The 84012-nt window shown below is 59.9% G+C and carries 80 protein-coding genes and 1 rRNA gene (1 of these 81 only partly in view); 55 read left to right on the forward strand and 26 right to left on the reverse strand.

What is annotated here, in order from left to right; all coding sequences use genetic code 11:
* On the reverse strand, window positions 1-227 hold the start of the coding sequence (locus IE111_RS13670; protein WP_189609619.1) for a hypothetical protein. The gene continues 406 nt to the left of window position 1, outside the view; only the first 227 of its 633 coding nucleotides appear in the window; the start codon lies at window positions 225-227; the stop codon falls past the left edge of the window.
* A gap of 111 nt (window positions 228-338) precedes the next feature.
* A complete protein-coding gene (pyrE, locus tag IE111_RS13675; RefSeq protein WP_444544501.1) occupies window positions 339-1025 on the reverse strand; it encodes an orotate phosphoribosyltransferase in 687 nt (228 codons plus the stop codon).
* Between the two features lie 259 nt (window positions 1026-1284).
* On the opposite strand from pyrE, the gene IE111_RS13680 reads away from it, so the two are divergent.
* The 3 genes from IE111_RS13680 to IE111_RS13690 are packed head-to-tail and all read left to right on the forward strand — an operon-like array spanning window position 1285 to window position 3281.
* A complete protein-coding gene (locus IE111_RS13680; protein WP_189609621.1) occupies window positions 1285-2046 on the forward strand; it encodes an exodeoxyribonuclease III in 762 nt (253 codons plus the stop codon).
* Window positions 2047-2063: 17 nt separating this feature from the next.
* Window positions 2064-2621: a zf-TFIIB domain-containing protein gene (locus tag IE111_RS13685; protein ID WP_189609622.1), complete on the forward strand. Its 558-nt coding sequence runs from the start codon at window positions 2064-2066 to the stop codon at window positions 2619-2621.
* Window positions 2622-2627: 6 nt separating this feature from the next.
* Entirely contained in the window at window positions 2628-3281 is a 654-nt protein-coding gene (locus IE111_RS13690) for a nucleoside/nucleotide kinase family protein (protein WP_229805359.1), read from the forward strand.
* Between the two features lie 58 nt (window positions 3282-3339).
* On the opposite strand, the gene IE111_RS13695 is transcribed toward IE111_RS13690, so the two are convergent.
* The gene (locus IE111_RS13695) at window positions 3340-5046 is read right to left on the reverse strand and encodes an extracellular catalytic domain type 1 short-chain-length polyhydroxyalkanoate depolymerase (RefSeq protein WP_229805360.1); all 1707 of its coding nucleotides are present in this window, start codon (window positions 5044-5046) and stop codon (window positions 3340-3342) included.
* Window positions 5047-5295: 249 nt separating this feature from the next.
* On the opposite strand from IE111_RS13695, the gene mntA reads away from it, so the two are divergent.
* Together mntA and hepT are read left to right on the forward strand one after the other, a co-directional pair.
* On the forward strand, window positions 5296-5700 hold the full coding sequence (gene mntA / locus IE111_RS13700; protein WP_189609624.1) for a type VII toxin-antitoxin system MntA family adenylyltransferase antitoxin: 405 nt from the start codon (window positions 5296-5298) through the stop codon (window positions 5698-5700).
* Window positions 5690-6112, forward strand: coding sequence for a type VII toxin-antitoxin system HepT family RNase toxin (gene hepT / locus IE111_RS13705; RefSeq protein WP_189609626.1), 423 nt, complete (start codon window positions 5690-5692; stop codon window positions 6110-6112). The genes mntA and hepT overlap by 11 nt, the downstream gene beginning before the upstream one ends.
* Window positions 6113-6167: 55 nt before the next feature.
* Here the strand turns inward: hepT and IE111_RS13710 are convergent, their stop codons facing one another.
* On the reverse strand, window positions 6168-7676 hold the full coding sequence (locus IE111_RS13710; protein WP_189609628.1) for a YifB family Mg chelatase-like AAA ATPase: 1509 nt from the start codon (window positions 7674-7676) through the stop codon (window positions 6168-6170).
* Window positions 7677-7841: 165 nt separating this feature from the next.
* On the opposite strand from IE111_RS13710, the gene IE111_RS13715 reads away from it, so the two are divergent.
* Window positions 7842-8363 carry a hypothetical protein gene (locus tag IE111_RS13715; RefSeq protein ID WP_189609630.1) on the forward strand — a complete coding sequence of 174 codons (522 nt, stop codon included), beginning with the start codon at window positions 7842-7844 and terminating at the stop codon, window positions 8361-8363.
* Here IE111_RS13715 and IE111_RS13720 read toward each other — a convergent pair.
* Both IE111_RS13720 and IE111_RS13725 read right to left on the reverse strand, forming a co-directional pair.
* Window positions 8335-9003 carry an NAD(P)H-binding protein gene (locus tag IE111_RS13720; protein WP_189609632.1) on the reverse strand — a complete coding sequence of 223 codons (669 nt, stop codon included), beginning with the start codon at window positions 9001-9003 and terminating at the stop codon, window positions 8335-8337. The genes IE111_RS13715 and IE111_RS13720 overlap by 29 nt on opposite strands.
* Window positions 9000-11540 (reverse strand): bifunctional diguanylate cyclase/phosphodiesterase, encoded by a 2541-nt coding sequence (locus tag IE111_RS13725; RefSeq protein ID WP_189609634.1) that lies wholly within the window; start codon window positions 11538-11540, stop codon window positions 9000-9002. Before IE111_RS13725 ends, IE111_RS13720 begins: the two co-directional genes overlap by 4 nt.
* 153 nt (window positions 11541-11693) lie before the next feature.
* On the opposite strand from IE111_RS13725, the gene IE111_RS13730 reads away from it, so the two are divergent.
* The 22 genes from IE111_RS13730 (at window position 11694) to IE111_RS13835 (ending at window position 35828) form a co-directional block, all read left to right on the forward strand.
* Window positions 11694-12017, forward strand: coding sequence for a GIY-YIG nuclease family protein (locus IE111_RS13730; RefSeq protein WP_229805361.1), 324 nt, complete (start codon window positions 11694-11696; stop codon window positions 12015-12017).
* A 223-nt stretch (window positions 12018-12240) separates the two neighbouring features.
* A complete protein-coding gene (gene ushA / locus IE111_RS13735) occupies window positions 12241-13806 on the forward strand; it encodes a bifunctional UDP-sugar hydrolase/5'-nucleotidase UshA (RefSeq protein WP_189609636.1) in 1566 nt (521 codons plus the stop codon).
* 154 nt (window positions 13807-13960) lie between these two features.
* Entirely contained in the window at window positions 13961-15796 is a 1836-nt protein-coding gene (locus IE111_RS13740) for a protein kinase domain-containing protein (RefSeq protein WP_189609638.1), read from the forward strand.
* Window positions 15797-16166: 370 nt separating this feature from the next.
* Window positions 16167-17093, forward strand: coding sequence for a MurR/RpiR family transcriptional regulator (locus tag IE111_RS13745; protein ID WP_189609640.1), 927 nt, complete (start codon window positions 16167-16169; stop codon window positions 17091-17093).
* On the forward strand, window positions 17083-17835 hold the full coding sequence (locus IE111_RS13750) for an enoyl-CoA hydratase/isomerase family protein (protein WP_189609642.1): 753 nt from the start codon (window positions 17083-17085) through the stop codon (window positions 17833-17835). Before IE111_RS13745 ends, IE111_RS13750 begins: the two co-directional genes overlap by 11 nt.
* A complete protein-coding gene (locus IE111_RS13755) occupies window positions 17832-19922 on the forward strand; it encodes an acetate--CoA ligase family protein (protein WP_189609644.1) in 2091 nt (696 codons plus the stop codon). Before IE111_RS13750 ends, IE111_RS13755 begins: the two co-directional genes overlap by 4 nt.
* Window positions 19922-20752, forward strand: a complete 831-nt coding sequence (locus IE111_RS13760) for an enoyl-CoA hydratase-related protein (protein ID WP_189609646.1) — start codon at window positions 19922-19924, stop codon at window positions 20750-20752. Before IE111_RS13755 ends, IE111_RS13760 begins: the two co-directional genes overlap by 1 nt.
* Before the next feature lie 217 nt (window positions 20753-20969).
* Window positions 20970-21650 carry a hypothetical protein gene (locus IE111_RS13765; RefSeq protein WP_189609648.1) on the forward strand — a complete coding sequence of 227 codons (681 nt, stop codon included), beginning with the start codon at window positions 20970-20972 and terminating at the stop codon, window positions 21648-21650.
* A 245-nt stretch (window positions 21651-21895) separates the two neighbouring features.
* Complete coding sequence (locus IE111_RS13770; RefSeq protein ID WP_189609650.1) at window positions 21896-22858, forward strand: TAXI family TRAP transporter solute-binding subunit; 963 nt, start codon at window positions 21896-21898, stop codon at window positions 22856-22858.
* A gap of 233 nt (window positions 22859-23091) precedes the next feature.
* Window positions 23092-25698 carry a TRAP transporter permease gene (locus IE111_RS13775; RefSeq protein ID WP_189609651.1) on the forward strand — a complete coding sequence of 869 codons (2607 nt, stop codon included), beginning with the start codon at window positions 23092-23094 and terminating at the stop codon, window positions 25696-25698.
* A complete protein-coding gene (locus tag IE111_RS13780; RefSeq protein WP_189609654.1) occupies window positions 25688-26122 on the forward strand; it encodes a universal stress protein in 435 nt (144 codons plus the stop codon). The genes IE111_RS13775 and IE111_RS13780 overlap by 11 nt, the downstream gene beginning before the upstream one ends.
* A gap of 123 nt (window positions 26123-26245) precedes the next feature.
* Window positions 26246-26521, forward strand: coding sequence for an ElaB/YgaM/YqjD family protein (locus tag IE111_RS13785; protein WP_189609655.1), 276 nt, complete (start codon window positions 26246-26248; stop codon window positions 26519-26521).
* A 213-nt stretch (window positions 26522-26734) separates the two neighbouring features.
* Window positions 26735-27166, forward strand: a complete 432-nt coding sequence (locus IE111_RS13790) for a hypothetical protein (RefSeq protein WP_189609658.1) — start codon at window positions 26735-26737, stop codon at window positions 27164-27166.
* A gap of 397 nt (window positions 27167-27563) precedes the next feature.
* Complete coding sequence (locus IE111_RS13795) at window positions 27564-28097, forward strand: hypothetical protein (protein ID WP_189609660.1); 534 nt, start codon at window positions 27564-27566, stop codon at window positions 28095-28097.
* Between the two features lie 121 nt (window positions 28098-28218).
* Window positions 28219-29583: a c-type cytochrome gene (locus IE111_RS13800; RefSeq protein ID WP_189609661.1), complete on the forward strand. Its 1365-nt coding sequence runs from the start codon at window positions 28219-28221 to the stop codon at window positions 29581-29583.
* Between the two features lie 21 nt (window positions 29584-29604).
* Complete coding sequence (locus tag IE111_RS13805) at window positions 29605-31386, forward strand: cytochrome c oxidase subunit I (RefSeq protein WP_189609663.1); 1782 nt, start codon at window positions 29605-29607, stop codon at window positions 31384-31386.
* The gene (locus IE111_RS13810; protein WP_189609665.1) at window positions 31386-32066 is read left to right on the forward strand and encodes a cytochrome c oxidase subunit 3; all 681 of its coding nucleotides are present in this window, start codon (window positions 31386-31388) and stop codon (window positions 32064-32066) included. The genes IE111_RS13805 and IE111_RS13810 overlap by 1 nt, the downstream gene beginning before the upstream one ends.
* Before the next feature lie 4 nt (window positions 32067-32070).
* The gene (locus IE111_RS13815; protein WP_189609667.1) at window positions 32071-32763 is read left to right on the forward strand and encodes a heme-copper oxidase subunit III family protein; all 693 of its coding nucleotides are present in this window, start codon (window positions 32071-32073) and stop codon (window positions 32761-32763) included.
* 9 nt (window positions 32764-32772) lie between these two features.
* Entirely contained in the window at window positions 32773-33099 is a 327-nt protein-coding gene (locus IE111_RS13820) for a cytochrome C oxidase subunit IV family protein (RefSeq protein WP_189609670.1), read from the forward strand.
* Window positions 33096-33773 carry an SCO family protein gene (locus IE111_RS13825; RefSeq protein WP_189609672.1) on the forward strand — a complete coding sequence of 226 codons (678 nt, stop codon included), beginning with the start codon at window positions 33096-33098 and terminating at the stop codon, window positions 33771-33773. The genes IE111_RS13820 and IE111_RS13825 overlap by 4 nt, the downstream gene beginning before the upstream one ends.
* A 339-nt stretch (window positions 33774-34112) precedes the next feature.
* Window positions 34113-35054 (forward strand): ABC transporter ATP-binding protein, encoded by a 942-nt coding sequence (locus tag IE111_RS13830; RefSeq protein WP_189609674.1) that lies wholly within the window; start codon window positions 34113-34115, stop codon window positions 35052-35054.
* A gap of 12 nt (window positions 35055-35066) precedes the next feature.
* On the forward strand, window positions 35067-35828 hold the full coding sequence (locus IE111_RS13835) for an ABC transporter permease (RefSeq protein ID WP_189609676.1): 762 nt from the start codon (window positions 35067-35069) through the stop codon (window positions 35826-35828).
* A 131-nt stretch (window positions 35829-35959) separates the two neighbouring features.
* Here IE111_RS13835 and thpR read toward each other — a convergent pair whose 3' ends face one another.
* The 5 genes from thpR to IE111_RS13860 form a co-directional block, all read right to left on the reverse strand.
* Window positions 35960-36481 carry an RNA 2',3'-cyclic phosphodiesterase gene (gene thpR / locus IE111_RS13840; protein ID WP_189609678.1) on the reverse strand — a complete coding sequence of 174 codons (522 nt, stop codon included), beginning with the start codon at window positions 36479-36481 and terminating at the stop codon, window positions 35960-35962.
* 3 nt (window positions 36482-36484) lie between these two features.
* Window positions 36485-37165 (reverse strand): TetR/AcrR family transcriptional regulator, encoded by a 681-nt coding sequence (locus IE111_RS13845; protein ID WP_189609680.1) that lies wholly within the window; start codon window positions 37163-37165, stop codon window positions 36485-36487.
* 313 nt (window positions 37166-37478) lie between these two features.
* A complete protein-coding gene (locus tag IE111_RS13850; RefSeq protein WP_189609682.1) occupies window positions 37479-38846 on the reverse strand; it encodes a DUF1302 family protein in 1368 nt (455 codons plus the stop codon).
* The gene (locus IE111_RS13855; RefSeq protein ID WP_189609684.1) at window positions 38843-39667 is read right to left on the reverse strand and encodes an outer membrane lipoprotein-sorting protein; all 825 of its coding nucleotides are present in this window, start codon (window positions 39665-39667) and stop codon (window positions 38843-38845) included. The genes IE111_RS13850 and IE111_RS13855 overlap by 4 nt, the downstream gene beginning before the upstream one ends.
* A complete protein-coding gene (locus IE111_RS13860) occupies window positions 39667-42018 on the reverse strand; it encodes an efflux RND transporter permease subunit (protein WP_189609686.1) in 2352 nt (783 codons plus the stop codon). Before IE111_RS13860 ends, IE111_RS13855 begins: the two co-directional genes overlap by 1 nt.
* A gap of 216 nt (window positions 42019-42234) precedes the next feature.
* Between IE111_RS13860 and IE111_RS13865 the strand changes: the two genes are divergently transcribed.
* Both IE111_RS13865 and IE111_RS13870 read left to right on the forward strand, forming a co-directional pair.
* Window positions 42235-42945, forward strand: a complete 711-nt coding sequence (locus IE111_RS13865) for a hypothetical protein (protein ID WP_189609688.1) — start codon at window positions 42235-42237, stop codon at window positions 42943-42945.
* 153 nt (window positions 42946-43098) lie between these two features.
* The gene (locus tag IE111_RS13870) at window positions 43099-44433 is read left to right on the forward strand and encodes a cytochrome P450 (RefSeq protein ID WP_189609690.1); all 1335 of its coding nucleotides are present in this window, start codon (window positions 43099-43101) and stop codon (window positions 44431-44433) included.
* Between the two features lie 257 nt (window positions 44434-44690).
* Here the strand turns inward: IE111_RS13870 and IE111_RS13875 are convergent, their stop codons facing one another.
* Window positions 44691-47771: a beta-galactosidase gene (locus tag IE111_RS13875; RefSeq protein WP_189609692.1), complete on the reverse strand. Its 3081-nt coding sequence runs from the start codon at window positions 47769-47771 to the stop codon at window positions 44691-44693.
* Between the two features lie 564 nt (window positions 47772-48335).
* Window positions 48336-48470: a hypothetical protein gene (locus IE111_RS24645; protein ID WP_268245031.1), complete on the reverse strand. Its 135-nt coding sequence runs from the start codon at window positions 48468-48470 to the stop codon at window positions 48336-48338.
* A 69-nt stretch (window positions 48471-48539) separates the two neighbouring features.
* Here IE111_RS24645 and IE111_RS13880 point away from each other — a divergent pair, with 69 nt between their 5' ends.
* The 5 genes from IE111_RS13880 (at window position 48540) to IE111_RS13900 (ending at window position 52335) form a co-directional block, all read left to right on the forward strand.
* Entirely contained in the window at window positions 48540-49355 is an 816-nt protein-coding gene (locus IE111_RS13880; protein ID WP_189609693.1) for a fibronectin type III domain-containing protein, read from the forward strand.
* A gap of 145 nt (window positions 49356-49500) precedes the next feature.
* The gene (locus IE111_RS13885) at window positions 49501-50319 is read left to right on the forward strand and encodes a cobalamin-binding protein (protein ID WP_189609695.1); all 819 of its coding nucleotides are present in this window, start codon (window positions 49501-49503) and stop codon (window positions 50317-50319) included.
* Window positions 50316-50687, forward strand: coding sequence for a C1orf53 family protein (locus IE111_RS13890; RefSeq protein ID WP_189609696.1), 372 nt, complete (start codon window positions 50316-50318; stop codon window positions 50685-50687). The genes IE111_RS13885 and IE111_RS13890 overlap by 4 nt, the downstream gene beginning before the upstream one ends.
* Entirely contained in the window at window positions 50684-51775 is a 1092-nt protein-coding gene (locus IE111_RS13895) for a hypothetical protein (RefSeq protein ID WP_189609698.1), read from the forward strand. The genes IE111_RS13890 and IE111_RS13895 overlap by 4 nt, the downstream gene beginning before the upstream one ends.
* The gene (locus IE111_RS13900) at window positions 51772-52335 is read left to right on the forward strand and encodes a DUF922 domain-containing protein (protein WP_189609701.1); all 564 of its coding nucleotides are present in this window, start codon (window positions 51772-51774) and stop codon (window positions 52333-52335) included. Before IE111_RS13895 ends, IE111_RS13900 begins: the two co-directional genes overlap by 4 nt.
* A gap of 20 nt (window positions 52336-52355) precedes the next feature.
* Here IE111_RS13900 and IE111_RS13905 read toward each other — a convergent pair whose 3' ends face one another.
* The 4 genes from IE111_RS13905 to pdxR form a co-directional block, all read right to left on the reverse strand.
* The gene (locus IE111_RS13905; RefSeq protein ID WP_189609703.1) at window positions 52356-52598 is read right to left on the reverse strand and encodes a hypothetical protein; all 243 of its coding nucleotides are present in this window, start codon (window positions 52596-52598) and stop codon (window positions 52356-52358) included.
* Complete coding sequence (locus IE111_RS13910; protein WP_189609705.1) at window positions 52598-52909, reverse strand: 4a-hydroxytetrahydrobiopterin dehydratase; 312 nt, start codon at window positions 52907-52909, stop codon at window positions 52598-52600. The genes IE111_RS13905 and IE111_RS13910 overlap by 1 nt, the downstream gene beginning before the upstream one ends.
* A gap of 118 nt (window positions 52910-53027) precedes the next feature.
* Window positions 53028-55046 (reverse strand): PA domain-containing protein, encoded by a 2019-nt coding sequence (locus tag IE111_RS13915; protein ID WP_189609707.1) that lies wholly within the window; start codon window positions 55044-55046, stop codon window positions 53028-53030.
* A 219-nt stretch (window positions 55047-55265) separates the two neighbouring features.
* Window positions 55266-56720 carry a MocR-like pyridoxine biosynthesis transcription factor PdxR gene (gene pdxR / locus IE111_RS13920; protein WP_189609709.1) on the reverse strand — a complete coding sequence of 485 codons (1455 nt, stop codon included), beginning with the start codon at window positions 56718-56720 and terminating at the stop codon, window positions 55266-55268.
* Between the two features lie 94 nt (window positions 56721-56814).
* On the opposite strand from pdxR, the gene IE111_RS13925 reads away from it, so the two are divergent.
* The 9 genes from IE111_RS13925 (at window position 56815) to IE111_RS13965 (ending at window position 63097) form a co-directional block, all read left to right on the forward strand.
* Window positions 56815-57426 carry a pyridoxamine 5'-phosphate oxidase family protein gene (locus IE111_RS13925; RefSeq protein WP_189609711.1) on the forward strand — a complete coding sequence of 204 codons (612 nt, stop codon included), beginning with the start codon at window positions 56815-56817 and terminating at the stop codon, window positions 57424-57426.
* Between the two features lie 178 nt (window positions 57427-57604).
* On the forward strand, window positions 57605-58507 hold the full coding sequence (locus IE111_RS13930; RefSeq protein WP_189609713.1) for an SDR family NAD(P)-dependent oxidoreductase: 903 nt from the start codon (window positions 57605-57607) through the stop codon (window positions 58505-58507).
* Window positions 58508-58874: 367 nt separating this feature from the next.
* Window positions 58875-60428 (forward strand): 2-isopropylmalate synthase, encoded by a 1554-nt coding sequence (locus IE111_RS13935; protein WP_189609715.1) that lies wholly within the window; start codon window positions 58875-58877, stop codon window positions 60426-60428.
* Window positions 60425-61168 (forward strand): hypothetical protein, encoded by a 744-nt coding sequence (locus IE111_RS13940; RefSeq protein ID WP_189609717.1) that lies wholly within the window; start codon window positions 60425-60427, stop codon window positions 61166-61168. Before IE111_RS13935 ends, IE111_RS13940 begins: the two co-directional genes overlap by 4 nt.
* A complete protein-coding gene (gene rimI / locus IE111_RS13945) occupies window positions 61168-61617 on the forward strand; it encodes a ribosomal protein S18-alanine N-acetyltransferase (protein WP_189609725.1) in 450 nt (149 codons plus the stop codon). Before IE111_RS13940 ends, rimI begins: the two co-directional genes overlap by 1 nt.
* Window positions 61614-62282, forward strand: a complete 669-nt coding sequence (locus tag IE111_RS13950) for an energy-coupling factor ABC transporter permease (RefSeq protein WP_189609733.1) — start codon at window positions 61614-61616, stop codon at window positions 62280-62282. Before rimI ends, IE111_RS13950 begins: the two co-directional genes overlap by 4 nt.
* 71 nt (window positions 62283-62353) lie before the next feature.
* Window positions 62354-62518: a hypothetical protein gene (locus IE111_RS13955; RefSeq protein ID WP_189609735.1), complete on the forward strand. Its 165-nt coding sequence runs from the start codon at window positions 62354-62356 to the stop codon at window positions 62516-62518.
* A 71-nt stretch (window positions 62519-62589) separates the two neighbouring features.
* Complete coding sequence (locus tag IE111_RS13960; RefSeq protein WP_189609737.1) at window positions 62590-62868, forward strand: BrnT family toxin; 279 nt, start codon at window positions 62590-62592, stop codon at window positions 62866-62868.
* Window positions 62846-63097 carry a BrnA antitoxin family protein gene (locus tag IE111_RS13965; protein ID WP_189609739.1) on the forward strand — a complete coding sequence of 84 codons (252 nt, stop codon included), beginning with the start codon at window positions 62846-62848 and terminating at the stop codon, window positions 63095-63097. Before IE111_RS13960 ends, IE111_RS13965 begins: the two co-directional genes overlap by 23 nt.
* Window positions 63098-63167: 70 nt before the next feature.
* Here IE111_RS13965 and IE111_RS13970 read toward each other — a convergent pair whose 3' ends face one another.
* The 7 genes from IE111_RS13970 to gtfA all read right to left on the reverse strand — a co-directional run bounded on the left by IE111_RS13970 (window position 63168) and on the right by gtfA (window position 72685).
* Window positions 63168-64463, reverse strand: coding sequence for a hypothetical protein (locus IE111_RS13970; RefSeq protein WP_189609742.1), 1296 nt, complete (start codon window positions 64461-64463; stop codon window positions 63168-63170).
* 168 nt (window positions 64464-64631) lie between these two features.
* Window positions 64632-65696, reverse strand: coding sequence for a LacI family DNA-binding transcriptional regulator (locus tag IE111_RS13975; RefSeq protein ID WP_229805362.1), 1065 nt, complete (start codon window positions 65694-65696; stop codon window positions 64632-64634).
* Window positions 65697-65744: 48 nt separating this feature from the next.
* Entirely contained in the window at window positions 65745-67346 is a 1602-nt protein-coding gene (locus IE111_RS13980; RefSeq protein ID WP_189609744.1) for an alpha-amylase family glycosyl hydrolase, read from the reverse strand.
* A 4-nt stretch (window positions 67347-67350) separates the two neighbouring features.
* Entirely contained in the window at window positions 67351-68502 is a 1152-nt protein-coding gene (locus IE111_RS13985; protein WP_189609746.1) for a carbohydrate ABC transporter permease, read from the reverse strand.
* 11 nt (window positions 68503-68513) lie between these two features.
* Window positions 68514-69521: a carbohydrate ABC transporter permease gene (locus tag IE111_RS13990; protein ID WP_229805363.1), complete on the reverse strand. Its 1008-nt coding sequence runs from the start codon at window positions 69519-69521 to the stop codon at window positions 68514-68516.
* Between the two features lie 81 nt (window positions 69522-69602).
* Entirely contained in the window at window positions 69603-70955 is a 1353-nt protein-coding gene (locus IE111_RS13995; protein ID WP_189609749.1) for an ABC transporter substrate-binding protein, read from the reverse strand.
* A 284-nt stretch (window positions 70956-71239) separates the two neighbouring features.
* Window positions 71240-72685 carry a sucrose phosphorylase gene (gene gtfA, locus IE111_RS14000; protein WP_189609751.1) on the reverse strand — a complete coding sequence of 482 codons (1446 nt, stop codon included), beginning with the start codon at window positions 72683-72685 and terminating at the stop codon, window positions 71240-71242.
* Window positions 72686-72868: 183 nt separating this feature from the next.
* Between gtfA and IE111_RS14005 the strand changes: the two genes are divergently transcribed.
* Entirely contained in the window at window positions 72869-74287 is a 1419-nt protein-coding gene (locus IE111_RS14005; protein ID WP_189609753.1) for a methyl-accepting chemotaxis protein, read from the forward strand.
* Between the two features lie 17 nt (window positions 74288-74304).
* Here the strand turns inward: IE111_RS14005 and cmoB are convergent, their stop codons facing one another.
* Window positions 74305-75309 carry a tRNA 5-methoxyuridine(34)/uridine 5-oxyacetic acid(34) synthase CmoB gene (cmoB, locus tag IE111_RS14010; RefSeq protein WP_189609754.1) on the reverse strand — a complete coding sequence of 335 codons (1005 nt, stop codon included), beginning with the start codon at window positions 75307-75309 and terminating at the stop codon, window positions 74305-74307.
* Window positions 75306-76037, reverse strand: coding sequence for a carboxy-S-adenosyl-L-methionine synthase CmoA (gene cmoA / locus IE111_RS14015; protein WP_189609756.1), 732 nt, complete (start codon window positions 76035-76037; stop codon window positions 75306-75308). Before cmoA ends, cmoB begins: the two co-directional genes overlap by 4 nt.
* Before the next feature lie 413 nt (window positions 76038-76450).
* On the opposite strand from cmoA, the gene prfC reads away from it, so the two are divergent.
* The 10 genes from prfC to IE111_RS14065 all read left to right on the forward strand — a co-directional run.
* Window positions 76451-78037 carry a peptide chain release factor 3 gene (gene prfC, locus IE111_RS14020; protein ID WP_189609758.1) on the forward strand — a complete coding sequence of 529 codons (1587 nt, stop codon included), beginning with the start codon at window positions 76451-76453 and terminating at the stop codon, window positions 78035-78037.
* 32 nt (window positions 78038-78069) lie between these two features.
* On the forward strand, window positions 78070-78414 hold the full coding sequence (locus IE111_RS14025; protein ID WP_189609759.1) for a hypothetical protein: 345 nt from the start codon (window positions 78070-78072) through the stop codon (window positions 78412-78414).
* A gap of 99 nt (window positions 78415-78513) precedes the next feature.
* Entirely contained in the window at window positions 78514-78942 is a 429-nt protein-coding gene (gene rplM / locus IE111_RS14030) for a 50S ribosomal protein L13 (RefSeq protein ID WP_189609761.1), read from the forward strand.
* 11 nt (window positions 78943-78953) lie between these two features.
* A complete protein-coding gene (gene rpsI / locus IE111_RS14035; protein ID WP_189609763.1) occupies window positions 78954-79349 on the forward strand; it encodes a 30S ribosomal protein S9 in 396 nt (131 codons plus the stop codon).
* A gap of 214 nt (window positions 79350-79563) precedes the next feature.
* Window positions 79564-80157, forward strand: coding sequence for a ubiquinol-cytochrome c reductase iron-sulfur subunit (gene petA / locus IE111_RS14040; RefSeq protein WP_189609765.1), 594 nt, complete (start codon window positions 79564-79566; stop codon window positions 80155-80157).
* Window positions 80157-81380, forward strand: a complete 1224-nt coding sequence (locus IE111_RS14045) for a cytochrome b (protein ID WP_189609767.1) — start codon at window positions 80157-80159, stop codon at window positions 81378-81380. The genes petA and IE111_RS14045 overlap by 1 nt, the downstream gene beginning before the upstream one ends.
* Window positions 81380-82135 (forward strand): cytochrome c1, encoded by a 756-nt coding sequence (locus IE111_RS14050; RefSeq protein WP_189609770.1) that lies wholly within the window; start codon window positions 81380-81382, stop codon window positions 82133-82135. The genes IE111_RS14045 and IE111_RS14050 overlap by 1 nt, the downstream gene beginning before the upstream one ends.
* 94 nt (window positions 82136-82229) lie before the next feature.
* Window positions 82230-82859: a glutathione S-transferase N-terminal domain-containing protein gene (locus IE111_RS14055; RefSeq protein ID WP_189609772.1), complete on the forward strand. Its 630-nt coding sequence runs from the start codon at window positions 82230-82232 to the stop codon at window positions 82857-82859.
* Window position 82860: 1 nt separating this feature from the next.
* Window positions 82861-83271, forward strand: coding sequence for a ClpXP protease specificity-enhancing factor (locus IE111_RS14060; protein WP_229805364.1), 411 nt, complete (start codon window positions 82861-82863; stop codon window positions 83269-83271).
* Window positions 83272-83722: 451 nt separating this feature from the next.
* Window positions 83723-84012 (forward strand): 16S ribosomal RNA (locus tag IE111_RS14065); the annotation flags it as partial.

Consider the following 84012-nt stretch of genomic DNA (forward strand, 5'->3'; position numbering starts at 1 on the left):
TGGCGGCGACGGCGGATTTCCTCTTCGCTCAGTTGGGGAGCCACTTCCCTCAAGACCACGCCCTTCTCATTGAGAATCTCGTAACCGTTCTTGACGAATTCGGGCGGAATAGAGCTGTTGATGACGATTTGACCGTTCTCATCCTTGTAACGGAAAAACTGCTGGGCTTCGGCTGCCAGCGGCAGCACAGTCAGCATCAACGCAGTGGCGATTAGGTGTTTAAGCATGGGATCGGTCGGACTGCAGTGTATTTATTGAACAGGCATTGTGCCCTCAAAGGATAGTCCATGTCATCGGGTGAGGGCACGAAAGGTGAAGCAAGTCCGGTTAAAGTCCGGTTACGCGACACCGTACCGCTGTCGATAGGCTTGTACGGCGGGCAGGTGCTCGGCGAATTCCGGGCGGTCCCGCAGATAGGTGATCAATTGCCCGAAGGTGATGACCGGAATGATCGGGATGCCGTATTCCGCTTCAAGGTGCTGAATGGCCGATTGATCGCTGTCCGGGGCTTTCTCCTGTCGGTCCATGGCGACGACGGCGCCGGCCAGTTGGGCTTTGGGATGCTGGCCGAGGATGGCCTGCACTTCACGGATGGCCGTGCCGGCGGTGATGACGTCGTCCACGATCACGACCCGGCCTTCCATGTCGGCCCCGACCAGTTGGCCACCCTCGCCGTGGTCCTTGGCTTCCTTGCGGTTGAACGCATAGGGCACGCTGCGGCTGTGGTCCCGGTTCAGGGAGACCACTGTGGTGGTCGCCAGCGGAATGCCTTTGTAGGCCGGGCCGAACAACATGTCGAACTCGAGCCCGGAATCGACCAGCGCCTGGGCGTAATACCGGCCCAGGCGGTCCAGGGCCTCACCGGTGCGGAAGCGACCGGCGTTAAAGAAATAGGGGCTGTGGCGGCCGGACTTGAGGGTGAATTCCCCGAAGGCGAGCACGCCCTGGTCGATGGCGAAATCGATAAAGTCGCGCTGCCAGGCGCTCAGCGCTTCTGTACTGTCGTGGGAATGTGTACTATCCATGGAATTAAGCCCCCTCAAGTGGTAGTGGTTGGGGCCCGGCGGGCCTGGGCGCGCGAGTATAGCGGAAAGCGCCTCATGAATAAAAAAACGGCCGTGCGGTAAGTCACACAGCCCGACCGGATAATTGGTACGCATTAACAGACCCAATAGTGACCTGGGTCGAAAAACCTTTGTATGCCGCGCCGGATCGGCCTTTGTAGCCGTGACAGGGCGGTTATGCGCCGTTATCATACGCGCGCTTTTTGACTGGATAGACAGGATGAAAGTCGTCACCTTAAACTTAAACGGTATAGTTAACGCCTCCCAACGCGGTTTCCTCGAATGGCTGGAGAAACTGGACGCGGATGTCGTCTGCGTTCAGGAACTGCGCGCCAAAGAATATCAGCTGCCCGAGGTCTTCCTGGACGTGCCGGGTTGGAATGCCTTCTTCTTCGACGCCGAAGAAGACGGTTACTCAGGCACCGCCATCTACAGCCGGGCAATGCCCAAGGCCATAATTCGCGGCCTGGGCAACCCACAGTGGGATCTGGAAGGGCGCTTTATCCAGGCGGATTTCGACAACGTCAGCGTCGCCTCCCTGTCCGTGCCCCATGCTGTGACCGAGGACGAGATCGAGCACAAGCTGGCCTTTCTGGAGGTGCTGCAGCAGCACATGAAGAAAACGCGGCGCAAACGTCGCGACTTCATCTTCGCCGGCTCCTACCAGATCGCCCATCGCTCCATTGACCTGGGCAACTGGGAGAGCCACCAGCGCGAAGCCGGTTTTCTGCCGGAGGAACGCGCCTGGATGGACCAGATCACCGGCCCGATCGGCTGGGTCGACGCCTTCCGCCTGATGAACCGCAAGGATCGTCAGCACACCTGGTGGCCGTTCGACGAAGCCCAGGCCAACGGCATGCGCCTCGACTACCAGATGGTCACGCCGACCATCGCCGATTTCGTCATGGATGTGCAGATCCTGCGTGAACCCCGCATATCGCCGCACCTGGCGGTGGCCATCGAATACGACATCGAAATTTAGACACAAGGACTTTGAATATGGATTGCCCCAGCTGTCAGAGCGGTCAGTTAAAACCCAACTTCATCGACGACCAATTTCGGGCTCACCAGTGCACCAGCTGTGACGGGCACTGGATTCTGGTGGAAGACTACATTGCCTGGAAGGAAAACCATCCCGACTATGAGTTTGATAACACGGCGGATGGCCAATTGTTGGAAGCTGAGGAATCCAAACACGCGATGCTCTGCCCTCAAACCGGGGCATTGATGCAGAAATACAAGTTTTCGGCTGGCAGTCCGCATCGCCTGGACTACAGCCCGCATGTCGGCGGCATCTGGCTCGACAAGGGCGAGTGGGAACTGCTGAAGAAAGAGGGGCTGGCCGGATCCTTGAATGCCGTGGTTACCCGTCACTGGCAGAACCAAATCCGTCAGGACAGCGCCAAAGCCGCGTTCGAGGCGCTTTACCGGGACAAATTCGGCGAGGAAGCCTACCAAAAGGTCAAGGACATCCGGGAATGGTTGCACAACCAACCCAACAAGGCCGATCTGCGGGCTTACTTGCTGGCGGTGGATCCGTATTCTGCCGAGCGTTGATTCATTGTGCGTGAATCGACTCTGTTGACAGTCGCCAACGGTATCCTGTCGCTCAGTCCTGAGGATCGTCCGGCTCGTATTGCTGTCGACGGCGTCGACGGGGCGGGCAAAACCTGTTTTTCCAACGAACTGGCCGATATTTTGAAGAACCTGTCCGTCAGGCCGGTCATCCGCGCTTCCGTGGACGGATTTCATCACCCTCGCCACCATCGATATCAACAGGGAAAGTTCAGCCCGGAAGGATTCTATCGGGACTCCTACAATTATCAGGCACTGAAGCAGTCGCTGTTGGACCCGCTGTCCATCAATGGGGATCGACGTATTGTAACCGAGGTGTTTGATTGCGATGCGGATGTTCCGATCTCCGCGGACCCTGTGTCAGTGCCGGAGAACGCTCTTCTTTTGATCGATGGTATTTTCCTTCACCGAGAAACACTGATGGAATACTGGCACTGCTCCGTCTTTCTTCATGTCGATTTTGAGGTCTCGGTGCCGCGTGGAAATGCCCGGTTTGATTTGAATCCGGATCCCGACCATGCCTCGAATCGCCGGTATGTCGAAGGCCAACAACTGTACCTTGGCGAAGTGGCGCCCATGCAGAAGGCCACCTGGGTGGTCGATAATAACGACTTGACCCAGGCGCACATCGTTCAACGTTGAATCTCTCTGTTCTCAGATGACTGACCGGGGCTCGTCCCAAAGCCCCGGAAACTGAACTTCAGCTCGGGCATTGCCCCGCTTCAAAATACCCCTCGGACGTTTCGCTCACCCAGCTGTAAGTGCCGGATAAACCGCCCAGGTAATCATTTCCGCCGTCGGTGTAGTAGCCGCCCGAATAGTAGGCGCGACCGCCGTAGTCGTGGTTCATGTTGCTGTCGTACCAGTCCTGGCAGGTGAAACCGCCCGACGGGGGTTCGGTGCCCTGACAGGCTTCCGGTTGCTGGGCGAACCACTGCCCGGGTTCCCCTTCGGTCAGGGTAACCGAGGACCAGCTGTCCCAGGCGAAACCGATGTCGGCGTTGTCGCCCGTGGACAGCGCGCGCAGGTTGTAGTTGCCGCCGGCACTGGCGCGACTGTTGTTGATGTGCCCTTGTGGCGAGTCGGTCGATTCGACACAGGTTTCGGTCGGGGCATTCGGGTCGACGACGGTGACGACTCGGGTGGCCACCGTGGTGTGGTCGTCGGAGTCGGTGGCCGAGTAGGTGCAGTAATAGTCGCCGGCAGTGCCGGTATCGACGTCGCACTGGGCGGTCACACTGACGGTGCCGTCTTCGACATCGGTCGCGCTGGCGCCGGGGTCGGTGAAGGTGGAGCCCAGCGTGATCTCCATCGGGTTGTCCCCGGCCAGCGTGATCACCGGTTTATTGATGGCCGGCTCGGCGATGCGGCCGTGACGGTTGAAGAAATCCCAGATGATGTCCGGATAGACCGGCCCCTGACGCACGGCCCACTTGCCTTCGTTGCCGTCGGCACCACCGACCCAGTAGTGGCCGTGATCGGTGTCCTGGCTGTTGGCGGTGCTCAGCGGACCGTTGAAGAAAACCGTCTCGACGATCGAGCGGGTGCCGGTGGTGCCATCTTCGGTGAAACGTTGGTGCTGGCAGCCATAGTCCTGCTGGTAATAGGTGCAATTGGCCGTTGACGCCAGCGCTTCGGTCGGTGAATTGAAGTCGTCCGCGCCGAACACCCGCAAGTGGGCATCGCGGATATTGCGACCGGCGGGCTGGACGACGGTACAGTCATCCTCGTTCTGCAACACCATCATCGGTATAGCGTATTCGTTGTCCAGCTCCAGTTTCATGTCGCTGGCCACCCGGCTGACCGAGTGAAAGGTGGCGCTGCCCGGACACTGGCCACTGAGCGAGACCGAGGCGGCGTCTTCGCCATAGGGCAGACCCGACGCTGAAGCCGCGGCCGCCCAGTATTCGTTGTGCGCCACGGCCGCGACGACGGTCATGGCGCCACCGGATGACAAGCCGGTGATGTAGCGCCGGTTGGCGTCAATGTTGAACTGGCCTTCCACTTCGAGGGCGATCTGGTGCAGGTCTTCGACCTCGCCCCCGCCCTGGTGGCGGTGCTCCTCGAACCAGAATCCCCAGCAGTTTTCATTACGCAGTCCGTTGTAGGTGGTGATGAAGGGTGTGACCAGAATGAAACCGTACTCATCGGCGGCGGCTTTCATGCCCCAGTCGGCCAGAACATCCTCATGCGTCTGCTTGCAGCCATGAAGGGTCATAACCATCGGACGGGCGCCGGAAAATCCGTCCGGAACGTAAACACTGTATTGACGGGTTTCGGAACCCGCATAGCTTTGAGCCTGGAAGGTGTAATCGTGACGGGTGCCCGCCCAGGCCGTGGATGCCAGGCAGGCCGCGCCCACCAGAAGTCCGGTCAGCCAGCGGCCGACCATCATGCTGTGTCGCATAGGTGTATCCTCGTGATCTTGTTGTTGTTTTAACTGTGACCTGAATCAGCATTCAGGTTTGATCAGTATGGTCGGCTAAAAACTGATCAGCGCTCGGTCATTGGTAGGAGGGTCGCTGGCGTTGTGAACCCTGTCGCAGGACAAGCGCCGTATTTCGGAGGTTAATGGGCGTGAGTCGGTGGTCGGGTTTGGTAACCGGGTTCATTCCTGCATAGAATGACGGTTCAAACTCGCTTAAACAGAGTCCCCATGCCTCAGGTCTTTCATGACAGCGCCCTGGCCATACTGTCTCGGCAGTTCCCGAACCTATTGGCGGTTTACGCCTTCGGCAGCCGAATAACCGGCCAAGCCCGACCCGACAGTGACTGGGATCTGGCGATTCTGGTCGCCGGCTACGCCGACCCGTGGCAGTTGTTCGAGACCGCCGGAGTGCTGAGCGAACAGGCGCATTGCCCGGTGGATTTGCTTGACCTGAGGGCTGCGACGACGGTGATGCAATACCAGATCATTACCACAGCCGAGCGCTGGTGGGCACTGGATAGCCAGGCCGACACCTTCGAAGCCATGGTGCTCAGTGAAATGACGGAACTCAACACCGCACGGGCCGGTTTGCTGCGGGATATTCAACAAACCGGGAGTGTTCATGACCGATGATGTGATCTTGAACAAGGTGGCGACAATAGAACGTTGCGTTCAGCGTGCCCGCGAGGAATACGAAGCCGAACCGGAAACCTTTGCCACTAACTTCACCCGCCAGGATGCCGCCATCCTGAACATCCAGCGTGCCTGTGAAGCAGCGCTGGACATCGGCCACTACCTGATTCGTCGCGATAAGTTGGGCATACCTCAAGGTGCAAGGGATGTCTTTTCGTTATTGGAACGTGCCCAATGGATTGACAGCGGAATGTCCGAATCGCTCAAACGAATGGTCGGGTTCCGGAACATCGCCGTGCATGATTATCGGGCGCTGCAATTGCCGATCGTTACCACCATCATTGAAAAACATCTGGACGATTTTCTGGCCTTCGGTCGAGTCATGTTGAAGAACGCACCCAGCCGTGACTGAGGTGGTTCATATTGACCAGTCCGGCCTCGAGCCGCTTGCTTTGGATTTTGGCGGCTCAATAAGCGGACTGCCCTCCCAATAACTTTTCCAGCTGCCGGCAGTTGAGCGCTTCGATCAGCGCGGACTTGTCGATGGCGTCCTGGTCGCGCAGGTCCGCGACCGTCCGGGCGACCTTGAGAATGCGGTGGTAGGCGCGAGCGCTGAGACCCAGTCGATCGAGGGCGTTTTCCAGCAGCGCCCGTTCGGCGTCGCCGAGGCGCGTGGCCGCTTCCAGCCCTTTCCCGCCCAGGTCGGCGTTGGCGCACCCCTGGCGTGTCATTTGCCGGTTCCAGGCGGAGACAACCCGTTTTTGTACCTCGGCTGTGGTCTCTTCCTGGGTGGGGCGTGTCAGCATCTCGCGGGGCAGGGTCGGGACCTCGATGTGCAGGTCTATGCGGTCCAGAAAGGGGCCGGACAGACGGGAAATGTAGCGTTGCATCTGCTCGCGAGTATAGCGCTGCGAACGCGGGTCGTCCGGACTGTAACCGCCGGGGGTGGGGTTCATGGCCGCCACCAACTGGAAATTCGCCGGGAACTGGGTTTGCCGGGCCGCCCGAGAGATGTGGACCTCGCCGCTTTCCAGCGGTTCGCGCAGGACGTCGAGCACCGAGCGCGGGAATTCCGCCAATTCATCGAGAAACAAGACACCACGATGCGCCAGTGTGACTTCCCCGGGCCTGGGGATCGACCCCCCGCCGATCAGCGACACGCCCGAGGCGGTGTGGTGCGGTGAGCGAAACGGTCGACGTCCCCAATTCAATTGCATCCCGCAGATCGAGTGGACACTGGCGACTTCCAGCGCTTCCTGCTCATCGAGCGGTGGCAACAGGCCCGGCAGTCGCGAGGCGAGCAGGGTCTTACCGGTACCCGGAGGCCCGAAAAACAACAGGTTGTGCCTCCCGGCAGCGGCGATTTCCAGGGCTCGCTTGGCCGTCTGCTGGCCTTTGACATCGGCCAGTTCCGGCAAAGGGGTCGGAATGGTCGTGGGCTCGTATTCGGCCCGGGGCAGAGCGCGTTGACCGCGAAAATGGCTGGTCACCTGCAACAGATGCTCGGCATAGCGCACGTCGCTGTCACTGGCGAGGGCGGCTTCATTGGCGTTATCCAGACTGGTGACCAGGGTCCGCCCCGCGGCGGTGCAGGCGATGGCCGCCGGCAGCGCACCGGGACCGGCGCGCACATCCCCGCTGAGTGAGAGTTCACCGAGGAATTCATATTCCTCCAGACCGTCGCCCTTGATCTGGTCGCTGGCGACCAGGATGCCCAGCGCGATGGCCAGATCGAACTGGGCACCCTGCTTGGGCAAATCGGCCGGAGCCATATTGACGGTGATGCGACGGTCGGGAAAATCGAACTGGCTGTTGAGAATGGCGGAACGGACCCGGTCGCGGGCTTCCTTCACAGCGGTCTCGGGCAACCCGACCATGGTGAAACCCGGCAGTCCGTTGGATAAATGCACCTCGATGGTGACCTGAGGCGCGTCCATGCCGAGACGGGCCCGGCTGTAGAGCACGGCTAAGCTCATTGATCGTCCTTGTCTAGCGGTTGTATCCGGCGGACGCTACCGGATGCCGTGGGGTCGGGCAAGATAAACGGGCGGTAATTGTGATCGACCTCATAAAGGAGGCTGTGCGTTACGGGGTCTCCTCTTGGTATGATGACACCCGTTACAGTCACAGGAGTATCTTTCGTGGTATTCAGCCGTAAAGCTGTGTGGTCAGGCGTCGTATTGGTCGTTGTGCTATTGGGGAGCAGTGCCTGGGGTGTGGCCTGGTACCAGGCCAAGCAGGAACGGGAGGTGTTGGCTCCGCAACGATTGCTGGATCATCTGGCATCGGTTCGGGCCGGGCAGGCCGAGTTGATGGCGGAGCAGATTGCGATCGACGGGCTGAAGCCGGTGGAGATTGCGCGTATTCGGTCGGCATTGCGTGCGGATCTGGAGACGTCCGCGCACCCTGATCCGGAAGCGGCTGCGGAACGGTTGTTGTCCAGCGCCACAGCCCATCTGGACTCGGACGAAGGCACGGTGGCGGCGCTGGAGCGTTGGTTGCGTCGAAACGCCGAAACCGATTGGCAACCCTTGGATCAACAGCCTGACCGGTGGCTGGTGAGGGCCGGCGAGGCATGTCTGGAACTGATGTTTCAGAGCGATGAGCCCGAAGTGACGTGGCGCTGGGTCGCGGTCAGCGACTGTCCGGTCGAAACCGGCTGATCCGCTCCGATTCCCAGATATTGACGGCCGGTCCGCCCGGGCTGGCCGCCTGATGGACGAGTACGGCGGCCACCTGATCGGCCTCGACCGGTCGATAGCGCCGCAGTGGGCCGCTTAACAAAGGTTTCAGCAAGGCACCAACCACCATCCCCAGCCGTTCCCCGATGCGAAATTCACTACGCTCTCCGAGCAACAATGACGGGCGTACGATCGTCAGATGTTCGAAACCGAGCGATTGCAAGGCGTGCTCCGCCTCGCCTTTGGTGCGCAGGTAGAAGTTGCGGCTCGCCGCATCGGCGCCGAGACTGGAGACAAACAGGAAATGGCTTGCGCCAAGCGCCCGGGCCCATTGGGCCGTCCGCACCACGGTGTCCCGATCAACCTGTTGAAACGCGGCTTGAGAGCCGGCTTTGCGAATCGTCGTACCCAACGCACAGATGACGCTGTCACCGGTCAGATCGAGATCCTCGATGGCCGCCAGGTTGTCGAAATCCACCACTCGTATGCGGTGATGCGAATGCGGCTGGCCGCGCTCTCGACGGACCAACAGCCAGACCGGATCGAAATCCGGCTGGGTCAGACGGCGGGCGACTGCCTCGCCGATCATACCGGTGCTGCCTACCAATACGACGGCCGTCATCCGAAGATCTCCTCGCGTGCCAACCGGGTCTGGCAGAATTCGCCGACCGGCATGGGCTCGGCGAGGAAGAAACCCTGGAAGAGATCCACACCCATGGCGTGCAGGCTGTTGAGGATGGATTCGCTGTGGACGTGCTCGGCCACGGTGCGGATGTTCAGGTCCTGACAGAGCTGAACCACCCGCCGGACCAGGATGCGGTTGATGTCGCTGTCGTTCAGGTGGCGGATCAGGCTGCCATCGAGTTTGATCCAGTCCGGTTTCAGGTGCAGTACGCGTTCGAGGTTGGAGTAGGCGCTGCCGAAATCGTCGATGGCCAGTTTGCAACCCAGGCGCCGCAGCTCGTGCAGGGTGTAGGCAAAGCGGTCGAAATCCCGCAGGCCGTCGGACTCGACGATTTCCAGCGTCACCCGGTTGCCGTCGACGCCGGATTTCAGCCAGTATTTCAGTCGCTCGATCAGGTCGGTATTGCCGAGGTCGCGGGCGGTGAAGTTCAGCGTGAACCCGACCTTCTGATCTTTCAGCTGTCGAAAGGTCTCGTCGATCATCAGCATCGACAGCCGCGGGTAGAGCTGGGTCGGCTTGACCAGCTCCAGGAAGGCGCCCGGGGTGTAGATCTGATCGTCATGCCGCAGCCGCATCAGGGCTTCGACATGGTGGATATGACCGCGCCGGTCGAACAGAGGCTGGACGTACGGCAGGATGTCCCCGTTGCTGAGCGCGTTGCGTACCCGGCTGAGCCAGATCAGACCGTCGCGTTTGATCTGTTCGTTGCCCTTCAGGTCGACCGCCCGGGCGATCGGGAGCTGATGGCTGTAGGCGTGGCGACGGGCTTCGGAGGCTTTGATCAGCAGGTCTTCCGGGCTGTGCGACATGTCCGGCGGCAGCTCGTCCTGGTGGGCGGTGCCGGCGGTCAGCAGGATCGGCAGGACGTTTTGCACCAACCGGTCGCTGAACAGGTCGGACTGGCTCTGTAACCGCTCGGCCAATTGCTCCATACCCCGGAAAAAAGCCTGGTGACTGCAGGCATCCGGCGCGGCGATCAGGAATTCGTTGGGCGAACCCCGAAACACCAGGGCCGTGGTCGGCAGCAATTCGGTGATGTCGGTCTGAATGGCATAACTGAGGTTGCGCAACAACTGGTCGCCGACGGCGTAGCCGTACAGGTTGTTGATTTGCCGCAGGTTGTTCACCTTCAGACTGCACACCTGGACGATGGGCCAGGGGTCGGCATCGCGCAGGCTTTGCAGCAGGGCGACGCGGTTGGCAAGGCCGGTGACGTTGTCGGTCTCGTATTTGCGGAACAATTCTTTCGTCTTGCGACCGACCTCGGCTTCCAGATCCTGATTCACCTGGTCCAGATCCTTGACCGACTCCTGGATCAACCGGAACAGGCGGGACAGCGAGTGGCTGTGGTATTCCGGCATCGGCTTTTCCACCGCCGGGTCCTCGGCGATGGCCAGGGTGGTCAGGCTGTGCTGCAACGGCAAGGTGCGGCCCTGTTCGTGGTGGAACTCCCCGAAACAATAAGCGCCGCTGAGCGGCGCCACAGCTTGCAACGGCGTCAGTTCCTGTTCCGGGTTGTCGCAGTCGAGCGATGCCCGGGTGATGCAGTTGAACGCCAGGATCGCTTCCGGACGGTGCTTGCCGAGGTGGTGGGCGCCGCTGCAGACCTGCTCAAAGGTGATCGACGGGTGGCTGTACGCGAACCGGACCTGATCACCCTCAAGCAAGGGGGTGCTAACGACAAAGCCACCGTTTCCAGCCGGATCGGTCGGCATGCTCAGGATCTGGGCGTCGCCGGAAATGCGCATCAGTGGAAAATTGCGAAAATCTTCGGGCTCCAGTGGCTGGCCTTCGTTCAGGTAGCGGGCGTAGAGCTGTTGAATGGGGTGATGGTCCAGCTCGTACACGACATTGCCCACGGCCTTGGTGACGCTCCAGGTACGGCCGATCAGATGCCATTCGGCGTAAGCCTGGCTGTGTACGTCCAGGGTCGGGTTGGACAGCGTCACCGTCACCGCATGATGGGTGAGAATCTGACCGTCGGCATAGACCCAGCCTTCGGCGTAGCCGCGCATCCGGCCACCGGCGATGGTGATGTCCGGGCGGGTCCGGTTCACCCAACTGAACAGGTCGTGGTAATGAGAGCTCGGGTCGCTGGTAAAGGTGAGGGCGGCGCGGGTGTCCTGGCGAACGACCGGTTCATACAGGCGTTGCCCCAGTTCGAGCAGATTGGTGTCCCAGGGGATGTAGTTCAGCCGAAGTTGAGTGCGTTCAAAGGTCATGCATTGCACAACCACGGTATCGTTCATGATGCGTCCCTGGTCGACGACCAGGCCGCAGTATGCGCCAACCACGGTAGCCTGGGGCCACAAGGCGTCGAACCAGGGCAGGATGGGCTCCAGATCCTCGGCGGGACGGTTGGCGAATACCAGTATCAGAAGATGGGGGCTATCCTGAACGGAGCGCTGATAGGCCCCCAGTTGCTGCAAGCTGTCTTCAGCGTCCGGTTGAAACGTGAATGAATGAGTGCTCACAGCCATAAATGGGAGGAAAGTTGTGACGATGTTCACTAAGTCTAAGTTAAAGGCTCTGTTTAAGGAAACCTAGACATTTAGCATTTGCGAATAAAGTTGCATTCATGGGGGTTGAATCACTGTTCAACCCTGACGCCTGAAGTCCGCAAGTCAATGCGGTTATACTGGGACGCTGTTGAATCCCTGACTTGCCGGACCGCCATGCCACTGGACGACCCCGCCGTAAAATCCGATTGGTACGTTTATTTGGTGCGCTGCGCCGATGGGTCGCTCTATGCCGGTGTCACGACCGACCCGGAACGCCGGCTGCGCCAGCACAACGGCGAACTGGTCGGTGGCGCCCGCTATACCCGCGCGCGCCGACCGGTGCGACTGGTCTATCAGGAACGCTGCGCGGACCGCAGTGCCGCCTGTCAGCGCGAGGCGGAGATCAAATCCCTCAGTCGCCGGCAAAAACAATCCCTGTTGAAAACCTGACCTGTCACACGGTGTTCATGGATGAGCTATAGTCTCTCCGGGGCGAATCGGCACTCAACGGCACCCATTCTTGCATGGGACGACACACTGATCGCCCGTGTTGGCATTCGACGCCCCCGATCGGTTATTTAGTATTTCGGTTTTTTTACAAACCGGTTAAAGTGTTTGACCGAGAATTGACCAATAGGTCAACTCCCGTCGGAGAAACAAGGAGAACACAATAATGAAAAAGCTTTTGCCTGCCTCTGTGAGCCTGGCAGCGGTCGTTCTGGCCGGCTGCACCATGATGGGCCCGAAGTACGAGCCCGACACCGAATACCAACTGACCATCCTGCACACCAACGACCATCACGGGCGCTTCTGGCGCAATGATGACGGTGAGTACGGCATGGCCGCCCGTAAAACCCTGATCGACCGCATCCGTGCCGAAGTCGAATCCGAAGGCGGCAGCGTCATGCTGCTCTCCGGTGGCGACATCAACACCGGCGTGCCGGAGTCCGATCTGCAGGACGCCGAACCCGACTTCAAGGGCATGGCGATGCTGGACTACGACGCCATGGCTGTCGGCAACCACGAATTCGACAACCCGCGCGACGTGCTGATGCAGCAGGCCGAATGGGCCGGCTTCCCCTTCCTGTCCGCCAACATCGTGTACAAGGACAGCGGCAAGCACCTGTTCAAGCCCTATGAGATGTTCGATGTTCAGGAACACCGCATCGCCGTGGTCGGTTTCACCACCGAAGACACGGTCAAGATCGGTAACCCCGAGTACATGAGCGACCTGGACTTCCTGACCCCGTCCGATGTCGCCCAGGATCTGATTCCCGAGCTGGATGAGAAGTCCGACCTGGTCGTTGCCGTGACCCACATGGGCCACTACCAGAACGCCAACCACGGTGGCAACGCCCCGGGCGACGTCACCCTGGCACGCAGCGTCGACGGCATCGACATCATCGTCGGCGGCCACAGCCAGAACCCGCTGTTCGAGCCGGACGTGCAGAACGACACCCTGATCCTGCAAGCCTACGAGTGGGGCAAATACGTCGGCCGTCTGGACCTGACGCTGCGCAACGGCGAAATCGTCGACTACACCTACGATCTGATCCCGATCAACCTGCGCGGTGACGACGATCAGCTGATGCGTCCTGAAATCGCCCAGGATCTGGAAATGCTGGCCATGCTGTCGCCCTACCAGAAAGCCGGTGGCGAAGCGCTGGACACGGTCGTCGGTATGGCGAACGGTGACTTCATCGGCGATCGTGCCGTGGTTCGTAACGAACCGACCAACCTGGGTGTTCTGGTCGCCCGCGCCCAGCGCATGAAGACCAAAGCCGATGTGGCGGTCATGAACTCAGGCGGCATCCGCGCCGATCTGGAAGGCGGTGAAATCACCTACAAAGACGTTCTGACCGTACAGCCGTTCGGCAACATGGTGGCGTACGTCGACTTCACCGGCGAAGAGCTGATGAACTACCTGAACGTCGCCGCCTCCAAGCAGGCCGGCAGCGGTGCCTTCGCCCAGTTCGACGGCATCACCTTGCGCATCAGCGACGGTGCCGTCACGCGCGCCCGGATCGATGGCGAACCGATCGACCCGAACGGTACCTACCGCCTGGCGGTCAATGCCTTCATGGCGTCCGGCGGTGACGGCTATCCGAAGCTGACGGACCATCCGAACTTCGTGAATACCGGCTTCGTCGACGCCGACGTGATGGTTGAGTTCATCCAGAACAACAGCCCGCTCGACATCGACAACTTCGCGCCGGGTAGCGCCGTGGTGCGTAACTGATTCGTGGGTTGAATCGAGACGATTGATTGAGGGCCGCATACGCGGCCCTCTTTGTTTTTAGTCACCGGTTTCCTGTCCAGTGCCAAATGGCTTGGCATATCCCGGCAAAATTGACCAAACTAGAGGCAAACCAGCAACGGTTATCCCTCGAACCTTGGAACACAACCTCCAGCATTTCTACATCCCCGAAGAGCAGAGCATCTACCTGCTGTCCCACAAGGACGCGGCCAAGCTCAAAGCCTGGATCAAGCTCTGCATCCGCCAGCTCGAACGCCTGGGTTACCGGGAGATCGAACTGATCGGTAAGGGCGCCTTCGGTTTCGTCTTCGCGGGGCGAACCTCGGGCGGCACCGAACTGGTGTTCAAATTCTCGCGTATCAACCTGCCGCAGCATGTCCAGGACAAGCTCGAGGAAGAGAGCTATCTGCAGTCGTTGCTGAACCACCCGCAGATACCGCGTGTGATCGACTTTGTGCGCGTCGGCAAGCAGGCCATTCTGGTCATGACCCGAGCACCGGGTCTGGATCTGGACATCTACGGACTGCGCGAGGGGCGATTAAGCCCGCAGTTGATTCTCAAGCTGGCAGCCCAGTTGGCGGATATGCTGCACTACCTGCGCAATATGACCGACGGCAGCGGCCTGGCCCGACCAGTAGTGCATGGTGACATCAAGCCCAGCAACCTGGTGTTCGACCCCGACTCCGAGAGTGTGCAGTTGATCGACTGGGGTTCTTCGGTGTTCGCCCAACTGGATGCCAACCACCAGTTCATGTCGTCCAACGTGATGGACCTGATGTCCTCCGACTTGCAAAACACCAACGCCAAACTCGGCGACATCTACTTCATCGGCGACGAACAATTAAACGGCGGTTTATCCTCCCCCCGGTTCGACGAACAGGGCACGGCGGCGACGCTCTATGCGCTGGCGTCCGGTCAGGGCTGCCGCTTCGGACGCAAGGTGATCACACCCCAGTCGCTGGGCCTGCCGGTGGAATTCGCCCGTGTGCTGGCGGCGATGATGGACGACGACGCTGGCCTGCGTCTGCGCGCCGGCAATTATTTCCTCAAGCAAATGGACCGGATGCGGCACATCGTCGCGCTGAACACCGAAGGCGACCCGCACCCGATGATCCCGGTCTGGGTCAGTGAGCGTCATCGGGACATCGACACCGTTGTTTATTCGTCACGTAAGTCCTTCCTGCGTCAGCAAAGCCCGGACATGACGCTGATGGACGTCGAGGACGAACAGCTCGACAAGTATTACAAGAACTACCTGCAGGGCATGGGCGAGACCGAGAAAGCCTTCGTCGCCGCCGTCAGCCGGCTGGGTCGCTACCCGATCGTCGGCGGCCTGGCGGTGAAATGGCACAGCGACGGGGTGCGCATCGAGTCCGCCTTCAGCCTGCACGACCCGGCGATGAAGCGTTCTTTCCATCAGGCGGTCAACAACATGGTCAACCTGGCGCGCGGCGTGTACCGCCAGGGCACCTTCAAGGCTGTGATGTACAACGCCCGGGATACCATCCACCTCGACCGGCGCAGCCCGGATGAGCCCTTCACCGTGCCCAAACGGTTCGCCATTCCCTACCTGGTCACGCCCGTGCCCCAGGACGACAAGCCGGAACGGATGCACTCCTATTTCGAGGACGGTCGCGATCCGGACGAGCACCTGGTATTGCCTGACCGGATCATGAACGCCATCGAAGCGCTGGATAGGATCCACCACACCGGTTGCATCATCTTCGAGGTGTTGCCGCAGAACCTGAAAATTCACAACTATTACCGCTTGTTGGATGCCAGTCAGGAAGCGGAGTTCGAGGCGTTGCTGAACGAAATTCTGGCGGCCGTCGGCGAGATCCGCGGGCTCGGGATCTGCGGCTATATGAAATTGCCGTATAAGGATCCTCGGCATTTCGATCACATTGACCAGTTGCCGGAAAAATATTCGCCCCGGAATCCGCGCGGGGAAGGGGTTGTGGCGCGGGGGTGAGCGCGGCGGCCATCACGGGTTGGATATTCACCTCCCGTAGGGTGGGCACCGCCCACCATGGAATCGTCCCAACCACGGATATTTAATCGGAGCCAGTGTTGCGATACCGGTGGCGAGGCATTCTGCTTTCTCCCATGGTGGGCGGTGCCCACCCTACAGTACTCGATGGCCATTGCCACCGCCGAAATGTCGGATTACGCCCTTCGGGCTACCGGAGCGCCGGCCGATCCAACCTACAGTTTGCAAAAATTTTCATTTTCTCCTCGAGCCTCCAATAAAAACTCACCAAAAGCCCCATTCCCCGGTCTAGAATGAAACTAAATTTTCATTTTTAACTTTATTTTGAAACCCCACCGGGAGACCCGCCACAATGCCCCCAATGCCGGAACCATCGAACGCCAACAGCGGCACCCAGACCGCCGAGCCGCTGCCACCGAAGAACCTCGCCGCCCTGCAACGGGTGCGCGCGGCCATCGAGGACAAGCGGATGACTCTGGCGCTGGGGCGACGCTCCCTGCGGGTGTTGGCCGAACTGCTGGATAACCCGCGCCAGGCGGCGATGAGTTCGATCACGGAACTCGCCGGTGAACTGGGCGTCAGCCCGGCGACGCTGTCGCGATTGGCGCGGCAGTTGGGGTTCGAAGGGTTCAAGGCGTTTCAGCAGGTGTTTCGGCGCGAAAGCAGTGGTCAGAGCCGGTATTACAGCCAGCAGGCGAGGCAGTTGTCGGGTAAGGAATATCACACCCGGCAACGGATCGAACGGATGCAATCCACGCTCGATCAGTTGGTGAGCTGGAATGACGAAGCGCTGCTGAACGAGGTGGCGCGCCAGCTGTATCGCAGCCGCCGGGTGAAGATTTACGCCCGCCGGCAAAGCACCAGCCTGGCGAGTTTTCTGGGCTACTGCCTGGCGATGCTGCGGCCCCGGGTCACGGTGCTGGGCACCGGCGAACTGGGCGCCAGCCATGCGGCGGCGCTGCTGGAACCGAACGATCTGACCGTGTTCATCGGCTTTCACCCGTACAGCCCGAGCACGGTCAAGGTGGCGCGGGTGGCGAAAGAGAAGGCCTGTCGGATGATCGCGATCACCGACAGCCACACCTCACCGATCGCCGCCCTGGCGGAGACGGTGGTCCGGGTCCCGGTTGACACCGGGTTTTACAGCAACAGTCTGGTCGCGGCCACGGCGCTGATCGAACTGTTGCTCGACAAGGCGGCTTATCTGGCCGGCGATGCGGGTATCGCCGCGCTGGAAGAGCGGGAACAACTCATAGTGAAGATGCAGGATGAATACTGAGGTTCGAATAGAAGACGACGGCGCTGTCCGCTGGCTCCGGCTGAACCGGCCGGAACGGTTGAACGCCGTCTGCGAGGAACTCTACACAGCGCTGGAACAGGCGTTGATGGCGGCGGACTCGGACCCCGATGTCCGGGTGGTGGTACTGGCCGGCGAAGGCCGCGCCTTTTGCGCCGGTGCCGATCTGAAGCGTCACCGTGAGGGCCGCACCGAGGAACAGCGCCGCCATTATCTGTGGCAGGAACAGCGCGTCTGCCGTCAATTGTTCACTCATTCGAAACCCATCGTCTGCGCCATGCACGGCTACGCCATTGGCGCCGGGCTGGAGCTGGCACTGAACTGCGACTGGCGCATTGGCTCCGAAAGCCTGCAGGTCAGCCTGCCGGAATTGGGCATCGGCAACTTCGTCGGCGGCGGCATCACCGCCTTGTTGCCCAACCTGGTCGGGCTGGCCAACGCCCGTCGGCTGATGTTGCAACCGAACCGGAAGTTCAGCGCGGTCGAGGCCGAACAGCTCGGCATCCTCGATGCGGTGGTCACCAACGACGACCTGATCGACCGCGCCGGACACCGCGCCCATGAACTGGCGGAACTGGAACCGGCCAGCCTGATGACGGCCCGGCGACAACTGCGCGACGCCGTAATGCATCACTATGACCGCGCCCTGGCCGAGGAGTGGCAGGCCATGGTGGCCGCCACCGGCGGCGCGGATTGGCACAAGAAACTGGAGCAAAACGCATGACTCCCCTGATGAACGCCTGGCAGGCCGAACGCATCGCCGTGATCGGCGCCAGTGAACAACCGGCGAAGCGCGGTCACCAGATCGTCCGGGCGTTGCAAACATCGGCTTACAATGGCGCGATCTACCCGATTCACCCCAAAGCCGAGACCATTCGGGGCCTGCCCGCATTCGCGCGCATGGCGGACCTGCCGGCGGTACCGGACCTCGCGGTCATCTGCACGCCGCTGGCGACCGTGCCGGACCTGCTGGTGGATTGCGCGGCGCACGGCACCCGCGTCGTGGTGGTCGTGGCCACGGCCCAGCCGCACGAACGTCATCTCGAACAGGAACTGAGGCACGTCGCGGATGAACACGGCGTGCGCCTGATCGGCACCAACACCTCCGGCTTGCTGAACCCGCATGCGGGGATCAACCTGGCCGGTATGCCGACACCGACCGCCGGCGGCCTGGCGTTGGTGTCGCAATCCGGCAACGTGGCGCTGTCGATCATGATGCAGTCCATGCTCTATGCCGATTCCGGACTTTCCGGCTACATCGGCGTCGGCAACCAGACCGATCTCGGCTTCGCCGACTATCTGGGCTTGTTCCGTGAGGACCCTGCTACTCAAGCCGCCATGCTCTATGTCGAAGGCGTAGGCGATGGCCAACGCTTCTTGCAGGAAGTCTCCCGGTTTACCCAGACCAAACCGCTGGTTGTGCTCAAGGCCGGCAAGAGTCAGCAAGCCGTGGCCGCCGTCCAGTCCCACACGGGTTCGCTGGCCGGCAACTACCGGATCAGTGCCGATCTGTTGCGCACCGTCGGCGCCTATGTGGTCGACCAGCCCGAACAACTGCTGCCGGTGGCCGAGGTGCTCAGCCATCAGCAGGGGGCGCCGCGCGGCCACTGGCAGGTGGTCACCGACGGTGGCGGTCACGGCAGCGTCGTCGCCGATCTGATGGTGGATTACGGCGTGGACTTCGCTCAAACGGATACCGCCAATCCCTACGACCTGGCCGGCGCCGCCGACGACAATCCGCGCGTCTTCGCCGACTGCATCGACGCCTACCTGAACCGGCCGGAAGTCGACGGCGTGCTGGTCACCGGTCTGTTCGGCGGCTATCACCGTCGCTTCGACGCGTCCCTGCTCGAGGCCGAGCACGCCGCGGCCGAGGCCATCGTCGATACCATGCGCACCACCGGCAAACCGGTCATCGTGCACAGCCTCTATCCGGTCGTCGACAACCCGGTGCTGCAGGCCCTGCGGGCCCAGGGCATCGCCGTGGTCCAGTCTCTGGACCTGGCGGTGCGCCTGATGCAGGCGCTGACCTGGCGGGCGCGCTATCGGAACCGTCACCCCGCTTCGCTGGCCACGGCCATCCGCAAGCGGGCGGTCAGCGAAGGCGCCTGGCTGACAGAGTGGGAAGCACGGCACCGGCTTGGGCAGGCCGATCTGCTCTCCGCCCGGGACCAATCGCTGATGACTCATCCCGGCCAGGCCGCCGAGATCTGCCACGCCCTCGGGCAGCAACCGATGGCTCTGAAAATCATGTCGCCGGACATCGTGCACAAGTCCGACGTCGGCGGGGTCATGCTGAACATCAGCGGGGCCGAGGCATTGAGTGAGGCCTACGGGCAACTGCTGCATCGGGTCGGCGCCGTCTGCCCCGACGCCGATCTGCAGGGCGTACTGGTGACGCCCATGGCCAAAGCCGGTACCGAGCTGGTGGTCGGTTTCCTCAATGACGTCCAATACGGCTCGGTGCTGATGCTGGGTATCGGCGGCACCTGGGTGGAAGTGCTGGCCGATGTCGCCTTCCGCGCTTTGCCGGTGGTGGAAAACGACGTCCGTGACATGATCGAACAGCTGGACTATAAAGCCCTTGTACAAGGCTACCGCCAAAGCCGCCCCAACGACCTCGACAGCCTCAGTCGCTGGGTGGTCAGGGTGGCCGACTGGTACCTGAAACAGGACGATATTCTCGAGATGGAATTCAACCCGGTATTGATCAACCCGGACGGCTTCGCGCCGGTGGATGTGCGCATCAAGGCGCAACACACCAACGACCGTGACGCCCCGCAACCGAACTGGAACAGGATGGCGCCTTAATGCTTACCTTACCCGAATTGACCGATGCCCTGATCCGGGTCGAGGACGGCATCGCCTGGTTGACGCTGAACCGCGACGACCTGCGCAACGTCCTCACCGGCACGGACCTGATCGCCGACCTGGAGAAAACCGTCCATTTCGTCAACCACGAGAAAGCGATCTCGGTGCTGGTGATTACCGGCGCCGGCAAGGCGTTCTCCGCCGGTGGCAATTTGAAGGAAATGGCCGGCCGCACCAGCAGCCACGCCGACGGCCCCTACGCCGGCCCGCCGGAGGCGGTCAAACGCAAGTACCAGGAAGGCATCCAGCGCATTCCCAAGGCTATGGCGGCGCTCACCAAACCCTGTATCGCTGCGATCAACGGCCCCGCCATTGGCGCCGGGTTCGATCTGGCGTTGATGGCGGATCTGCGCATCGCCAGTCCCAAAGCCAAATTCGGCGAAACCTTCGTCAACCTGGGGCTGATTTCCGGCATCGGCGGCGCCTGGTGGCTGCAGCGCGAACTCGGCTACCAGCAGGCCGCGCGGCTGACCCTGCTCGGCGAAGTGATCGACGCCGACGAAGCCTTGCGGCTCGGACTGCTGCTGGAAATCCCCCCGGCCGATCAATTGCTGGAACGCGCCGGCGAACTGGCTATGCAACTGGCCGACAAACCCCCGATGGCCCTGAGTCTGAACAAGCAATTATTAATGACCGCTCAGACCACCGACTTCGATCATTTCCTGGAGCAGTGCGCCGAGTTACAGGGCTACTGCCACAACCAGGAAGATCATCTGGAAGCCGTGAATGCGTTTCTGGAGCAGCGGCGGCCGAAGTTCAAAGGCCAATAAGCCGTCTTGACTTCGTCTAGCAAATTGGACCTTCCCTGCCAACCCGGGAAAACCCCGGGTTCTCGTAACCCTTCTCGGCATTACTGTTTGAAAACGTAAACCCGCCTTCCAACCACCGGCCCCCGGTGACTACCCTGTGACCGTCACGTATCGACGTGACCGGGAAGTACCAGGAAGTAACACAATCAACCATTGAAGGATTGAAGGAAGGTTTATCATGAAGATATCCGCACTCTTGTCTCGCCTGACCGGCGCCGTAATCGCGTTCTTTTTCGCGACCGGCGTATTCGCCTCCAGCGTGGTACTCGACTACGAACTGGAAAACTGTTCACAACCGCCCGAGCACGAAGAGCTGTCCTATCTCGCCAATGAGTTCCAGACCAGCAAAGAATTGAGTGCTTATCTCTACGAGAAGCACGGTTGCACGCTGGCCGTGGATGAAGACTATCTCGCCGAGATCCAGGAAAAATACAAATACCAGCAGATCATCACCAACACCGGCAATACCCGTTACGAAGCATTGGAATCCTGCGCCTACCACCCGCAACGCGAGGAATTCGCCTGTTCCATGTCCGTCCGTCAGCGGTTCGGGTTCGCCGGTTACCCCGCCATCGGCGCCGGCTCCAATGAATGGGTGCTGGTCTGTGTCGACTACGGCAACGGCCTGAAGCCCATGGACACCGCTTCGGTCCATGTTCATGACGAGCAGTACGGCGAACCGCCGATGTGGTACTACGCCGCCATGATCCAGGCGGACGAGACCCTGCAGGCCCAGGTGCAAAAAGGCCAGACACTCAAAGCCCGCGCCATCCTGTCCTGGGCAGCCCGTCCCACCGACTGCTCCTACCAGCCCGTGTGGGGCAACCAGGCCGACTTCCGCATTAAACTCGACCCCTGAGTCGTCCCTTAAAAAAGCACCCGCAACGGGTGCTTTTTTCGATATCGGACTCTGAGATCCCGTCATAATCTAACACCGATCACAATTCCCCAATCGCCCTATTGGCGCTTTCGTGAATAGCGGCTACTCTAGAGCAAGGCATTGTCAGCCTACTCAATGGAGAAACCTAGCGAGCGGACCGCACCCTGCCGTATTCGTGGTCCAGTCAGTCTCGCTACAACAACGCTAACGAGGTAGGACTCACCATGAAACGCTTACTCACCAGCACACTCGTCGCCGCCGGTTTGGCCGCGACTTCCTTCAGCACTCAAGCTCAGGAATTCATCACCATCGGCACCGGCGGCGTCACCGGCGTCTACTACCCGACCGGCGGCGCCATCTGCCGACTGGTCAACGCCAACCGCGACGAACACGGCATTCGCTGCTCCGTAGAAAGTACCGGCGGTTCCATTTATAACCTCAACACCATCCGCGCCGGCGAACTCGACATGGGCGTCGTCCAGTCCGACTGGCAATACCACGCCTACAACGGCACCAGCCGGTTCGAAGACGACGGCGCCTTCCGCGAACTGCGCGCCGTCTTCTCCGTCCACCCCGAACCCTTCACCGTCGTCGCCCGCCGCGACGCCGAAATCCAACACTTCGAAGACCTGAAGGGCAAACGCGTCAACGTCGGCAACCCCGGCTCCGGCCAACGCGGCACCATGGAAGTATTGATGGACGCCTACGGCTGGACCATGGACGACTTCCAACTCGCCTCCGAACTCAAACCGGCCGAACAATCCAAAGCCCTGTGCGACAACAAAGTCGACGCCATGGTCTACACCGTCGGCCACCCCAGCGGCTCCATCCAGGAAGCCACTACCGCCTGTGACACCGTCCTCGTCGAAGTCAGCGGCGACGTCGTCAACAAACTGGTCGAAGAAAACGGCTACTACAGAACCGCCACTATTCCCGGCGGCATGTACCCCGGCAACCCTGACGACGTCCAGACCTTCGGCGTCGGCGCCACCTTCGTCAGCTCCACAAACAGCTCACCGGACGTCGTCTACCAGGTCGTTAAAGCCGTCTTCGAAAACTTCGAGACCTTCACCCGACTGCACCCGGCCTTCGAAAACCTGAAGAAAGAAGAAATGATCACCGACGGTTTGTCCGCGCCCCTGCATGACGGTGCCAAGCGGTATTATGAAGAAGCCGGGATGATGTAATTTCACCAACCAATACCACTCAGTTCCGGTGGTATTGATTGTGAATTGGCACCCAAGGCTAGTAACAGGGGCCCGGTGTTCTCTGGAGGGGACATCTGAGCCATGGATGGCGAAGCTAAGCGCCCATGGATGGGTTCACAGCGGTCCCCGGAAGAGAATACCGGGCCCCTGTTACGGGTTTTAGCAACCTAACCAACCACCAAAACAAGAACGAAGCCGCAGTAGGCCCTCCGATGACTCAGGACGATTCGAACTCCAAGCACGACCGATCAGCGGAAGACATCGTCGCCCAATCCGAAACCGGCGCCCGTCACCTTCCGCCCACACTCGACAAAATTTTTTGGCTGCTCCTGCTGCTCTGGTCCATCTTCCAGGTCTGGTACGCCTCACCCTTCCCGTTCATGCTCAACTTCATGGTCCTGAACGAAGACCAGGCCAAAGTCATACACCTCGCCTTCGCCCTGCTGTTCGCCTACACCTTCTACCCGGCGAGCCCCCGAGCCGACCACAGCCGAATCCTCTGGTACGACTGGGCGTGGATCATCGTCGGCGTCTGCTCCGTCGGCTATCTCATCGTCTTCCGCGACCAACTGGTCGAACGCTCCGGCGCCGCCACCCCCATGGACGTCGCCATCGGCGTACTCGGCCTGATCAGCCTGCTCGAAGCCACCCGCCGGGCACTGGGAAAACCCTTGCTGATCGTCGCCAGCGTCTTTCTGCTGTACACCTATCTCGGCCCCTACATGCCGGACGTCATCTCCCACGCCGGCGGCAGCGTGCGCAAAATCGTCTCGCACCAATGGCTGACCACCGAAGGTGTCTTCGGTGTCGCCCTCGGCGTATCCGTCTCATTCGTTTTTCTGTTCGTCATGTTCGGCGCCCTGTTGGAACGGGCCGGTGCCGGCAACTACTTCATCAAGCTGGCGTTTTCACTGCTCGGACACATGCGCGGCGGGCCGGCCAAGGCGGCGGTTGTCTCATCCGGCCTGAGCGGCGTGATTTCCGGCTCCTCGATCGCCAATGTCGTCACCACCGGCACCTTCACCATCCCATTGATGAAGCGCGTCGGCTTTCCCGGCACCAAGGCCGGCGCCATCGAAGTGGCCGCCTCCACCAACGGGCAACTGACCCCACCGATCATGGGCGCGGCGGCTTTCCTGATGGTCGAATACGTTGGTATCTCCTATCTCGAAGTGATCAAGCACGCCATTTTGCCGGCGATGATCTCTTACATCGCCCTGATCTACATCGTGCACCTGGAAGCCGTGAAGGCCAACATGAAAGGCATCGAACGCAGCCATGTGCCGACGATACTGGAGCGACTCGTGACCTGGCTGACCACGGCCATCGTGTTGATGGTGTTGAGTCTGGGCATCTATTACGGCACCGGTTGGTTCGATTCGGTATTGGGCAATACCGGAGGCAGTTGGGCCTTTATGGCCGTCATGGTGGTGCTCTATCTCGCCCTGGTGAAACTGGCGGCGGGCGTGCCGGACCTGGAAATCGACGACCCGGACGACCCGGACGTGACCATTCCTGAAGCGGGGCCGACGCTGAAGGCCGGTCTCTATTTTCTGGTCCCGGTACTGGTGCTGGTCTGGGCGCTCACCGTTAAGCGCTATTCACCGCAACAGTCCGCCTTTTACGCGACCGTGTTTTTAATGTTCATTGTGGTCACCCACCGCGCCCTGATTCAGATCTTTCGCGGCGAAGCCGAGCGCTGGTGGCGGGAAATCCAGAGCGGCAGCCGGCACCTGGTCGATGGGATGGTGGCCGGCGCGCGCAACATGATCGGCATCGGCATCGCCACGGCGGCGGCCGGTATCGTCGTTGGCACCGTCACCTTGACCGGACTCGGCCAGATGATGACCGAACTGGTCGAAATTCTGTCCGGCGGCAGCATCCTGGTCATGTTGATGTTGACCGCCGTCATCTGCGTTGTGCTCGGCATGGGCCTGCCGACGACGGCGAACTACATCGTGGTTTCGACCATCATGGCGCCGGTTATCGTCAATGTCGGCGCCGAGAACGGATTGATCGTGCCGCTGATCGCCGTGCACCTGTTCGTGTTCTATTTCGGCATCCTGGCGGACGACACTCCGCCGGTGGGTCTGGCGGCGTTCGCCGCCGCCGCCATCGCCCGATCGGACCCGATCAAGACCGGGGTGCAGGGGTTTACTTACGACATCCGAACCGCCGTTCTGCCGTTCATGTTCATCTTCAATACCCAATTGTTACTGATCGGTATCGAATCGGTGCTGGATCTGGTGATTACCATCGTCAGTGCGATTATGGCCATGCTCGTATTTGCTGCGGCGACCCAGGGGTACTGGTTAACGCGAACCCGCTGGTGGGAGACGGCCGCCCTGTTGCTTATCGCGTTCACGCTGTTCCGGCCAGGCTACTGGTGGGACCGTCTGTATCCGCCGGTTGAACACATGCCGGCGACCCAGTTGGAAGAAACGGTAATGGAACTGGAACCGGGTGACCCGTTGCGATTGGCCGTCTCGGGCATCAGCATCGAAGGGTCCGACATCAGCCGGACGGTTGTTCTGGATATCAACAACCGGCTGGATACATTCGAAGCGCGACTGTCGAGCACCGGCCTCGGTATTCGCGAAGAAGGCGGCCAATACTTCGTCGACACCGTGACGTTCGGCAGCCCGGCGGACAAGGCCGGACTTTTCTTTGATTGGGAAATCGAAGCTGTGGTCGCGCAAACGGACCGGCCGCCAAAAGAGTGGATGTTTATCCCGGCGCTGGCGTTGTTGGGCGGTCTGGCCTATATGCAAATCAGGCGTCGACAACGAATGGAGGGGGATGGGGCTCATGTACACTAAGATACTGGTGCCGCTGGATTTAAACGAAGGCAGTTTCGCGGACAAGGCGGTGGTCGCCGCGCGCGATCTGGCACAACAGTTTAATGCCGAGTTGTTTTTACTGACTGTCGTGCCCGGATTCGAGATGCCACTGGTGGCGACTTACTTTCCCGAACAAGCCCATCAGGCGATGATGACCGACGCGCGCGAGGCCGTCGAAGCGGAAGCCGAAACCGTGTTGAAAGGCAGTGGCGTGACCTACCACTGCCTGGTGAAAGAGGGTAAGCCGGTTGAGGCTATTCAAACCGAAGCCCGTCGTTTGGGGGTCGATCTGGTGGTGATGGCGAGCCACAAGCGTCGACGTCTGGAACGCGTGGCCCTGGGGGCGGTGACCAACAAGGTTGTGGCGCAATCCGATGTGCCGGTCCTGGTGATCAAGCCTTGAGTGTCAGCCCTTGAATTACCCGGGAGCAATCCCACAGTGACTTGTGTAGTTAGAAAAAACCACCTGTAAGAGCGGGTCCACTCCAACCGGACCCATATTCATTTCGTCACAGGAGGAACGATTATGGCTACACGTACCGATGATGAACTGACCCAAGTAAAATCGGATCTTGCCAACCTGAAATCCGACATGTCGGACATTACCCATTCACTGCGTCGACTGTCCGAACAAAAAGCCACTCAAGGCCGTGAGCGTGTTAAACAAGCCGCTTCGGAGTCGCTCGAACCCGCCGAACGCAGTCTGCGTTCCGCCGAACGGGAGATTGAACACCACCCACTGACCTCGGTCGCGGCATCCTTTGGCGTCGGCATGTTGGTCGGCAAACTGATGGGCCGCTGATGCACTCTAGGCAGATGACCGGCTGGATGTTATCCCAAGTTTCGGGGATTGCTGGGTGGCTATGGCCCGCGCCGGCTACCGGTGGACCCTCGGCGGGTCAGCGTAAATCCGTCCCTGGAGCCTAGACCGCAGCATCCCTGCTGCGGACTCCCCCGCAGAGGGTCCACCGGCATCCGTCGCTCGCAACGTGCGAACTCTGAAAGTTGAGATGCTATGAGTTTGATACCGCGATTAAAAGTCAGGACGATCGGTGTGGGCCTGGTCGGTCTGCTGGTAGCGTGCGCGATCGCCTGGTTGGCGTTCGCCGCCTATCTTGGACTGACACAGGTCCTGGAACCCGTCTGGGCCGCTATGGCGACCGGTGGGGGCTGCCTGGTGTTTGCCCTGGTGGTCTACTGGATCTTCGCCGTGGTCAGTCGACCCAAGGCGCCGCAATCCAGCCCGGGCCTGGAAGCGCTCATGCAACAGGCCGCGGACCCCCTGGTTCGGGACCTGATTGTCCGACATCCGGATCGGGCTTCGCTCGCCGCTCTGGCGTTGGGCGTGGCCGCCGGCTCCAGCCAAACCGCGCGTTCCGGGATACTGACGATTGTGGAGTCCGTCCTGGCTTCCGAAGTCGATCCCGAGGAACAGCGCCGGTCCTGATGTCCCACACCGAAGCAGCACCCGCTGCTTCGGTGTGATGTTGTCATGATTCTACCTACCCATTCCGAAGCAAAGACCAAAAACCTTGACAAACCACAGCCTGACCGGGTGCGTTTTATACTGATTATCGGTAAGAAAACAGTGGCTAATATCATTTAAGAATGACAATTAGAACGCAGTACGGCGATGCGTTGAATACCCATTTTTGTAACTCTCTGTTTTATCTGTTGTTTTACAGTTGCATTGCCGATGTGTGAAATGCGTGACCGGAAATAAGGCAGCCGTTACATGCTGGAGTCGATGGAAGTCGGCATTTGAAAAAAGTCGTACATGCAGTAGGTTTAAAGCCAACCGGATGGCAATGCCCAGCCCAACCCAAACAAAAAAGGGGGCGACCATGAAGTGCATTTACTATCTGTCACCAACCTTAAAGGAAAGTGCCCAGATCGCCGACGACCTTCACGCGGTCGGCATTTCCGACTGGTACCTTCACATCGTCAGTAAAGACGAATCCGGCTTGCGACAGCAGCATCTGCAAACCGCGAATTACATCGAAACGCTCGACCTGTATCACAGCTCGGTCCTGGGCGGTTTGATCGGTTTTTGCGGCGGTATCGTGTTGATGATGATCTTCAGCGCCACCGGCGTGTTCAGCGAAAACGTCCCCTGGTGGGTCTATGTGCTGTTTGTCGGTGTCATCACACTGTTCGGTATATGGGAAGGTGGCCTGTGGGGCGTCGACACCGAGAACAAGAAGCTCGAACCGTTTCATGATGAGATACAGGCCGGTAAATACCTGATACTGATTTATACCAAAAAAGAACAAGAACAAGCCGTGCGCAAAGTGATGGCGGACCGTCATCCGGATGCGGACATGGTGGCGGTCGATACGCATTTCGTATCACCTTTCTCCCGCCTCAAGCGAGTCTGAACAGCGCGCGAGCTTCGCATCACCGCCCGGTCATCGACCGGGGCTCCGGATCCCCCGGGTTTGATCAAACCGGGTGGCGGCGTGGTGGTAGACGTCTTATTTGTCGGTCAAAGGATAGGTCATGGTCATAGCGGTTGTACTGTTAGCCTTGGTGGTGTTTACGGTCATCGTGCATTTGGCCAGCCCTTGGTGGTTGACGCCGCTGGCGTCCAATTGGGGGTCGATCGACAGCACCATTGAGATTTCCTTCTGGGTGACCGGCGTGGTGTTCGTCGCCGTGAACCTGTTTCTTGCCTGGGTGGTTTGGCGCTACCGGCACACGAATAAACACAAGGCCCATTACGAACCCGAAAACAAACCCCTCGAAGGCGGTTTGACACTGGTGACGGCCATTGGTGTCGCCGCCATGTTAACGCCGGGTCTGATCGTCTGGGCCAACATCGTCAACGTGCCCGAAGACGCCCAGGTCGCCGAAGCCATCGGTCAGCAATGGCAATGGACCTATCGTTTCCCCGGCGACGATGGTGAACTGGGTTCCGCCGATGCCCGTCATGTGACCGTTAACAACCCCTTCGGTCTGAACCCCGAGGACCCGACCGGCCAGGATGATGTTCTGATCAACAGCCACCGGATACACCTGCCGGTGGATGAATCGGTCAAGTTGTATCTGCGCTCCACCGATGTGTTGCACAACTTCGCCGTCCCCCAGTTTCGCATCAAAATGGACCTGGTTCCCGGCACGGAGACACACCAGTGGTTCGAACCCAGCCGCACCGGAACCTTCGACATTCTCTGTGAGGAGTTGTGCGGCATCGCCCACTACACCATGCGCGGCCAGGTGGTTGTGGAAGAACGCGCGGCTTTCGACGACTGGCTCGCCCGGTTCCCGACCTTCGCCGAGACCCAGCGTCAACCGCAAATCGACCTGGCGGCGGGCGAACAATTGTTTACCAGTTGCGCCGGCTGCCACGGACAGGACGGAGCCGGCAACCCGGACCAGAACGCCCCCAACCTGACCGCCCTGACCCCGGATTACATGGCGCGGCAACTTCGGTATTACCGCGACGGCATTCGCGGTACCCATCGTGAGGATACCGCCGGCCAGCAGATGGCGGCCATCGCTCAGTCGCTGTTTTCTGGTGAGAGTCCGGGGGCGGATCAACGCAATCTTCTGGCCTACATCGATCAACTGCCGGATGTCGACAGCCCGGCGACCATCGATGGCGACCCTAAACGCGGTCGGCGCGTCTACGAACCCTGCGCGGCCTGTCACGGAGTCAATGCCGAAGGTCGGCCGATGTTGAGCGCGCCTCAGTTGGCCGGACAGGCCGACTGGTATCTGCGCCGCCAGTTGGAACACTTCAGCCTGGGTTGGCGCGGTGAGCACCCGGAAGATCAGTACGGCACCCAGATGCAACTGATGACACGCACCATTAAAAGTCCGGAGCGGTTGGAAAACCTGTTGGCGTATCTGTCATCGCTCTAATCGAACGCGAGGCCCGACACCATGACGCACATAGCCATTGCCGATCAGGAACCGCATCTGCACCACCCGAAGACCTTCATCGGCAAATACATCTGGAGCCAGGATCACAAGGTGATCGCCATCCAGTACGCCTCCACGGCTATCTTTGTCGGCCTGGTGGCCCTGCTGTTGTCGGTTCTGATGCGCCTGCAGCTCGGTTACCCGGAAACCTTCGAGTTCATCAATCCCAATGTGTATCTGCAGTACGTCACCATGCACGGCATGATCATGGTGATCTATCTGCTGACCGCGTTGCTGCTTGGTGGTTTCGGCAACTACCTGATTCCGCTGATGGTCGGCACCCGGGACATGGTGTTTCCCTACCTGAACATGCTCAGCTATTGGTTCTATCTGCTGTCGGTGATCATTTTGATGGCGAGCTTCTTTGTGCCCGGCGGGCCGACCGGGGCGGGTTGGACGCTGTATCCGCCACAGGCGATCACCGAAGGCACACCGGGGGCAGGAGTCGGCATCATCATGATGCTGGCGTCGCTCGCGGTCTTCATCGTCGCGTTCACCATGGGCGGGTTGAATTATGTGACCACCATTCTGCAAGCCCGCACCCGTGGCATGACCCTGATGCGCATGCCGCTGAGCATCTGGGGCATCTTCATCGCCACCGTGCTCGGCCTGTTCGCGTTCCCGGCTTTGTTGGTCAGCGCGATCATGATGCTGTTCGATACCGTGGTTGGCACCAGCTTCTTCATGCCGGCGATCCTGTCGCTGGGCGAACCACTGCAGCACGAGGGCGGCAGTCCGATCCTGTTCCAGCATCTGTTCTGGTTTTTCGGGCACCCGGAAGTCTACATCGTCGCCTTGCCCGCGTTCGGCATGGTCAGTGATGTGCTCAGCGTACATGCCCGCAAGAACATCTTCGGGTACCGGATGATGGTCTGGGCGATCGTTATCATCGGCGGCCTCAGTTTCGTCGTCTGGGCGCACCACATGTACGTCAGCGGCATGAACCCCTATTTCGGTTTCTTCTTCGCCACCACCACCCTGATCATCGCCGTACCGACGGCGATCAAGGTGTACAACTGGGTGCTGACATTGTGGCGCGGTGACATCCACCTGACGGTGCCGATGCTGTTCGCGATCGGGTTTATTTTCACCTTCACCCACGGCGGTTTGAGCGGTCTCTTCCTGGGCAACGTGGTGGTCGATCTTCCGCTGTCCGATACGTTTTTCGTGGTCGCGCATTTCCACATGGTGATGGGCGTGTCGCCGATCATGGTGCTGTTCGCCGCCATCTATCACTGGTTCCCGCTGATCAGCGGCAAACAGCTGCACACCGGCCTGGGCAAGCTGCATTTCTGGGGTACCTTCCTGGGCACCTACGCCATTTATCTGCCGATGCACTACCTCGGCTTCCTCGGCGTTCCGCGTCGCTATTACGCCCTGGGCGAGGCGTCGTTCATTCCGGAATCAGCACACGCGCTGAACGAAGACATCACCATCGCCGCCATCATCGTGGCCTTGTTTCAGATCGTGTTCATCATCAACGTGATCTGGACGCTGCGCTCCGGTCCCAAGTCCGAACGCAACCCCTGGGGCGCTGCGTCGCTCGAATGGCAAACGCCGGACGTTCCACCCAAACACGGCAACTGGGGCGATGAACTGCCGGTCGTGCATCGCTGGGCGTACGACTACAGCGTGCCGGGTGTTGAGGAAGACTTCATTCCACAGAACGTACCGGACAGCGAAGTACCCGGTCATCCGGAACATCCCGAGTTCAAACCGAAAGACTCGCGGGAGGAAGACTGATGAAGTGGTTCGGATTCCTCAGCGACAAACCCTGGTTGCCGATACCGGCCGGCTCCGCGCCCGAGCTGACCGGCCCGGCGCAAGTGCCGGCGCCGAAAATCGCCCTTGGCGCGTTACTGGGTGTCATCAGCGTCTTTTTCCTGCTGATCTTCGTCACTTTTATAACCCGATCACAATACGAGGATTTCCAGGCGTTGGCCGGCGAACCCTGGCAACCTTTCAGCGATACCTGGCGGCTGTGGATCAACACCGCCGTCCTGCTGGCCGCCAGTGTGTTCATGCATCGGGCGGTCCAGAAGGTGCGTCAAAACCCGTCGGAAGCGCCATTGGGCTGGCTGGCCGGTGGTGCTTTGGCCGCGGTGCTGTTCCTGATCCTGCAGGTGTCGGTCTGGCAGTTTCTGATGCGGCTGGGCTACGGCGTCAGTGCCAACCCGGCGAACAGCTACTTCTACATGCTGACCGGCCTGCATGGGCTGCACCTGATCGGCGGCCTGGTGGCGCTGGGCCGCGTCTTTCTGCAGTTGAGCAGCGACCGTTCCCGGCGGGACATCACCACCGCCATCGAAGGCTGCGCACTCTACTGGCACTACCTGTTCATCCTCTGGCTGGTGCTCTTTTTCATACTGACGCGGACGCCGGACACCTACGCATTCATCGCCGCCGCTTGTGGACTGGGGTGAGACTATGACGACTGATTCCATGACATCAAGGGCACAGGACGCCAAACCGATCGGCTACTGGCAAAAGATGGTCAATGACTGGTCGGCGGACAAGGAAGCCTTTCAGCTGTCCTGGGGCAAGCTGATGATGTGGATCTTCCTGCTCAGCGACACCTTCATCTTCAGCATCTTTCTGATCAGCTACATGAACGTGCGCATGTCGACCACGGACGAATGGCCGCTCGCCAGTGAAGTCTTCGCCCTGCACGTCGGCAGCGCCAACATCCCGCTGCTGCTGATCGCCATCATGACCTTCATCCTGATCACCAGCAGCGGCACCATGGCCATGGCCGTCAACGCCGCCTATTCGCGCAACAAGAAACTCACCTTCTGGCTGATGGTGACCACCGCCTTGCTCGGTGCCAGCTTCGTCGGTATGCAGGCCTTCGAATGGACCAAACTGATCGTCGAGGAAGGTGTAAGACCCTGGGGCAACCCCATGGGCGCCGCCCAGTTCGGTTCCTCCTTCTTCATGATCACCGGTTTCCATGGCATGCACGTCACCGGCGGAGTCATCTATCTCGCCATCGTCGCCACCAAGGTGCGGCTCGGGCACTACGATCAAAAAGGGTTCCAGATCGTCGAAATCACCGGCCTCTACTGGCACTTCGTCGACCTGGTCTGGGTATTCATCTTCGCGTTTTTCTACTTGTGGTAAGGAGGCGGTATGAGCGAGCACGCCGAAGGCCAGCAACATCCGATTGGACTGTACTTCAAAGTGTGGGGGTTGCTGTTCGTACTCAGCACCCTGTCCTACCTGGTCGACTACTTCCAATTCCAGGGCTACCTGCGCTGGTCCCTGATCCTGCTGTTCATGTTCCTCAAGGCCGGCTTGATCATCGCTGTGTTCATGCACTTCGCCTGGGAACCGGTGACACTGAAAATCGCCCTGTTCCTACCGATACTCGCCATCCTCGTCTTCATCTACTTCATCGCCGTCGAAGCCGACTACACCTACCTCAACCGGCTGATCTACTCACTGGGTGAACCGTGACCGCAACCCCACTGAAATACAGCCGCGCCGACTGGATCATGGGCGTGGCCGCCCTGCTGGTCCTGGCCATCTCTGCCCTGATCATGCTCTGGCCGCAAGGCCCCGCGCCGCCCAACATCCAGGGCGCCATACTGCCCACACCCAAACCCTTATCGGCATTCCGGCTCACAGACCACCAGGGACAGCCATTCACCCACACCGACCTCAATGGCGACTGGCACCTGATCAGCTACGGCTTCACCCACTGCCCCGACATCTGCCCCACCACCCTGTTCGAACTCGCCGAATTCCGCCGGCAACTGGAAGAGCACGGTCGCTTCACCGACCTGCAAGTCCTGTTCTACACCATCGACCCGATACGGGACACCCGAGCCAAACTGGCCGACTACGTGCCCTGGTTCCACGACACCTTCATCGGCCTTAGAGCAAACAACCAAACCCAGGCTGACGCCTTTCAAACCAACCTCGGACTGACCGCCCAGGTATCACCCTCCGACGACCCGGCCGACTACGACGTGGCCCATGGCATGAGACTGTATTTGATCGACAGCCAGGGGCGCTATCGCGCCAGTCTTGAGCCAACAAAGGATCGTGATGGCAGTCAGTATTATGAACCGGAACGATTATTGGAGGATTATTTGGCGCTGAGAAGTTGGTCGAATCAATTGCGCTGATATCAATTTGACTGGGTTCGTTGGCCTGTGACTGGTGGCGGGCGCCGGGGGTTCCTGTTTGGAGATGTCGGCAACTATGGGTGGCACATTACTCAGTGGCGGGTGCCGGGGTTCCTATTCAGGGATGTCGGCGGCCAGGACGGCCGCCGTCAAGCCCCCAGGGATGGGTTCACTGCGACCCTGAATAGGAACCCCGGTTCCCGCCACGAACGACAGGCACACCTGTTTACCGTGCCTCCTTTCATTCCCGCCACCAAAGGCAACCATTCCTGTCAGAACCAACCGTGCTACCATGCCACCCCTGACCGAAACGAGTATCAGCCGTCGACAGGAGCCCGCATGGCCTCGATCATCGAAATCCAGAATCTCAACAAAACCTACGACAGCGGCTTCCAGGCACTCAAACACATCGACCTGGACATCCATCAGGGTGAAATCTTCGCACTGCTCGGCCCCAACGGCGCCGGCAAAACCACCCTGATCAGCATCATCTGCGGCATCGTCAACCCCACCAGCGGCATGGTGCGTGCCGACGGCTACGACATCCTCAGCGAATACCGCCAGGCCCGTTCCAAGATTGGCCTCGTGCCCCAGGAACTGTCCACCGACGCCTTCGAAACCGTCTGGGCCACCGTCAACTTCAGCCGCGGCCTGTTCGGCAAAGCGCCCAACCCCGAGCACATCGAAAAAGTGCTGCGCGACCTCTCGCTCTGGGAAAAGCGCGACTCGAAAATCATGATGCTCTCCGGCGGCATGAAACGCCGGGTCATGATCGCCAAGGCCCTGTCACACGAACCCAAGATCCTCTTCCTCGACGAACCGACCGCCGGCGTCGACGTCGAACTGCGCCGCGAAATGTGGCAAATGGTCCGTGGATTGCGCGAGCAGGGCGTCACCATCATCCTGACCACCCACTACATCGAAGAGGCCGAGGAAATGGCCGACCGCATCGGCGTCATCAACAAGGGCGAACTGATGCTGGTCGAAGGTAAAACGTCGTTGATGCAAAAGCTCGGCAAGAAAGAGCTGCGCCTGGCCCTGCGCGAACCGCTGGATGCCGTGCCGGCCGACTTGAACGACCACAGCCTGGCACTAAGCGAGGACGGCTATGAACTGGTCTACAGCTTCGACTCCCAACAGGAGCACACCGGCATCTCCGAACTGTTGCGCAAGCTTGGAGAGCAGGGAATCGACTACAAGGACCTGCGCACCCGCGAAAGCTCGCTCGAAGACATCTTCGTCAACCTCGTTCATTCCAATGATGACACCGTGGCCGGTTAAGGGGACCCTGTCATGAACTACTATTCGATACGCGCCATCTATTTGTTCGAAATGGCCCGCACCTGGCGGACCGTATTGCAAAGCGTGGCGACCCCGGTGATATCCACATCACTGTATTTCGTCGTATTCGGGTCGGCGATCGGCTCGCGCATGGTCGAGATCGACGGCGTCAGCTACGGCGCCTTCATCATTCCCGGGCTGATCATGCTGACCTTGCTGATGCAGAGCATTTCCAACGCCTCGTTCGGCATCTACATGCCCAAGTTTTCCGGGACCATTTACGAAGTGCTGTCGGCGCCGATCTCATACGCCGAAATCGTCATCGGCTATGTTGGTGCCGCCGCGACCAAGTCGATCATCCTCGGGGTCATCATCCTGATCACGGCCCGCTTTTTCGTGGACTACCACATCGATCATCCGATCTGGATGTTCAGCTTCCTGGTGCTGACCTCCATCACCTTCAGCTTCCTCGGCTTCGTCATCGGTATCTGGGCCGACGGTTTCGAGAAGTTGCAGATCGTGCCGATGATGATCGTCACGCCATTGGTCTTTCTCGGTGGGACCTTTTACTCGATCGATATGCTGCCGCCGTTCTGGCAGGGCGTTACCCTGTTGAATCCGGTGGTGTATCTGGTCAGTGGTTTTCGCTGGAGTTTTTACGGCTTGTCCGATGTGCACATCGCCGTGAGCGTGGCGATGACGTTCGGGTTTCTGGCGGTGTTTCTTACTCTGGTGTGGTGGATCTTCAAGACCGGGTATAAGTTGAAGAGTTAGTGGTAGTGCATGGTCGTAGGGCAGAAGAGCGGAGCGATATCTGCCGCGGGTAGACCCATTACCAATGGGGACTACCGAGCCACAGTATCCTTCGCACGGCAGATATCGGCCAGGCCTCTTCTGCCCTACACTCAGGTTTTCCTCAGCGGCCACTGTTTCTGCACGTCGTAACGCACGCCCTTGTCTACCGGCACCGACTCATACAGCGCAAATGAATGTACCGGCATCTCGATACCCTCCGGCGCCCAGGGCAAAGTTACCGGCGGCGCCTTCTTCGCCACCGTCAGATGCGGCACATACGCCCGCTTGTCGACCGGAAAGCCCATCTCGGACAGTGCCTGGTTCATCGTCTTTACCAGCTCGCCCAGTTCGCTCGGTACCCTGGATGGCCCCAGCCAAACGTATTTGCCGCGTCCAAACTGGCCGACCTTGTCCAGAGTCAGTTGAAACCCACGCGCTTCGAGTTGATCTCCCAACCGGAACAACGCATCGAGCCGTTCATCTTCTACGCCGCCGATAAACGCTAATGTGATGTGCAGGTTCGGTTCGGGCACCCAGTGACGTTTCAGTCGTGTCAGGTTGTGTTCGCGCCAGTCGAGGACGGCGCGACGGGTCGAGTTGGGGCAGGGCAGGGCGAAGAAGAGGCGTTTCATGGATCAGGGATGGACTTTGGCCAGCGTCGCTTTCAAGCCTTCGATCTGGATGGTGAACAGGTGCTCCAGTATTCGGGTCAGCGACTCGCGATTCTCGGAGGCGAATTCCTCCGGCCAGTGATGGCAGGTGGTGACGGCATCGACCACCCCGGCTTTGAGCAGCAGAGTGACGCCATGCACCAGCGACCAACTGCTGAATGAAGCCACCGATTGCTGGTAATGATCGGGGTTCAGGCCTTCGGCACGTAACAGATCGGTGAGTGTTTCACGCATCAGGGTTTCGCCGCAGGCGGCGGATTGGGTGAGTTCTTCGGTGAACCGGTCTTTGTCCGGTGTCCAGGTGAACAGGAGGTTGAACAGCCCGGGGTGCTCGAAGGCAAAGTTGATGTAGCCGCGAGCGAGGGCGCGCATGCGGGTATCCGGGTCGTTGGATGGGGCTTCGTCGACATGCTGGCGCAAGAAGGCATCGAGTTTCAGGAAAGCGGCGGCTTTCATTTCGACCATGAGGGCCATTTTGTCGGCGAAGTGGTTGTAGGCGGCTGTGGGGGTAACGCCGACCTGTTTGGCGATGGCGCGCAGGCTGAGGTTGTCGAGGCTGTCGGCTTCGAGAAAATCGAAGCCGGCTTCGATCAGGGCGGCCTTGAGGTTGCCGTGGTGGTAGGCGGATTTCTTCTGCCGGGTCATGGTGTTTCCTGATGCTTTGGTCAGGTCAAGTCTAACAGAAATGTTGGGGGGTATTGTGCCATTGGTCAGCATTACCGTGGCTGTGTAAAGTTTTTTGCCAATGGTCCGCGCCAGAGGCCGGGGGGCTCTCACTCCGGGTCGCGCGGTATGCCGCCCACTCAACCCATCCATGGGGCCTAGACCGCAGCGTCCCTGCTGCGGACTCCCCTGCGTGAGAGCCCCCCGGCCCCTGGCGCTTAATACGTGCTTGTAACGTCCACCGTAGGGTGGGCACTGCCCACCATGGGTAAGATACCGTGCCCCGTACCTCGACCTAAAACCCGTACCGAACCCCAAAAACCACGGCATCGTTATCCCGGAACGCATACAAATCCTGCTCCTCGTCCCCGGCCCAATACTCGACCACACTCGCATTCAACGAGAGATGATCGCTGGCCCGCCAGTCCGCTTCCGCGCGGGTAATCACCCCTTCGTTGCCGGGTAGGTTCACGGCCTGCGCCGTCAGATCAAGCTGGTCGTTCCAGGTTGTCCAGCGTGCCCGCAGCGATTGGGACAGCTGGGTTTCGTCCACAGCGAGAGGGTCTCTCCAGTCCAGGGTGTGGATAACACCGACTTCGCCGGTCAGGGTCAGGTTGGCGATACCGGTGTAGTCGGCGGCGATCATGCCGCGCCATTGCTGGTGGTCGGACCAGGGTTGGGTCGGGTCTTCGGCGGCGAGGTGGACGCCGTTGTGCCAGGCTTGTTCGGTTTTGAACAGCCAGCTGCCGAGCGCCCGCTGCAGGTTGAAACCGATGATCTGCCGGCGTTGGGGTTGGAGGGTGACCCGCTCGACGAACGGTTGACCGCCGGCCATGCCGAGGGTGACGTCGGTGAGGCTGTATTGGGTGTCGTTGACGTCCGCGGCGATGACGCGCAGGTCGGTTCCGGGCCAATTACCGGTCCAGCGGGCGGCATAGCCGAGGGCTTGGTCGGGGTCTTGTTGGTTAAGGGTCGTGGGGCCGCCGCGCCAGGCGATGAGGGGGTCGAATTCGTCGTATTCGGCGGGGTAGCGGTCGGTACCGGTCCAGCCAAGCAGGGCGAGGTCGAAGTGGCCGGCCCAGTTGAGGGTGGCGGCGGGGACGGGCAGACGCATCTGTTCGAGATCGCTTTGGCCGGGCCAGCGTTGGTCGCGGCGGGCGAGGACGTCGGTGACGATAAGGCTGTCGGCTTCGCCCCAGGCGAGGGTCTGCAGGCCGGCACGAACCCAGAGGTCGCCGTTTTGCCAGTCGAGGTAGCTGTCGGACCAGTGGAATTGCCATTGGCGGGCTTCAAACTGGTCGTCGGTGAAGGCGTAGCCGGTCCAGAGTTCGGCGTCGAACAGGTCGGGCAGCCAGTCGTGGCTGAGTGAGCCGGCCATGCGCAGTCGAACGTCGGACCAGTCGGCGGTGACCTGGCCGTAGAGCTGGGTTTCGAATCGGGTCAGGTCGGCCTGGTCGCGGCTGGCGCCGTTTTCGGGGGCGCGGTAGCCGTAGGCGGTTTTGTGTTGCAGCCAGCCGAGCCATTGGATCGGGCTCTCCCGGACCGGTTCGGCCGGGGCGTCGGTTTCCACTTCACCGAAGAAGTCTTCGGCCAGGGTCGGGAGGCTGACTGTGACGAGGGCGGCCGCGAGGGCCGCCATGGGGAATCGATGGATCGTCATCATTGAATGCCTTGTTGCATGGCCTGGGTGGTGAACAGGCTGGCGTCGTTGTGCTCGTTGTAGTCGATGCGCTGGATCTGGAATACGCTGGCGTGCTCGCGCTCGCCGTTGCGGGTGGTGATCATCTGGATGCGTCTGGCGGTCCAGATGCCGTCGATCTGTTCCAGGTCGCGGGCGCTGAAGTATTTGACGCGACCGCCGTCGGCCACCTGGATCTTGGCCTGGACCTGGACGTAATTGTCCTTGCGGATCCACAGTTCGGAGCGCTCGTAGCCGGTCTCGTCGTCAACGCGTTCGGCGTATTCCGGTTTCGGGACGGATTCGATCCGCCAGGCCGGGTGGCCGTTCACCTCTTCGTCGGCACTGATCAGGGTGTAGTCGTACCAGTCGATGTTGGGGCCATTCAGGTCCGAGTAGCTGAAGTCGCTGCCCATGAAGGAGCCGGACCGGTCGCCGGCGGCGATGCGGCGCACCTGCTTGAGGGCGGGCAGGTAGAGCCAGGCGTCGTCGTCCCGGTCGGCGTCGTCGTGGTCGTAACTCAGGTAGGCGGTGCCAGCGACGTCGGTCGGCGAGCGGAAGAAGGTGATCGACTTGGTGGTGTCGCCGTCTTCCAGCGACAGCATGCGCAGGTCGCGGACCCGTTCGCGGTCTTTTTTGTCGATCAGGATCAGTTGGGCGTCGGCCTCGGACGAGGTGCCGGTGTCGCGGGCGTCGACGCGCTCCATGATCTCGCGGGCGGTCAGGTCTTCCGCCTGCGCCAGGCCGGCGGAGGCGAACAGGACCGTGGTCATCAGCAGTAAGGTGGTCGGGTTTGAAAATCGCATCAGAGGTTTCCTCCTTTGGCGGACGCGGTGAGCGTCGGGGTGGTGTCGGTACGTTCGGCCCGGCCGTCGATCAAATGCAGCACGGCGGGCAGGAAGATCAGGTCGCCAACCAGGGCGAGCGCCATGATGGTGGCGGCGAACAGGCCGGTGTAGATGTAGGGAATGAAGGAGCCGAGCAGCATGACGCTGAAGCCGATCACCAGTACCAGCGAGGTGAAGACCACGGCGCGACCGGCCTGTTGGGTGGCCTGGTGGATGGCGTCGTAAGTATTCAGGCCCTGGCGGCGGCCGCGCAGGTAGCGGTTCATCATGTGAATAGCGTCGTCCACGGCGATGCCCATGGTCATGGCGCCGACGATCATGGTGCCGAGGTTCAATGGGATGTTGAGCAGCACCAACAGGGCACCGGTGAGCAGAATCGGTACAACGCTCGGCACCAGGGCGATCAGTCCATATTTTAGCGAGCGGAACAGGACAATGAAGCTGCCGCCGATGATCAGCAAGGCGACCATGAACGACTGGAACATGCCCTGATTAATGTAAGTATCCTGAGCGTTGTACATCACCAGGCTGCCACTGAGCTGGACGGGCAGGGCTGGGAAGTTGTCGGCGATATGGTGTTCGACGCGCTCGAGTAAGGCGCGGGTCTCGCCGGCGTTCATGTTCAGAATCGGCACACTGATGCGCAGGTAACGTTCGTCGAAATCCTTGAGGTCGGTCAGGTCTTCGTCGCTGCCGCTGTTCTCGTAGAGCAACAGGAACTGGGCCGCCATCTCACGGCTGGTCGGCAGCTCGCGGAAGGCTGGATCGTCGAAATTCAGCGACTGGTTGATCTGCTTGTGGAAGTCGACCAGCGAATTGACCTGACCGCTTTCCGGCTGGTTTTCCAGCCAGGCCTGCAAGGCATCGACCCGGTGCAGGAAAGCCGGTTCGTGAATGCCACCGGGTTCGCCGCTGTCGATCATCAGGTCGATGTTCTGGATGCCGTTGTAAGTGCGGTCGAAATACTTCAGGTCCGCCCGGGTCGGGTTGTCCTGTTTGAAATAGGTGATGAAGTTGGAATCGACCTTGAGATTCGGGACCAGCACCAGACTGGCGACCAGTAAGACGGCACCCGCCACGGTCAGCGTCCGCCGGTGGCGATGGGTCCAGTCGGGCACTGTCGATGTCAGGCGAGCGACCAGGCCGGTGTCGACACTGTGCCGGGTGCGGTCGGAGAACCAGGGAATGAAGCTGAGCAGGGCGGGCAACAGCGTCATCGCCAATACAAACAGTGTCATCGCGCCGATGGCGCCGAGCCAGGCGAACTGCTTGACCGGGACCAGTTGGGTCACGCTCAGCGCCAAAAAGCCCGCGGCCGTGGTCAGGGCGGTGAAAAAGGCGGGTACCCAGAGGTGTTCGACAGTGGACCGGGCCGCGGCTTTCGGATCCTGCCCTTCGCCGCGGAAGCGATAGAACTCGACCAGTACGTGCACCGACACGCCGACCCCGATGATGATCAGCGCCGGTACCAGGGCGGATTCGACCACCGAATGCGGCCAGCCCATGACGCCCTGGATACCGGTGACCAGGGTAATGGCGCTGCCGATCAGCACCCAGGGAATCAGGGTGCCGGTGGCCGATCGGAAGCTGACGAAGAGGATGACGATCATCACCACCGCCATGGTCGGATTGATCCAGGCCTGATCGCGCTTGGACAGCACCTCGAACTGTTCGGCGAACACCGGCTGGCCGCTCAGATGCAGCGGATAGCCGCGTTCGGCATAACCCTGTTCCTCGATGAATGCCCGCACGGCCGTCATCAGCGACATCTTCACTTCATTGCTGCCGCTCTGGTACTGAACGCGCGCGGCGATGCGGGTGTGTTGAAAGTCCTCGGTGATCAGGCTGCCGAGCGCCATCTCTTCCCCGGCCATGATCTCGCGACCTTCGGCCAGGAGGTCTGTATCACCGAAGTCCTCGAATACCGTATCGGTCGCCAGCAAGCCGCCGTCCGAATGGGTGTACTGGTATTTCGACAACGAACGGACCTGGGTGACCTCGGGCCGGCGTTCCAGAAAATCGGTCAACTCGTCAATGACGGTGAGGGTATCCGGATTGATGACATCGGCTTGGTCTGCCGGCGCATCGATGCCGATGGAGAGGTATTCGACATCGCCGAAACGGTCGAGCAACTGATTGAAATCGTCCAGATGCGGGTCGCCTTCGAGGAAGAAGCGTTCGTTGGAATTGTCGTAGTAGAGGTTGTCCATCGGGGGGATGGACAGGGCCAGCAGGACGCCGAGGGCGGCCAGCACCAGCCAGCGACCTTTGACGACGGCCGTGGCCCAGCCGTGGATAAACGATGCCATGGGGTCTCCTTGAGCTATGTTATCGTTGTTCACATATAAGTTAACAGCGTGAAGTTATGATTGTAAAGTTATGATTGTTCAGATTGTGACTTTTGGCAGGGTGGCGCGTTCCCGGGCTGGAAGGTCAAGTCGTTGAAACTGAGAGGCCGGTCTCGGTGCGTGACGCGTTTTTGTGGAATGCTGCCTCTAATGAGAAATAAAGCTGAGGAGTAGCGCATGCGCTGGTTGTTGTGGGGTCTTTGCATCGCAGGGCTGGCGGGCTGTAACCCGGCGGTGCCGGGCGATGTACAGGAACAGGACGAATCGGATCCGGTCTCGGGTACGACCGAAGGCGATGCCACGCTGCCGCTGGACATCAGCGGCATTCGCTTCACCGAGCGGACGCCCGGGCCGGTTATGGTGGTGCTGGAGACGGAACTGCCGACCGAGGCCGACGTCCAGGTGTATGTCGATGGCTACCTGGTGAAAGAGGAGGCGATCCCCAGGTCCTGTCAGGTATTACCGGCAGTCACCGTCTGTGAGGACTCGGTGTTCCGCAAGGTGCCGGTGATGATCGAGCGGAGTGGCGAGATGAACGTCGAAGTGGTGGCGATGAAAGGGGACCGCTGGCGGAGCGAGTCGTTCTCGCAAACGATAACGTTGGCGTCCTGCCAGTCCAATCAAGCCACTTACGAGTCCGAACTGCAGCCGATTCTGCGGGGCAGCTGTGAACGTTGCCACGGTAACGGCAACGCCGGCGTATTCACCGCCGACGACACCTGGCCGCAGTTTCGCACTTCGCTGATCAACCGGGGCGATGCCTTCTATCGTTACCCGTCCGGACAGGATCCGGGTCACGACGCGCATCCCTTCAGCCCCTATGACGCCACCTATCGCCTGATGGCCGAGATGCTCTGGCGTGCCGAAGGGGACTTTTCCTGTTCGTAAAGGCATACTGCAAAACCTGAAATGGATCACAGCCTGGAACAGTATGACTTTACGTCATTATGTTTCGGGACCAAGCTGGTTCAGCATCCCGCGACCTCTCAGGCGGTTCCTGAATGCCCGATTGGCGCGGTTCGTCAGTCAAGGAGTTGCAGTATGAGCAGTCAAATCAGCCAGGCCGCCGGGCGGGAAATCCCGGGCGACAAGGGTTGGCCCCTGATCGGCCACACGCTTGAAGTTCTCAAGGACATCCAGACCTTTTTCGATCGCAAGACGGACGCCTATGGCGAGGTGTTCTCCACCCGCTTTCTCGGTGAAACCTGGATCCGCCTGACCGGTCCGGACGCCTGTCAGTTCCTGTTGCAGGACAGTGGCAACCACTTCTCCACCAAACTCGGTTGGGAAAGTTTCGTCGGTGATCTCTTCCCCCGTGGCTTGATGCTGAAAGACGACGACGAGCATCGGTATCACCGGCGCATCATGCAATCCGCATTCAAGAAGGAAGCCATGGTGCGGTACCAGTCGCTGATGGCCGATGTCATGCCACGACTGTTCAGCCAGATCCCGACCCAGGGCGAGGTGGAGTTTTCCGAGTATTCCCGCCAGGCCCTGCTGGAAATCGGATCCCGTGTCTTCATCGGCGAATCCGACCCGAACCGGATCGACCAATTGCAGAAAGCCTTTCGCAACACCGTCGAAGCGACCATGGCGATCGTGCGCAAACCCATACCGGGCACAAAATACAATCGTGGTCTGAAAGGTCGCGCCTTTCTTGAATCCTATTTCCTGGACAAGGTCGCGGAAAAACGCCAGGACGTCAGTGGCAACCTCTTCGCCCAGCTGTGTCAGGCCAAGGACGAAGACGGCAACGATTTCAGCGACCAGAACATTGCCGACCACATGATCTTCATGCTGATGGCCGCTCAGGACACCACCAGCAGCGCCCTGACCAGCCTAATGTATGCCCTGACCGAATACCCCGAGTGGCAGGACAGATTACGCGAGGAATTCCGGCCTTACCAAACCTTGAGCTACGCGGACTTGCCGGAGCTGCGCCAGACGTCCTGGGCGTTCAAGGAAGTGCTGCGCATGTTCACCCCGGGCGCCGTCATCCCGAGACGTTCAAAGCACGAGGTGATCTACAACGGTTATCGCATCCCGGCGAACACCGTGGTGTCCGTCTCCCCGGTTCACAATCATTATCTGCCGGAATACTGGAAAAACCCGGAGGTCTTCGACCCGGAACGGTTCGCACCGGGCCGCGAGGAAGACAAACAGCATCCGTTCCTGTTCGCCCCGTTCAGTGGCGGCGCCCACAAGTGCATCGGAATGCATTTCGCGGAGATGGAGGTCAAGATGATCCTCTTCTACCTGCTGAAAATGTTCCGCATCGAACGCGATACCCGCATCCCCGTCAAATGGCAAAAAGCCCCGGTGTGGCATCCCAAGAAAGGACTGCCCATTCGGTTTTCTGTCTTGCCCGCTTCTTGACGGTTGAGCTTGTGGAATGTTGGGTGCCCACCCTACGAAAAATTAGGGAAAGCGGTGTCTACGGTGGCACGATTCAAGCGACCGGTGCCGGGGGGTGGCCTATTCGGGGAAGTCGGCAGCATGGATGCTGCCGTCTAGCTTACATGGATGTATTCACAGCGACCCCGAATAGGCTACCCCCGGCACCGGGTGCGGACCCATGGCACCGAAGGTAATTAAGCCACAGTCTACCCAGTCAATTCCTGGCACCCAATTCGCTACCCATTGGCAACAAACGTCAAACTGTAGTTGTAGTGACGCGCGGTGAGCAGGTACTCGGGGTGAACGCTGGGGCTCCAGGAATCGTCTCCGCCGACACCCATGTGGTGGGCGTCGAGTCGGATGTAGATACCTTCGTCTTCCGTCAGCTCATGAGTGTGTTTGGCCTTGGCCAGGGTTGCCTGACTGTAGCGGCTGACGCCGAAATGAAACTCACCGGTGATGGTAACGGGACCGACGGATAATTCTCGGGTGTCGCAACGCAGGCCGTTTTCGCTCGGGAAAATATAGGGCGTATGCAACGCTTCAATCGTCTCCCGGTGGCGACCGATGTCGGCTGACAGCTTGCGATCCGGGTAATTCTCGTGCGGCCCGCGGCCGTACCAGTAAGCCTCTTCAGGACGCTCCACCAATACGAATTCGAGACCAACGCGGGCCAGTGGGGGCAGGCCCGGGGCTACGTCCAGATCGACCGTCACCGTCAGAGTGCCATCCTCCGAAATGACATAGGTCCAGTAACTGCGCGCCACCGTGTGGCCATCGGCTTGCAACGCCTGGACGGTGGTGATCTCCACATCCGTGTCGCCCTCGACCCAGGTCAGCCCCTCGGAGGTTCGCTCCAGCCGATCCAGACCCGCCATCGCCCACCGGGCCGACCAGGCATTGGGGTCGACGTTGGCCGCTTCGCTGACGCCGATGTCGTTGTCCAGCGGGGCGCGCCATAGGTTGTCGGTCATTGGTTTGCGCAGTAACGGTTGATCCCGGTGCCTCCAGTCCGTCAGCAGGCCTTCATGACGGTCGAACCGGAAGCGGGCGGTACCGGCTTCGATGATCAGGTGATCGTCGCTGACCTCGGCTGTCGGTGCCGGACCTTGGGCGAGGGGGCGGTCGGGCAGCGTCCGGGCAGAGGGCAACTCGAACTGAGCTCGGGCGACTTCGTGGCCGGCATCGGACCAAGTGGTGGGTTGGGGTTGATCGATCCACAGGGTCAGGTGGTAGTCGCTTCCCGGTTGTGGTTCGGGTGGGTCGGAGGCCAGCGTCAATTCGATGCTGGCGCCCGGAGCCAGGTCGAGCGGCCATTCGTCCTGGGCGATCACATAGCCGTCCTCGGTCAGGGTCCAGTGCAACTGTTCGTTGTCGGTCGCCCGGAACAGGTATTCGCTGGTGACGGTCACCGTCAGCGGCCGGGTACTGTTCAGTGCGAACTGAAAGAATTGCTGGGCGCGTTTGGCTTCGAACAGGGTCGGGTGCGGGGTCCGGTCCGGAAAAATGAGACCATTGATGCAGAATTGGCGGTCGTTGGGCTCGTCGCCGAAATCGCCGCCGTAGGCCCAGTAGGTCTGGCCGTCGTCGCTGGTTCGGGTCAGACCCTGGTCGACCCAGTCCCAGATAAAGCCGCCCTGCAGGCGGGGGTATTGGCGGAAGGCGCGCCAGTAGTCGTCGAAACTGCCCAGGCTGTTGCCCATGGCATGGGCGTACTCGCACAGGATCAGCGGGCGGTCCTCGCCGGGCAGGCCGATCCATTTCTGGATGGCCCACTTGGGTACGGAAATAGGCCGGGTCAGATCGGTTTTCACGCGGGCGTACATCGGGCAGATAATGTCGGTTGCCGGGGTGTCGGCGCCACCGCCTTCGTATTGCACCGGGCGGCTCGGGTCGGTCTGCTTGATCCACTGGTACATGGCGTGGTGGTTGGCGCCGAGGCCGGATTCGTTGCCGAGCGACCAGATAATGATCGACGGGTGGTTGCGATCGCGCAGCACCATGCGAGTGGCGCGTTCCATATAGGCGTTCAGCCAGGCCGGGTCGTCGGACAGTCGGCTCGACGGATCCATGCCGTGGGTTTCCAAATTGGCTTCGTCGACGACATAGAGACCGTAGCGATCGCACAGCCGGTAAAAGTCGGGATGGTTGGGGTAGTGGGCGGTACGCACGGCGTTGAAGTTGTATTGCTTCATCAACCGAATGTCGGCTTCCATGCTCTCGCGGGTTACGGCATGACCTCGTTCGGGTTCGTGTTCGTGGCGATTGACGCCCCGGATCAGAACCGGCTGGCCGTTGACACGCAACAGGCCATCGCGAATCTCGACCGACCGGAAACCGACATCGTAGGCTTCAACGTCCAGCAAACGTCCGTCCAAATCCTCCAGGCAGACTACCAGTCGATAGAGGTGGGGGGTTTCAGCTGACCAGAGCCTGGGTTCTTGAATCGGGATGCGATGGTCGGCCCGGTCGCGAAAGGCGCCGCGTTCGTCGACTTCGGTGTTGCCGGGCATGGCGACCACCTCATCCGTGACCGGGGTGTGGCCGTCGAACAACTGGATGCGTACCTGGGTGTCCGGGTCGTTGACGCGGGTCTGAACGACCAGATCGGCGTCGCGGTAGGCGGCGTCGAGTTCGGTGCGAATCGACACATCCTCGATGGCGCGTTTGGGTTTGAGCAACACATCGATGTCTCGAAAGAGGCCGCTCAGCCACCACATGTCCTGATCTTCCAGATAGCTGCCGTCGGACCAGCGCAACACCATGACGGCCAGTCGGTTGTCGCCGGCCTGAACATGGGGTGTCAGGTCGAATTCCGCCGGCAACCGGCTGTCCTGGCTGTAGCCCACCCAGGCCCCGTTGCACCACAGGTGAAACGCTGAATTGACCCCGTCAAAACAGACGCGAATGTCACGTTCGAGGTCCTTGTCCGTCAAGGAAAAGGTGGTGGCATAGCAACCGGTGGGGTTGTCCTGTGGCACCCGGGGTGGGTCGACCTCGAACGGGTACTGGACATTGGTGTAGATCGGCCGGTCGAACCCCTGACACTGCCAATTGGACGGGACCTCGATGGCCGTGGCTTCCGCCGGCGGACGCTTGTTGGTCAGAAAGGCCGGATCCACGGCTTCGGGGCGATCATACAGTACGAAATCCCAGTGACCGTTGAGCGAGCGCCGATGGGGGGACTTTTGTCCGGCCAGTGCTTGGGTGGCATCCGTGTAGGCGAACAGCGGACTGTGGGCGGTCAGTCGATGAGCGCTGGTCACCAGCGGATTTTCCCAGTCACGACGGACCAGGATGTCATTGAAACCGGGCATGTATGGCCTCCAGGCAGAAACGAACGGCTTGGTAACGTTTTCAATGATTGTCGACCAAGTCTATGACCGGGTCAAACCGAGTTGAGGTTCAAGAAAATCGCGAAGCAACAACCGACGACTTTCCGTCACTGTGCGGTTGCTCACAATAATACAAAGTGAAAATTGTCACTGGACATTGTTCATAACCTGAATGCGTCAATTCATCACAGGAAAGTTGTGATCAGATCGGGATCCGGATTGTGATGGACTAGAAATTGGCACTTCGTTCGAAGCAAAAATGACATCATTTTGACTGTGAAAAGGCCCTAATTCGTCAATCTTAGTCGTTTCTGTAATAAAAAATACGATTAGAAGTACCGCACATTTATTAAAACCATCCTCCCGTACCATGCCCTGCATCTTCACTCATCACACGAAAGGCATGGTCAAATCATTATGAAGAAGTTCACACTCTCAATTTCGGTGCTCGCCAGTGTGGCGCTGGCAGGATGCCAAATCGAAGATGGAACTTCGCAATTCCCATTTGGATCCGGGAGCGGCGCTGACAGTTACACCCTGTCATATTCATTGCAGGCCGATCGGTCCGCTGGCTCCAGCGTGCAGAACGCGGCGCTTGCATCCGACGGTCAGTATTATTTTTACTTGGACACTGCCGATACCACCGCCGGCACAGTTCAATTTTTCATCAACGGTACTCATGTCAATTCGGACTCCACTTATCCGTACGATTTGAACGGTGGCAGCCAATTGGCCGCCAATGTTCAGGACATGAGCGTATTCACTGAAGGCAGCAACAACCTCATCGCTAAAATCGATGGCGAAATTGTTTCCAATTCCGAATTCAATCTGGAGGTAGTGACCACCGACCCCGAGCCGACACCGGACCCCGAGCCGACACCGGACCCCGAACCGACGCCGGACCCTGAACCGACACCGGATCCCGAACCCGAGCCGGAACCGACACCCAGTTACAGCCTGGTATTCTCAACCGTCTCAGATCGGAGCAGTCCGGCGACGGTGGAAGGTGAATCCTTCGATGTCAGTGGTACCTACTATTTCTTCCTGGATACCAGCGGTGTGGATGTCGGTGCGATTCGCTTTTACATCAATGGGTCTCTCATCCAGACCGAGTGGGGATATCCCTATGACATACAAGGCGGTAGCGATAGCAGTGCCAATGCCCAGGTCATGACCGATTTCAGAGAAGGCCAGAACACCATTACGGCCGAACTGGATGGCGTCCAGGTAGCCAGCGCTACCATGACCGTGGGTACGAACACCGACCCGGAACCTGAACCGGAGCCCGAACCGCAACCAGAGCCCGATCCGGTCGATACAATGGATGTCACCTTGTACTGGAACACACCCCTGGAACGGGAAAACGGTGAAACCCTGGACGTGAACGAGATCGGCGGCTACGAGATCCGGTACCGCCTGGCCGGCGAGGAATACCAGTCCGTCACCATCAACGACGGATCTGCGGACCAACATCTGTTCACCGACCTGACAGCGGGCGATTACGAATTCCAGATCGCCACCTTCGATACCGACGGCGTCTACAGTGAGTTTGTAGCCGCGCAGTAGGCAACCCAGCAAAGTGAGTGCTTGATACCCCGGCTTGTCCGGGGTTTTTTTTACGCGACAGAAGGGTGTCTGAAGCCGATCGGCATTCAATCTTGCCGGTTCCTTGAGTAGGATGAGGTTGTCTCTCTCAACTGGATCACCACTCATGTCTCACGCCTGGCTTCCGGAACGCATCGTTTGTCTGACCGAAGAGACCACCGAGATGCTGTATCTGCTCGGCGAACAGGACCGCATTGTGGGCATTTCCGGCTTTACCGTCCGTCCTCCCCAGGCGCGCAAGGAAAAACCCAAGGTCTCGGCCTTCACCAGCGCCAAGATCGACGAGATCCTCGACCTGAAACCGGACCTGGTGCTTGGCTTCTCCGACATCCAGGCCGACATCGCCGCCGAACTGATCCGACACGGCGTTGCCGTCCATGTGTTCAACCAACGTTCCATCGAGGAGATCTACCGGGCCTGTGTCACCATTGGCGCGCTGGTGGGGAAGCAAGACGAGGCGATGAAGCTAATGGAGCGGCTGGCGCACAAGCTCGCCATCATCGAAGAGAATACCCGTCGGCGAACCCTTCGCCCCAGGGTTCATTTCGAGGAATGGGACGAGCCCATCATCACCGGGATTCGCTGGGTCAGCGAAGCCATCCGCATAGCCGGAGGGGACGATTGCTTTCCCGAACTGGCTTCGATGAGCCTGGCCAAAGACCGCATCATCGCCGACCCTCTTGAGGTAGTACGCCGCCAGCCGGACATCATCATCGGTTCCTGGTGCGGCAAAAAATTCAGACCCGAACAGGTGGCCGCCCGTCCGGGATGGCAGGACCTGCCGGCCGTTCGCAATCATCACATTTTCGAAATCAAGTCGTCCGATATCTTGCAACCGGGCCCGGCCTTGTTGTTGGACGGGATTCATCACCTGGAAACCCTGATCGACCGCTGGTACCACGAGCAGGAGGAAGCGGTGACATGACTGACAAGACGTGTTCCGAATGCCGCACCGTTTTCGATTGCGCTGCCGGCGGTTCGACCGGGTGCTGGTGTAACGATTTTCCCCCGGTCATGGCGCCGGATCCGTCACTGAGCTGCGTCTGTCCAAGCTGCCTGGCAAAAACGCTCAGACAGCGCATTCGCGAGACCTGTGACACCCTCGATCGAACGGCTTGTCTGGCACTGGCCCGGCCCTATCGGGACCGGAAACCACTGATCGAGCATCTGGACTATTACCTGGAAGATGGCAACTGGGTGTTCACCGAATGGTTTCATTGGAAGCGTGGACAGTGTTGCGGCAACGCCTGTCGGCACTGTCCCTATAGCCATGAGGCTGTGCCGGAATCATGATGAAGCGCGTCCTGGGTATGTTGGCACTGGCCATTGGATTGAGTCCGGCCGCCCTGGCCGAAGACGAGGGCACGGACCTGGTGGCCCCCTGGATACAGGTCGTGCGCGATACACCCTATGTGTTCTCCGACGGGTTCCATTCGAATCTGTCAACGATCCGGGAGTGGGTCCTGCTCGGGGAAAGTTATTGTGCCGAACCCGACCGTCACATCCTGTTCGATCACCGCGGCCGCTTCCTGACCTGGTTCGACAACCTGGAGACGGTGGCCGCCAATCAGGAAAAACTGAACGAGGTCCGCCATACCCTTTACGAACAGGATCGGGTTCATCGCTGGATCGAAGGCGGTGCCGATGAGACCGGCTATCCGTTCGCCTTGCGTTGCGACCACCCTCATGCCGATATCGAAGAGGCGCTCGCCCGCCTGACCGGTGCCCGGCCGGAGGATCGGGTCTGGGGAACCTGGGACGGTATGACCGCCGGCAGCCCCGATGACCCGATCCCGTTGATCGACGTCGTACTGCAGGTGTTCGAGGAAAAAGCGCAGCGGCAGGGCTATGAAGTCTCAAACGCGGTCAAACGGGCGTTTCTGGGGCAAATCATGATCGAAAGCGGGGCTCGCAAGCGCAGTTTCTCGGCGGCGAACGCGGTGGGTATGCTGCAACTGCGCCCGGAAGTGTTGGCCGACTGCGAGATCGCCGAAGAGTTTCATTTGCATCGAATGGCTCAGGTCGATTGCGCGGTGCGACTGTACCAGCAGAACGATCGCAATCTGCGCCCGGTGTTCGAGTCCCGGTTCGGCGCCTTGCCCGATGAAAAGCGGGAATCCCTCTACTCGCTGTTGCTGGTTCAGGCCTACCACGGCGGCATCGGGCGCATGCAGGCGTTGTTGGGTGACGGGGAAGTCGGCCGCGCCTCGCGCCGGCTGGCCGAAGACGCCGATCGGTTCAGCGCCGAAGACCTGGCATTGGGTCTGGTGTTTCACAACATGGGCCGCATCGAACTGGGCCTGTCCTCCCTGTATTATCTGGTCGATGTATCCATCGCCAGCGATGCCGTCTGCGCCGCTCGTCCCGAGGTCTGCCCATGAGGCGGGGGTGGTGGGTCGGTGTCCTGGCCGCTTTGGCATTGAATGCCGTGGCCGATGTTCAGCAATCGCTGGACTATCGTGACTATCCTGTGAAGCCGCGTTCCGACGAGTCGATCAGTGACGCCCTCTACCGGGCATCGCCGATTTTGGAAGCCGGTCGGGTCTTTCACGGGTATACCCGGTGGTGGGTGGAATGGCGCTTCTGGTGGCGGGAAACGGCCAATCGCCAGTGTCGCATCGACCGGGTGTCCGTAGAGGTTCAGGGAGAAATCCAATTGCCGCGACTGGACGGTGGGACGCCCTCACAACGCGAGCGTTTCAACCGCTACCGGGAAGCCTTGCACCAGCACGAGTTGGTTCACTACGGTTTTGGCTTGCGGGCCGGCCGGGAAATCGAGAACAGTCTCCGCAACCTGCCACCGGAAGCGTCATGCCTGGAACTGGAGACCCGGGCCAACGAAACCGGGTATGAGATCCTGCGTGACTACCGGCAATTGGAAGACCGCTATGACCGGGAAACCGAACACGGCCGCACCCAGGGGGCCTGGCTGGAGGACTGAACCTGTATTTGTGCCCGCCGTTAGAGCTCGGTTTCCTGATCCTGCCAGTAGATCACCCAGCCCTGGTCACGGACAAAATGGTTGACCGCCTGAATCGACGGAAACCATTCGCTCAACAGCACCTCCGATGCCGGATCGTCCGAGCGATACACCATGACGAAAAAACCGTCTTCCTCGGTGTCCTCGCTGATGTGGCAGTAGCCCCGGTAGTAGTTCCCTTCGACAATCTCGCCGAAGCAGTTCAACAAGACGTTCAGTGACATCAGCGCTGTCCCGTGGCCAGTGCTTCCATGCGAGTGGCGAGGTCGAAATCCTTGTGGGAGAGCCCATCCACATCGTGGGTGGTCAACTGGATAGTCACCGTATTGTAGACATTGAACCATTCGGGGTGATGGTTCTTTTTCTCGGCGACCATGGCGGCGCTGGTCATGAAGCCGAAGGCTTCGACGAAATTCTTGAACTTGAAGGTCTTGGTCAATTTGCCGTCTTCGAACGACCAGGGTTTATCGAGCCCCTCATTCAAGGTGGCGAGCTCCGTTTCGCTCTCGGAAGCAGAATAGCGTTTCAGTTCCATGGCGTTCTCCAGTCACTGTGTGACCGTTCACCTTAGCAGCCACTGCGAAAGCTGTGAACCTGAGCCCACCACTCCCGGTGTCAAGGCTGGCGACCGAAGTCGCCAGCCGGGGTTGGTTTCAGGGGGAGTTGGGTGCATTGCAATAGAGCACGTCGGTCGCGTCTTCGCAGGCCCATTGGAAAATCCACAATCCGGTATTGCGGTCCGACCCGAGGATGTACTGGTCGCCATTTATTTCGGTGACATGAATACCCCAGAAGTTGGAACCGGCTGCATCCCCGTATTCTTCACCGGCGATGAAGCGTCCGACTTCATGCATGTTCCAGGAGACAACCCCCTCTCCCATGCTGTTGGTATGCAGATGGCCTTCACGCCATTCAATGGCGCGCATGCCGAGCGAATACCAACTGATGAAGGTGCGATCGGGGTTGGTCGGGTCGATCTCCAGATTGTGCATGGTCAGGTCACCGGCACCTGTGGCCAGTTCCGGATCGGTGACTTCGGCTGGCGCGTAATAGCCGATCTCGCCCAGATATCCCACGGTGGTAGTGTCGCCGTCCTTGCCGACTTTTACGGAGCGCAGGCTGTTGGTGTTGTTCAGCGCATGGAAATACCCCCAGCCGTCGAAGGCTGCATTCAGCGTGGCGATTTCACCCAGGGTATCGAAGGCCGGCAGGGGCGGGTTCATGGCTTCCTGGTCCGGACAGAGGCTGGGGTCGTAGCCGCCGATGCCGAGCATGGCGTAACCGCTGCTGCGGGGAACAAACAGCATGGGGATATCAGCTTCCACCAACATTGACACCGTCGCCTCGCAGCGACCTTCCGCCGCCTGGTTGAAAACGACACCGGCACTGTATCCCGCCGCCTGAACCGTTTGGGCTTTCAGTGTGAAAGCACAGGTGCCCCGTTCGATCACCGCGATACTGGCGCCGGTTTCCGAGGCAGGTGTCAGGGCATTGCCGCAGGCCTCCCCGACAAAAGCGGTCTGGCCGGTCAGCGATTCGATGTCGGCGCCCGGGCCGATCTGGGGAACATCGCTGCCCTGGGTCGCGGCATAGTCGGTACCATTGACCGTGACCGCGGTGAACAGGGAGTCGAAGTCTTCATCGCCGGCAAACACCTTGTCGAAGCCGGCGCCGCCAAAGACCGCGGCATGGGCGTTGCCTTCCGGTGGCGAGATGTTGTGGACCGGATCCGGGTCCGGATAGGTGGAGTCGCCCAGGAAGACCGGATGGTAGGGGTCGTTGACATCCAGTGTGATGAAACCGGCGTCCCAATAGGATAAAACGGCTTGCCAGTTTTCACCCGGTCCGGGATCCATGTCGTTGACCCAGATGTCGTGCAGCAGGGAGGCCGCGAAACTGCCCATGAACAACTGACCATCGGCGGCGATTTCCGGATTTGTCTGCAACCAGGTTCCGATGCCGGTGGTCGTGATCAGCTTGGGCGATTGCGGTTTGCTAATGTCGGCGATCTTGAGATCGTCGGTGGCGATGTCATCGACAATCAGCATGTAGGTGTGACCATCGGCTGTCGTCCACGGGTAGGTGTTGTGGACCGGGAAGTCGAGAAAGTTCTGTTTCAAGGCGTGGGGTTTCGCCGGATCGCTGACATCCCAGAGTGAAACACCGACCTGTCCCTGCTGATGCCCACCGTTGCCGCCTCCCAGGGCCAGGCCATTGCCGACGATGGGACCACAGGGCTCAAGCGAATGTATGAGTACATCACGCCCATCGATGTCCAGGACTTTGACATCGTTGATGCGTGTTTTGGGCGGGGACTTGATCATGCCGACCGTCGTCGGGTTCTGCGGATCCCGGATATCGGAAATGTAGACCCCGGACCGATCGCAATCGGGTTCCTGAAAGGTGCCGATGTAGGCGAAACCATCGTGAGCCCAGACATCGGTATAGAGACCGGAGGAGATGCCGGCCAGTGTATCGCGCCCGATTACGCTGAACCCGTAGTTCACGTTGGCGGGTACATGGCCATCGGGTAATGGGGTGTCGTGAAGCAGGTGTTTATTGTCATGTTTCGCGCCATCGGCCACGGCGTCTTCATGCGCCAGGGCGCCCGTAGCGATCGTCGATGCCAACAGTGGCACCATCAGTGAGAGCCTGAATGGATTGGTTTTCATCGAGGTGATCCTTCTCGTCTGGGCACGCCATCCCGGCCAATCGGATAGAGACTGGTGGTTCGTGCAGGAAGAGCATACCCGTTGGTTCGTTTTGTTTTTGTTTTGGGTATTACCGCGAACTACCACACCCGAGGATCACCCTAGCAGTTGATCGGGAACGCATTAGTTTAATTGGTATTATTGGGTAATCCTTTTAGCTCGATATTTTATAATTTTACGCTACCCCAACTGTGCCAACCGTTGAATACCGGTTTGCAATTCCGATTCGTCGGCACTGGCAAACCCCACCACCAGGCCGCGTCGCGGTGATTCGCCCAGGCCGTATTCGCTCAACGCCAGAGGGCGATATCCGACCTCGGCCATTCGGGCGGCCACAGCGCGATCGTCCACATCGCGTTCCAGAACCAGGTGCATGCCGGCACTTTGGGCGATGGGCGTGTAGAGCCCCTCGAGGTATTGCTCACACAGCCATTGCAGGTGCTCCCACTTGTGTTGATACAGCTGTCGCATGCGGCGCAGATGGCGATGGAAGTGTCCCTCCTCGATGAACTCGGCCGTGACAGCCTGCAACAAAGGCGAGGTCTCACCGGTCTGGATGCGTTTGAGTTGGGTGAAGGCGCCGACCAGGTGGGGTGGCACCACCAGATACCCCAAACGCAAGCCTGGAAACAGGGTCTTGCTGAAACTGCCGAGGTAGAGCACTGGCGCGGGATCGATCAGCCCCTGCAATGCCGCGAAGGGTTTCTGGTAGAAATGAAATTCGCTGTCGTAATCGTCCTCGATGATCCAGACATCCCGTTCCACGGCCCAGTTCAGCAGTCGCAGTCGCTGACTGGCCGTGAGAATGCCGCCCATGGGGTATTGATGGGTGGGTGTGCAGTAGAGCAGCTTGGCCTCGGTGGTGTCGGGCAACCGCTCCAGATCCAGCACCTCGTCCTTCAACGGTATGGGCTCCAACATCACTCCGGCGGTATGCAGCGCATAACGGCTGCCGCGATACCCCGGGTCTTCCATCAGCACCCGGTCGCCCCGGTCCAGAAAGAGGGCCGCGATCAACGACAGGGCCTGTTGGGCACCCTGGGTGACAATGACCTGCTCCGGTTCGCAGCGCACGCCCCGCGCCGAGCGCAGGTAGTCCGCAATCGCGCGACGCAGGGGCGGAAAGCCCTGGTGGCCGTCGTACCCCATCAGTGACCGACGGCTTTCCTGATGATGCAGAAGGCGATTCCAGGTGCGCAAGGGGAAGGCGTTCAGGTCCGGCAGGCCGGGCGTAAAGGGCGCATTGCGTTCGTTCCAGTCGGGCGGAGTCATCGGGCCGTCGGGGCCTTTCAGCCAGGGCGGGGTCACCGCCGGTGGTTTGGGCGGCGATACAGCGGGAGTGACTCTGGGCGTTTCTGGTCGTTTGAGCAGTGGCAACTGGGGATGCACGAAGACACCCCGGCGTGGCTGTTGTTCGATGAAGCCCTCGGCGGCCAATTGGTCGTACACAGCCAGCACGGTATTGCGGCCGATGTTCAGGTCCCGAGCCAGACGGCGACTGGCCGGCAAGCGATCACCCGGCACCAGGCGTCCCTGGAAAATCCGCTCACTGAGCGCCTGGTAGAGCTGTGACTGTAACGCCGGCGCATCGATCGACCGGTGCAACTGAAGATCATCCAAACGGGCCTGGGGCATCGCTAACTGGTTCCATCATTTATTGGAATGTGGGTCTAAACAGAAAACCAGTTTTCACTAGCATGGGACCGGAATCAAGTCATCGGAGAGAACCATGCCACGGACCACCCACCAGGACGCCAGCACCACCGACCTCGGTTTTTGCCCCCGCAGCCGGATTCGGCAGGCCGCCAAGCGGGCGCGCTACGACCGCGAAGCGGTGTACCGATTAATCGACGACCTGAAAACCGGCCACCTGGCCTTCGTCGAGAACGGCGAGCCACGCTCCATCCCCATCACCTGTTGGCGCGATGGCGACGACCTCTTTGTGCACACCGCGAACAAGGGCCGGCTCGCCCGCCACCTTCAGGCCGGTCACCTGGTCTGTATCTCCTTCGCCGAGACTCAGGAGTGGGTCATGACCAAATCGGCCTTCCACCACAGCGCCAATTACCGCTCCGTCGTACTGTATGGCCGAGGCGAGCAAGTGACCGACAACGCCGCTTTCGATGCCGCGTTCAAGGCCATCATCAACCAGCTCGAAGCCGGACGCTGGGACAAGGTGCGTCCGCCGAACGCCCAGGAACGCAAAGCGACAGTGCTGATCCGCATCCCCATCGACGAAGGCTCGTTCAAGGCCCGAACCGGCGGGCCGAACGAAGACCCGGAAGACATGGACTTGCCAGTCTGGCACGGAACCCTGCCAGCGCGCGGCTCACACGAGTGACGGGGGTAAGCGTCCAACACTTGCGAAACAAACAACGTTCAAACAGACTGACCTCTGGTACAAACCTGTCCGCCTTGACCAACAACACAATAAAACGGGCGGCTATTCCTCCTTTGGGAGTGACCCGGACACGATTCGGGCACGTACAGAAGGGAACATCAGAGGATTACCACAGGTCATGTTCGATACGCTCAAAGACTACAGCATTCTGTATTCCTTCGACCGCAGCGGCTATCGCCGCCACGCGCGCCACTTCAAACCGGTCGACAACCGTCACATCCGCGACAAGCGGTTCCTCGTCACCGGCGGCACCAGCGGCATCGGCGCCTCCCTCGCCGAACGTCTGGCCGACAACGGCGCCCGGGTCACCGTCACCGGCCGCAATCGGGACAAATTCGAACGGTCCAGCCTCGCCGGCAAAGGCATCGACTTTATCGAACTCGACATGGCCGACTTCCTTGACGTCACCCAGTCCCCGCTGGACCGCTTCGACGGCCTCGTCTGCAACGCCGGCGGCATGCCCGACCAGCTCAAGCTCGTCAACGACGACTATGACCTCATCTTCGCCTCCCAGGTCATCGGCCACTACCTGCTGATTCGTCGCTGCATCGAACAGGACCTCCTGCCGGAGAACGCCCCGATCCACATCACCTCCAGCGGCGGCATGTACCTGCAAAAACTCGAACTCGACGACCTTTGCTGGCAGGAAGCCCCCTACGACAAAGTCAAAAGCTACGCCAACGCCAAACGCGCTCAGGTCATCCTCAACGAAGAGCTCGCCCACCGTTATCCCGGATACACCTTCTCCTGCTCTCATCCGGGGTGGGTCGGTACCGATGCGCTACGAGAAGCCCTACCTGGGTTTTCTGAGCGACTGGGGAAACGACTGAGGACCAACGAGGAAGGCGCCGATACCATCTATTGGTGCCTGGCACAGGGGCCGGAATTGCCGTCCGGAAAGTTCTGGTTCGATCGGGAGCCGCGCAAGACCTATCCGTTTTTCTGGACGAAGGAGTCGCGGATGACGCGGGAGCGATTGTTGGCGTTGTGTGAGACGGCATGGGCGGAGCAGCAGGCATAGAGGGAAGGGTGGTTTTGAGTTTTGGGTGGGCTTTGCCAACTTGGCAGATGTCGCCTGGGGCTCTTCTGCCCTACTTGAGAGCCGCATATCCCATTCAAGGAGGGGTTTGAGTATCCATGACACTAAGGGACGAATGGAAGGGAAGCTTATTCGGGGATATCTGAGGCATGGATGCCGAAGCTAAGCCCCCATGGAAGGGTTCACGGCGGCCCCGAATAAGCTTCCCTTCCAGTCGGCCCGGACCATGAGCTCCTTGCAACTCAGCCTCCCGGCAAACCATAGGTACCTCCAAAACCAACCTCCCAACCCGGTTTCTGGTGTACACTGAACCCATCAAAATCAGCTCCAACGTCACCGGAGAACCATCATGACCGCAGCCGCCGACCGCCTCATCATCTTCGATACCACCCTCCGCGATGGCGAACAAAGCCCCGGCGCTTCCATGACCCGGGACGAAAAGATCCGCATCGCCACCATGCTCGAAAAAATGCGCGTCGACGTCATCGAAGCCGGCTTCGCCGCCGCCTCCAAGGGCGACTTTGACGCCATCAACGCCATCGCCCGAACCGTTCGCAACAGCACCGTCTGCTCCCTTGCCCGGGCGCTCGACAAAGACATCGAAGCCGCGGCGGGGGCGCTCGAAGGCGCTGAACGAGCCCGCATCCACACCTTCATTGCCACCTCGCCCATCCACATGCAGCACAAGCTTAAGATGGAGCCGGACGCGGTACTGGCACAGGCCCGGCGGGCGGTCACCAAGGCACGGCACTACACCGATGACGTCGAATTCTCCTGCGAGGACGCCGGCCGCAGCGAGCTCGACTTCCTGTGTCGCATCATCGAAGCGGCCATCGACTGCGGCGCCACCACCATCAACATTCCAGACACCGTCGGCTACGCCGTCCCCGAAGCCTTTGGCGAGATGATCCGCGCCATCATGGAACGCGTGCCGAACAGCGGCAAAGCCGTCTTTTCCGTGCATTGCCACAACGACCTGGGGCTGGCTGTCGCCAACTCCCTGTCCGCCGTCATCAACGGCGCCCGCCAGGTCGAATGCACCGTCAACGGCCTCGGCGAACGGGCGGGCAATGCCGCTCTGGAAGAAGTGGTCATGGCGGTCCGTACACGCCAGGATCTGTTCACGGTCGACACCGGCATCGACACCCGGCACATTGTTCCCGCCTCGCGGCTGGTCGCCTCGGTGACCGGCTTCCCGGTGCAGCCGAACAAGGCCATCGTCGGTGCCAACGCCTTCGCACATGAATCCGGCATTCACCAGGATGGCGTGCTCAAGCACCGCGAGACCTACGAGATCATGTCCGCCGAAGACGTCGGTTGGAAGACCAACCGCATGGTGCTCGGCAAGCATTCCGGTCGCAACGCCTTCCGCACCCGTCTGCAGGAACTGGGTTACAGCTTTCCCAGCGATGTCGAGGTGATCGAAGCGTTCGCCCGCTTCAAGACTCTGGCCGATAAAAAGCACGACATCTACGACGAAGACCTGCACGCCCTGATGTCTGACACCGCCCGCGACCAGGAAGTCCCCGAGCGCATCCGCCTGGTACACCTGTCCAGCGCCAGCGAGATGGGGAGCACGCCAAAGGCGACCGTGACCCTGGAGATCGAAGGCGAGGAAGTGACCACGACCGCCGAGGGCGACGGACCGGTCGATGCCTGCTTCAAGGCGGTCGACGCCGTTGTCCAGTCCGGTACGACCCTGCAGCTCTATTCGGTCAATGCCATCACCGCCGGTACCGAAGCCCAGGGCGAGGTCTCAGTGCGCTTGGAGAAAGGCGGGCGTATCGTCAACGGCGCCGGCAGCGATACCGACATTGTGGTGGCCTCGGTCAAAGCGTATATTAAGGCGCTCAATTTGATGCTCAATTCACCCCGCAAGGCGCACCCGCAAATCACCGTATGAGCCAACAGACCCCGGCCGGACTGAGCGAGTCGGACCGCCGTCACTATCTGTCCGCGATGGGCATTCAATCCTGGTACCCCCGGGTTCGTCTGCCCTGCGCGCCAGAACCGATCCTTTTCGATCTGGACGACACCGAAGCCCGCGTCGGCCCGGCGACCGAGACTTTGAGCCCGGCACCCGAGCCGGAAGCCCGGGAGCGCCCGGGTGCTCCGACGCCGGAACCGACCCCTCCGACCGGCACACCCGTCGAAGCCACCCGATCAGCCGCCACCGCACCTCGGGGGCAGGGCGCGCCCGTCCCGCGCTTCGTGCTGTCTCTGAGTGTGGTCGGGGACTTTCTGATCACCGACTCCCTGGCCAAGGGAATGGAACAGCCGTCCCAATCCGGTCAGCAGTTACTGGTGAACATTGTGTCAGCCCTGGGCGTGTCCGCGTCCGACGTGCGCACCCACCACGTCATTCACTGGCCCTTGTTCACCAACCCGCGTGTTGATCAGGGCATCGAACAGGCCCGGATCTACGTCGATGAAAAACTCGACCAGTTCATCCGGCAGTTCGAGCCGAAAACATTGCTGTCGTTCGGTGCCGTCATGCCGCGACTGCAAAACTGGGAGCAACCCCAGGGTGAATACAACGGCCTGCCCTGGGTCGGTTTACCATCGATCTATCGCATGCTGTCCGACCCGAAACAAAAGGCGGTGGCCTGGAACCGATTGCGGCCGTTGGCCCAGCCGCGCTGATGCGGCGACTGGTTCGCGCATCGGTGCCGGATCGGGATCGGTTGGCTGCGATCGATCGGTCGGCCGGTCCCCATTCATGGCCTGAGACCGCTTTATCACGGGCTCTCGAGCGTCAGCAAGTCCTCACTATCGAGATCGACGATGACATCGTCGGCTTTCTCGTCGAAAACCGTGTTCTGGATGAAACCACACTGCTGCATCTGGCTGTGGGCGCCGAGCATCAGGGCCGCGGACATGCGGGCTGGGCACTGAAAGCCTGGTTGGCCGACCTGGCCCGATCCGGCCAGTGCCGCTGTCTGCTGGAGGTGAGGGCCGGCAACCAGGTCGCCGTTCGACTGTATGAGCGCCTTGGCTTCGAGGACATAGGCCGGCGCAAGGGCTATTACTCATCGCCCGAGGGTGCCGAAGATGCCCGGGTCATGGCAAAACGACTGACGGATATCCCATGAACCTCACGGCTGAACTCTTCCCGCCCGGTTGGTACCTGGTGTTTAATGTGATCTATCTGATCGCATTCGGTTACGCCCTGAAAACCGCTCCCTGGAACCAACTGCACGGCGACGCCGGTCTGCAGCATCGACTCGGTTTTTCACTGGTGCTGGTGGTGATCATCTGGTCGCTGCGGGCCGGGGTCGATCAGGGGCTGGGCATTCATTTCTTCATGGTCACCGCGTTGCACCTGGTGTTCGGCTGGCGCCTGGCCCTGCTGGTGGTCACGCTTGGCCAAATGGGTATGGTGCTGGTCGGCCAGGAAGCCTGGCAGGGGGTGGGGCTCAACGCCGTCACTTCCGGGCTCGCCCCGATCCTGACCACCTGGCTGGTCTGGCGCTGGCAGGATCGCAACGAACTCTACAACCCCTTCGTCTTCATCTTCCTGGTTGCTTTCGGCGGCGCCATTCTGTCCGTGTTGGTGTCGGGCCTGGTGATGACGGCGGTATTCACCGGCAGCGGCGTCTATTCCTTCGGCGAGGTCAAGGACTCCTTCTGGTTGTTCGTGCCGCTCATCGCCCTGCCCGAAGGGGTGCTCAACGGCATGTTGATCGCCGGTCTGATCGTTTTCCGGCCGGAGTGGGTCGCGTTGTTCGATGAGGACAAATACTACCCTGGACGATGACTTCCGACCCGTGACCCGGGTCCGGATTGCCGCTTAGCATGAAGGGTGTCCGCCCAATAAAGAGGTCCCCCATGCGTGAAATCCGCTACGAAATCGTCAAGCACGGCGTCTCCTTCGGCACCGTCCTCGCCATCGTTTTGTCCTGGAGCGTCAATAAATCCATCCTCTGGGCCATCGTCCACGGCGTCTTCAGCTGGATCTATGTGCTGTATTTCGCCCTGTTCAAGGAGTACTGAATCAGAGCATATTGGACGAAGACGTTGATTAGGCGTATTGTGTACATACAAATGTAAGTACAAGGAAGGTAATGCGCTTCGAGTGGGACGAAGACAAAAACGTTCTCAACCAACGAAAACACGGCATCGACTTTACCGATGTAGTGTCAATGTTCGACGGTCCGTTGCTGGCCACACCGGATAGCCTGACAGAGTACGGTGAAGAACGTTGGATAGGAATTGGATGGCTGTTCGACTTGATCGCGGTGGTTGTGTATACCGAACGAGATGGCGACACAATCCGAATCATTTCCGCGCGAAAAGCGACCAAACACGAGGTGCGCCGATATGAACAAACCATCAAAAACTGACTGGAAACGACTGGCTGAAATGCAGGATGAAGACATTGATACCAGCGATATTCCGGAACTCGACGACAAGTTTTTCCGCGAGGCCGATCTGAAGGTTCCTCGCAAAGAGCCTGTCACGTTAAGGCTGGATGCCGATGTCTTGATGTGGTTTCGGTCGCAGGGACGAGGTTACCAAACCCGAATCAATAAATTGCTTCGTCAATACATGGAAAGCCATCGCTCCAACTGAACATCCTGTCCAGTCGGTTTAGAAATAATCGGACGGCGCCCGAGTCACTCGGGCGCCATGGACTTTCGGATTACTGATCTTCCTCGAAACAGGCGCCGGCACTGGCGCTCACGTCGATCGTCGCCGTATCGTTTTCCGACACCGTAATATCGACCGAGCCCGCCAGCACATCAGTACCGGGCTTGCCGTTGCAGTCATCCGTGGATTGCAGCTCGGTTCCCGAGGCGATCTGTACGTCCAACTCGTTCGTGGTCGCGTCTTCAATCGCCATCATGGCGAAATTCAAGGCCTCGTTGAAGGTCAGTACGCCGCTGGTCATGCTGGCGTCCAGGGTGAAAGCATCGACGGTCAACTGATCTTCGCTGCCTTTCTTCAACACGATGCCGGGCGATGCCAACGAGGCCGTAACGGTCATGTCGTCGTCGCTGTTGTCCTCGGTGCCCTTGTTGTCGCCGGTCATATCGAAACTGAAGGCCGGAACGGCGAGGTCCCAGATCACGCCTGGGTCGTCTTCTTCGGCCAGGCGCAGGTCCAGGGCGGACACATCCACGCTGACGCTGCCGGTACCCAGGTCGTCGTTGCCTTCCACCATCAACAGGGTGCCGGTTTGTCCGAGGTTCAGTTGATAGTCGGTCGTGTCGTCACCGACGTTGATGGCTTCGGGGACCGAGGTGGTGATGCGGCCGCTGTTCGTGCCCGTGGCTTCCACCTTGGCCTTGAAACGGCCATTGAAGGTGTTCGGCAGATTGTTGGCGTCCGGATCGACCGCTTCCAGGAACGCTTTCATGCCTTGCAAAACCCAGGTTCCGGCCAATGAGTTCTGGCTGAACTCGAGAATGAAAACCTCCTGAGTCTCGAACTGGAAGACCACGCTGCCCGACTGTTCACCCGATTGCGTAAATTCGATGGAGGACGCGTTCGCAACCGCCGTGCAACGGTTCACGTCAATGTCGCCGGTACAGATTCGCGAGCTGTCCGGCTGAAACAGCAAGCCGCTGCTGGTATCGGTCAGGGTGCCGTATTCCTCGAGATTATCCAGGAAGGTGTCGATGTCGAAGCCGGTCGTGGTATCGCCACTGCGGGTGTCCAGCCGGGTGCTCCACTGGCTGAAGACCTCCAGGTGGGGCAGGACTCTGGCGGTGCTGTCGTCGGTGGAGACAAAGCCCGGGGCGCTGGATCCCGACGCCGAAGCGCCGGCCATCGCGGAAGCACCGGCTTCGACGTTGGCGTTGACCGAGCTCGACAGTGAATCGAAATAGGCGTCGCGGTTTTCGATGGCGGCCGAGCCGCCACCGGAAGAATTACAGGCGGTCAGAACGGTGGCGGCCGCGGCCACCACCAGTGTGGGTAATGAGACTCTTGTCATGGCGTGCACTCCTTACTTGCGTCAGTGGACGATCAGGGTTTGAACCGTTCTGATCGACAGCATAAGGAGTTTTCGCCGCGTTAAAGTGAGCTTCGTCACAGGCTAACATTAGACAAACGTTAGCCTGTAAAAGGTGCGTGGAAGCCTACAAAGGGACGCCTGCCCGGGTCACGCCGTTTCGCGAACGTGGAGCTGGGTGGGCAGCACCCGGCTCTCAAAGCGCTCCGGGTTCAAAACCATCATGGCCGCCAGGCGACCTTTTTCGATGCTGGGTTGGTACACCGTGGTGATGCCGGGATGCGAGCGCCGCGCTTCCGGTATGTCGTCGAAGCCGACGATTCTGAGCTGGTCCGGCACGGAAATGCTCATGTCGCGGGCTACGCTGAGCGCCGCCATGGCCAACTGGTCGGACATGCACAACAACGCCCTGGGGCGTGGAATGGCCGACAGGGCTTCGCGCGCGGCCTTGACCCCGTCCGCCCAGTTGCTCTCGTGCGTGTTCCAGATCAACTCCTCCGGGATCTGCATGCCGTGGTCGGCGGCCGCATCCCGATAGGCTTCCAGCCGCTGACGGGAGATGGACACGCCGGCGTCCAGCAGTTCGGTTTCCCGAATGCGGCCGATGATGTCCGACTGGATCAGGCGCAGGCCGATCACGGCCACAGGCCCCTGTGAGCCGATTTGTTTCAGCACATGGTTGGCCGCCTGCTTGGCACCGCCGTAGTTGTCCACGTTCAACGACAGGTGGTTTTTCAGACTGAAATCCACGGTGACCACGGGCTTTTGCTGGCGTTCGAGCCGTTCGATCACGCTGATGTCGCGGGGCGGCCCGTAGACGATGTAACGATCCGGAATCGATTCCATCGACTGCAGGTGGTAGAAGTCGTCGCGTCCCGGCATCAACAGCATGTTGGTGCGGGCATCGTCGAGCACTTCGGAGACGCCCTGCAGAAATTCCGTCGCACAGCCGTCGCGAAAGTTGTAGGCAAGACGTTCGGCCAGCATTACGCCGACGATGCCGGTCGCGCCGGTCCGCAGACTGCGGGCCGCCGGATTCGGTCCATTGTAGCCCAGACGCTCGCACTCCTTGAGGATGTGATCCCTCAGGTTGGCGGAGAGTTGGTCGGGCCGATTGAACGCATTGGAGATCGTGGCGGTGGACACCCCCAGTGCCTCGGCCACGGCTTTGAGCGTCATGCGTTTTTTCGGTGTTTTCTTATCGTTTTTGTTCACACGATTTCAACCTGCCAGAGGGGCCGGCTGTAGCCGGCCCGGACCGCCTTATTCGACCCAGGCAGCGATCGAATACGGGGTGATGGAGTTATCGGTCACAGGCGCGAAGCCCGGCACCGTCACGGCCTGGCCGTCTACGTTGACCGGAAGGCTCGCGCCCGTCATGTTGATGGCGATGACGATGGACTCCTGCTGATTCCGACGTCGGAACAACAGCAGTTCGGCATCGCTGTCGAGCCATTCGAAGTCACCGTCTTTCAACGCCGGATGGTCACGGCGCCAGGCAAACAGGGCGCGTGAAAACGACAGCGTGGAGTCGTCATCGCCGTCCTGTTCGCTGACCGCCAGTTGACGGTGTATGGGTTCCACCGGCAGCCAGGCGTGACCGCCGGAAGTGAACCCACCCATGGCTTCGTTGATCCAGGGCATCGGGGTGCGACAGCCGTCGCGGCCCTTGAACTCGGGCCAGAACTCGATGCCGAACGGATCCTGCAGCAGTTCAAAAGGCACGTCCGCTTCGGGGAGACCGAGCTCTTCGCCCTGATAGACGCACGGACTGCCTCTCAGTGTCGCCAGCAGACCCAAAGCCGTGCGCACGAAGGCCTTCGGGTTCTCGGCATCCTTGCCCCAGCGTGTCGCGCTGCGCACTACATCGTGATTGCTGAGCGCGAAACAGGGCCAGCCATCGGACAGGTTCGCTTCCATCTTTTCGATGGTCTGGCGAATGTAGTCCGGGTCGTGCCGGTCGCTGAGCAGTTCGAAGGTATAGGCCATGTGCAGCTTGTCGCCGCCGGATGTGTACTGGGCCATGTACTTCATGCCCTGGGGCGCGCCGATTTCGCCGACGGTCGTTGACCCGGGGTACTCGTCCATGACCCGACGCAGGCGCTGTAAAAACGCCAGGTTGTCGTCGCGGCACATCTGGTGCACGTGGTACTGACGGGTAAAGGGGTTGTTCGGATCCATACCGACAAACATCTTGTCCGGTGTATCCGCCAGCTCGTTGTCGGTCAGTTCGGCATCGTGGAAGTACATATTGACCACGTCCAGACGGAAACCGTCGACACCGAGATCCAGCCAGAACCGGGCTGTGTCGAGAATGGCATCCTGAACTTCCGGATTGTGGAAATTCAGGTCCGGCTGGCTCGCCAGGAAGTTGTGCATGAAATACTGTTTGCGTTGGGAATCCCACTGCCAGGCCGGCCCGCCGAACAACGACAACCAGTTGTTCGGTGGCGTGCCGTCGGGTTGCGGGTCGGCCCAGACGTACCAGTCCGCCTTCGGATTGGTTCGGTTTTCCCGGCTTTCCTGGAACCATTCATGCTGATCCGAGGTGTGGCTGTACACCTGATCGATGATGACCTTGAGACCTCTCTGGTGGGCTTCCTCGACCAGGTGCCTGAAGTCGTGCAACGAGCCGAACATCGGATCCACATTCCGGTAGTCCGAGACGTCGTACCCGAAGTCTTTCATCGGAGAGGTGAAGAACGGCGACAGCCAGATGGCGTCGACGTTCAGGCTCGCGATGTAGTCCAGGTGTGCGATGACCCCGGGCAGATCGCCGATGCCGTCGCCGTTGCTGTCGAAAAAAGAGCGCGGATAGATCTGATAGATTACGCCACCGCGCCACCAGTTGAGATCGGTCGACACTGAATCAGCCCCCTTTGACTGAACCGGCCAGCATGCCGCGAACAAAGAAACGTTGCATGGAAATGAACACGATCAGAGGCACGATGATGGTGATAAAGGCCCCGGCCGTCAGAATTTCCCAATTGTCGCCCCTCGAACCGAGCAATTCCACCAACTGCGCGGTCATGACAGTTTTTCCTTCCCCTTTGCCGAGGAATACCAGAGCCACCAGCAGGTCGTTCCAGACCCAGAGGAACTGGAAGATGGCGAAGGAGGCCAGAGCGGGCACGGACAACGGCAACACGATGGTTCGGAAGACATCGAAGTGACTGGCGCCGTCCATCCGGGCCGATTCCATGACTTCCTTGGGCAGCCCCGACATGTAGTTCCGCAACAGGTAGACTGCCAACGATAGGCCGAAGGCCGTATGCGCCAGCCAGATGCCGGGGTAGGACTTGGGCTCGATGCCAAAGGTATTGCCCAGGTTGGTGTACATGCGCAGTACCGGAATCAGGGAAATTTGCAGCGGCACAACCAACAGACCCACGATCAGAGCCAGAATCCACAAGCGCCCCGGGAATTTCATCCACGCCAGGGCATAGGCGGCGAAGGCGGCGATCAGGATTGGAATGAAGGTGGCCGGCAGGGTCACCGTCATGGTGTTGATGAAAGCCCGGCCGATGCCCTCGGCTTCCAGGACTTCGGCGTAGTTATCGAGCGTGAAGCGCGGCGGGACGGCAGCGGTGTAGAACACCCGTTCCCCCCGGCTGTGCTCGAAGGCTTCGCTGTTGGTCCAGCGCAGGGTCCCGTCTTCCTGCAGTGTCATTTCGCTGCCGTTGTCCAGTGTGACCGTCTCACCCGGTCCGTAGGCGCCGAGGTCGCGAGGGCTCAGACTCCAGGACTTGACGCGTTGCCCTTGCGATTGCTCGAAAATAGAATCTGTGATCACGAACTGGCCGTCCACGGATTCCTGCGCCTGGGCTTCAGGCGTCCGGTAGGCATCGGTCAGATCGGTACTCGACATCGACGTCCACCAACCGGATTCGGTCAATTGGTCTTTGTCGCGGACCGAACTGATCAGCAAGCCCAGGGTCGGCAGCGTCCAGAGCGCGACCAGGAGAAACACCGTAAAGTGTTTGCCGAAAACTGTCAGCGGTTGTTTTCTTGTTGAGCTCATCGTCGGATCCTTTATTGTTCGTCTTTGCGAGCGCGACGGATGTTGTAGATCATGATCGGCGTCACCGCGAGCATGATCACGAACGCTACCGCGCTACCGCGACCGATGTGTCCGGCGCGGAACAATTGGTCGTACATCAGGTTCGCCAGGACGTTGGTATCCCACTGACCGTTGGTCATGGCAAAGACAATATCGAAGATCTTGAGCACGAGAATGGTGATGGTCGTCCACACGACGACGATGGTGCCAAAGATCTGGGGGATGACGATCTTGAAAAAGATGGTGAATTCGTTGGCGCCTTCCATGTGGGCCGCTTCCAGGGTGTCTTCCGGTACGCCGCGAATGGCCGCGCCGAGAATCACCATAGCGAAGCCGGTCTGAATCCAGACCAGGATGATCATCAACAGGAAGTTGTTCCAGAACGGGACCGTAATCCAGGGAACCGGATCCCCGCCCAGCGCCACGACGATGGCGTTCAGCAGACCGATTTGTTCGTCGCCGCCGGCGCGGAAATCGTAGACGAATTTCCAGATCACCGAAGCACCCACGAAAGAAATCGCCATTGGCAAAAAGACCAGTGAGCGCGCCACCTGACCCCACCATAATCGGTCGGTCATGTAAGCGATCAACAGACCGAACGCGGTGGACAGGGTCGGCACGAAGATCAACCACAGAATGTTGTTGCGAATGGCGACTAGGAAATTCTGGTCGTTGAACGCCCAGACGTAATTGCTGAAGCCGACGAAATTGCTGGCAGTACGGTCCAGCAAGGAATACCAGAAGGAGGCAAACACCGGATAGATCAGCCAGACCGTCAGAATAAACAGGGCCGGCCCGACGAAGATCCAGGGGCGAATGCCTTCACGAAGATTGTCGCGCCGTTGTCGGGCCACATCGCCCGATAAGGAATCGCTGGATAAAAACCGATCCAGCAGGTAGTTGCAGCCAATAAAGAACATGGCGCTGAGGCCAATGGCAAGCGCAATAGCGAACAGCCCCGTTAGAAGTTGCTGAGCCACAGTCGTCTCCTGACCAAACAGAATAATTGGGATAACCCGCCCCGAGAAACGGGGCGGGAGGCTCGATTAGACCGGGCTCGCTTAGAGGTTGTCCCAGGCCTGTTCGATGTCGGCTGCGACTTCTTCGGCGGAATCACCGCTGACAAAGTCGACCATGCCGGTCCAGAAGGCGCCGGCACCGATACCGCCCGGCATCAGGTCGGAACCGTCGAAGCGGAAGGTGTCGGCGTTTTGCAGGATTTCAGCCTGACGACGCAGAGTGTCGTTGGCGAACAGATCGTTGTTGACGCCGGTGTGCGGTGTCAGGAAGCCACCATTGGCCATCCAGATCTCGTGCGCCAGCGGCGTGGTCAGGTACTCCATCAGAGCACGGGCCGCTTCGCTTTCCTTCGGCATGGTGACAACCGTGCCGGCGCCCAGTACCGGGTTACCCAGGTCCTTGGACTCGAAAGCCGGGAAGTAGAAGAAGTCGGCGTCTTCACCGATCACGGTACCTTCCGGGAAGAAGGCCGGGATGAAGCTGGCCTGACGGTGCATGAAGCAGTCCGCCGGAACGCTGAACAGACCTTTCGGGCTGTCACGGAAATCCGTGCTGGCCACGGCCTGGGCGCCGCCCTGAACATAGTCGTCGTTCTTGGCGAACTGGCCGAAGGTTTCGATGGCCTCTACGACACGCGGGTCGTTGAACGGAATCTCGTGGCTGACCCATTTGTCGTAAACGTCGGGCTCATGCAGACGCAGCATGATGTCTTCGACCCAGTCGGTGGCCGGCCAGCCGGTGGCGGCGCCGGAACCCAGACCGATACACCAGGGCGTTTCACCGTCGGCGACCATCTGCTCGGACAGGGCGATCAGCTCTTCCATGGTTTCCGGTACTTCATAGCCGTAATCGGCGAAGTTGTCCGGGGAGTACCAGACCAGACTCTTCAGGTCGACGCGGAAGAACACGCCATAGAAATCGTCATTGCCGGAGCCGTTCTCGTAGGTACCGAGATCGACCCAGGACTGACCGGCCGCGTAGGCGTCCATGACCTTGTTCTTGAGATCGCTGCTCAGGGGCTTCAGCAGGTCGCGGCTGGCCATGTCGGCGGCCAGACCCGGCTGCGGGAAGATCGCCAGGTTCGGCGGAGAGCCGGCTTGCAGGTCGATCACGATCTGCTGTTCGAAGCTGTCGGAACCGGAATACTGGACATCGGCACCGGTGGCTTCTTCGAAGTGGCTGACGATGCCTTCGAATATGGCGTTTTCAGGCGTCAGCCAGGGACCGGCAACGGTAACAACCTGACCGGAGAGATCCATGTCCTCGAAGGCGTCGAGGCTGGACCAGTCGTATTCACCCGACCCTTTGGACGGATTGATTTCGGCGTAGGCACCGGCTGCAAAGGCGGCCGACATGGCGACGACAAGCGTTTTTTTCGTTAAGGATGTTGTCATTGTTTTTGCCCTTTCGTGCTGTTTTTATGGTTTCCACTGTGTGACAGATCAGCACCCGATCCCTTCGGGCTCAGGCACTGGGCTCGAAAAGCACTGTTTAAGCTTAATCGTTTAAGAGGCTTTGTCATCCCGTTTCTTAGACTGTTTTATTATGAACAGTGTCACAGACCTGAACAAAAGCTCTTAATCGTTTCAGCCAAACCGTGCCGGTTCATGTTCAGCCTAGACGGGCCGTCTGAACCCCGACTGAATGCGGGGTCCGGCCGTCCAGGCTCGAACGACGGTCAAAATTCAAACAGGGTGTCGTCGCCTTCGATGATCCGGGCCGACGGTCGGGCGAAGTCGACGCTCAGTTCGAGGCGTCGATCGTCCGATGTCCAGCTCAGCACCATGGCGTGATCGCTGGTCCGCTCCACACCGAATTCACCCTGGAAAGCCGGATGGCGATTGCGCAACCGGATCAGTTCGAACAAGCGCTGGACGACGGGCCGATCCAGGGCGGCGTCGATTTCCTCACGACTGTAGTAATGGCGGTTGATGTCCCGGCCGACACCGGTGCGGTTCAGCAGGTCGACATCGTTCTCGCCCGCCAACAGGCCGGTGTAGTAAACCTGGGGCACACCCGGAGCGAAAAACTGCAGGGCCCGGGCGATCAGGTATTCGTTGTCGCGCGCGCCCAGGGCGGAATAGTAGGTGCAGTTGACCTGGTACAGATCCAGGTTGGAAGCGGCGGCGCCGGTCGCCTGCCGGCTCTCGCCGTTCGAGCGTTCATGAATGGTTTCGACCAGCCGGTCGATGGATTGAGGCGCCAGCAGGCCCGGCTTGTCGCCGTCGGCGCCGACGTCCAGCACGCCGATGCCATCGTGGGTATCCAAAACGGTGATGCAGTTGCGCGGGGCGATGGACAGCCAATGGGCCAATGGGCCGGCTTCGCCACTGAACAGGGCGTGCAGCACCAGCGGTGGCAGGGCGAAGTCGTAGACCCGCCCGACGCGGTTGGCGATCTCGATCTGGGTCTGGTAGTGGCTGTGGATCTCCACCAGGGTTTCGATGCCACGCGTGTCTGCCTTATCCGACAGGCGATGAATGAAATCGTAGGTTTCCGGCAGCATGAAGCAGCGGGTGCCCGGGCGCTTGATGGCATAACCGGCGGCGTCGAGCCGGATCATCGAGACACCGGACGCTTCGAAACGGGCGAGTATGCTGTCCAGATAGGCTTCGCCGCGCGGTGTTTCGACGTCGATGTCCAGTTGCTGCGGTGTGAAGGTGGTCCAGAACAGGCGTTTTTCGCCGCCGACGGTGTAGGGCGTCCACGGTAAATTGGGTCGTGGGCGGTAGATGGCCGTGATGTCGGATTCGGTGGCACCGTCCGGGAAGACACGGCGGTAGGTGAGGAACAGGTCGTTCCAGTCGCTGTTCTCGCCGTTGGCCAACACGTCCTGAAATTGGGGCGACCGGCTGGAGACATGATTGACGATCAAGTCCGCCATCAGGTCGACGTCGTGGCCGAGCGTGCGCACATCGCCCCAGTCGCCGAGGCGCGGGTCCACCGTCAGGTGATCGTCCGGGTCGAAACCGGCGTCGGAACCGTCGATGGGTGTGTAGAAAGGCAGCAGGTGGGCACCGCCGAACAGGCCGTCGAGCGGGCCGGCCAGAAGCCGCTGCAGGTCGGACAGGGTACCGCCACCGAGGCGATCGACATAGGTGATGAGCTGAACCTGATTCTTCATGGCGGGACCTCGGACTGCGGGAGCGATGACGGCGGCAAACGATAAGCATCTTAAACGATTAAGTAAAGTCTTGAATCCGATGCCGGAATCGGTTATCGATGACCGCCAGGACAAAGTGAGCCCGGCCGTCTAAAGTGACTGGGGCAAGCGCTGTACAATCCTCCGTTAAAAAGAGGTGTCGATATGCTGCAGTGGTTTCTGCCCCGCCAAGAGGGCGATCTGGTCCGCGAAAAGGCCGTCGTGGTGTTCTGTTTCCTGGCCTTGCTGGTCGGGCTGTATTCCCTCGTGAAATGGCAGGCCTTCGATGTGGGCCGGCTCCAGGTCACCTCCGTTCTGCTGATTCTTTTCGTGAGCCCGGTTCCGTTTCTGGTGCGTCAGGGCGTTCCGGTGGTCTTCGGCAGTAACCTGGCCATTGCCGGCATGGCGATTCACGCCCTCAACTCGGCCTATATGTTCGGCGGCATCGACTCCCAATACCTGTTGTGGATGGTCACCCTGATCGTGTTGGCCTATATGATGACCAACCCGCTGTGGGGATCGGTTTGGTCGGTGCTGATGCTGATCGTGGCCGGGGTCTTTATCCGCATGAAACTGACGGGATACGACTTTCCCGAACCGCCGTTGTCCGGCTCCGATCTCAGCCGGGACATCGTTGTCGGGTACCTGCTGCCGATGGTCATGATCTGGGTGGGCCAGTCCTATATGCAGCGCATTACGCTGAGTGCCGTGGCGGAGGCCCGAGAGGCCGAGGCTTCGGTTAGCAGCCAGAAGGAACGCCTAGAGCAGGCCGGCGAACGCATGAACCAGGTGATGACCCGGACCCGGGATGTGGCCGGCAACTTGATAGACGCCACCCGGTCGCTGGGTTCGGTGCACACCGAAGTTGATCGCCACTCCGGTGAACTGGAACAGGTGTCCGAGCGTCAGAACGAATTCACTCAGGAGATGTCGGCCAGTCTGGCGAAGGTTCAGGAAGCCATGCGGGTCAGCGAGGAGGCCCTGGGTCGGGTCGGTCAGTCGCTGGATGCAACCCAGGACCAAAGCGACCAGACCCGCCGCCTGGCCGAACAGTTGGTCGAACTGATGAACGGCATCAAGACCGGCAACGACCGCATCGAGCAGGCCTCGCAAGCCATCATCGACATCGCCAGCCGCACCAACCTGCTGGCCCTGAACGCTTCCATCGAAGCGGCCCGCGCCGGTGAGCACGGCCGGGGCTTCGCCGTCGTCGCCGACGAAGTCCGGGCGCTGTCAATCAGCAGCGATCAGTCGGCGAACGAAATCCACACACTGTTGAGCCAGAGTACCGAGCAGATCGCACGCGGGCAGAGCCAGGCTGAGGACAGCCGCGAACGGATCCTGGCCGTCGCCGAACAGGTCGAGACGATGCGCACCGCGTTCAGTGAGCTGGAAAGCCAGGTCACGAATGTGGCCGGCGAGATGCAATCCCTGACCGAAGGCGGCCAGGAACTGAGCGACATCAGCACAACCTCGCTGGAGAGCGTTCAACAGATGACCGAGCGGCTGAAGGCGTTGAGCGAGGTGGCGTCATCGCTGCAGGACTCGGCCGATGAATTGCGTCGGGCGACGGCGGAGGCATAGGAGGACTGGCCAGCGGCTCAGTCCAGATGATACCGCCGCAGTCGTTCGGCGTTGGCGGGCTTTTCCGCGACCAGGACGGCTCGAAGCGGCGCGGGGTGACCTTCGATGGTTCGCCCCGCATCCTCCGGATCCAGATAATCGCTGAACGACTGACCCGGTTTCCATTCCGTGGTGCGTTGCTCTTCCGGCCGGGTTTGTGTCACGTCGACGATCCGTACGTTGTCGAATCCGATCTTCTCCAGCCAGGTGACCAGCGCCTCGGGGCTCGGCAGAAACCAGACGTTGTTCATTCGCGCATAACGCCCTGGCGGCACCAGGGCTTCCTTGTCATTCCCCTCGATCACCAGCGTTTCCAGCACCAGTTCACCACCCGGGCGCAAGGCGGCTCGCAGTTCGGCGAGATGGTCCAGTGGCGAACGGCGATGGTAGAGCACACCCATCGAGAAAACGGTGTCGAAAGCTTCCAGGTCCGGCGCCATGGCTTCCATCGTCAGCGGCAGCACGGTGTGGGTCGGGTCCTGAATGTAGTGGTTGATGGCCAGATGCTGAACGACCGACAGCCAGGACGGGTCAATGCCGGCGACAAGGCGGGCGCCCGCCGCTTTCATGCGCCAGCCGTAGTATCCGTTGCCGCTGCCGACATCGAGCACGATGCGCTGGGTCAGGTTGCTGATGTGCGGGGCCACGCGGGCCCATTTCAAATCGCAACGCCATTCCGAATCGATAAAGGTATCGAACACCTGGAAGGGGCCCTTGCGCCAGGGGATCAGTCCACGCAGGGCGTCGTTCAGTTGTTTGGATTGGTCGGGCGATAACGGCTGGTCCGATGAGACGGCCACTTGGTCCAGATCGACGTGCACGCCTTCGATAACGGGCAGTCGGTCGAGTTGTTTCAGAAAGCGTGGCAGGTTGCCGTCGTTCAGGGTGGCGAATAAATGGTCCAACTGCTCGGCCAGTGGCGCTTGCCAGTGGGCGAGAGCGGTATCGGTCAGGGTGTCGAGAAAGGGGCGATAGTTAATCATTTGATGGCGAGAAAGGAGGCGAAGTTGAAGCTTTGAAACCATTGGGTGGCGGCGCTGAAGCCGACGGCTTTCATGCGGTTCAGGTGGTCGTCGGCGGTTTCCGGCAGCAGAACCCGTTCAATGGCCTGACGTTTCTGGCTGATTTCCAGGTCGCTGTAGCCGTTGGCGCGTTTGAAATCGTGGTGGTGCTGGGCGAGCAACTGCTCCTGCACCGGGTCGGCGAAGCGCAATTTTTCCGAGAGCACCAGTGCGCCGCCGGGCAGCATGCCGTCATAGATGCGCTGCAGCGTGGCCTGACGCTCTTCCACCGGTATGAACTGGAGCGTGAAGTTCAACACCACGAAAGATGCGCGCTCCAGTTGCAGTTCGGTGATGTCGGCGCAGACCGTCTTGACCGGCGTCGGCAAGTCCTCGCTTTCCAGAAAGTCCCGGCTGCGATCGAGCATGGCCTGGCTGTTGTCCACGGCAATCAGGGTCGCGCCCGGTGCATGAACGCGGTGGCGCATAGCCAGGGTGGCGGCGCCCAGGGAGCTGCCGAGGTCGTACAGGTGGCTGTCCGGCTGGGCGTATTGTTCGGCCAGGATGCCGATCATGCCGATGATGTGGCTGTAGCCCGGTACGGAACGCTTGATCATGTCCGGGAATACCCGGGCGACCTGGTCGTCGAAGCGGAAATCCTCGACCTGGCCGTGTTCGGTGGCGTAAATGCGGTCTTTTTCGTGGCTCATGTCGTTGGGTCGTCTGTTTGGCTGGCGCGAATGGTACCTGTTTTACCGCGGTTTTGCCGCCGCCGGTGCTCCCGCCCGATTATTTGATGGTCGGATACGGGGCGTTCTGGTCCCGTTCGTTCGACAGCGGTCCCCTGGAATGGGGTTTCGCAGGATCGCCGGTTAATCAGCGGCCATGGTCGAAAAATAGCCGGCGATCGTTATAATGCCCGCTTTGTGACCCGATCCTCGGCCCGACCCTTCCTTCATGGGTCGCCGCACAAGACCGACAGGTGACCCATGTAGCCCGACTTTCCGATATCCGATTGAATGCGCAGGTTCGTAACCGGCTCTGACTCGCCAGAGGCGACGTTGCGAACCTGCATGGGCTGAACAGTATTCGCATGCCATCAAGGCATCACAGGTTTTCATCGATGACAGACAAACAACTCGCCAAAGAGGTGGGCAAGCGCCACACCTTCGCCATCATTTCGCACCCGGACGCCGGTAAGACCACCATCACCGAAAAGGTTCTGCTGTTCGGACGTGCCCTGCAGACCGCTGGTACCGTCAAGGGTAAGAAATCCGGCCAGCACGCCAAGTCGGACTGGATGGAAATGGAAAAGGACCGGGGGATTTCCATCACCACCTCGGTTATGCAGTTCCCCTATCACGACAAGCTGGTGAACCTGCTCGACACGCCCGGGCACGAAGACTTCTCCGAAGACACCTACCGTACCCTGACCGCGGTGGACTCCTGTTTGATGGTCATCGACGCGGCCAAGGGTGTCGAGGACCGGACCATCAAACTGATGGATGTCGCCCGCATGCGGGAGACGCCGGTGCTGACCTTCATGAACAAGCTGGACCGGGACATCCGCGACCCCATCGAGCTGATGGACGAGGTCGAGAACATCCTCAAGATCAGCTGTGCGCCCATCACCTGGCCGATCGGGCAGGGCAAGCAGTTCAAGGGCGTCTACCACCTGCTCAACGACGAGGTGATCCTGTACCAGAGTGGCCAGGGCCACACCATTCAGAAAAGCCGGGTCATCAAGGGGCTGGACAATCCGGAACTGGATACGGCGCTGGACGGCTACGCCGAGGAGCTGCGTGACGAGATCGAACTGCTCAAGGCCGCCGCCAACGAGTTCGACCTGGAAGAGTTCCTGGCCGGTCAACTGACGCCGGTCTATTTCGGTACCGCCCTGGGCAACTTTGGTGTCGATCACATGCTGGACGGTCTGACCGAGTGGGCGCCGACGCCCCAGCCCCGCGCGACCGATCAGCGCACCATCGAGTCGACCGAGAGCGGGTTTTCCGGATTCGTGTTCAAGATCCAGGCGAACATGGATCCGAACCACCGCGACCGGGTGGCCTTTCTACGCATCGTTTCCGGCAAATACGAGAAAGGCATGAAGATGCGGCACGTCCGCACCGGCAAGGATGTGCGCATCTCGGATGCCCTGACTTTCCTGGCCGGCGACCGCAGTGCGGTCGAGGAAGCCTGGGCCGGCGACATCATCGGCCTGCACAACCACGGAACCATCCAGATCGGCGACACCTTTACCCAGGGCGAGGACGTCAAGTTCACCGGCATTCCGAACTTCGCACCGGAACTCTTCCGTCGCATTCGCCTGAAGGACCCGCTCAAGGCCAAGCAACTGCAGAAGGGTCTGTTGCAGTTGTCCGAGGAAGGGGCGGTGCAGGTGTTCCGGCCTCTGAAGAACAACGACCTGATTGTCGGTGCGGTCGGTATGCTGCAGTTCGACGTGGTCGCACAGCGGTTGAAGACCGAGTACAAGGTCGACGCCGTGTACGAGCCGATCAACGTGGCCACCGCTCGCTGGGTCGACTGCGCGGACGCCCGCACCCTGGAGCAGTTCCGCGACAAGGCCCACGACAACCTGGCACTGGATGGCGGCGACAATTTAACCTACATTGCGCCCACCATGGTCAATCTGCAAATGGCTCAGGAGCGGCACCCGGACATCGCCTTCCGCAAAACGCGGGAACACTGAGATCCCGGTGGTGCCGGTTTAAAGGGGGTTTCATGTTCATTTATATAGTGGCACTGGCTTTGATCATCGGCGGCGCCTCGGCCGGTATTATCCTGGCGTTGCAGGCCCTGGTTCGGGAGGGACGCCTGCCGGCCTACGATGCCCGGGGTTATCTGGTGGTGGCTGTGCTGCTGCTGACGTTTCTGGTCGGTGGGTTGGCCTACTTCTGGGGTGTCAGCCGTTTCGGCGTACCCCGGGCCGACGCGGAGACCGCGAACGGCGCCATACTGGGGTTGCTGTTCACCGTTTGCGGCTGCATCGGCGCACTCGGGTATGGTTTGACCCGGCTGAAGACACCGCCGCACCGGCGATCCGTCGGACCGCTGGAGAAGCCCTGAAGAAACCTCTTGCACGGGTGGTTGAAATTCTATACCATCCGCGCCCTCAAATCTGGATTAACTTCCCCTGAGCCCCCCACTTACATTAGGCGGAGTTAAATGAAAACATTTGTAGCAAAACCGGCTGAAGTGAAGCGCGACTGGTACGTCGTCGATGCGGATGGCCTGACGTTGGGTCGCTTGTCGACCGAGATCGCTCGTCGCCTGCGCGGCAAGCACAAGGCCGAGTTCACCCCGCACGTCGATACCGGCGATTACATCGTCGTGATCAATGCGGAAAAGGTGGCCGTTACCGGTCGCAAGAGTAAGCAGAAGATGTACCACCGTCACACCGGTTACCCGGGTGGCCTGAAGTCACTGAGCTTCGATAAAATGATCGACCACAAGCCCGAGCGCGTGATCGAGCTGGCGGTTAAAGGCATGATTCCCCGGAATCCGCTGGGCCGTGCCATGCTGAAGAAGCTGAAGGTGTATGCCGGTGCCGAGCATCCGCATACTGCACAACAGCCCAAAGAATTGAAGATTTAACGGGGAGCGACATGACAGCAACTCAGCAACACTACGGCACAGGTCGCCGCAAAACCTCAGCCGCTCGCGTTTATCTGCGTCCGGGTTCCGGCGAGATTCACATCAACAAGCGTCCGCTGGACGTCTACTTTGGTCGTGAAACCTCTCGCATGATCGTTCGCCAGCCGCTGGAGCTGACCGAGCTGACCGAGAAGTTCGATGTCTACGTCACCGTCTCCGGTGGCGGCGCCAACGGTCAGGCCGGTGCGATTCGCCACGGCATTACCCGCGCGCTGATCGAGTACGACGAGAACCTGCGCAAGCCATTGCGTGCCGCCGGTTATGTTACGCGCGACGCCCGTATGGTCGAGCGTAAGAAAATCGGTCTGCACAAAGCGCGTAAGCGTCCGCAGTACTCCAAGCGTTGATCAATTGCGCTGTTCAAAACGCCCGGCACCGCCGGGCGTTTTTGTTTGTGCCCTCTCTCGGGTGACCGTCCTGGGACTTTAGTCCAGTGTGGCGCGGCTAAACCCTTGTTGAATGAAGGGTTTTCTTGTCAGAGAAGGCGTAATTCTTTAGTATTCCCGTCATTTTGTAGAATCTACCCCGTATATTTCTACCTTCAGACAGAGGACCTAACTAATGACGCAAGACGGCGTAAATAAGGGTCGGCGCCGCTTTCTCTACATCGCTGCCGGGGCCATGGGCGCCGCGGGCGCGGTGGGAGTTGCCACCCCGTTCGTGCGCTCCTGGTACCCCAGTGAGAAAGCCAAGGCGGTCGGGGCTCCGGTCGATGTCGACATCAGTACCTTGGAGTCCGGTGAAATGCGCATCGCCGAATGGCGCGGCAAGCCGATCTTCATTGTTCGGCGCACCGAGACCATGATCGAGAACCTGCGCAAGGATGAACTGACCAGTCGTCTGGCGGATCCCGAGTCTGAGGTAGCCTCCCAACAGCCCGAATACGCACAAAACACGCTGCGCTCGCGCGCCGAGGACCTCCTGGTGCTCGAAGGCGTCTGTACCCACCTGGGGTGCTCGCCGCAGTTCCGGCCCGAAGTGGAACCCCAACCGTTCGACGCGAACTGGATGGGCGGTTTCTTCTGTCCCTGCCACGGGTCCCGTTTCGACCTGGCCGGTCGCGTCTACAAAGGCGTACCCGCGCCGACAAACCTGGTGGTACCGCCGCACGTCGTTCAAGGATCCGTGTTAACCGTTGGTGAGGAGTCTGCCTGATGAGTACGAACAAGCCAGCCTTCATGCAATGGCTCGATCAGCGTCTGCCGGTCACCAATGCCTATGAAAAGCACATGTCCAAGTACTATGCCCCCAAGAACCTGAACTGGTGGTATGTGTTTGGTCTGTTGGCGACCCTGGTCTTCGTCAACCAAATCCTGTCCGGGATTTGGCTGACCATGTCTTACGTGCCGAGCGCTGACGAGGCATTCCACTCGGTCGAGTACATCATGCGCGATGTCGATTCCGGCTGGATCATCCGCTACATGCACTCCACCGGCGCCTCCTTCTTCTTTATCGTCGTCTACCTGCACATGTTCCGGGGCATCATGTACGGCTCCTACCAGAAGCCGCGCGAACTGATCTGGGTCTTCGGCATGTTCATCTACCTGGCCTTGATGGCCGAAGGGTTCATGGGCTATGTGCTGCCCTGGGGGCAGATGTCCTACTGGGGCGCCCAGGTGATCATTTCCCTGTTCGGTGCCATCCCGGTCATCGGCGACGGTCTGACCGAGTGGATCCGTGGGGACTTCCTGATCTCCGGCATCACCCTCAACCGCTTCTTCGCGCTGCACGTCATCGCCATCCCTCTGGTGCTGGCGTTGTTGGTCGTCTTGCACATTCTCGCGCTGCACGAAGTCGGGTCCAATAATCCGGACGGCGTCGACATCAAGAAACACAAGGATGACAAGGGTGCGCCCCTGGACGGTATCCCGTTCCACCCGTACTACACCGTCGGCAAGCTGCCGATGATCATCCTGTTCCTGTTCGTCTTCTGCGGCGTTCTGTTCTTCTTCCCGGAAGGGGGCGGCTATTTCCTCGAACACGCCAACTTCGAGCCGGCGAACCCGCTGAAAACGCCCGAGCACATTGCGCCGACCTGGTACTATGGCGCTTTCTATTCCATCCTGCGGGCGGTGCCCGACAAGCTGATGGGTGTGATCGCCATGGCCGCCGCCATTGCTATCCTGTTTGTTCTGCCCTGGCTGGATCGCAGTCCGGTTCGCAGCTGGCGCTACAAGGGCTGGATGAGCAAGACGGCCATCATCCTGTTCGCCATCGCTTTCATCGTTCTGTCTTACCTGGGCGGCCAGCCCGTGACCGATCTGAACACCTGGCTGGCTCGGATTTGCTCCGTAATCTACTTCGGCTTCTTTATTCTGATGCCGTGGTACACACGTATCGAGAAAACCAAACCTGTTCCGGAGAGGGTGCCAGAGTAATGAAAAAACTGTTCCTGTCCCTCGTATTGAGTGTTGCGCCTCTGGCCGCTTTCTCGGCTGGTGGAGCAGTCCAGTTGGACCACATAAGCACCGACTTGTCCGATAAGGCGTCGTTGCAGCGGGGTGCCCAGCTGTACATGAACTATTGCATGGGCTGTCACTCCCTGGAGTACGCCCGTTATAACCGCGTCGCCCGCGATCTGGATATTCCGGAAGAGATCATGATGGAAAATCTGGTCTTCAACGACGTGAACTTCGGCTCGCTGATGGAAAACGCCATGAGCGAGGAAGACGGCAAGGAATGGTTCGGAGCCGCGCCGCCGGACCTGACCCTGGTCGCCCGGGTTCGTGGTCCGGACTGGTTGTACACCTACCTGCGTGGTTTCTATAAAGACGAAAACCGTCCGATGGGTGTGAACAACGTGGTCTTCCCGAACGTCGGTATGCCGCACGTATTGGCCGACCTTCAGGGGTTGTGCGCCGAACAGCCGCACCCGGTCACCGACAAGCGGTTCGACCCGCTGACCGGCCGGACCATTACCGAAGGCGGTTGTGAAGCCTATGAGACCGAAGGGATGCTCACCCCGACCGAGTACGATAATGCCATGTACGACCTGGTGAATTTCCTGGAGTACATGGGTGAGCCGTTCGCCGAGGACCGTGAACGCATTGGTTGGATGGTGTTTGCCTTCCTGGCGGTCTTCCTGGTCATCGGCCAGTTGCTGTATCGAGAGCTTTGGAAAGACATCCACTGAAGCTCCGCTAAAGCAAAGATGTAATTAGAAGCGCGGCTTGTCCGCGCTTGTTTTGTCTTAATTCAGGGTGTTTTTACATCGAGGAGATGACCCGATGGGCGTTGTTGCCAAACGTTCTTCCATGACTTTTTACTCCGACCCCGCGAGCCAATACAGCCACCGTGTGCGCATTGTCTTGGCCGAGAAGGGCGTTGCCGTCGACATCAAGGATGTCGACCCGGACGACATTCCGCAGGAAATCGCCGATATCAATCCGTACAACAGCTTGCCGACCCTGGTAGACCGGGATCTGACGTTGTATGAACACTACGTGATGATGGAATACCTCGACGAGCGTTTTCCGCACCCGCCGCTGTTGCCGGTCTATCCGGTCGCCCGGGCCCAAAGCCGCCAGTACATCGCCCGGATCCAGCGCGACTGGTGCGACAAGGTCGACACCATTGTCGCCGCCAAGAGCAAGGACAGTGTTACCAAGGCGCGCAAAGAACTGCGCGAAAGCCTGGTTGCCGCAGCGCCGATCTTCGATCACTACCCTTACTTCATGAACGAAGAGTTCACGCTGGTCGATTGCTGCATCGCACCGATCCTGTGGCGCCTGCCGGCACTGGGAATCGACTTGCCCGAAAAGCAGGCGAAACCGATCCTGAAGTACATGGAGCGACTGTTCGAACGCGAATCCTTCCAGATCAGCCTGTCCGAGGTTGAGCAGGAAATGCGGGATTGATATGAGTGAGATGACCCCGAACAAACCCTATATGGTGCGAGCCATCCACGAATGGATCCTGGATAACGACTGCACGCCCTATCTGGTCATAGCGGCCGATTTTCCGGGTGTGGAAGTGCCTCAGCAATTTGTTCGTGATGGTCAGATTACGTTGAATATATCGCCGGGTGCCGTCCGGGAGTTGAATCTGGACAATCGCTGGGTTGAATTCAGTGCCCGGTTCGGTGGCGTACCGACCCTGGTTCGGGCGCCGATGTCCGCGATTATGGCGATATTCGCGAAGGAAAACGGTCAGGGTATGGGGTTCGATGTCGAAACCCCGACCGATCCGCCGCCGGACGGCGACGGTCCGGACACCCCGAATGGCGAAGGCGACGCTCCCAAAAAGCCCTCGCTCCGCGTGGTTAAATAAGCCCGTATGGACGGGAGCCCGAAGGCTCCCGGCCAGATTTCCAAAATTCCTCCCGAAACGCGTTGACTCTCAAAATCTCTCCCCTATAATGCGCCTCCGCTGTCACCGACAGCCGCTCGAAACCGGCGCTCCGGCGCGGTTCGGTCAACTCTCTAAAGAACTGATTCTTAACAGATTTTTAGAAAAAAGGAGTTGACAACGACGAGCGGAGGCGTAGAATACGCGCCTCTTCAAACGCAAGCCTACAGCCGCTTGCGTCGATCTTTAACATTGGGAATCAAGTAATTCGTGTGGGCGCTTGTGGGTCGACAAATAGAAGCTCAGCTTGCTGGGCATTCTCGATCGACAAGTGACCTGTCAGAAATTCTGAGAGGCGTGAATCCGGCTTTTGTCGGATTCGCTTGCGAACGAGCCAAGATAAAGCAGTCTGCTTCGGCAGGGTGCATATTTTGAACTGAAGAGTTTGATCATGGCTCAGATTGAACGCTGGCGGCAGGCCTAACACATGCAAGTCGAGCGGAAACGATCCTAGCTTGCTAGGAGGCGTCGAGCGGCGGACGGGTGAGTAACGCGTAGGAATCTGCCCGGTAGTTGGGGATAGCCCGGAGAAATCCGGATTAATACCGAATAATCTCTACGGAGGAAAGAGGGCTTCGGCTCTCGCTACTGGATGAGCCTGCGTCGGATTAGCTTGTTGGTGGGGTAATGGCTTACCAAGGCGACGATCCGTAGCTGGTCTGA

It is taken from the genome of Saccharospirillum salsuginis, assembly GCF_014651855.1.
Classification (GTDB): domain Bacteria; phylum Pseudomonadota; class Gammaproteobacteria; order Pseudomonadales; family Natronospirillaceae; genus Saccharospirillum; species Saccharospirillum salsuginis.

What these genes read in the sequence shown, in the direction of transcription:
- pyrE (WP_444544501.1), bottom strand. Translation starts at nt 1,025, where the DNA reads ATGGATAGTACACATTCCCACGACAGTACAGAAGCGCTGAGCGCCTGG.
- IE111_RS13680 (WP_189609621.1), top strand. Translation starts at nt 1,285, where the DNA reads ATGAAAGTCGTCACCTTAAACTTAAACGGTATAGTTAACGCCTCCCAA.
- IE111_RS13685 (WP_189609622.1), top strand. Translation starts at nt 2,064, where the DNA reads ATGGATTGCCCCAGCTGTCAGAGCGGTCAGTTAAAACCCAACTTCATC.
- IE111_RS13695 (WP_229805360.1), bottom strand. Translation starts at nt 5,046, where the DNA reads ATGCGACACAGCATGATGGTCGGCCGCTGGCTGACCGGACTTCTGGTG.
- mntA (WP_189609624.1), top strand. Translation starts at nt 5,296, where the DNA reads ATGCCTCAGGTCTTTCATGACAGCGCCCTGGCCATACTGTCTCGGCAG.
- hepT (WP_189609626.1), top strand. Translation starts at nt 5,690, where the DNA reads ATGACCGATGATGTGATCTTGAACAAGGTGGCGACAATAGAACGTTGC.
- IE111_RS13710 (WP_189609628.1), bottom strand. Translation starts at nt 7,676, where the DNA reads ATGAGCTTAGCCGTGCTCTACAGCCGGGCCCGTCTCGGCATGGACGCG.
- IE111_RS13720 (WP_189609632.1), bottom strand. Translation starts at nt 9,003, where the DNA reads ATGACGGCCGTCGTATTGGTAGGCAGCACCGGTATGATCGGCGAGGCA.
- IE111_RS13730 (WP_229805361.1), top strand. Translation starts at nt 11,694, where the DNA reads ATGCGGTTATACTGGGACGCTGTTGAATCCCTGACTTGCCGGACCGCC.
- ushA (WP_189609636.1), top strand. Translation starts at nt 12,241, where the DNA reads ATGAAAAAGCTTTTGCCTGCCTCTGTGAGCCTGGCAGCGGTCGTTCTG.
- IE111_RS13745 (WP_189609640.1), top strand. Translation starts at nt 16,167, where the DNA reads ATGCCCCCAATGCCGGAACCATCGAACGCCAACAGCGGCACCCAGACC.
- IE111_RS13750 (WP_189609642.1), top strand. Translation starts at nt 17,083, where the DNA reads ATGAATACTGAGGTTCGAATAGAAGACGACGGCGCTGTCCGCTGGCTC.
- IE111_RS13755 (WP_189609644.1), top strand. Translation starts at nt 17,832, where the DNA reads ATGACTCCCCTGATGAACGCCTGGCAGGCCGAACGCATCGCCGTGATC.
- IE111_RS13760 (WP_189609646.1), top strand. Translation starts at nt 19,922, where the DNA reads ATGCTTACCTTACCCGAATTGACCGATGCCCTGATCCGGGTCGAGGAC.
- IE111_RS13765 (WP_189609648.1), top strand. Translation starts at nt 20,970, where the DNA reads ATGAAGATATCCGCACTCTTGTCTCGCCTGACCGGCGCCGTAATCGCG.
- IE111_RS13770 (WP_189609650.1), top strand. Translation starts at nt 21,896, where the DNA reads ATGAAACGCTTACTCACCAGCACACTCGTCGCCGCCGGTTTGGCCGCG.
- IE111_RS13775 (WP_189609651.1), top strand. Translation starts at nt 23,092, where the DNA reads ATGACTCAGGACGATTCGAACTCCAAGCACGACCGATCAGCGGAAGAC.
- IE111_RS13780 (WP_189609654.1), top strand. Translation starts at nt 25,688, where the DNA reads ATGTACACTAAGATACTGGTGCCGCTGGATTTAAACGAAGGCAGTTTC.
- IE111_RS13785 (WP_189609655.1), top strand. Translation starts at nt 26,246, where the DNA reads ATGGCTACACGTACCGATGATGAACTGACCCAAGTAAAATCGGATCTT.
- IE111_RS13790 (WP_189609658.1), top strand. Translation starts at nt 26,735, where the DNA reads ATGAGTTTGATACCGCGATTAAAAGTCAGGACGATCGGTGTGGGCCTG.
- IE111_RS13795 (WP_189609660.1), top strand. Translation starts at nt 27,564, where the DNA reads ATGAAGTGCATTTACTATCTGTCACCAACCTTAAAGGAAAGTGCCCAG.
- IE111_RS13800 (WP_189609661.1), top strand. Translation starts at nt 28,219, where the DNA reads ATGGTCATAGCGGTTGTACTGTTAGCCTTGGTGGTGTTTACGGTCATC.
- IE111_RS13805 (WP_189609663.1), top strand. Translation starts at nt 29,605, where the DNA reads ATGACGCACATAGCCATTGCCGATCAGGAACCGCATCTGCACCACCCG.
- IE111_RS13810 (WP_189609665.1), top strand. Translation starts at nt 31,386, where the DNA reads ATGAAGTGGTTCGGATTCCTCAGCGACAAACCCTGGTTGCCGATACCG.
- IE111_RS13815 (WP_189609667.1), top strand. Translation starts at nt 32,071, where the DNA reads ATGACGACTGATTCCATGACATCAAGGGCACAGGACGCCAAACCGATC.
- IE111_RS13820 (WP_189609670.1), top strand. Translation starts at nt 32,773, where the DNA reads ATGAGCGAGCACGCCGAAGGCCAGCAACATCCGATTGGACTGTACTTC.
- IE111_RS13830 (WP_189609674.1), top strand. Translation starts at nt 34,113, where the DNA reads ATGGCCTCGATCATCGAAATCCAGAATCTCAACAAAACCTACGACAGC.
- IE111_RS13835 (WP_189609676.1), top strand. Translation starts at nt 35,067, where the DNA reads ATGAACTACTATTCGATACGCGCCATCTATTTGTTCGAAATGGCCCGC.
- thpR (WP_189609678.1), bottom strand. Translation starts at nt 36,481, where the DNA reads ATGAAACGCCTCTTCTTCGCCCTGCCCTGCCCCAACTCGACCCGTCGC.
- IE111_RS13845 (WP_189609680.1), bottom strand. Translation starts at nt 37,165, where the DNA reads ATGACCCGGCAGAAGAAATCCGCCTACCACCACGGCAACCTCAAGGCC.
- IE111_RS13850 (WP_189609682.1), bottom strand. Translation starts at nt 38,846, where the DNA reads ATGATGACGATCCATCGATTCCCCATGGCGGCCCTCGCGGCCGCCCTC.
- IE111_RS13855 (WP_189609684.1), bottom strand. Translation starts at nt 39,667, where the DNA reads ATGCGATTTTCAAACCCGACCACCTTACTGCTGATGACCACGGTCCTG.
- IE111_RS13860 (WP_189609686.1), bottom strand. Translation starts at nt 42,018, where the DNA reads ATGGCATCGTTTATCCACGGCTGGGCCACGGCCGTCGTCAAAGGTCGC.
- IE111_RS13865 (WP_189609688.1), top strand. Translation starts at nt 42,235, where the DNA reads ATGCGCTGGTTGTTGTGGGGTCTTTGCATCGCAGGGCTGGCGGGCTGT.
- IE111_RS13870 (WP_189609690.1), top strand. Translation starts at nt 43,099, where the DNA reads ATGAGCAGTCAAATCAGCCAGGCCGCCGGGCGGGAAATCCCGGGCGAC.
- IE111_RS13875 (WP_189609692.1), bottom strand. Translation starts at nt 47,771, where the DNA reads ATGCCCGGTTTCAATGACATCCTGGTCCGTCGTGACTGGGAAAATCCG.
- IE111_RS24645 (WP_268245031.1), bottom strand. Translation starts at nt 48,470, where the DNA reads ATGAGTACCGTTGATGAAAAATTGAACTGTGCCGGCGGTGGTATCGGC.
- IE111_RS13880 (WP_189609693.1), top strand. Translation starts at nt 48,540, where the DNA reads ATGAGCGTATTCACTGAAGGCAGCAACAACCTCATCGCTAAAATCGAT.
- IE111_RS13885 (WP_189609695.1), top strand. Translation starts at nt 49,501, where the DNA reads ATGTCTCACGCCTGGCTTCCGGAACGCATCGTTTGTCTGACCGAAGAG.
- IE111_RS13890 (WP_189609696.1), top strand. Translation starts at nt 50,316, where the DNA reads ATGACTGACAAGACGTGTTCCGAATGCCGCACCGTTTTCGATTGCGCT.
- IE111_RS13895 (WP_189609698.1), top strand. Translation starts at nt 50,684, where the DNA reads ATGATGAAGCGCGTCCTGGGTATGTTGGCACTGGCCATTGGATTGAGT.
- IE111_RS13900 (WP_189609701.1), top strand. Translation starts at nt 51,772, where the DNA reads ATGAGGCGGGGGTGGTGGGTCGGTGTCCTGGCCGCTTTGGCATTGAAT.
- IE111_RS13905 (WP_189609703.1), bottom strand. Translation starts at nt 52,598, where the DNA reads ATGTCACTGAACGTCTTGTTGAACTGCTTCGGCGAGATTGTCGAAGGG.
- IE111_RS13910 (WP_189609705.1), bottom strand. Translation starts at nt 52,909, where the DNA reads ATGGAACTGAAACGCTATTCTGCTTCCGAGAGCGAAACGGAGCTCGCC.
- IE111_RS13915 (WP_189609707.1), bottom strand. Translation starts at nt 55,046, where the DNA reads ATGAAAACCAATCCATTCAGGCTCTCACTGATGGTGCCACTGTTGGCA.
- pdxR (WP_189609709.1), bottom strand. Translation starts at nt 56,720, where the DNA reads ATGCCCCAGGCCCGTTTGGATGATCTTCAGTTGCACCGGTCGATCGAT.
- IE111_RS13925 (WP_189609711.1), top strand. Translation starts at nt 56,815, where the DNA reads ATGCCACGGACCACCCACCAGGACGCCAGCACCACCGACCTCGGTTTT.
- IE111_RS13930 (WP_189609713.1), top strand. Translation starts at nt 57,605, where the DNA reads ATGTTCGATACGCTCAAAGACTACAGCATTCTGTATTCCTTCGACCGC.
- IE111_RS13935 (WP_189609715.1), top strand. Translation starts at nt 58,875, where the DNA reads ATGACCGCAGCCGCCGACCGCCTCATCATCTTCGATACCACCCTCCGC.
- IE111_RS13940 (WP_189609717.1), top strand. Translation starts at nt 60,425, where the DNA reads ATGAGCCAACAGACCCCGGCCGGACTGAGCGAGTCGGACCGCCGTCAC.
- rimI (WP_189609725.1), top strand. Translation starts at nt 61,168, where the DNA reads ATGCGGCGACTGGTTCGCGCATCGGTGCCGGATCGGGATCGGTTGGCT.
- IE111_RS13950 (WP_189609733.1), top strand. Translation starts at nt 61,614, where the DNA reads ATGAACCTCACGGCTGAACTCTTCCCGCCCGGTTGGTACCTGGTGTTT.
- IE111_RS13955 (WP_189609735.1), top strand. Translation starts at nt 62,354, where the DNA reads ATGCGTGAAATCCGCTACGAAATCGTCAAGCACGGCGTCTCCTTCGGC.
- IE111_RS13960 (WP_189609737.1), top strand. Translation starts at nt 62,590, where the DNA reads ATGCGCTTCGAGTGGGACGAAGACAAAAACGTTCTCAACCAACGAAAA.
- IE111_RS13965 (WP_189609739.1), top strand. Translation starts at nt 62,846, where the DNA reads ATGAACAAACCATCAAAAACTGACTGGAAACGACTGGCTGAAATGCAG.
- IE111_RS13970 (WP_189609742.1), bottom strand. Translation starts at nt 64,463, where the DNA reads ATGACAAGAGTCTCATTACCCACACTGGTGGTGGCCGCGGCCGCCACC.
- IE111_RS13985 (WP_189609746.1), bottom strand. Translation starts at nt 68,502, where the DNA reads ATGAGCTCAACAAGAAAACAACCGCTGACAGTTTTCGGCAAACACTTT.
- IE111_RS13995 (WP_189609749.1), bottom strand. Translation starts at nt 70,955, where the DNA reads ATGACAACATCCTTAACGAAAAAAACGCTTGTCGTCGCCATGTCGGCC.
- gtfA (WP_189609751.1), bottom strand. Translation starts at nt 72,685, where the DNA reads ATGAAGAATCAGGTTCAGCTCATCACCTATGTCGATCGCCTCGGTGGC.
- IE111_RS14005 (WP_189609753.1), top strand. Translation starts at nt 72,869, where the DNA reads ATGCTGCAGTGGTTTCTGCCCCGCCAAGAGGGCGATCTGGTCCGCGAA.
- cmoB (WP_189609754.1), bottom strand. Translation starts at nt 75,309, where the DNA reads ATGATTAACTATCGCCCCTTTCTCGACACCCTGACCGATACCGCTCTC.
- cmoA (WP_189609756.1), bottom strand. Translation starts at nt 76,037, where the DNA reads ATGAGCCACGAAAAAGACCGCATTTACGCCACCGAACACGGCCAGGTC.
- prfC (WP_189609758.1), top strand. Translation starts at nt 76,451, where the DNA reads ATGACAGACAAACAACTCGCCAAAGAGGTGGGCAAGCGCCACACCTTC.
- IE111_RS14025 (WP_189609759.1), top strand. Translation starts at nt 78,070, where the DNA reads ATGTTCATTTATATAGTGGCACTGGCTTTGATCATCGGCGGCGCCTCG.
- rplM (WP_189609761.1), top strand. Translation starts at nt 78,514, where the DNA reads ATGAAAACATTTGTAGCAAAACCGGCTGAAGTGAAGCGCGACTGGTAC.
- rpsI (WP_189609763.1), top strand. Translation starts at nt 78,954, where the DNA reads ATGACAGCAACTCAGCAACACTACGGCACAGGTCGCCGCAAAACCTCA.
- petA (WP_189609765.1), top strand. Translation starts at nt 79,564, where the DNA reads ATGACGCAAGACGGCGTAAATAAGGGTCGGCGCCGCTTTCTCTACATC.
- IE111_RS14045 (WP_189609767.1), top strand. Translation starts at nt 80,157, where the DNA reads ATGAGTACGAACAAGCCAGCCTTCATGCAATGGCTCGATCAGCGTCTG.
- IE111_RS14050 (WP_189609770.1), top strand. Translation starts at nt 81,380, where the DNA reads ATGAAAAAACTGTTCCTGTCCCTCGTATTGAGTGTTGCGCCTCTGGCC.
- IE111_RS14055 (WP_189609772.1), top strand. Translation starts at nt 82,230, where the DNA reads ATGGGCGTTGTTGCCAAACGTTCTTCCATGACTTTTTACTCCGACCCC.
- IE111_RS14060 (WP_229805364.1), top strand. Translation starts at nt 82,861, where the DNA reads ATGAGTGAGATGACCCCGAACAAACCCTATATGGTGCGAGCCATCCAC.